The 92,956-nt window shown below is 53.2% G+C and carries 109 protein-coding genes, 8 tRNA genes, 2 rRNA genes and 2 riboswitches (1 of these 121 running past the window's edge); of the genes, 26 read left to right on the forward strand and 93 right to left on the reverse strand.

All coding sequences use genetic code 11. The features are described from left to right. Positions 1-824: the final stretch of a ribosomal protection-like ABC-F family protein gene (gene abc-f, locus KNP85_RS11930; protein ID WP_214803237.1), read on the forward strand. It extends 1,015 nt beyond the left edge of the window; only the last 824 of its 1,839 coding nucleotides appear in the window; its start codon lies off the left edge, out of view; its stop codon occupies positions 822-824. 15 nt (positions 825-839) lie between these two features. On the opposite strand, the gene KNP85_RS11935 is transcribed toward abc-f, so the two are convergent. Then, entirely contained in the window at positions 840-1,001 is a 162-nt protein-coding gene (locus tag KNP85_RS11935; protein ID WP_214803240.1) for a hypothetical protein, read from the reverse strand. A gap of 97 nt (positions 1,002-1,098) precedes the next feature. Here KNP85_RS11935 and KNP85_RS11940 point away from each other — a divergent pair, with 97 nt between their 5' ends. Further along, positions 1,099-1,431 (forward strand): hypothetical protein, encoded by a 333-nt coding sequence (locus KNP85_RS11940; protein WP_214796541.1) that lies wholly within the window; start codon positions 1,099-1,101, stop codon positions 1,429-1,431. A gap of 558 nt (positions 1,432-1,989) precedes the next feature. Here KNP85_RS11940 and KNP85_RS11945 read toward each other — a convergent pair. After that, positions 1,990-2,844 carry an HAD family hydrolase gene (locus KNP85_RS11945; protein WP_214803243.1) on the reverse strand — a complete coding sequence of 285 codons (855 nt, stop codon included), beginning with the start codon at positions 2,842-2,844 and terminating at the stop codon, positions 1,990-1,992. Between the two features lie 192 nt (positions 2,845-3,036). On the opposite strand from KNP85_RS11945, the gene kynU reads away from it, so the two are divergent. Genes kynU through kynB form a run of 3 tightly spaced genes read left to right on the forward strand, consistent with a single transcriptional unit; the run spans position 3,037 to position 5,803 of the window. Beyond that, positions 3,037-4,314, forward strand: a complete 1,278-nt coding sequence (gene kynU, locus KNP85_RS11950; RefSeq protein WP_214803245.1) for a kynureninase — start codon at positions 3,037-3,039, stop codon at positions 4,312-4,314. An 11-nt stretch (positions 4,315-4,325) separates the two neighbouring features. Then, the gene (gene kynA / locus KNP85_RS11955) at positions 4,326-5,165 is read left to right on the forward strand and encodes a tryptophan 2,3-dioxygenase (protein ID WP_214803247.1); all 840 of its coding nucleotides are present in this window, start codon (positions 4,326-4,328) and stop codon (positions 5,163-5,165) included. Between the two features lie 14 nt (positions 5,166-5,179). Continuing rightward, a complete protein-coding gene (gene kynB, locus KNP85_RS11960) occupies positions 5,180-5,803 on the forward strand; it encodes an arylformamidase (RefSeq protein ID WP_021065946.1) in 624 nt (207 codons plus the stop codon). Between the two features lie 30 nt (positions 5,804-5,833). Here kynB and KNP85_RS11965 read toward each other — a convergent pair whose 3' ends face one another. Next, on the reverse strand, positions 5,834-6,703 hold the full coding sequence (locus tag KNP85_RS11965) for a MurR/RpiR family transcriptional regulator (RefSeq protein ID WP_058765016.1): 870 nt from the start codon (positions 6,701-6,703) through the stop codon (positions 5,834-5,836). A 203-nt stretch (positions 6,704-6,906) separates the two neighbouring features. Here KNP85_RS11965 and KNP85_RS11970 point away from each other — a divergent pair, with 203 nt between their 5' ends. Continuing rightward, positions 6,907-8,304, forward strand: coding sequence for a 6-phospho-beta-glucosidase (locus KNP85_RS11970; protein ID WP_214803249.1), 1,398 nt, complete (start codon positions 6,907-6,909; stop codon positions 8,302-8,304). Between the two features lie 38 nt (positions 8,305-8,342). On the opposite strand, the gene rbsB is transcribed toward KNP85_RS11970, so the two are convergent. The 7 genes from rbsB to KNP85_RS12005 all read right to left on the reverse strand — a co-directional run bounded on the left by rbsB (position 8,343) and on the right by KNP85_RS12005 (position 14,640). Then, complete coding sequence (gene rbsB, locus KNP85_RS11975; protein ID WP_021065943.1) at positions 8,343-9,254, reverse strand: ribose ABC transporter substrate-binding protein RbsB; 912 nt, start codon at positions 9,252-9,254, stop codon at positions 8,343-8,345. A 23-nt stretch (positions 9,255-9,277) separates the two neighbouring features. Then, positions 9,278-10,243 carry an ABC transporter permease subunit gene (locus KNP85_RS11980; RefSeq protein ID WP_021065942.1) on the reverse strand — a complete coding sequence of 322 codons (966 nt, stop codon included), beginning with the start codon at positions 10,241-10,243 and terminating at the stop codon, positions 9,278-9,280. Position 10,244: 1 nt separating this feature from the next. Then, positions 10,245-11,723, reverse strand: a complete 1,479-nt coding sequence (locus KNP85_RS11985) for a sugar ABC transporter ATP-binding protein (RefSeq protein ID WP_214803251.1) — start codon at positions 11,721-11,723, stop codon at positions 10,245-10,247. Between the two features lie 11 nt (positions 11,724-11,734). Then, positions 11,735-12,124, reverse strand: a complete 390-nt coding sequence (gene rbsD, locus KNP85_RS11990; RefSeq protein ID WP_058765022.1) for a D-ribose pyranase — start codon at positions 12,122-12,124, stop codon at positions 11,735-11,737. Further along, a complete protein-coding gene (gene rbsK, locus KNP85_RS11995; RefSeq protein ID WP_214803253.1) occupies positions 12,124-13,008 on the reverse strand; it encodes a ribokinase in 885 nt (294 codons plus the stop codon). The genes rbsD and rbsK overlap by 1 nt, the downstream gene beginning before the upstream one ends. Continuing rightward, entirely contained in the window at positions 13,005-13,988 is a 984-nt protein-coding gene (locus tag KNP85_RS12000; protein WP_029594517.1) for a LacI family DNA-binding transcriptional regulator, read from the reverse strand. The genes rbsK and KNP85_RS12000 overlap by 4 nt, the downstream gene beginning before the upstream one ends. Before the next feature lie 100 nt (positions 13,989-14,088). Continuing rightward, positions 14,089-14,640 carry a GNAT family N-acetyltransferase gene (locus KNP85_RS12005; protein WP_214803255.1) on the reverse strand — a complete coding sequence of 184 codons (552 nt, stop codon included), beginning with the start codon at positions 14,638-14,640 and terminating at the stop codon, positions 14,089-14,091. Positions 14,641-14,707: 67 nt separating this feature from the next. On the opposite strand from KNP85_RS12005, the gene KNP85_RS12010 reads away from it, so the two are divergent. Further along, entirely contained in the window at positions 14,708-15,154 is a 447-nt protein-coding gene (locus tag KNP85_RS12010) for a DUF4385 domain-containing protein (RefSeq protein WP_214803257.1), read from the forward strand. Here KNP85_RS12010 and KNP85_RS12015 read toward each other — a convergent pair whose 3' ends face one another. The 3 genes from KNP85_RS12015 to KNP85_RS12025 all read right to left on the reverse strand — a co-directional run bounded on the left by KNP85_RS12015 (position 15,155) and on the right by KNP85_RS12025 (position 17,741). After that, the gene (locus KNP85_RS12015) at positions 15,155-15,592 is read right to left on the reverse strand and encodes a GNAT family N-acetyltransferase (protein WP_021065935.1); all 438 of its coding nucleotides are present in this window, start codon (positions 15,590-15,592) and stop codon (positions 15,155-15,157) included. A gap of 88 nt (positions 15,593-15,680) precedes the next feature. Then, positions 15,681-16,130, reverse strand: a complete 450-nt coding sequence (locus KNP85_RS12020; protein WP_021065934.1) for an OsmC family protein — start codon at positions 16,128-16,130, stop codon at positions 15,681-15,683. A gap of 45 nt (positions 16,131-16,175) precedes the next feature. Next, entirely contained in the window at positions 16,176-17,741 is a 1,566-nt protein-coding gene (locus KNP85_RS12025; protein ID WP_021065933.1) for a diguanylate cyclase domain-containing protein, read from the reverse strand. 253 nt (positions 17,742-17,994) lie between these two features. On the opposite strand from KNP85_RS12025, the gene tnpB reads away from it, so the two are divergent. Beyond that, positions 17,995-19,167, forward strand: a complete 1,173-nt coding sequence (tnpB, locus tag KNP85_RS12030) for an IS200/IS605 family element RNA-guided endonuclease TnpB (RefSeq protein ID WP_029594511.1) — start codon at positions 17,995-17,997, stop codon at positions 19,165-19,167. Positions 19,168-19,238: 71 nt separating this feature from the next. On the opposite strand, the gene KNP85_RS12035 is transcribed toward tnpB, so the two are convergent. The 14 genes from KNP85_RS12035 to KNP85_RS12100 form a co-directional block, all read right to left on the reverse strand. After that, positions 19,239-19,874 (reverse strand): SDR family oxidoreductase, encoded by a 636-nt coding sequence (locus tag KNP85_RS12035; protein WP_214715718.1) that lies wholly within the window; start codon positions 19,872-19,874, stop codon positions 19,239-19,241. A 23-nt stretch (positions 19,875-19,897) separates the two neighbouring features. After that, positions 19,898-20,536, reverse strand: coding sequence for a thiamine phosphate synthase (gene thiE, locus KNP85_RS12040; RefSeq protein WP_214715720.1), 639 nt, complete (start codon positions 20,534-20,536; stop codon positions 19,898-19,900). Beyond that, positions 20,508-21,344: a bifunctional hydroxymethylpyrimidine kinase/phosphomethylpyrimidine kinase gene (gene thiD, locus KNP85_RS12045; protein ID WP_214715861.1), complete on the reverse strand. Its 837-nt coding sequence runs from the start codon at positions 21,342-21,344 to the stop codon at positions 20,508-20,510. Before thiD ends, thiE begins: the two co-directional genes overlap by 29 nt. Further along, positions 21,344-22,132: a hydroxyethylthiazole kinase gene (thiM, locus tag KNP85_RS12050; protein WP_214715722.1), complete on the reverse strand. Its 789-nt coding sequence runs from the start codon at positions 22,130-22,132 to the stop codon at positions 21,344-21,346. The genes thiD and thiM overlap by 1 nt, the downstream gene beginning before the upstream one ends. Continuing rightward, a complete protein-coding gene (tenA, locus tag KNP85_RS12055; RefSeq protein ID WP_214715733.1) occupies positions 22,129-22,803 on the reverse strand; it encodes a thiaminase II in 675 nt (224 codons plus the stop codon). The genes thiM and tenA overlap by 4 nt, the downstream gene beginning before the upstream one ends. Before the next feature lie 81 nt (positions 22,804-22,884). Beyond that, positions 22,885-22,989: riboswitch (TPP riboswitch) on the reverse strand. Positions 22,990-23,050: 61 nt separating this feature from the next. Continuing rightward, a complete protein-coding gene (gene pelG, locus KNP85_RS12060; RefSeq protein ID WP_214803259.1) occupies positions 23,051-24,499 on the reverse strand; it encodes an exopolysaccharide Pel transporter PelG in 1,449 nt (482 codons plus the stop codon). Next, entirely contained in the window at positions 24,480-25,898 is a 1,419-nt protein-coding gene (gene pelF / locus KNP85_RS12065) for a GT4 family glycosyltransferase PelF (protein WP_214715748.1), read from the reverse strand. The genes pelG and pelF overlap by 20 nt, the downstream gene beginning before the upstream one ends. Next, the gene (locus tag KNP85_RS12070) at positions 25,895-27,742 is read right to left on the reverse strand and encodes a DUF2194 domain-containing protein (RefSeq protein ID WP_029594503.1); all 1,848 of its coding nucleotides are present in this window, start codon (positions 27,740-27,742) and stop codon (positions 25,895-25,897) included. The genes pelF and KNP85_RS12070 overlap by 4 nt, the downstream gene beginning before the upstream one ends. Beyond that, positions 27,724-28,662, reverse strand: coding sequence for a tetratricopeptide repeat protein (locus KNP85_RS12075; RefSeq protein WP_021065924.1), 939 nt, complete (start codon positions 28,660-28,662; stop codon positions 27,724-27,726). The genes KNP85_RS12070 and KNP85_RS12075 overlap by 19 nt, the downstream gene beginning before the upstream one ends. A 4-nt stretch (positions 28,663-28,666) precedes the next feature. Further along, on the reverse strand, positions 28,667-29,836 hold the full coding sequence (locus KNP85_RS12080) for a GAF domain-containing protein (protein WP_021065923.1): 1,170 nt from the start codon (positions 29,834-29,836) through the stop codon (positions 28,667-28,669). Between the two features lie 161 nt (positions 29,837-29,997). After that, complete coding sequence (locus tag KNP85_RS12085; RefSeq protein ID WP_241764562.1) at positions 29,998-30,825, reverse strand: glycoside hydrolase family 191 protein; 828 nt, start codon at positions 30,823-30,825, stop codon at positions 29,998-30,000. 219 nt (positions 30,826-31,044) lie between these two features. Next, positions 31,045-31,197 carry a hypothetical protein gene (locus KNP85_RS12090; protein WP_021065921.1) on the reverse strand — a complete coding sequence of 51 codons (153 nt, stop codon included), beginning with the start codon at positions 31,195-31,197 and terminating at the stop codon, positions 31,045-31,047. A 48-nt stretch (positions 31,198-31,245) separates the two neighbouring features. Further along, positions 31,246-32,085, reverse strand: a complete 840-nt coding sequence (locus KNP85_RS12095; RefSeq protein ID WP_214715750.1) for an aminoglycoside 6-adenylyltransferase — start codon at positions 32,083-32,085, stop codon at positions 31,246-31,248. Further along, entirely contained in the window at positions 32,082-32,684 is a 603-nt protein-coding gene (locus KNP85_RS12100) for a pentapeptide repeat-containing protein (protein WP_058765043.1), read from the reverse strand. The genes KNP85_RS12095 and KNP85_RS12100 overlap by 4 nt, the downstream gene beginning before the upstream one ends. Positions 32,685-32,737: 53 nt before the next feature. Between KNP85_RS12100 and KNP85_RS12105 the strand changes: the two genes are divergently transcribed. Further along, a complete protein-coding gene (locus KNP85_RS12105; RefSeq protein ID WP_021065918.1) occupies positions 32,738-33,184 on the forward strand; it encodes an NUDIX hydrolase in 447 nt (148 codons plus the stop codon). On the opposite strand, the gene KNP85_RS12110 is transcribed toward KNP85_RS12105, so the two are convergent. Beyond that, positions 33,158-33,865: a YjjG family noncanonical pyrimidine nucleotidase gene (locus KNP85_RS12110; RefSeq protein ID WP_214715752.1), complete on the reverse strand. Its 708-nt coding sequence runs from the start codon at positions 33,863-33,865 to the stop codon at positions 33,158-33,160. The genes KNP85_RS12105 and KNP85_RS12110 overlap by 27 nt on opposite strands. A 71-nt stretch (positions 33,866-33,936) precedes the next feature. Between KNP85_RS12110 and KNP85_RS12115 the strand changes: the two genes are divergently transcribed. Continuing rightward, positions 33,937-34,779, forward strand: coding sequence for a GNAT family N-acetyltransferase (locus KNP85_RS12115; RefSeq protein ID WP_214715754.1), 843 nt, complete (start codon positions 33,937-33,939; stop codon positions 34,777-34,779). A gap of 12 nt (positions 34,780-34,791) precedes the next feature. Here KNP85_RS12115 and KNP85_RS12120 read toward each other — a convergent pair whose 3' ends face one another. The 4 genes from KNP85_RS12120 to KNP85_RS12135 are packed head-to-tail and all read right to left on the reverse strand — an operon-like array spanning position 34,792 to position 37,238. Beyond that, positions 34,792-35,739, reverse strand: a complete 948-nt coding sequence (locus tag KNP85_RS12120) for an alpha/beta hydrolase (RefSeq protein ID WP_029594495.1) — start codon at positions 35,737-35,739, stop codon at positions 34,792-34,794. A 59-nt stretch (positions 35,740-35,798) separates the two neighbouring features. Continuing rightward, positions 35,799-36,101, reverse strand: coding sequence for a hypothetical protein (locus KNP85_RS12125; RefSeq protein ID WP_144060652.1), 303 nt, complete (start codon positions 36,099-36,101; stop codon positions 35,799-35,801). Between the two features lie 53 nt (positions 36,102-36,154). After that, positions 36,155-36,910 (reverse strand): HAAS domain-containing protein, encoded by a 756-nt coding sequence (locus tag KNP85_RS12130; protein ID WP_214715756.1) that lies wholly within the window; start codon positions 36,908-36,910, stop codon positions 36,155-36,157. After that, positions 36,885-37,238 carry a PadR family transcriptional regulator gene (locus KNP85_RS12135; RefSeq protein WP_029594492.1) on the reverse strand — a complete coding sequence of 118 codons (354 nt, stop codon included), beginning with the start codon at positions 37,236-37,238 and terminating at the stop codon, positions 36,885-36,887. The genes KNP85_RS12130 and KNP85_RS12135 overlap by 26 nt, the downstream gene beginning before the upstream one ends. 170 nt (positions 37,239-37,408) lie before the next feature. Here KNP85_RS12135 and KNP85_RS12140 point away from each other — a divergent pair, with 170 nt between their 5' ends. Then, on the forward strand, positions 37,409-38,866 hold the full coding sequence (locus tag KNP85_RS12140) for an aldehyde dehydrogenase family protein (RefSeq protein WP_214715757.1): 1,458 nt from the start codon (positions 37,409-37,411) through the stop codon (positions 38,864-38,866). Positions 38,867-38,910: 44 nt separating this feature from the next. Here KNP85_RS12140 and KNP85_RS12145 read toward each other — a convergent pair whose 3' ends face one another. The 4 genes from KNP85_RS12145 to KNP85_RS12160 form a co-directional block, all read right to left on the reverse strand. Beyond that, complete coding sequence (locus KNP85_RS12145; RefSeq protein WP_214715759.1) at positions 38,911-39,249, reverse strand: zinc ribbon domain-containing protein YjdM; 339 nt, start codon at positions 39,247-39,249, stop codon at positions 38,911-38,913. A gap of 66 nt (positions 39,250-39,315) precedes the next feature. Further along, the gene (locus KNP85_RS12150; protein ID WP_131472187.1) at positions 39,316-39,828 is read right to left on the reverse strand and encodes a GNAT family N-acetyltransferase; all 513 of its coding nucleotides are present in this window, start codon (positions 39,826-39,828) and stop codon (positions 39,316-39,318) included. Positions 39,829-39,939: 111 nt separating this feature from the next. Beyond that, positions 39,940-40,266, reverse strand: a complete 327-nt coding sequence (locus tag KNP85_RS12155) for a four-helix bundle copper-binding protein (RefSeq protein ID WP_021065908.1) — start codon at positions 40,264-40,266, stop codon at positions 39,940-39,942. Between the two features lie 81 nt (positions 40,267-40,347). Further along, the gene (locus KNP85_RS12160; RefSeq protein WP_021065907.1) at positions 40,348-40,959 is read right to left on the reverse strand and encodes a hypothetical protein; all 612 of its coding nucleotides are present in this window, start codon (positions 40,957-40,959) and stop codon (positions 40,348-40,350) included. 153 nt (positions 40,960-41,112) lie between these two features. Between KNP85_RS12160 and KNP85_RS12165 the strand changes: the two genes are divergently transcribed. From KNP85_RS12165 to KNP85_RS12175, 3 genes are all read left to right on the forward strand, one after another. After that, positions 41,113-42,009: an aldo/keto reductase gene (locus KNP85_RS12165; RefSeq protein WP_021065906.1), complete on the forward strand. Its 897-nt coding sequence runs from the start codon at positions 41,113-41,115 to the stop codon at positions 42,007-42,009. A 286-nt stretch (positions 42,010-42,295) separates the two neighbouring features. Next, complete coding sequence (locus KNP85_RS12170; protein ID WP_353048051.1) at positions 42,296-43,570, forward strand: hypothetical protein; 1,275 nt, start codon at positions 42,296-42,298, stop codon at positions 43,568-43,570. A gap of 122 nt (positions 43,571-43,692) precedes the next feature. Then, a complete protein-coding gene (locus KNP85_RS12175; protein ID WP_214715765.1) occupies positions 43,693-44,550 on the forward strand; it encodes a pirin family protein in 858 nt (285 codons plus the stop codon). 24 nt (positions 44,551-44,574) lie between these two features. On the opposite strand, the gene KNP85_RS12180 is transcribed toward KNP85_RS12175, so the two are convergent. The 4 genes from KNP85_RS12180 to KNP85_RS12195 form a co-directional block, all read right to left on the reverse strand. Continuing rightward, complete coding sequence (locus KNP85_RS12180; protein ID WP_214715767.1) at positions 44,575-44,877, reverse strand: hypothetical protein; 303 nt, start codon at positions 44,875-44,877, stop codon at positions 44,575-44,577. A 68-nt stretch (positions 44,878-44,945) separates the two neighbouring features. After that, positions 44,946-45,407, reverse strand: a complete 462-nt coding sequence (locus tag KNP85_RS12185) for a GNAT family N-acetyltransferase (protein ID WP_214803261.1) — start codon at positions 45,405-45,407, stop codon at positions 44,946-44,948. Then, entirely contained in the window at positions 45,407-45,727 is a 321-nt protein-coding gene (locus KNP85_RS12190) for a hypothetical protein (protein ID WP_029594483.1), read from the reverse strand. Before KNP85_RS12190 ends, KNP85_RS12185 begins: the two co-directional genes overlap by 1 nt. A 56-nt stretch (positions 45,728-45,783) precedes the next feature. Continuing rightward, the gene (locus KNP85_RS12195) at positions 45,784-46,308 is read right to left on the reverse strand and encodes a GrpB family protein (RefSeq protein ID WP_021065900.1); all 525 of its coding nucleotides are present in this window, start codon (positions 46,306-46,308) and stop codon (positions 45,784-45,786) included. A gap of 154 nt (positions 46,309-46,462) precedes the next feature. On the opposite strand from KNP85_RS12195, the gene KNP85_RS12200 reads away from it, so the two are divergent. Both KNP85_RS12200 and KNP85_RS12205 read left to right on the forward strand, forming a co-directional pair. Next, positions 46,463-47,005 carry a TraR/DksA C4-type zinc finger protein gene (locus KNP85_RS12200; protein WP_021065899.1) on the forward strand — a complete coding sequence of 181 codons (543 nt, stop codon included), beginning with the start codon at positions 46,463-46,465 and terminating at the stop codon, positions 47,003-47,005. A gap of 140 nt (positions 47,006-47,145) precedes the next feature. Then, the gene (locus tag KNP85_RS12205) at positions 47,146-47,625 is read left to right on the forward strand and encodes a helix-turn-helix transcriptional regulator (RefSeq protein ID WP_029594482.1); all 480 of its coding nucleotides are present in this window, start codon (positions 47,146-47,148) and stop codon (positions 47,623-47,625) included. A 17-nt stretch (positions 47,626-47,642) separates the two neighbouring features. Here KNP85_RS12205 and KNP85_RS12210 read toward each other — a convergent pair whose 3' ends face one another. The 3 genes from KNP85_RS12210 to KNP85_RS12220 all read right to left on the reverse strand — a co-directional run bounded on the left by KNP85_RS12210 (position 47,643) and on the right by KNP85_RS12220 (position 49,780). Beyond that, a complete protein-coding gene (locus KNP85_RS12210) occupies positions 47,643-48,635 on the reverse strand; it encodes a M23 family metallopeptidase (RefSeq protein WP_214803263.1) in 993 nt (330 codons plus the stop codon). 168 nt (positions 48,636-48,803) lie between these two features. Beyond that, positions 48,804-48,983: a hypothetical protein gene (locus KNP85_RS12215; RefSeq protein ID WP_029594480.1), complete on the reverse strand. Its 180-nt coding sequence runs from the start codon at positions 48,981-48,983 to the stop codon at positions 48,804-48,806. Next, positions 48,983-49,780, reverse strand: coding sequence for a GNAT family N-acetyltransferase (locus tag KNP85_RS12220; RefSeq protein WP_214715778.1), 798 nt, complete (start codon positions 49,778-49,780; stop codon positions 48,983-48,985). The genes KNP85_RS12215 and KNP85_RS12220 overlap by 1 nt, the downstream gene beginning before the upstream one ends. 71 nt (positions 49,781-49,851) lie before the next feature. Here KNP85_RS12220 and KNP85_RS12225 point away from each other — a divergent pair, with 71 nt between their 5' ends. Continuing rightward, positions 49,852-50,316: a GNAT family N-acetyltransferase gene (locus tag KNP85_RS12225; RefSeq protein ID WP_214715785.1), complete on the forward strand. Its 465-nt coding sequence runs from the start codon at positions 49,852-49,854 to the stop codon at positions 50,314-50,316. Here KNP85_RS12225 and KNP85_RS12230 read toward each other — a convergent pair. The 4 genes from KNP85_RS12230 to KNP85_RS12245 form a co-directional block, all read right to left on the reverse strand. Continuing rightward, positions 50,297-50,884, reverse strand: a complete 588-nt coding sequence (locus tag KNP85_RS12230; RefSeq protein ID WP_214715787.1) for a GNAT family N-acetyltransferase — start codon at positions 50,882-50,884, stop codon at positions 50,297-50,299. The two genes, KNP85_RS12225 and KNP85_RS12230, sit on opposite strands and share 20 nt — an antisense overlap. Positions 50,885-50,975: 91 nt before the next feature. Then, positions 50,976-51,569: an NUDIX hydrolase gene (locus KNP85_RS12235; RefSeq protein ID WP_131472173.1), complete on the reverse strand. Its 594-nt coding sequence runs from the start codon at positions 51,567-51,569 to the stop codon at positions 50,976-50,978. Next, positions 51,566-52,579: a S66 family peptidase gene (locus KNP85_RS12240; protein ID WP_353048052.1), complete on the reverse strand. Its 1,014-nt coding sequence runs from the start codon at positions 52,577-52,579 to the stop codon at positions 51,566-51,568. Before KNP85_RS12240 ends, KNP85_RS12235 begins: the two co-directional genes overlap by 4 nt. Before the next feature lie 66 nt (positions 52,580-52,645). After that, positions 52,646-52,951, reverse strand: coding sequence for a hypothetical protein (locus KNP85_RS12245; RefSeq protein ID WP_214715791.1), 306 nt, complete (start codon positions 52,949-52,951; stop codon positions 52,646-52,648). Between the two features lie 147 nt (positions 52,952-53,098). Between KNP85_RS12245 and KNP85_RS12250 the strand changes: the two genes are divergently transcribed. Both KNP85_RS12250 and KNP85_RS12255 read left to right on the forward strand, forming a co-directional pair. Then, complete coding sequence (locus tag KNP85_RS12250; RefSeq protein ID WP_131472167.1) at positions 53,099-53,413, forward strand: hypothetical protein; 315 nt, start codon at positions 53,099-53,101, stop codon at positions 53,411-53,413. Positions 53,414-53,498: 85 nt separating this feature from the next. Next, positions 53,499-54,284 carry an SDR family oxidoreductase gene (locus tag KNP85_RS12255; RefSeq protein ID WP_021065888.1) on the forward strand — a complete coding sequence of 262 codons (786 nt, stop codon included), beginning with the start codon at positions 53,499-53,501 and terminating at the stop codon, positions 54,282-54,284. 31 nt (positions 54,285-54,315) lie between these two features. Here the strand turns inward: KNP85_RS12255 and KNP85_RS12260 are convergent, their stop codons facing one another. The 12 genes from KNP85_RS12260 to KNP85_RS12315 all read right to left on the reverse strand — a co-directional run bounded on the left by KNP85_RS12260 (position 54,316) and on the right by KNP85_RS12315 (position 63,794). Continuing rightward, the gene (locus KNP85_RS12260; RefSeq protein ID WP_214715799.1) at positions 54,316-55,110 is read right to left on the reverse strand and encodes a GNAT family N-acetyltransferase; all 795 of its coding nucleotides are present in this window, start codon (positions 55,108-55,110) and stop codon (positions 54,316-54,318) included. A 67-nt stretch (positions 55,111-55,177) separates the two neighbouring features. Then, entirely contained in the window at positions 55,178-55,678 is a 501-nt protein-coding gene (locus KNP85_RS12265) for an NUDIX hydrolase (protein ID WP_035385626.1), read from the reverse strand. Then, positions 55,675-56,742 carry a saccharopine dehydrogenase family protein gene (locus tag KNP85_RS12270; RefSeq protein WP_021065885.1) on the reverse strand — a complete coding sequence of 356 codons (1,068 nt, stop codon included), beginning with the start codon at positions 56,740-56,742 and terminating at the stop codon, positions 55,675-55,677. The genes KNP85_RS12265 and KNP85_RS12270 overlap by 4 nt, the downstream gene beginning before the upstream one ends. A 66-nt stretch (positions 56,743-56,808) precedes the next feature. Beyond that, positions 56,809-57,279: a hypothetical protein gene (locus tag KNP85_RS12275; RefSeq protein ID WP_214715801.1), complete on the reverse strand. Its 471-nt coding sequence runs from the start codon at positions 57,277-57,279 to the stop codon at positions 56,809-56,811. Positions 57,280-57,367: 88 nt separating this feature from the next. Beyond that, complete coding sequence (locus KNP85_RS12280) at positions 57,368-57,997, reverse strand: NADPH-dependent FMN reductase (protein WP_029594468.1); 630 nt, start codon at positions 57,995-57,997, stop codon at positions 57,368-57,370. After that, positions 57,994-58,986 carry a ring-cleaving dioxygenase gene (locus tag KNP85_RS12285; RefSeq protein ID WP_131472159.1) on the reverse strand — a complete coding sequence of 331 codons (993 nt, stop codon included), beginning with the start codon at positions 58,984-58,986 and terminating at the stop codon, positions 57,994-57,996. Before KNP85_RS12285 ends, KNP85_RS12280 begins: the two co-directional genes overlap by 4 nt. Positions 58,987-59,021: 35 nt before the next feature. Further along, positions 59,022-59,456, reverse strand: coding sequence for a MarR family winged helix-turn-helix transcriptional regulator (locus KNP85_RS12290; protein WP_251135308.1), 435 nt, complete (start codon positions 59,454-59,456; stop codon positions 59,022-59,024). Positions 59,457-59,591: 135 nt separating this feature from the next. Further along, positions 59,592-60,026, reverse strand: a complete 435-nt coding sequence (locus tag KNP85_RS12295; RefSeq protein ID WP_214803265.1) for a GNAT family N-acetyltransferase — start codon at positions 60,024-60,026, stop codon at positions 59,592-59,594. 10 nt (positions 60,027-60,036) lie between these two features. Beyond that, on the reverse strand, positions 60,037-61,164 hold the full coding sequence (locus KNP85_RS12300; RefSeq protein ID WP_214803268.1) for a tetratricopeptide repeat protein: 1,128 nt from the start codon (positions 61,162-61,164) through the stop codon (positions 60,037-60,039). Positions 61,165-61,213: 49 nt separating this feature from the next. Further along, positions 61,214-61,753 (reverse strand): ribonuclease FAU-1 family protein, encoded by a 540-nt coding sequence (locus KNP85_RS12305; protein WP_029594462.1) that lies wholly within the window; start codon positions 61,751-61,753, stop codon positions 61,214-61,216. 64 nt (positions 61,754-61,817) lie between these two features. Next, positions 61,818-62,870 (reverse strand): DUF58 domain-containing protein, encoded by a 1,053-nt coding sequence (locus tag KNP85_RS12310; protein WP_214803269.1) that lies wholly within the window; start codon positions 62,868-62,870, stop codon positions 61,818-61,820. 3 nt (positions 62,871-62,873) lie between these two features. Continuing rightward, the gene (locus KNP85_RS12315) at positions 62,874-63,794 is read right to left on the reverse strand and encodes an AAA family ATPase (protein ID WP_214803271.1); all 921 of its coding nucleotides are present in this window, start codon (positions 63,792-63,794) and stop codon (positions 62,874-62,876) included. Between the two features lie 98 nt (positions 63,795-63,892). Between KNP85_RS12315 and KNP85_RS12320 the strand changes: the two genes are divergently transcribed. Both KNP85_RS12320 and KNP85_RS12325 read left to right on the forward strand, forming a co-directional pair. Further along, on the forward strand, positions 63,893-64,585 hold the full coding sequence (locus tag KNP85_RS12320) for a hypothetical protein (protein ID WP_214803274.1): 693 nt from the start codon (positions 63,893-63,895) through the stop codon (positions 64,583-64,585). 92 nt (positions 64,586-64,677) lie between these two features. After that, positions 64,678-65,424 carry a hypothetical protein gene (locus KNP85_RS12325; protein WP_214754249.1) on the forward strand — a complete coding sequence of 249 codons (747 nt, stop codon included), beginning with the start codon at positions 64,678-64,680 and terminating at the stop codon, positions 65,422-65,424. A gap of 1 nt (position 65,425) precedes the next feature. On the opposite strand, the gene KNP85_RS12330 is transcribed toward KNP85_RS12325, so the two are convergent. Beyond that, positions 65,426-66,394, reverse strand: coding sequence for an aminoglycoside phosphotransferase family protein (locus KNP85_RS12330; protein ID WP_214803276.1), 969 nt, complete (start codon positions 66,392-66,394; stop codon positions 65,426-65,428). A gap of 42 nt (positions 66,395-66,436) precedes the next feature. Between KNP85_RS12330 and KNP85_RS12335 the strand changes: the two genes are divergently transcribed. The 3 genes from KNP85_RS12335 to KNP85_RS12345 all read left to right on the forward strand — a co-directional run bounded on the left by KNP85_RS12335 (position 66,437) and on the right by KNP85_RS12345 (position 67,763). Further along, positions 66,437-66,757, forward strand: a complete 321-nt coding sequence (locus KNP85_RS12335) for a hypothetical protein (protein WP_214803278.1) — start codon at positions 66,437-66,439, stop codon at positions 66,755-66,757. Between the two features lie 24 nt (positions 66,758-66,781). Continuing rightward, positions 66,782-66,880: riboswitch (TPP riboswitch) on the forward strand. A 64-nt stretch (positions 66,881-66,944) separates the two neighbouring features. Next, the gene (gene thiW, locus KNP85_RS12340) at positions 66,945-67,433 is read left to right on the forward strand and encodes an energy coupling factor transporter S component ThiW (RefSeq protein ID WP_214803280.1); all 489 of its coding nucleotides are present in this window, start codon (positions 66,945-66,947) and stop codon (positions 67,431-67,433) included. A 63-nt stretch (positions 67,434-67,496) separates the two neighbouring features. Then, positions 67,497-67,763, forward strand: a complete 267-nt coding sequence (locus KNP85_RS12345) for a hypothetical protein (RefSeq protein WP_029594454.1) — start codon at positions 67,497-67,499, stop codon at positions 67,761-67,763. Here KNP85_RS12345 and KNP85_RS12350 read toward each other — a convergent pair. Continuing rightward, positions 67,758-68,237 (reverse strand): GNAT family N-acetyltransferase, encoded by a 480-nt coding sequence (locus tag KNP85_RS12350; RefSeq protein WP_214803282.1) that lies wholly within the window; start codon positions 68,235-68,237, stop codon positions 67,758-67,760. The two genes, KNP85_RS12345 and KNP85_RS12350, sit on opposite strands and share 6 nt — an antisense overlap. Next, positions 68,219-68,719 carry a YcxB family protein gene (locus KNP85_RS12355; RefSeq protein WP_165569440.1) on the reverse strand — a complete coding sequence of 167 codons (501 nt, stop codon included), beginning with the start codon at positions 68,717-68,719 and terminating at the stop codon, positions 68,219-68,221. Before KNP85_RS12355 ends, KNP85_RS12350 begins: the two co-directional genes overlap by 19 nt. 93 nt (positions 68,720-68,812) lie before the next feature. On the opposite strand from KNP85_RS12355, the gene KNP85_RS12360 reads away from it, so the two are divergent. Continuing rightward, on the forward strand, positions 68,813-69,211 hold the full coding sequence (locus tag KNP85_RS12360) for a VOC family protein (RefSeq protein WP_214793647.1): 399 nt from the start codon (positions 68,813-68,815) through the stop codon (positions 69,209-69,211). Positions 69,212-69,324: 113 nt separating this feature from the next. Next, positions 69,325-71,154 carry an LTA synthase family protein gene (locus tag KNP85_RS12365; protein ID WP_214803284.1) on the forward strand — a complete coding sequence of 610 codons (1,830 nt, stop codon included), beginning with the start codon at positions 69,325-69,327 and terminating at the stop codon, positions 71,152-71,154. A gap of 19 nt (positions 71,155-71,173) precedes the next feature. Here the strand turns inward: KNP85_RS12365 and KNP85_RS12370 are convergent, their stop codons facing one another. The 31 genes from KNP85_RS12370 to KNP85_RS12520 all read right to left on the reverse strand — a co-directional run. Beyond that, positions 71,174-72,058 (reverse strand): VOC family protein, encoded by an 885-nt coding sequence (locus tag KNP85_RS12370; RefSeq protein ID WP_214803286.1) that lies wholly within the window; start codon positions 72,056-72,058, stop codon positions 71,174-71,176. Positions 72,059-72,072: 14 nt separating this feature from the next. Further along, on the reverse strand, positions 72,073-72,357 hold the full coding sequence (locus tag KNP85_RS12375) for a putative quinol monooxygenase (RefSeq protein WP_029594448.1): 285 nt from the start codon (positions 72,355-72,357) through the stop codon (positions 72,073-72,075). 102 nt (positions 72,358-72,459) lie between these two features. After that, complete coding sequence (locus KNP85_RS12380; protein ID WP_034779733.1) at positions 72,460-73,917, reverse strand: methyl-accepting chemotaxis protein; 1,458 nt, start codon at positions 73,915-73,917, stop codon at positions 72,460-72,462. Positions 73,918-74,064: 147 nt separating this feature from the next. Continuing rightward, entirely contained in the window at positions 74,065-76,725 is a 2,661-nt protein-coding gene (locus tag KNP85_RS12385; protein ID WP_214803288.1) for an MMPL family transporter, read from the reverse strand. 3 nt (positions 76,726-76,728) lie between these two features. Beyond that, positions 76,729-77,172 carry a MarR family winged helix-turn-helix transcriptional regulator gene (locus tag KNP85_RS12390; RefSeq protein WP_021065862.1) on the reverse strand — a complete coding sequence of 148 codons (444 nt, stop codon included), beginning with the start codon at positions 77,170-77,172 and terminating at the stop codon, positions 76,729-76,731. An 85-nt stretch (positions 77,173-77,257) separates the two neighbouring features. After that, positions 77,258-77,761: a GNAT family N-acetyltransferase gene (locus KNP85_RS12395; protein ID WP_214803291.1), complete on the reverse strand. Its 504-nt coding sequence runs from the start codon at positions 77,759-77,761 to the stop codon at positions 77,258-77,260. Further along, entirely contained in the window at positions 77,749-78,222 is a 474-nt protein-coding gene (locus KNP85_RS12400; protein ID WP_051627656.1) for a YfbM family protein, read from the reverse strand. The genes KNP85_RS12395 and KNP85_RS12400 overlap by 13 nt, the downstream gene beginning before the upstream one ends. Before the next feature lie 72 nt (positions 78,223-78,294). Beyond that, positions 78,295-79,227: an NAD(P)/FAD-dependent oxidoreductase gene (locus KNP85_RS12405; protein WP_251136290.1), complete on the reverse strand. Its 933-nt coding sequence runs from the start codon at positions 79,225-79,227 to the stop codon at positions 78,295-78,297. A 67-nt stretch (positions 79,228-79,294) separates the two neighbouring features. Further along, entirely contained in the window at positions 79,295-79,981 is a 687-nt protein-coding gene (locus tag KNP85_RS12410; protein WP_214803294.1) for a DUF975 family protein, read from the reverse strand. Between the two features lie 96 nt (positions 79,982-80,077). Next, positions 80,078-80,284 (reverse strand): helix-turn-helix domain-containing protein, encoded by a 207-nt coding sequence (locus KNP85_RS12415; protein ID WP_021065857.1) that lies wholly within the window; start codon positions 80,282-80,284, stop codon positions 80,078-80,080. 10 nt (positions 80,285-80,294) lie between these two features. Continuing rightward, on the reverse strand, positions 80,295-80,774 hold the full coding sequence (locus KNP85_RS12420) for a DUF2975 domain-containing protein (protein WP_029594440.1): 480 nt from the start codon (positions 80,772-80,774) through the stop codon (positions 80,295-80,297). A gap of 113 nt (positions 80,775-80,887) precedes the next feature. Then, complete coding sequence (locus KNP85_RS12425; protein ID WP_214803297.1) at positions 80,888-81,448, reverse strand: YdhK family protein; 561 nt, start codon at positions 81,446-81,448, stop codon at positions 80,888-80,890. A 131-nt stretch (positions 81,449-81,579) separates the two neighbouring features. After that, positions 81,580-82,140: a hypothetical protein gene (locus KNP85_RS12430; RefSeq protein ID WP_214715842.1), complete on the reverse strand. Its 561-nt coding sequence runs from the start codon at positions 82,138-82,140 to the stop codon at positions 81,580-81,582. 153 nt (positions 82,141-82,293) lie between these two features. Further along, a complete protein-coding gene (locus tag KNP85_RS12435; RefSeq protein ID WP_214803300.1) occupies positions 82,294-83,475 on the reverse strand; it encodes an MFS transporter in 1,182 nt (393 codons plus the stop codon). A 217-nt stretch (positions 83,476-83,692) separates the two neighbouring features. Continuing rightward, positions 83,693-85,489: a glutamine--fructose-6-phosphate transaminase (isomerizing) gene (gene glmS, locus KNP85_RS12440; protein WP_214803303.1), complete on the reverse strand. Its 1,797-nt coding sequence runs from the start codon at positions 85,487-85,489 to the stop codon at positions 83,693-83,695. A gap of 359 nt (positions 85,490-85,848) precedes the next feature. Next, entirely contained in the window at positions 85,849-87,207 is a 1,359-nt protein-coding gene (gene glmM, locus KNP85_RS12445) for a phosphoglucosamine mutase (RefSeq protein ID WP_021065183.1), read from the reverse strand. Between the two features lie 35 nt (positions 87,208-87,242). After that, positions 87,243-88,523, reverse strand: coding sequence for a CdaR family protein (locus tag KNP85_RS12450; protein WP_058765073.1), 1,281 nt, complete (start codon positions 88,521-88,523; stop codon positions 87,243-87,245). Further along, positions 88,524-89,384, reverse strand: coding sequence for a diadenylate cyclase CdaA (gene cdaA / locus KNP85_RS12455; RefSeq protein ID WP_021065185.1), 861 nt, complete (start codon positions 89,382-89,384; stop codon positions 88,524-88,526). A 135-nt stretch (positions 89,385-89,519) separates the two neighbouring features. Beyond that, positions 89,520-90,155 (reverse strand): polymer-forming cytoskeletal protein, encoded by a 636-nt coding sequence (locus KNP85_RS12460; RefSeq protein WP_029594435.1) that lies wholly within the window; start codon positions 90,153-90,155, stop codon positions 89,520-89,522. Continuing rightward, positions 90,152-90,727 (reverse strand): RNA polymerase sigma factor SigW, encoded by a 576-nt coding sequence (gene sigW, locus KNP85_RS12465; protein WP_021065187.1) that lies wholly within the window; start codon positions 90,725-90,727, stop codon positions 90,152-90,154. Before sigW ends, KNP85_RS12460 begins: the two co-directional genes overlap by 4 nt. A 141-nt stretch (positions 90,728-90,868) precedes the next feature. Continuing rightward, the gene (gene rocF / locus KNP85_RS12470) at positions 90,869-91,771 is read right to left on the reverse strand and encodes an arginase (RefSeq protein ID WP_021065188.1); all 903 of its coding nucleotides are present in this window, start codon (positions 91,769-91,771) and stop codon (positions 90,869-90,871) included. Positions 91,772-91,970: 199 nt separating this feature from the next. Next, positions 91,971-92,046: transfer RNA gene (locus KNP85_RS12475), tRNA-Ala, on the reverse strand. Positions 92,047-92,061: 15 nt separating this feature from the next. Further along, positions 92,062-92,136: transfer RNA gene (locus KNP85_RS12480), tRNA-Gly, on the reverse strand. Positions 92,137-92,143: 7 nt separating this feature from the next. After that, positions 92,144-92,216, reverse strand: a tRNA-Lys gene (locus KNP85_RS12485). Between the two features lie 5 nt (positions 92,217-92,221). After that, positions 92,222-92,305, reverse strand: a tRNA-Tyr gene (locus KNP85_RS12490). A gap of 6 nt (positions 92,306-92,311) precedes the next feature. After that, positions 92,312-92,384: transfer RNA gene (locus KNP85_RS12495), tRNA-Thr, on the reverse strand. 29 nt (positions 92,385-92,413) lie between these two features. Next, positions 92,414-92,489, reverse strand: a tRNA-Val gene (locus KNP85_RS12500). A gap of 3 nt (positions 92,490-92,492) precedes the next feature. After that, a tRNA-Glu gene (locus KNP85_RS12505) sits at positions 92,493-92,567 on the reverse strand. Between the two features lie 5 nt (positions 92,568-92,572). Beyond that, positions 92,573-92,647: transfer RNA gene (locus tag KNP85_RS12510), tRNA-Asn, on the reverse strand. Positions 92,648-92,655: 8 nt separating this feature from the next. Then, positions 92,656-92,771: ribosomal RNA gene (rrf, locus tag KNP85_RS12515) — 5S ribosomal RNA — on the reverse strand. Positions 92,772-92,867: 96 nt separating this feature from the next. Continuing rightward, positions 92,868-92,956 (reverse strand): 23S ribosomal RNA (locus tag KNP85_RS12520); the annotation flags it as partial.

Raw genomic sequence — 92,956 nt, forward strand, 5'->3', positions numbered from 1 at the left:
ACGACCGGACCGTCTTCGAACACGTCTCGTTCTACGCCGGTCATGGCGAACGCATCGCCATCGTCGGCCCAAATGGGAGCGGCAAGTCGACCCTGTTGAAAGTATTGCTCGGTCACCTCGAACCGGCGACAGGCGAGGTGCGACGAGCGGAACGGGCCCAAATCGGCTACTTGTCCCAACACATCGACTTTGATGACTCCCATCGGCTCATCGAGGCGTTCCGTGACCGCATCGCTGTCGATGAAGGGAAGGCCCGTCAATTGCTGGCCCAATTCCTCTTCTATGGCGCGAGCGTCTTCAAACCGGTCAAAGATTTAAGCGGCGGTGAGAAGATGCGGCTCATGCTCGCCATCCTCATGCACGAGGACATCAACGTGCTCGTGTTAGACGAACCGACGAACCATCTCGACATCGAAGCGCGTGAGGCACTCGAAGACGCACTCGACCGTTTTACCGGCACGCTCGTCGCCGTCTCACACGACCGCTACTTCTTGAACAAGCTGTTCCCGATCACGTATTGGCTTGATGGGACAGCGACACATTTCCCGGGAAACGTGTCGTATGCGCTCGAGAAACGGCAACATGAAATGACCACAGAGGTCGCCGTTCCTAAACCGAAACTCGTAAAACCGAAGCAAGAAACGACTCACGACACCTCAGTTGATGAAGCTCGCCTGACCGATCTCGAAGCAGCACATCAAGCACTCCTGCACCAGATGAATGAGACGAACGATTTAGAAGAATTAATGACGTTGCAGCAACAAGCCGATGCGCTCCAAGCAGACATCGACACATTGTTGAATCAGTTGCTCGAATCGATTTAATCAAAAACGACGCCCTTAGCGGCGTCGTTTTTGTTCGAACCAAGCTTGGACAAGAAAGCCCGTCACGCCAAGCGCCATCAAAAAATAGGGCACGATACGTGGGACAGCACCCGTTTCCCCCATCATTATGAGGATCAATCCGCTCACGAACGTCCCGAGCCAATATATTTTCGGCATGTCGTCACTCCTCTACAATTTTTTCTTGTAATTTGTCAGAATTTTTCGTAAAATATTTTGAAATTCTTATTTACAGATATGGAAAGGAGACGCGCTCATGCCAAAACGAAACTGGGAGACGATTCTCCGATTCACCCTCGTCGTCACCATCACGGCCGCTACGTTCCTCTACGTCCGCTACTCGACCGAAATTAAAGAACGCGAGCGGGCTTTGGAGCAGTATCTTGCGACTCATTATAACATTTCGGCGGAAACCTATTCGATTGACGGTACCCTTTCCTTAAGCGGCTACGTCTATGATTTGACGTTCGAAGACGAACCTGACGCCGCTTACACGTTTCAGGTCGAACAGGCCGCAGACGGCCATCGTGTGAAGTTTGAACGAGCAGATGGCAAACAACCGGACCGGGTCGCCACGTTCGCCCCATAAGAAAAAGCGCCACGTCTGTGGCGCTTAACGGTGAGCGTTTCTAGTAGAGCGGACTTTCACCCGACCGAGAAAGTTCCCGGCCGACCGTCCCATGCAATCAATCGATACGTGCTAGAAAATGGACGCGGTTCAGAACGCGATTTCGGAGCGTTCGTTCGTCTGAACATCAATCTGGCCATGCACAGAGACATTGCCTCCAAAACGGCCATGACTGCGTTTCGACGTAATAAGGTTGAAATCCATCATGAACCTCATCATGCCCACCTGTTTTGAAACACCGAGCTTCCTAGACGTTTTGCCTCCCACATATCCTTTTTGTCTGCCCCTCACCTCTCGCTCGAGGTCAGGTGGACGACAGTTTGAATCAGGAGATCACCTAGTCCGCCGGTCTTTCAACCAACTTGTCTCTCGTTTCACCGAGCCGGCCTCAGTCAAACAACGATTGAATCTTCGTTTCATCCGTTGCCCCCTTTCAGCTCAACACGTTGAATGAGGACTACACTAATACATTAACCGTTTTACGTGACATCGAATCCCTGTTCACCATTTCTCCAAAATTTAGTCGTCGATATAATGGTCGAGCGCATAGGCGACGCCATCATCCTCAACATCCTTCGTGATATGGGTACTGATGTCTTTCAACGGATCGACGGCGTTCCCCATCGCAATCCTCGTTTCCGCCACTTCGAACATCGAGATGTCGTTCAAATTGTCCCCGATGGCCACAATATCCGCTTGTGGAATGCCGTGATGCTCTGCCAACTGCGTCAACGCCATCCCTTTGCTCGCATTCGGATGACCGATCTCGATTTTCGTCCAGCCTGCCGTCGTGATCAAAATGTCGGTCCGAGGCTCATACAGTTTCCGGAGCTCGTGCAGTTTGCGCCGATCGAACGAATAGACAAAGACTTTGTACACTTCGTCGGCCTCAAAGTCGATGTCCTCGATCGCATCAACATATGTCAGCCCGAACTGTTCGTTTTGAATTTCAATCTCCCGCTCGCCCCATTCCCGTGTGAACGATTGGTCGTGCGGCAACACCTCATCCAACTCGCCCTTCAGTAAATCGGTACCCGAACGGAGTACTTTCACCCCGGCATTCGTATAAAATTCGACGTACGCTCCGTGCTCATGGGCCACATCCCATAACTCCTGTACGACGTCTTTCGGGAGCGCGTGGTAATAAATCCGCTCATTTTCATAGAAGGCGATTGCGCCGTTCCCTGACAAAATCGGGCACGACAAATCGCTCCGCTTCAACAGCTCCTCAATATCATGAATCGAACGTCCGGAAGAAATCGAGACTAAATCCCCTTTGGCCTGACGCCGGCGAATTGCCTCTTGGTTCGCCTCCGTGATGACACCTGTCCGAGATAATAGCGTCCCGTCTAAATCGATGGCAATTAGTTTCATATCCTCTTCTCCTTTCACGTGGGTCTGATCACCCAATTCCCTCAGATTGACTCTCTCCATTTCATCATCACATATACACGCGCGAGAAGCACGTGCGAACCATGCCCGAACTGCGGTCATTCGTGTTGACACGCCATGCCCTGATTGCTACGCTTTTGTCAGCATGACAAGCAAGTCAAAGGGGGAAATGATATGGCTCAAGATTTCACACGGGCGTACGCGGAAACATGCGACGCCAGCGACTCGCTCGCACCATACCGGGGAGAATTTTATTTGCCGCAAGACGGTATTTATATGGACGGTAACTCGCTCGGCCTGTTATCGAAACGGGCCGAACGGACGTTACTCGAATCACTGAGCGATTGGAAAGAGCTCGGGATTGATGGCTGGATGTCGGGACGCCACCCATGGTTCAACTTGTCAGAACAATTAGCCGCACTTAACGCCCCGCTCGTCGGAGCAAGAGCCGAGGAAGTGATGGTCACCGGGTCGACGACGGTCAACTTGCACCAACTCGTCGCCTCATTCTTTAAACCCGAAGGCAAGCGGACGAAGATTTTAGCCGACACACTCACCTTCCCATCTGACATCTACGCCTTGAAGAGTCAACTCGAGCTCCATGGACTCGACCCGAGCGAACATTTGGTCCAAGTCTCGAGCCCGGACGGACGCTACTTGAAGGAAGAAGACATCATCGCAGCGATGACGGACGACATCGCCTTGATCGTCTTGCCGACCGTCCTCTATCGCAGCGGACAAATCCTCGATATGGCCCGTCTCGCCAAGGCGGCGCATGAACGGGATATCTTGATCGGTTTTGACGCCTGCCATTCGGTCGGCGCCATCCCGCACGCATTCCACGACTGGGGCGTCGATTTTGCCTACTGGTGCAACTATAAACATTTGAACGGCGGACCTGGCAGTGTCGGCGGCCTGTTCGTCCATGAACGTCATTTCGGGACGACACCTGGCCTGGCCGGTTGGTTCGGTTCACGCAAAGATAAACAGTTCGATATGGATCACACGATGACGCCGGCCGATGACGCCGGAGCGTTCCAAATCGGGACACCGCACGTCTTGAGTCTGGCCCCGCAACTTGGTGCCCTCGAGATGTTCAACGAGGTCGGGATGGACGCCATCCGTGAGAAATCGCTCGCTTTGACGACGTATATGACTGCATTGATTGACGAGGTGCTCGCCCCATACGGATTCGTCATCGGCAGCCCGCGCAACGAGACGCAACGCGGTGCACATTTGAGCCTCGAGCATCCGGAGGCGGCCCGCATCTGTAAAGCGCTCAAACAACATCGCGTCATTCCGGATTTCCGGGCCCCGAACATCATCCGACTCGCACCGGTCGCGCTCTACAACACGTTCACCGATGTGTATGATGTCGTGATGACGTTACAGACAATTATGGAAAACAAAGAATACGAGGCGTTCGAGAACGTCCGCGAAGTCGTGGCCTAAGGAGAATCGATATGAGTGAACGGATTGAACATAAAGTCGAGCAATCGATTCAGTCAGACTTTTCAAAAGACATGTCATACGGTGACTATTTACAACTCGACCCGATTTTATCGAGTCAGCACCGCTTATCGGATCATCATGACGAGATGCTGTTCATCATCATCCATCAGACGAGTGAGCTGTGGATGAAATTGATTTTGCATGAACTGACGGCGGCCGTGACCGCCATCGAGACGGGAGAGCTCGAGCGTTCGTTCAAGATGCTCGCCCGTGTCTCGAAGATTCAACAACAGCTCATCCAGTCGTGGAGCGTCCTCGCGACGTTGACCCCGGCTGAATATTTGGAGTTCCGCGACAAACTCGGTTCGTCTTCTGGCTTCCAATCGTACCAGAACCGCCAAATCGAGTTCGCCCTCGGCTTTAAGAACGCGCGCACACTCAGTGTGTACGCCCATGATGAGGAGCTATACCCGCTTCTCGAATCGTCGCTACAGGCACCGAGCATCTATGACATGACCGTCCGCGAAATGCATCGCCGTGGTCTCGCCATCGATGACACCGTGCTCAACCGGGATGTCACGAAAGACTGGGAATGGAACGAAAGCGTCGAAACGGCTTGGGCCGAGGTGTACCGGGACGTGGACAAATATTGGGACTTGTATGAGCTCGGAGAGAAACTGCTCGATATCGGCAGCCAGCAACAGATGTGGCGCTTCAACCATATGAGCACGGTCGAGCGAATTATCGGTCAAAAGATGGGAACCGGCGGCTCGTCCGGCGTCAACTATTTGCGACGCGTCCTCGACCATCGCTTCTTCCCTGAACTTTGGACCGTCCGGACAAAACTGTGAGGAGGACGAACACGATGACATGGATTGATGTTTCGCAACCGCTCGAAGATTCCATCACGACATGGCCAGGTGACACGGCGTTCCGTTACGAAATCGCTTGGCCGATGGCCGACAGCGGTTCGGTCAATGTCGGGAAAGTGACGATGAGCCTGCATACAGGCACGCACATCGATGCCCCGTTCCATTTCGACGACGCCGGACAGCGCGTCATCGACCTTGATCCCGGTCTCTATATCGGACCGGCCCGAGTCATCCATCTCCCTGGCCGCGAACGAATCGAGGCGACGGACTTGGACGGCTTTGACTTGACCGGCGTCGAACGATTAATTTTAAAGACGGACGGCTGGCCGAATAAGCAGGAGTTCCCGAGCCATATCCCTGAACTCACACCTTCACTCGCCGACCGGCTCGGCGAACTTGGGATTTACTTGATTGGTCTCGATTTGCCGTCAGTCGACGCAATCGACAGTAAAGAGATGGCGGCGCATCATGCACTCGCCCGGAATGGGGTCCATATTCTCGAAGGACTCGTTCTCGACCATATCGCCCCTGGTGATTACGAATTGAACGCCGTGCCGCTCCCAATCGTCAAAGGAGATGGCAGTCCGGTGCGCGCGCTCTTGCGTTCGCTCGATTGAACAAACACCCCTTCGCTTGAAGGGGTGTTTTCAGTCTTCCTGCATGACTTCACTCGAACTTTTACGATGATCGAACCGTTTCGAGATTTGCACTTTGTAAGCCATGTTCGCCTCATAGTCTTTCGAGAACACACCAGCGTACAACAGGTCGAGCAGACAATGAATCGAATCGTTCGTCGTGAAGCTCCCAATTTTCGAGTAGAGGCGCTCACGGGTCGTCAAACGGAGCGTGCAGTCGGCCTGATGCGAGATCGCGTTCTCTCCGAGACTCGTCAAGGCGAGCACCGGCACACGTTGTTTCTTTAAGTAAGGAATGAGTCCGACCGTATAATCACTTTCCCCCGTATATGAGATCAGGAGCGCGCACGTCGTTTCGTCCGAGTTGGCCGCTTCGAACTCGGCGTCGAATTCGCAGAGACTGACTTGCTTGCCGATTCGGTTCATCTTTGACTTGAAGTCGTGACAGAGCAACAAATTATGGATGACAGAAAAGACTTTGATGTGCCGCGCCTCACATAACATCGTTACGGCCTGCTCGAACGCCTCGTGATCGAGCAACGACAGCGTATCCTCAATCGTCATCTGCTTGAGCGCAGCCAGCTTGTTCGCCACGACCATCAAGTTGTCCTTGGGTGAGAATGGCTCATTGGCATCGATATCCGAGAAGTGACGATTCAAATACTCGATTTCTTCCAAAAATTGTTCCTTCAACTCGAGCCAACCCGCAAACTCTAATTTCATGGCGATACGACTTAATATCGACGGGTGTGTATACGTCACCTCGGCGATTTGTTTCATCGTCTTGTCGTGGATTCGCTCCCGTTCGGCGAACAAATAGTCGATGACGGCCCGTTCCGATTTAGAGAACAGGTCTTGTTTCATTTTCTCGGTCAATAGCATGTCCGGTCTCCTCTCGTAAATTGAATTCACAAAAATAAGTATTTATGCGTTTTATTTTGTAAACGCTTTCGGAGTTGTCTGTAAATCTATTGTGTTCATTTTTCTTTATTTTATACTGAAATGGACATGAGAAGTTGCATTCAGCCAGCAAATATATTTACACATTCGGAACTTTTTTGTGAACAAATGAGGAGGAGATTGAAATGACAACCGGAATCAAGCTCGTCACCATCGGGGGCGGCAGCAGCTACACACCAGAATTGATGGAAGGGTTCATCAAGCGTTACGAAGAGTTACCTATCCGTGAGATTTGGCTCGTCGATATCGAAGCCGGCCAAGACAAGCTCGACATCGTCGGACAGATGGCGCAGCGGATGTGGGACGCATCCCCTTATGACGTCAAAGTCCACTTGACGCTCGACCGTCGAGAAGCGTTACAAGACGCCGACTTCGTCACGACCCAGTTCCGTGTCGGTTTGCTCGACGCCCGCATCAAAGACGAACGAATCCCGCTCTCGTACGGTATGGTCGGCCAAGAGACGAACGGGGCCGGCGGCATCTTGAAGGCGTTCCGTACCATTCCGGTCATCCTTGATATCGTCGAAGACATGAAACAGCTCTGTCCGGACGCCTGGCTCGTCAACTTCACGAATCCGAGCGGAATGGTGACCGATGCGGTCATCCGTTACGGCAAATGGGACAAAGTCATCGGCCTGTGCAACGTGCCGGTCAATGCGATGATGGCAGAACCGGAACTAATCGGCAAGAAACCGGAAGAATTGATTTACTCGTTCGCCGGATTGAACCACTTCCACTGGCACCGGGTTCATGACGTCCATGGTCAAGACGTGACACGCGACATCATCGACAAGATGTATGATGGTGATTCCGGCATCCCCGCCAATATTCATGACATGCCGTTCTTCCAAGAACAACTGCAACAGATGAATTTGATTCCTTGCGGCTATCACCGATACTACTATCGTGCCGAAGAGATGCTCGCCCACATGCTCGAGGAATATCGGGACCCGTCCGTCGGCACGCGGGCTGAGCAAGTGAAGCAGACGGAAGCCGAGCTGTTCGAGCTCTATAAAGACCCGAACCTCGACCATAAACCGGAGCAACTGTCTAAACGCGGCGGTGCCCACTACTCGGATGCGGCGTGTGAGACGATCGCCTCGATTTACGCCAATAAGAACACACATATCGTCGTCTCGACGAAGAACAACGGGGCCGTCCCTGACCTCGCCCCGGACGATGTCGTCGAAGTATCGGCCTATATCGGTGCGACCGGTGCGAAACCAATCGCGTTCGGCGCGCTCGCCCCCGCTGAAAAAGGATGGCTCCAAGTCATGAAGAACATGGAGCTGTGCGTCGAAGAAGCGGCCGTGACCGGTGACTACGGACTCGCCCTTCAAGCGTTCATCATCAATCCGCTCATCCCGAGCGGCGAGACCGCGAAACGGGTGCTCGATGAACTGCTCATCGCCCACAAAGCGTACTTGCCGCAGTTCGCCGATAAAATCGCTGAACTCGAAGCGAGCGGCGTCACGATCAAAGACGAAGTCGTTCAAGCACTCCAACCTATTCATCAAGCATAAAAACAGCCGACGCACCTCGAATGCGTCGGCTGTTCATATTATTTAATCAATTCGAGGTCGACCGGGATGTTCTCTTCCACTGTCTCCCCTTTTAAGTGGTTCACAGCAGCCTCGACACCGAGTTTTCCAATCTCCGTCGGTTTCTGCGCGACCGTCGCGGCCATCGTTCCGTCTTCGACCGCCTTGACGGCATCATCCGTCGCATCAAAGCCGATGACTTTGACATCGTTCAAGCCAGCACTGTTCAACGCTTGAACGGCACCGAGCGCCATCTCATCGTTATGAGCGAATACCGCGACGATGTCTTTATTGTCTTGTAGGATGTTCTCCATGACCGTCAACCCTTGGGCCCGGTCAAAGTTAGCCGACTGTTTGGCAACGACGTCAAGTTTTCCGTCAATCGCTTCGTTGAACCCTTGACCACGGTCACGCGTGGCTGACGCTCCTGGAATGCCTTCGAGCTCGACGACTTTCCCGCCTTCACCGACGAGTTCGACCATATATTCACCTGCGAGCTTCCCACCAGCGACGTTATCTGACGCCACGTGCGCGACCACGTCGCCTGACTCGGCGTTACGGTCGACTGTGATGACCGGGATGCCCGCATCGTTCGCACTTTGAACGGCTGCACCGACTGCTTCCGAATCCGTCGGGTTGATGAGAATCAAGTCCATCCCTTTTTGAATCATGTCTTCGACGTCGCTCACTTGTTTGGCTGCATCATTTTGCGCATCGGCCACCGTAAGTGTCGCATCTAGTTCAGTTGCTTGCTCTTCCGCACCGTCTTTCAACGCGACGAAGAACGGGTTGTTTAGTGTCGAAATCGAGAGCCCGATTTTGAAGTCCCCGTCTTTTGTCTCTTGCTCCGAACTTGTCCCCGGTTGTTCCGTCGAACAAGCTGCCATGACGACCATTGTCAATACGAGTAGCCAAGCTGTCCATTTTTTCATCTTCTGTTTTCCCCTTTCGATGATTAAGCGTTTTGTTTCCGATCAAGTAATACCGCGAACAAAATGACGGCACCTTTCACGACAAGTTGGAAGAACGATGAGACGCCAAGAAGGTTCAAGCCGTTGTTCAACGTTCCGATAATAAGCGCCCCGATGAGCGTCCCGACGATCCAGCCTCGTCCACCCGCAAGACTCGTTCCCCCGAGAACGACCGCTGCGATGGCGTCAAGTTCATAAGACGTCCCGGCCGTCGGTTGGGCCGAGTTGAGACGCGATGTTAAAATGATGCCGGCGAGCGCCGCTAACGTACCCGACAACGAGTAAATCAAGACTTTGACTTTATTGACCCCGATGCCCATCAGTTTGGCGGCTTCCTCGTTGCCGCCAATCGCGTACGTATGACGACCGAACGTCGTCTTTTTCAAAATGAAGTACAACACACCGAAAGCGATCAACATCGTCACGGCTGGCACCGGGATGATCCAGAAGTAACCGCGTCCGAGCAGTTCGAACCACGTCGAGTCGCCTAACCCGGTAATCGGACGACCGTCCGTATAGACGAGCGTCAAACCCCGATAAATCGTCATCGTCGCGAGCGTCGCAATGAACGGTGCGACTTTCCCGTATGTGATGACGGCGCCGTTGAACGCACCGAGCACGGCACCGGCGATCAATCCGAGTGCGATCGCCATGACCGCATGTTGTCCATCGACCATCATGCCGGCGACGAACGCCGAAGACAAGGCGAGAATCGAACCGACCGATAAGTCGATACCGCCTGTCAAAATGACGAACGTCATCCCGAACGCAATCAAGGCGTTGATGGACACTTGGCGTAGGACGTTAAAGATGTTGTTCAACGAGAGAAAACCTGGTTCGAGCGCTGTCACCACAACGATGATGGCGAGCAATCCGAATAACGGTCCGAGTTTTTGTCCCCAACCGAGCTTTTGCGGTCGACCTAATGCAGTCGCTGCTTTCAATTCCATATCATTGTCCTCCTGTCGCATATGTCATGACTTTTTCTTGCGTCGCCTCGTCTTTTGCCAACGTTCCGGTGACGACACCTTCTCGCATGACGACAATCCGATCGCTCATCCCGAGTACCTCGGGTAAATCCGACGACACCATGATGATGGCGACGCCCGACTCAGCAAGCTCACTCATGATTGTATAAATCTCTTTTTTCGCCCCGACATCGACACCACGCGTCGGTTCATCAAGAATCAAGACGTCCGGCTCGGCGCCGAGCCATTTGCCGAGGACGATTTTTTGTTGGTTCCCGCCCGAGAGCGACTTCACTTTCTGCTCCATCGAATGATGCTTGACGCGCAGCTTTTTCAAATAACCGTCCGCGAACTGTTCTTCCGCTTGCCGTGAGATGATGGTCCCCTTCGCTCGTTTCTCGAGCGTCGGCAGCGATAAGTTCTCACGTAACGTGAAGTCGAGCAATAACCCTTCGCCTTTTCGGTCTTCCGTCAAGAAGGCGATGCCGTGTCGGATGGCGTCTGCCGGTTGCTTGATTCGGATTTCGGTTCCGTTCAGTTTGACGATGCCTGCTTTGGCTCGGTCGGCTCCGAACAAGGCACGCATCACTTCGGTGCGTCCAGCTCCCATGAGTCCCGAGAAACCGACGATTTCACCGGCCCGGACATCAAACGAGACATTGTGGAACCGGTTACCTATCAATCCATCGACTTCAAGTACGACGTCGCCAATCGTAGCGTTCCGATTCGGATAGCGTTCCCCAATCTCTCGCCCGACCATCTCTTTAACGATTTCTTCGAACGATGTCTCATTGATGCGATGTGTCCCAATCGACACGCCGTCGCGGAGGACCGTGATGCGATCGCATAGTTCAAAAATCTCTTCCATCCGGTGCGAGATATAGATGATCGACACGCCTTGGTCACGTAATGCCCGAGATACCGAGAACAGCGCTCGAATCTCGCGGTCGGTGAGTGCGGCGGTCGGTTCGTCCATGACGATGACTTTCGCATCCGTCATGAGCGCTTTGGCGATCTCGATCATCTGCTGTTGTCCGACAGATAATTGTTTGGCAAGCTGATCGACTTCCATGAACACGTTCAACTCGGCCAAATACTCCCGCGCCCGACGCTTCATCTCTTGCTGCTTGATGACACCGAACGGACCGGTCAATTCCCGTCCGAGAAACAAGTTTTCCATCACGGTCAGCTCCGGTAGTATGTTCAACTCTTGGTGAATAAACGCGATGCCAGCGCGCTCGGCTTCTTTTGGATGTTTGAACTGCCGGACGGCCCCATCGATGACGACTTCCCCTTCATCGAGCGGATGAAGCCCGGTCATCACTTTCATGAGTGTCGATTTACCGGCACCGTTTTCGCCCATCAATGCATGAATTTCGCCGGGTAACAATTCGAAGTCGACGCCTTTCAATACACTGACCGGACCAAACGACTTATGGATGCGCTTCAACTGGATGTGCATCGAACCCCTCCTTAAAATATGACGCCGGCATGTAAAATGACGTTCGCATACGGAGTCGCTTCCCCTGTCCGGATGACGACTTTCGCCTGTTCGACCTCACGCTTGAACGCTTCATGTGAACAAGTTTTAACCGTGTCAAATCGATCGGTCAACGCTTTTGCGATCGGCTCGTTCTCCGTGAACACCTCATCGGCTACGGTAATCTGTTCGATGACCATGTCCGCCTCGACCGCATCTAATACATCGAGGAACGACGGTTCACCGAGACGAAGCGCCAAATCAACTCGCTCGACACCTTTCGGGATCGGTAGTCCACAGTCCGCGATGACGACCGTGTCCGTATGACCCAAGTCCGCAAAGATTTTGGTCAAATGGCTATTCAAAATCCCATGTTTCTTCATCACACTCGCTCCAATCGTCTCATGACGTCATTTCGGTTCGGCATGCCGCCTTGTGCCCCGAACCCTTCCACGCTCAATCCTGAAGCGACGACAGCGAAGCGTACCGCTTCACGTAACTCGCTTCCTTCCATCAGGGCGGCTGCGAGGGCCCCGTTGAACGTATCCCCTGCCCCCGTCGTATCGACGACATCGGCTTGAATGGCTGGAACGTGCTGAATCGTCTCGCCATCAAAGAAGCGGACACCGTTGACCCCTTCGGTCACAATCAGTTTGTTCGGATAGCGGCGCAGTACCTCATCAAGCGAGACATCTCCGAACAAATCTCGGCACTCATGCTCGTTGGGCGTCACGTAGGTCACATGCTCGAGCAGTTCATCCGTGAGCGGTTGTGACGGAGCCGGATTTAACAGCACCGGGATTTGGCGGGCGCGACAGTGTGCACTCACGTGTTCGACCGTCGCAATCGGAATCTCGAGCTGGAGCAAGACGAGCGACTCGTCATCAATCAACTGTTCGAGCTCGGCTTCCGTGAAGACGACCTGTTTGTTCGCCGATTGAACGACAACAATCGAGTTATCGCCTTCGGCAAGCACGATATGCGCCGTCCCGGTCACTTCGCCGTCAATCGTCCGCAGGTGTTGGGTCCCGACTTCATTCTGTTCAAAGTTTTGGCGGATACGTTGCCCGAACTCATCGGAACCGACGCATCCGACCATCTCGACTCTTCCTCCGAGTCGAGCGGCGGCGACCGCTTGGTTGGCGCCCTTTCCTCCGGGCACCGTCTGAAACGCCTGTCCGATGACGGTCTCTCCTGCCTGCGGACGTTTGTCTGTCGTGACCACTAAATCCATCGATACACTACCGATGACCACAATTCGCTTCATGTGTCATGCCCCTTTCGGATCGTCGTCTGTCGCTCCGTCAACGTGACAGGCAACAAGATTTCTTTCGTAACGGACTCCTTCTTCTCAATCAAGTCGAGGAGTCGCTCGGTCGCACGTCGTCCCATCTCATAGATGGGTTGCGAGATCGTCGTGAGCGGCGGCGATGTCATCTCACCGAGCTCGATGCCATCGTAACCGATGACTTGCAAATCTTGCGGCACACGCACATTCCGACGCACCGCTTCCTGCAACACCGCGGCCGCGATGACGTCATTGGCGGCGAACAATCCATCGAACGGCCAATGCTCATCAAACAGCGTTTGCGCCGCCGTGAGCGCTTCTTTGAACGTGAAACTCGAATGCGTCATGCCGACGAGACGATCTCCCGCGACGTCAAGGAACCCATCCGTCCGTCGCTTCACCGTCTGCAGCTGTTCAGGTCCGCCGATATGAGCGAGCCTTGTCGCACCACAATTCAACAGCGTCTCCGCCGCCAGGCGACCGCCTTCATACCCGTCTGAGATGACGGCATCAATGCCAGACTTGACGATTCGGTCGAGCGCGACCATCGGCAACTCTAACTTTTCGTAGTTCGGGTTGTCTGAATGGTTCGTCGTGATGATCAGACCGTCGACATGCATCGTCTGAAGCGCGACCAAGTACGACTGTTCTTTTGCCAGTTGCTCGTCCGTGTTGCACAAGACGACTTGATAGCCGTGTTGATTGGCCACGTCTTCAATCGCGCGGGCCAACTGCGGGAAGAACGGGTTGGTGATGTCTGGCATAATCAATCCGATTAGCCCGGACGTTTTGGTGAATAACGAACGAGCCACCCGGTTTGGGGCGTATTCGAGCTCGGCGATAGCCCGTTCCACGGCTTCCCTCGCTTCAGCGCTCACATAGCCGTTATTGTTCATGACACGAGACACGGTTGCGACAGAAACGTTCGCCCGTTTGGCCACTTGTTTGATTGTTGCCATCTCGTCCCCTCCTTTTGGTAACGCTTACAAACACATCATAATGTGTAACCGGTTACATATCAAGTGTTAATTTTCCGGCATCAAAAAAACGTCGGGCTCATCATTGAGCCCGGCGTTCCTCATACTCGTCTTTCGTCACGACGTAGATGAGGCTCTGCACAGTGCGCCCATCTAAGCGCGTCAACTGTTGGGATGTCGTGAACACGTGTGTGAATCCTGTCTTTTCGACGACACGGCGCGACTGGTCGTTGAAGTCGAAATGACCGCACCAGATGCGCTCGAGGTCGAGGTCGTCAAAACCGTGACGCATCACTTCATGAACGGCCTCCGGGATGTACCCTTGCCCCCAATGGTCCGGGCTGAGGACATACCCGATCTCGCGTTGCCGGTCATGCTGAATCTCAGGGTCCGGCCGGCGGTCGTGCAACCCGAGACTGCCGATGGCTTCACCCGTCTCTTTTAACGTGATGGCCCAGACGTCTTGGTCTTGTTGGAACAGCCGGATGACGTCACGCGTCTCCTCGACCGATTTGTGCGGCGCCCATCCTGCTTTTGGTCCGACCCGCTCGTCTTGCGCGTATCGAAACATCTGTTCAGCGTCCTCGAGTTGAAACGCCCGCAACTGGAGCCGGTCTGTATCAAGTTGAATCATCTTGTTCTTCCTTTCTGTCGTTTCCCTCGGATTCGTTCCGGGAATGAGTCCATGAGGAGGGATGACGATGCCGTTTGATTATGATTTAGATTTTGAAACGATTGATTTCCGTAAACAACCGGAGCTGTATCGAGTCGGACGAGGTGAACAAGGCGTCCTACTCGTCGAACCGTATAAAAGTGAGATTCTCCCCCATTGGCGTTTCAAGACGCCAGACATCGCCAAACAGTCCGCTGATGAGATTATGGAGCTGTTCGAAAAATACCGGGCCAACGATGATTTCGTCGGAATGGATATGGCCCGCAAATTCATCCAGATGGGCTATACCCGGGCGAGACGTTACGCCAACTATAAAGGCGGACGAAAATATAAGGACGACGGCGACATCCACGACCGACGAATCGATGAAGAAAAGGCGGAATCGGCCCGCATCTTCAAGGAACGATGGGACCAACTTCGAGCAGATGAAGACTATTTGAAGCGAAAGAAAGCCCACCAGAAACAGTACGGATGATTACCGGGTCATGACGAGAAAACGGGTCGACCCTTTTTCAAACGAAGTGACCTGTTGAAATCCTAGCCGCTCATAGAGATGGATCGCCCGCTCGTTGAACGCGGCCACCGTCAACCGGAGCGGTTTGCCTTCGCGCGCCGCTTCTTGCATCACCAACTGGACGAACGTACGGCCGTTTCCCTGCCCCGTTCGGTCCGGATGCATGCCGAGACCGAGGTCGATGTATGTGTCATCGTAGACATATGTATCGTTCGGCACTTGTGCGTATCGGCCGAGACAGTAAAAACCGATCAGTGTACCGTCATGGACGGCCTGATAGGCCATCAGTTCATCCAGCCCTTCCGCTGAAGCTTCTTGATTATAAAAGTCATATGGCGACTCATACGTCCACGCTTGAATCGCGTGGGCGTCTTGTCGCGTCATCGAGCGAATATCCATGACAGCCTCCTTTCTCATGTCTCTTTTTGTTCGTGCTCGTCGGCAAACATTCCTGTCTGCATCAAAAAAAGGATGGGTCGCCCCATCCTCACTTCCGTGTCCACGTCGCCGTGATGTCGACGTCGGCCGCATGCATCAAATTATGGATCGGACAACGAGCTTCGACGCCTTTCTGGAGCGCCGCAATCCGTTCATCCGATTCGGTCGTATCGAGGACGATGTTGACGTGTACTTTCTCAAAATACGTCCGTACTCCTTCAACGCCTTGGAAGCCGCGCGGGTCGAGCGTTCCTTCAGTTACGAACGTCACTCCGTCGTAGTTGAAATCTTGATCTTGCGCCACGTAGGCAATCATGATTGTCGTACACGACGACAACGCCCCGAGCAAATATTCGAGCGGATTCGGACCGGCGTCCGTTCCGCCGAGACGTTCCGGCTCATCGACGACGAACGGCTCGAGGTCACGCACGTGCACCGTCGTCTTCACACTCGTCGCTTCCCCTTCGGCGCGCATCGTCACTAACGGTTTTTCAGTCATATCGTCTCCTCCTCTATCAAGGTACCATCTTCATTCTCGTTCCCGTTATTTCGGTCCGTGTAACACCTCGTCATAAATCGCATAGTCGTTTTTACCGTGTTGCTTGATTTGATACATCGCCTGATCGGCTTTGTGAATAAGCGTGTCTAAATCTGACCCTTGACCCGGTGCGACGCTGACCCCGATGCTCGCTCGAATCGGAATCGTCTCCCGTCCGAGTCGGAACGGCCGCTCGGCCAATTCGGATTGCAATCGTTCGACGAACGCGACGATCTCGTCTGCTTCGACATCCGTCAAATACATATAAAACTCATCACCGCCGACCCGCGAGGCGAGACCCGTTTCCGGCGTCACCGTTTCGAGCAGGACACCGAGATGAACGAGGAAATCATCACCGACCTGGTGGCCGTACGTATCATTGATACCTTTAAAACCATCGAGGTCGAGAATGACGAGCGCGAGCGTATCCGCTTGCAGTAACGCCTGATCGGCCTGTTCATAAAACGCGCGACGGTTCGCGAGTTTCGTGAGCGGGTCGTGATAGGCGAAGAAGCGAATCGATTGCTCGGCTTCTTTGAACGTATGGACGTCCCGAATCAAAATCATGCCATGAATCTTCTGGTCGATATAGACGAAGTCCCCGTCGATGACGACGTACCGCTCTTGTCCTGATTTTGTCTGAATCTTCGTCTCGAACTCGAGAAACTTCTTTTGCGCATTAAAATGTTGAGCGTAGTGTTCACACCATTCGTCCCGCTTTTTCTCGGGCAATAAATCGATGAAACGCTCATTGACGACTCGGACGGTATGGAACAACATACGCGCAGCCGGGTTCGCACTCTCGATGCGACCGGTGTCGTCGACGAGGAGAATTGCCGATGGATTCAAGTTGTAGAGGGTACCGTATCGTTTCGCATAAGACGCGAGGAAATCGAGTCGGTTCATCGCCACGACGAGGGCGACCGTCCAGACGAGGCCCCCATACATATACGCATACGGTGGCATGATGCCACGGAACTGGAAATAGCCGAAGACGATGTCCCAGATGAGGACGGCGACAGCGGTCCAAATGAGCATGCGCAGGACACGTTGATGCTCGGTCCGATCGGCGCGTTTGAGTGCATAGACGAGTAACAGGATGATGAGAAAATGGAACACGTTGCCGACGGTCATCGTCGTCAAATACGATGCGTTGAACTCAGGATAAATCCAGACGCCGACTTGGTCGAACCGCTGACTGTTCAAAATGTTCTCTTGGCGGATGAACGTCAACGCGACCGGCACGAGCGGCAAATAGATGACATACGGATACATCCATTTCGGCAGTTTCGCCCCGACTCCCGTCACTTTGACGATGAAGTGGACGGAACACACAAAAATCAAAATGCCAGCGTTGCCGAACCAATAGGTGACGAAGGCGGGACTGGCTTCAATTGGGGACAGATGTCGTCCAAACTCGGCCAAGAACAACATCGCGTAGCCAAATACGAACAGGCTGAGCAGTCGATGCTCGACTTGGCGAGGGTTCCGGAGCAAAACATCAAGGGCAAGGTGGCTCAATAAGAAAGCCGGAAGTAAATAAACGGCCATATAGAGAAATAGTGTGGTCACGGATAGACCCCTTTCTTCAAACAAATCCATCTCTTACTTTCTCTATCGGTCGAAGCGAATCCTTTCTCGAGTGCGCGGACACATCCATACAAAAAGCGAGCGGAACCAAGTCCGCTCGCTGTCGTCATCTCGTTTATCAAAAATAGGCGAGAATACGCCCACTTCTAAACGTTAAGGGCGAAGCCCAAGTGAAAGTGGGCGATGAATCGCCGACCTCTCTTTTGGGTATAAATACCTAAAGGAGGTGAGCATCATGTTGAAGCATAAAGCATATCGATTTCGGATTTATCCGACAAGAGAGCAGGAGATCCTGATCGCCAAGACGATCGGCTGTTCACGCTTCGTCTTCAACCACTTCTTGGCGAAGTGGGAAGAGACCTACGAGGCGACGGGAAAAGGACTGTCCTACGGCTCCTGCTCGAAAGAAATCCCTTTCTTGAAGCAAGCGTTCGACTGGCTGATGGAGGTCGATAGCACCTCTGTGCAAAATAGCGTCAAACACCTGGCCGATGCATATGACCGTTTCCTCAAGAGGCAGAACGAACGGCCCCGGTTCAAGTCGAAGCGGAACCCCGTCCAGTCCTACAAGACGAACATCCAGGGCAAGTCCCAACTTCCCGAGGTGTCGATCGTCGGCGACCGGCTCAAGCTGCCGAAGTTGAAGTGGGTGCGTTTCGCCAACTCGAAACAGGTCGAGGGCCGCATCTTGAACGCCACGATCCGACGGAACGCGACGGGTAAACACTTCGTCTCCCTCCTCGTCGAGCAGGAGATCGACGAGCTGCCGAAGACCGGCTCCTCGGTCGGCGTCGACGTCGGACTCAAAAACTTCGCCATCCTGTCCGACGGCACGGTGTACCAAAACGACCGTTACTTCCGTTCGCTCGAGGAGAAGCTCGCCCGCGAGCAGCGCAAGCTGTCGCGGCGTCGGCTCATCGCCCTGAACCGGAACATCAAGCTGTCGGAGGCAAAGAACTACCAGAAGCAGAAGCGCAAGGTCGCCCGCATCCATGAGAAGATCGCGAACAAGCGTACCGACTTCCTGCACAAGGTGTCGACCGAGATCGTCAAAAACCACGACGTCATCGGCATCGAGACCCTGCAGGTGAAGGACATGCAGCAGGACCGCAAGCTCAGCAAAGCGATCTCCGATGTCAGCTGGTCGGAGTTCTTCCGTATGCTCGAATACAAGGCCGGCTGGTACGGCAAGACCGTCGTCAAGGTCGGCAAGACGTTCGCCTCGAGCCAGCTCTGTTCGAGTTGCGGCCATCGACACAAAGACGTGAAGCATCTCGGTCTGCGCATATGGACGTGCCCGGGTTGTGGGACCCACCACGACCGCGATGTGAACGCGGGACTTAACTTGAAACGAGAGGCCGAGCGCATCCTGGCCTCTTCAACCGTCGGGACGACGGGGCTAGCCTGATCAGGTTCCGGTCGTTAGGCCGGATCACCCAGGAATCCTCCACCTCCAAGTGAAGCGTAGGTGGGGGTAGTTCAAAACGTGTCTTCGATTGCCGTGTCACCTTTGACAAGGTCGATTGCTTGATTATGGGCTGCGTCATGCCCGATGACGTGTGCCAAGAAGGCTGCCACGTCCGCACGTGGAATTTCACCGGTCGAGACGTCGCCTGTCTTCACCTTGCCCGTACCGGCATCATCTGTCAGTGCACCCGGGCGGACAATCGTGTATGTGAGCCCGCTCTCCTCGAGCAAACGATCGGCATGATGCTTCGCGACATAGTATGGTTTCATCTCTTCCGGCCATGCCGAACGATCTTCCGCCTTCAAGGCGCTGACCATGACGAACTGTTTCACATTCCCGTTCGCCTGAGCCGCCTCGATACTTTTCGCCGCGCCGTCAAGGTCGATTAACAGCGTCTTGTCGGCTCCGGTACTGCCGCCTGAACCGGCCGCAAAGACGACCACGTCCATCCCAGACATCGCCTGTTCAAGTGACGACACGTCACCTTCGAGGTCGCCTAACACGGCTTGATAGCCTTTCGATGTAAAGTCGTCGAGTTGCTCTTGTTTCCGCACCATCGCCGTGACTTGATGCTTCCCTTCCTCGTGCAATCGTTCGACGAGCTGTTTTCCAATCTGTCCATTCGCGCCTATTACAAATACGTTCATCTGTCTTCCTCCTCAAGTTGAATTCAGAGACAAGCGAAACGCCGTGTGGCCATGGCCACATCCGGTGCAGAAGCGATGGCCGAGATGACGGCGACGCCGTCCGCCCCGTCGTTCCGAATCATCGAAACGTGTTCCGGTGAGATGCCGCCAATCCCCACGATTGGCAGCTCTCGATACAAGGCTCGAACTTGGCGGATGAGCATCGTCCCGTTCACTGCCCCGGCGTCTTCTTTCGAATTCGTCGGGTAGACCGGACCGATGCCCACATAATCCGCATGCTCGATGGCCGCCGCTACTTCTTCGAGCGTGTGCACCGAGACACCAAGCCATTTGTCCGGGCCGATTCGCTCACGAACGCGTGCGGCCTCGGCATCATCCTGTCCGATATGAACGCCGTCGGCATCGATGCGCTCTGCTAGGTCGACGTCATCATTGATGATGAACGGAACATCGTATGAGCGGCAGAGTGTTTGCAACGCTCTCGCCATCGCTTCTTTTTTATCCCCATACAGTGCATGTTTACCTTTTTCGCGAAATTGAAAACATGTCACGCCACATTGAAGTGCCGTTTCCACCGTCTGGAGCATGTCTTCCGCGTTTGCGGTTCCGCAAATAAAATAAAGCCGCAACTGCTCAGCGATGGTTCGTTGTGATGGATTCAAGCGTCACACCTGCCTCTCCATGTGTCGCATACGCCCAGTGATTCGTCGGTCCATGTCCGGCACCGATATCGAGTCCATGCGTGATCGCGCTTTGAATGAATCGCTTGGCGGTCACCGTCGCCTCGAGGATAGAATGGCCTTTGGCCAGTTCCGCCGTGAGCGCTGCCGAGAACGTACAACCGGTGCCATGCGTGTCACTCGTCTGGATGCGCGGGGCCGACAGGAGGAACGCCTCTGACGCCGTCATGACCAAATCGTCCGCAGTTGCGCCATCGAGATGTCCCCCTTTTAAAATAACGGCACGGACACCGTACGCTAACATCCGTTCTGCTGCTTCGATGCTGTCTTCAAACGTCCGAATCGTCATCCCCGTCAACACTTCCGCTTCCGGCACGTTCGGCGTGACGACGGTCGCGAGCGGCAAGAGGGATGTCTTGAGCGCCTGGACCGACGAATCCTGAAGCAACGAGGCCCCGCCTTTTGCAATCATGACCGGGTCAACGACGAGCCGATTGAATGTGTGACGCCGCACCCCATCAGCGACCACCTCGATGCGCGCCGCATCGAACAACATCCCGGTCTTGCACGCCGCAATCGTAAAGTCTGAACCGATTGCATCGAGTTGTTGCGTCACGAGTTCCGGTGACACCGCCTCGACCCCATGCACCCCACGCGTGTTTTGGGCCGTGACGGCCGTCAAGACGCTCGTGCCGAACACACCGAGCTCCTGAAACGTCTTCAAATCAGCTTGAATGCCAGCGCCACCGCCCGAATCCGAACCGGCAATCGTCAACACTTGCTGCCGTATCATGACACCACCTCGATGCGGTCACTCGGCAACTCGACCGCCGTCATCTTGCCGAGCTCATTCAAGAAGTGAACGGGGAAGTCACCCGGCCCGTCGGCCAAAGCGGTAGCGAGTTCCCCGCACCGGGCATAACCGGCTAGCGCTGTCGCCGTGGCCGTAACCGCATCCCGTTCGACCGCAAGGAACGCACCGACGACCGCACTCAGTAAACAACCGGTCCCTGTCGTCCGGGCCATCGCGCCAGTGCCGCCTTTAATTTCAATCGTCACGTCCCCGTCACTGACGATATCCGTCTCTCCGGTCACGGCAACGACACAGTTGTAGCGCTTAGCCGCTTCACGCGCGATGTGATTCAAATCATCCCGCGTTTCCCCAGCGTCAACGCCGCGCGCCGCCGCGTCGAGACCAATCAATGTCGCGATTTCTCCGGCATTCCCACGGATGACCGTCACACGGACAGATTGCAGAATCGCCTGGGCGACGTCGCGCCGAAATGAGGTCGCCCCGACACCAACCGGATCGAAGACGATCGGACTACCTGCTTGATTCGCCGCCTGTCCGGCTCGAATCATCGTACGTTCCGTCATTGCATCGAGTGTACCGATATTGAGCACGAGCGCATCGCTTAAAGACGCCATCTCGGCCACTTCTTCGACCGCGGACGCCATGACCGGGGCCGCCCCGATGGCGAGCAACCCGTTCGCTGAAAAGTTGGCGACGACGATATTCGTGATGTTGTGGATGAGTGGCCGTTCGGCTCTGACTTTGTCCCATAAGTCGCGCTTCATCGTGTCACCCCCGCCGGTAAATCCCACGACTCGAGCGTCCACGCCATCTCCCAAAACGCATGCTCGTAATAACAACTCTTCAAGAACAGCTGTTGATACCGGACCCGTTCTTCCGCCGTCGCCTGCCCAGCGAGCACGTCGAGCCGTTCAATCTGTTCCTCGACGAGGTCGCGGAACCATTCCGACCCGTACGTCGCAATCCACGTCGCATAAATCGGGTGGTCGGGTGTCGTGTCTTTCATGCGTTCGCCAATCTCGTAATAAACCCAATAGCACGGCAAAATTGCTGCGAGCACGTCACCGAGCGTTGGACCGGCATGTTGCATATGGAGCGCATAGGCGTAAGCCGTCGGGGCCGGCTCAAACGTCGCCCACTCCGCCTCCGTCACGTTGAGCAAGGTGAAAAACTCACGATGCAGCGCATGCTCTGCTTCGATGGTATGGAGCGCGTGCGTCAAAAAGCGGCTCGCTACTTCCATGTTCGGGGCGAGTGTCGCGCCTTTCGCCTGTACTTTCGAGAACTGATTCAAATAATACGAGTCTTGCATGACGTAATGCCGAAACTTCGCCTCGTCGAGTTCACCCGTTCCGAGCTCGCGGACGAACGGATGGTCAAAGCTGGCTTGAAACAAGGCATCGGCCTCTTGTCGTAAATGTGCGGTGAATGTCATGTTTTCTCCTCCTTTGTAATCAAAAAAGACGCCGCCTTCCATAACGGAAGCGGCGTCGGATTTACACAAAGTGTACGAAAACAATCGGTTCGCCCACTTCCCTACGCTAGCGTGAACTAGATCAGGTTCAAAGGGTCTGGACCTCGTCCATCTCAGCCGCGTCACGCGACTCCCCTAGTGGTAAACATTATGAAATTCGGTCATCTACGACCACATCATATCAGTCTTTCTCCGTACTGAAAACCCTTTATCGTGAGAATCGCCGGTTCAACAACGTCCCCATTTGCGAGAACCGCTCGGTGCCGAGCTTGCGCCGGTTTGAGGCGGCGAACACGTAATAATCAACTTTGCCCATATAATAAATCAAACGCAGGCCGGCCAAGAAGAACGTGATCGTCGTGCTGACGGCAAAGCCGACACCGTACCAATCGATGCCGCGCGGCAAGAGCAGTAACGTGAACAACGCGTTCAACGTGAAGAACGAGATGTTGACGAACAACGCCCCGCGCCGGTCCTCGAAATAGAGCAACAACAACGTCAAGATGAGAATCATCGCATTCGCGAACGCCGCGAGCGTCGTCATCCGAAAGATTTGACCGATCTCATCCGGGACACCAATCCAACTGACGAACACGCCCGCCATTAGGATGGCGAACAGCGTCACCACGCCTTGGCTCCGTGCGAGTCGAATCAACTCATTTTTCAATACGGACGTCATCGTCTGTTTCGCCTTCTCGATTTGATGGAGTGCCCCACCGTAGTTGATCAATCCATAAAACGTACGGTAGCGCTCATAAAACCGGGTCTCGACAGCGACGACGAACAAGAGCTGCGTCGGGATAATCGTCAAGTAGGACCAAAAGATGGCCGTGTCATAATACGGGTTGAACAAGAACGAGTCCGCGATGATCACACGTCCTTCACCGAACCAGATGATGAAATTCGTGACCCAAATCCCGAGCACGTACAACACGCCGATGGCGAACAAGTCTGGATAGCGGTCGAAGTACTTGAAGTACGAGAACTCTTTCACCGCGTAACGGAGCGGGAACGTCCGGAGCATCGCGAAGAACAACCCGAACAACGTCACAATCATCCCGACCGTGAAACCGAGCAACAGCTCGAGACTCGACGGGTCGACCATGAGACGGCTAATCGCATAGACGCTCCCGACCGAGATAAGTCCGCCGAGCAGGAAGCTATAGGCCACCGCTTGATAATACTTGGCGGCACTTAAAAACAAGAACATGACCCAGATGACGTTAATCGTCATGAATAAAACGAACAACGTCAGTTTGTACAGAAAATCGAGCGGCGACAATAGCCAAAAGATACTATACAGCAAGCTTGCCGCGAGAATCGTCACTTTGAGCATCCCGGTGAACACCGGGAAAATCTCATGTGCCTTCTTCTCATAAAACAAGTCCGCCACGTATCGGGTGACGACGAGCTGTTGAAAACTGAACAAGATTTGCGAGAAGATGAACGCGTACGAGACCGAGATCATGAAGAGCGTCCGTTCGGCGAGCGACAACGTCGGCATTTGGAACGCCAACCATTGAATCGTACCGACGACCAAGATGACAATCAACCACGGTCCGGATGTGACGAGGCCGGAGAACGTGTACGCCTTCAGCCGGGACGAATAGTAGTCTTCTTGGAACAACTTCTGTAACTTAAACCCGATGCCCGCCATACTGTTCCCTCCTCGCTTCATAGATAGCCTTATAGCGGTCCACGACTTGTTGGAGACGATAATATTGGCGGACCCGCTCCCGTCCGTTCTTGCCGAACCGCATTCGTTCCTGCGGGTAATCCATCATCCATTCGACTTTGTCGGCGACCGCTTCCGGATGAACCGGTGGCACGATGAAACCGGCCGGACCAAACGGGTCATCCGCTCGTCCGTATAAAAGCTCGGAACAGGCGCCGACATCGGTGGCGACCCACGGAATCCCGGCGGCCATGCCTTCGAGAATCGCGAGCGGCTGCCCTTCCGAGATGCTCGTCAGGAGTAGTAGATCAAAGGTCGGCAAATACGTTTGGACGTCCACTTTCCCGGCCAGTTCGACATAATCGCTCAATCCGCTCTGTTCGATGAGCAGACGGCACTCTTCCGCATATTCTTCATCCTCGTCGAGTGGACCCATGATTGTCAGTTTGAACAGACGATGCCGCTCCTGCAAAATCTTGGCGGCGTAAATCATCGTCTTCAAGTCTTTGATGGGAACGAGGCGGACGATGGCACCGATTTGAAAGAGGTCGTGCTCCGGACGATCGACCGTCGCCTGGATTTGTCGGTCGGCAATCCCATTGGCGATAATTTTCGTCTTCTCGCTCGGGGCGCCGATCCATTCCTGATATTCGCGATTCCGCTCGAACAAGGTGATAATCTCATCGGCCGCGTTATACGCCTCGCGGGACAAGTGGTGGAAGAACCGAACCCATCTCGGCTTATACGGCGCCGGAATCCAATACGACTGTAAAATTTCTTCCTCGCGTTCACGGGAATAAATGCCATGCTCGGTCAAGATGAACGGGATCCCTTGCGTCTCTTTCATGTAGGAAGCGACTACCCCGGCATAACCTGTCGATACGGAATGGACGAGGTCGACTTTCGGGAGCGGCTGATGGAGCACCCGCAAAATCGGGGTGTACATGCTTTGCCACATCCAGAAATAGTCGATGAACGAGCCGCCGTTCATCTCTTCGGCGTAGGCGGCCTTCACGTTGCGCCAAAAGAACTCGCTCGCGAAAAACGCCTCGCTCGAAGGCACTTCTTTCCCGAGTAGTCGCAACGCTTGCCGGTTCGGGCTTCTTAACATGAGCCAATCCGACACGTTCTGTTCGTCGTCGGCACCCCACTTCAATCGTCCCCTCGCGCGTTCACCTACGTCGTTCAAATACAGATGGGTGATGCCGGAGACGTTCGGAGGGAGCGCGTATTTCATGTCTTCTGGCCGTTTCTCGGTCGGTTGAATCGAGATGATTTCAAACGACACCTCGGGCATCGCCTCGATTAACGTCTGCGTCCAGCTCGATACGCCTCCGCTCACGTACGGATAACTGCCCTCTAAGACAAGTCCGATTTTCATTGCGCTTCCCCCTTGATGTCGATCTCAGCGTTCGCCGATGTCAGTTTGACGAGATAGAGCGGTCGGTCGGCCTCCCACTGCTCGACCGTCCCGAAATCAAACTTTCCTGTCTCGAGTGACTGGCCCGGTTTCAGGCGAATCGTAAAATGAGACGGGTTGACGAGCCCTTCCCCGGCCAAATAGACCGTCGACTCATCGAACGTGACGTTCAAATCAGCTTGTTGGTAGGTGATCATCTTTTCGGTCGCGTAATGTTGCGTATACGCTTCGAGATGCGGATATTGGTCTCTCACGTCATGGACGATTTTTCGCAGGCTCGTGAACATCGTATCCCAGTCCCGTCCGAAGGCCCGGTCTGGATCGATGACATCATCCGGGTGAATGAAGTGTGAAAACACGCCGAAGTTGGCGATTGCATCGACCATCTGAAAAATCGAGCCGCGCTCTTCCCCGTAATCGCTCGTCACGCGCGGGAAATGATAGAGATTCGGGTGCGTCGCATCAAATTCGAACTCTTGCACGAAATCCCCGCTTTCCGGTTCTCCGGTGTAGAGCGAGGCGATTGTACGAAGTTCCGGCAACGCCTCGGCAATCGCATCGACCCCGGTCCGGTTGAGCGCGTTCGACGGTGGGACGTATGACTTGAGCGTCTCGGCCGGGAAATAGTTCGCAAATACGGATTCGGCCTGTAATAACGACCGTTTCATCTCGTCTTTATCTTTCCACGGGATATATCCATACGTCGGATCAATCGGTTCATCGGCCGTGACGAGCGACTGATGATTATAGCCATGCAGGCCGATTTCACCGCCGTGGGCAATCAGTTTTCGCCCGAAATACAACATCGGAAACTCGCCGCGCTTAATCAACTGCTCATCGACAAGTTCCATCTCTTCCTCATACGTCCCAATCATGGCACCTGTATAAATCACATCGTCGTCTTTCGCTAAATCGACCATGTCTTCCCACCAATCTTCGGCGAAGAAGTCTTTGACGGATTTATCAAGCGGGGTGGCAGAGACATCTTTCATCTTCCCATCCATGACCGGTGCCGGGAAATCATCAATGTACATGAGTTTGATGGCCGCTTGTGCCGTGACGAACGCCGGTGGCATCGTGCCGAGCGTCTGCACGAACAGCCCGCGAATCATCTTTTGGTTCGTGATGGTCGTGTTCCAGTATAGGACGTTCCCTTCGCCGACTCCGTATTCCCACAGGATTGGGAAACCTTCGGCTGACAACATGACGTTGGCGTCATCCGCGATCGCAAAGTCGACGACGCTATGAACGAACAGGTCGTCCGGCGGATTCAAGTCGACATAGCCCGGGAAAATCGTCTCCTCGAAATTCAAGCCGTATACGTCCGGCACATACTCACCAATTTCTTCAATCCCGGTCAACGCGTTCCACGCGGGGTCTTTGAACCGGTTCGCGAACACGAGGTTGCCGCCCTGTTCGACGTAACGCTTCATCGCGACGAACGGCCATCTCGATGAATCTTCTCCGGTAAAAATGATAATCGTATACGGAGAAGGCGCAATCGATCCGACGACACCAGGACTGACTTCACGCACGTCGAGCTTCGCGTACTGCAAGCCGTGACGCAGATTGTCCGCCGTCTCGACCGCCAAATCTCCTTCATCCCGGACGAGATAAATTTGAAGTTGATGTTCGCCCGCTTTCGCTGACGCATCACTCTTCAATTGATCGATATTCATCTGCTGCTCGGCGACGTTCGGCAGTAACGTGTGCAGCGAATGAATCCGTAAGTATTGAATCGCACCGACGATGACTAGAAATAAGACGATGAAGAGCGAGAATGAGATTACAGTTCGTTTTTCCATGATGTCGTGTCACTCCATTCTTCAAACAACAGTCGGTACTCATACGGCACATCCTCGAGCGAAAACTGGGTCTGCATCATAAACATGACCGCCTTCACTTCGTTCCAACGCTCCCGCTCATAATAGAAGTTGATGAGCATGAGGTGGGCCTCGATTCGTTCAGGGAAATGATGGACGTACTCCTTCAGGATGTTCAATTGCTCTTTCGGATGCTGTAACGTGAGATAAATCTCGTTCAAGTCTTCATAAATCCATGGTGCCGGCGGATAGAGCGTCTTTACTTTTAACAATTCTTCAAGCCATGCGGTCTGCTTGTCCTTCAACATGACCTCAGTGATGAGCTCGCTATGAATCATCCGTTTATAGATTGTCGCGAGCCGTTGAATCGTGTCCGGATTCCCTAAATCATACTCGCGTTTCGCTAATTTCAGTTCTTGTTCATACTGATCGATCAAGATATTCATCGTCGCTGCCGCATAGTGGACGGTCTCACTGTCCTTGCTCTCGAGACCCATCTGCAAATATTTCCCTTGCTGGTCAATCGACTGGTTGACGTGCGTCAAAATCGAATGTTTTCGGATGGCCGGATCTTTGGAATTGATGGCATCGGTGAGCGGTAACAAGTGCGCGCTACTATTCGCTTCATGACGAATCTGTTCATAGTTGACGACTTTGAAATCGATATAGTCGTCATAGTCTTCAATCAGACCGCTCCGCCCAAAGCGCTCAGCCAAACGATACACCGCAAAGACGGCAAATTCGGCCACAAACGGTAGGAACAGTCCGAAACTGAGGGCCGCTACCGCGACCCCATAGTCGGGTGCTTTCATCTTTCGTTTCAACACGATTAGCAAGACGAAGGCGAGCACGGCGTGAACGACATAAATCCCAATCAATCCGAAACGAACCGTCGGCTCCATCCCGTCACACTCCCTTCTGGATCAAAATCCCTTCGATCCGATCATAAATCCGTTGACGGTGTTCTTCACTCGTCCCGGGGAGCAACAGCAACAGCTTGTTGTCTTCGGGATCGTAGCCGACGACATCGATTTCCCGTAAATACGAGTGGACGATGGCCTCGATACTCTCGAGCGAGACCGGTTCATAGCCGAGCGCATAATCGAGCACGATATACGGCTGTCCGTGGTGAAGTTTCTTTTGTTCTTGAATGGCGACCAGTTCCGTGAACGCCTCTTTCTTATAGAACGAGGTGCCTTTATGCATTTTCTCGTGCTGCTCTTTGCGAATCAGGTTTTCGGCGTTTTGGACGCGCGTCCCAATCCACGAGAATAAGATATTCAAGACGTGCAAGTCATCGGTCGTCAACTTGCGGAGCGGCAAGCGTTTGATGACGACGACTTCACGTGTCTGTCCGTCCACGACGATCGGCGCGAGCAACATCGGGTCCGTGTCCTCATCATCGAGCTGACGGAGTGTCGTCTCTTGGACTTGGAAGAACCGTTTGAACATGCTTGACGCCTCGTCAAGGAAAATCGTTTGCGGGAACTCTTTCGTTTCGGTTTGCCGAATCAAGAGGCGCATCGATTTCTGGGAGCGGTCGACGTGGTAAATGGCGACATCGCTCGCTAAAAACGTCTTTTTCAGCAGGCGAATCGTTTCGCTTCGAATCAGTTCCGGGTGTGGCAAGTCGAGCGATACGGCAAGTTCATACAATTGGTTCAAGCTGTATTCGGATTGAAGTAGTTTTTGACGAAGTGTCGTTTGCGAAGTGTTGAGTAAATCGACGGTCTCTTTCAAATACGTGTTCTCATCTTTCAGTTCCTCATTGCGGAACTGACTGATTTCATAACGCTCTCGAAATGAGGTGCTGAACAACCCGACGATGACGGTGATGGCGAAGTAGTAAAACAGTGTAAGAAGTGAGTTTGTATCGTAGAACAAGAGGAAGATGTCCCCTCCCATTAAGCCGGTGTATAACACTTTATAGAGGAGCAAGATGCCAAAACTGATTAAGCCGAAGATAGTGCCGTATCGTAAGGCGAATAAGATGGCGGCCGCATAAAACAAGTTCAACTCATTTTGAATCGTGCCCAGATTAAAGAATAAATCGATTCCAATCAACAGCGCGAACACGACAAGAATCTCAACCCATTTGAGCCACGGACGGTCTTGAGCGTATAAAATGATAATCCCCTCCTCGCGATTGGTTCCTCGTTACTGGTCCAACACATAGGCAGCCGAATGTAAGTAGTGGATGACGGCATCTTCTATTTTCCTCATACCCTAATCAACACCTAAAAATCCCACGTATTGTAATACGTTGGTTCGTGATAATGAATAAATCCGTTCGCTTCGGCCATGTCCCGACTGGTCGCTTCCTCTTGATCGGACACGGTGAGGACGGCAATCCCATACTCGTCTTGAATCACGTTCATCCGGTCGAGCATCTCCATCGACCACGAATCAGATGTGATTTCGGTGTAGTTGAAGCCTTCCCACATGAAGCCTTCCACATATGGGGCACTCGTCCGTTCGAGCGTCTCGATGCCCCAATTTTGAACGACCGGAACGCCGGGATACGCACGCTCAATCGCCTGCAGAAAATCCTCGAGCCCAGCCAACTGTTCCGCTAAGTCTTCTGGATAGTCCAAATGGACGTCATCGATGTCCCCAACCGTATCAAGGAAAATACCGTCCAAATGCTTGTTGATGACTTGTTTTTGAATCTCGCGGATTAAAATTTTGCGAAAGTCGGCAGAACTGATATCGGTCAAATACGAGTCCCACTTCGGAAAGTAAATCCGTTCCCCATCCCGATAGAAGTAGTCATCCTTGTCCATTTGGCCGATCAGCGCTCGATTCCACGAATCCGCCTCCATCACATTGATATACCCGAACACTTTCGTCCCGTTCGACCGAATCGTTTCGATCTGTTCGGGCGTATACCAAATCGGTTCGATAATGACGAGGTCGTAGCGAGCCATATCCTCGATAATCGCCTCGGTCGGCATGTTATAGAATATCTTGTAAGAGTGAATCTCATCAAAATCAAACGGCTCTCGTGTCGTACATCCTCCTAAAAAGAAAATGAGCAATAAGCCGGTAAGCCACAATCGTCGCACGCGGACACCTCCTTGGTGAGCAATCTGTCTTGGTGTGAATCGGTCCGTTTGACGTTGAACAACGAGTAAACATGCTAATTGTTTCTTTAGAAGGAAGAAAATGGATGAGAATCGATTTATTGAGAGTTGCCCGGTTCTGGCCCGACCTAAACGTCTCTCGCCCGATTCCGCTCACTAAAAATCTGCTATACAAAAAAGAAGACTGATGAAAACAGTCTTCTAGCGTCCAGTAATCAGCAAATATAAGTTGAAGGCCACGAGTCCAAGCGGAAATAAGGCCACGACAACAATCGGCCATTTCTTCGTCCGGATGCCGACAAATAAAAGTAAACTCCCTACTAGGAGCGCGATGAACGTCGTATACGGATTCAAGCGTCATTCCCCCTTCTATAGAGGGGCTTTTCCCGACTCGACCGAAACTTAACCGTTTGAACACCAAAGCGTCGAAAAGGCGTCACGAATTCGTCGGGCTTCATCTGCACGAAAGGGATATCCCGCCCGCTCGGCGACCCGTCTGCTCGTGCGTTCGAACTGCTCGACCAACGCTTCATGGGCCGCCTCGAGGGAAGTGGTCTCGATTGCCGGGAATGTATGAAGATAGCTGTCCCACCTTGCCGCATCCATATATGGGGCCAGAGCGTCACCGGCCTTCCCGGCGTTCACGGTGAAGTCCGTCTTAAAACCGACCTCCCACGACAGCATCTGACGGAGCATCGTCCGCATAATCGTGACATGGTCGTACGCGTATAATAACTGCCCCCGCTTGATGCCTTTGACGACGTAAAGCGACACCCACCAAAACTCGTTCCAACACTGCTCATAGTCAAATCGGCTCGGTCGGTGGATGCGGTACGTGTCATCAGATGGAATCGGTTCACCGGCAATCCCGTCTTTATCGACGAGGACGAGACTGAGTGAGTCCGCTTGAATCGCCTGTTGCACGTCACGCAGCGGGCGAACGGTCAAATCGACGCGATGACCGGCTGCAAACTGGACGAGAAACGCGAAACGCTCATATTCGTCGCCTCCCGGCACCTCGTCCGGCATCTGCATGATCAAGACGTCCCCGAGCGGCAGCATCCAGGAACGGTCCTCGATGAACGTGGTCACGTCTTCGACGAAACAAGTGACATCGACGTCTTGAAAGCAGTCCACCGGCACGTTCGGATTGACGAGCGACCCGTTCAAGACGAGGACGCGGACGTCTTCCCGCTCCGCGGCCACGGACGTCAAATGCTCGAGCACTTGCTCATTGGTCATATGACGTTCGCCCCGAGCGAGCGGGCGATTTGGACGGCCTGTATCACATCGATCGTCGCTTGTTTCAGGATGACGTCCGAGAAATCGACCCCGTCCATCTCGGCCCCTACAAAATCGGCACCGGTGCAATCCGCGTGCTGCAACACGGCGCGGGACAAGACGGCGTTCGTCCAGCGTGATTCTTTCAAATCCGCACCGTATAAATCGGCCTCGGTCAACCGGACACCGGACCAATCCATCTTCCGGAGCGGGGCGTGACGCAGATTGACGAACGACCAATCTCCTTCACGCACGACGACCCCTTCGAACGTGCATGACTCGAACGACGAGCCTGTCATCTTGCACTGATCGAACTCGCTCAAAAACAGATTCGCCCCATTGAACTGACAGTTCAGGAACGAGCTGCCGCTGTGGCGCGAGGCGTTCCACTTCGAATCGGTGAAGTCACAGTTGATGAAACGACACTGTTCGGTCTCGAACTCGGTCGCATCGATATAGGTAAAGCGACAGTTCTCGAACGTCGTCTGCGTGAGTTGGATGTCACGGAGCGTCTCGTCGCGGAAGTCCTCGCCTTTATAACTCTCATTTGATTGAAACATGACCTGCCCCCTTGACGTATAATTGATGTAGCTTAAGGAATGGAGTGATGAAAATGGATATCGTATTTCCGACCGAGCACGGCACGTTCAATTATCGCGTTGCCGGCATCTGGGTCCAGGACGGTCATTTGCTCGTTCATCGGAACGTGAACGATGACTTTTGGGCGTTGCCGGGCGGCCGGGTCGGCATCGGCGAAGAAGCCGAGCTCGCCTTGACGCGTGAGCTGCAAGAAGAACTCGAAGCGACACTGACGGGAACGACGTTCGCTTTCGTCTCCGAAAATTTCTTCACGTATTTGGAGCGCACCGTGCATGAGATCGGCATGTACTTTTATGTATCGGGTGACCTCCCGCTCCGGCATGGAGACTTCCACGGACCGGAAGGCGATCACCTCATCTATCGTTGGCAGCCGCTCGACGCGCTCCGGGACTTGAAACTCTTCCCGGAGACACTCTATGCGTTGCCGCAATCACTACCGCCCCACTTTATCGATCGCTGAGCTTGATAGAATCGACTTCAATTCGTGCAATTCTTGAATCTCATATGTCGTCTCGACCGACGCCGCAATCTCGTGCGGATTGTACCAGCACGTGTCGAGCCCATACATGCGCCCGCCGGCGATATCTGCCGTCAGCGAGTCACCGACGATGAGTCCACGTTGCGGTGCCACGTTCGGCACGCGGTCGAACACGTAATCGAAGAACGGTTTCATCGGCTTTTGCGATCCGGTCGCATCCGAGACGAACACATCCTTGAAATAAGGAAGCAGTCCCGACGCTTCGAGCCGCTTGAACTGCGTCTCCGTCACACCGTTCGTGACGATATAGAGCGGATACTGTTCACTGAGCGTTTGGACGAGCTCGAGTGCCCCATCGATGATGTGTACCCCGTCGTGCAAATGGTCGCGATAGCGCTGTTCGACTTCATGCGCGTCGATTGTGATGCCGAGCGTATCGAACAGTTGCGTGTGTCGGCCCATTAAGACGTCTTCCCGTCCGACCTCGCCACGCTCGAACGCGCGCCATAATCCGTTATTGATCGTCACGTACTGTTGTTTCAATTCATCTGTCATCCGAACGTTGTGTGCCGCGAGCAACTGCTCCAAGGCGACGTGCTCGCTCTGTTTAAAGTCGAGCAACGTGTCGTCGACATCGAATAAAATCGCTTCATACCGTTTCATAATCTCTATTACCCCTCTCTGCCTCTAATGTACAGGAACAGACATAGAAGTTCAAAAAAGGAGCGAGCCCTATGCCCAAAAAGCCAATCACCAACCTCGAGTATTCGAACAAAGAACTCGAATCGTTTTTTTACTTTGCCGATGAGACGTTCGGCATCGATTTTCGCGAGTGGTACAAAGCTGGCGAATGGACTGACCACTATCGCTGTTATTCATTGACGTTCTATCGGAATGTCATCTCGAACGTCGGGATGAGCCGAATGACAGTGATGATGGACGGAACCGCGCGCGAAGCGTATCAAATCGGAACGGTCATGACGGACGAGATCCGACAAGGACAAGGGCTCGCCACCCGCATCTTTAAGCATGTGTTCAAGCAGCATGACACGGATGGGTTGTCTTATTTTTTGGCTTGTAACGAAGGGGTTGCACCGTTTTACGAGCAACAGGGGTTCTCCGTCCAACCCGAACCGGAGCTATTCGTTTCAGTCTCGGGATCGGCTTCCCCACTCGAACATGTCGACGTCGATGCCGAACAGTGGCGCCGTTTCAAACTGGAGTCACTCCCGTTTTCACCGCGTCTGTATACGACAGACGACATGCACATTTGGATGTTCCATTACTATCAAGGGATGGACGAGGACGTGTATCGTTTCGATGACGTCCATGTCATTTATATGATTGAGCGCTCGCGCTTAAACTTGTATGCCGTGCTGTCGCCGCGACCTGTCGATATGCGTGACGTCGTGGCCCGGCTCTCCTTTGAAGGCATCACCGAAATCGTCTTTAAATTCACGCCCGATCTGGACGGTGTGGAACAACGTCCGTCCCGCGACGGCCAATGGATGATTCGCATGAACGAAGGACAATTTTTCCCGGAAGGTTGTCGCTTCCCTTATTTATCGAAAGCATGAAAAAAACTCGCCTTAGGGGCGAGTTTTTTGCGTATGGAAGGCATGTCCGAGCGACTGCGCCGCTTCTTTGACGGCTCGTCGCGCTTCCGGAACGTATGCGTAGTAGTTGACGAAGCCGTGGATGAGTCCTCCGTAATTGTGATACGTCACCGGGACACCGAGACTAATCAATTTATTGGCGTACGCTCGGCCGAGGTCACGGAGCGGGTCATATTCGGCCGTCAACAGCGTCGTCGGCGGCAGTTTCGCCAAATGTGGCGAAACGATTGGCGAGGCGTAGGGGTGGGTCAATTCAGTCTCGTCATGAAAGTATTGGTGTTGGAACCAACGAATCAACGCCTCGTCGAGCAAATAGCCGGTCGCATACTCGATTAACGATAACGGCAGATTCTCCTCGGTCCCCGTCACCGGATAAAATAACAGCTGATGCATGGCGAGAGGACGGCCTTGCTCGATGGCCATCAAAGCGCTGACCGTGGCGAGCGTCCCCCCAGCGCTGTCACCGCCGACGGCGATGCGCTCGGCATCGATTTCGAGTTCCGAGGCGTGATCCGCAATCCAAACGAGCGCCTCATAGCTGTCGTAGACGGCTGTCGGGAATTTATGTTCCGGCGCGAGTCGATAACCGACCGAGATGACGGTACAGTCGGCCTCATTCGCGATCGTCCGGCAAATCGCATCATGCGTGTCGAGACTCCCCGTGACATAGCCACCCCCGTGATAATAGACGAGGGCAGGGGCAAGCGTTCGACTCGATCGATAGATGCGGATTGGAAGTGAGCGATTCGGGAGCGTGATCCAGCGCTCCTCGACATCAAGCACATGTTCTCTATGTTGAAATCGGGTCATCATTGCGTCTTCTTGTCGTCTTAATTCGAGCGGATCCAATTGGTCATATGTGGTCGAGAGCTGATTTTGAAACTGGTTCAAATAAAATTGAATCGTCGGATTGACTGGCAATGGGAATCCCTTCTTTCTCTTTTAGGCGTTCAGTTGCCTATTCCCAGCCGCGTCCGACCTTAAGCAGATTCACGTGCTTTTTGCAAAGCACGACGATACATATACGCCAAAACGACACCACTCGCGTAAACAATGGTCCAGACATTCACGAGGATAGACTGGCCAATCGGCTTGAAGAAATAATCCCACGCCCCATCGACGTGCCAAACCATCGCCGTGGAAATGACATACGATACGATGAGCCCACATGCGAGCCACGGGAACATCTCACGCCGCCCAAACCACCACACACTCGACCACACGATTGCTGGAATCAGAAGATAACCGAGCGCATTCCCCCATAGAAAGTCTGCCGCTGTCACGAAAAAGCCCCACGGCAGACACAAGATCGCGACAAAAATGATTCGTCCGAGCATCATGCTTGTTCCTGTTGATTCTTTTTCCACCAGACGAACAAGAAGACCCCCATCCCGACGAACAGAATCAGCATCGAGAAAATAAGTTGTTGCTCGAGCGGCAAACTCGTCTGGGCAAACGCGTATTGTGGTCCGAATAAGAGAATCGGAATGATCAGATTGATCCATGTCTTCGTCCACACCGAGACGGTGAGCAACGTGACGACGGCCAGTCCGAACAATACGAGTTGACCGGTTGGACCGAACACGATCGTCGGGGTCTCGACGAAGATGTCGAGTATCATCAGCCCGAGGAACAATGTCATCGGCAGCGCAGCGAGCGTGATGTACGTCGCCCCATTTTTAAATTTGCTTTCTTTCGAGCGAACCGACATGTGGCGGAACGCTTGTGAGGCGGCCAGCAAGAACAGGACGGCGATGAGCGGGAACCCAATCAACTGGACCGTCGAGAATGTCATCTCGCCTTGAATGAAGTTGGCGATGATGATGTAGGCGAACACGTTCGGGATGATCATCGCGATGATTTTGAAAAAACCTTTCCCATCGAACGCCATCTCACGCCCGAGATGCTGCATGTAGGCTTTCGGGCTCTGGCCCACGACATCGTCCACGCTTTTGCCTGCGCGTTCCGCCTCCTCGAGGTGGTCTTTCAGCTCGGCGACAACGTCTTGCACTTCCCCTTCCGATTTCCCGCTCGACATGAGATATACCGCCAAGTCATCCAAAAAATCACGACTCTTTTTTGAAAGTTCCATCTTCATTCCCCTCTCCGAGTACGCGGTCGACGCCGCTTGACACTTCCGCCCAACGTTGTTTGAAGGCGAGCAATTCTTGCTGTCCCGCCTCCGTCAAAATGTAATACTTTCGCTTCGGCCCTCCGGACGGCAGTGTTTTTTGAATCGTCTCGACCCAGCCGTCTTTCTTCATCCGTAACAATACCGGATAGATACTGCCCTCACTCACCATCGTGAATCCGTACGCCTGCAACTTCTCCGACATCTCATAGCCGTACGTCTCTCCTTTATCGATGATGGCCAACAGGCAACCTTCGAGCAATCCTTTCAACATCTGACTCATCGCCATGGCGTATCCTCACTTTCACCAAACTAACTTGTTATACACAATAGTAATGGAAGGAGCTACCATTTGCAACTACTTTGTAAAACAAGTTAGTTGCGCATCGAGAGGTTTATTTTTTCAAATCAGGTGAATACTTCTTAAGGTGAAGCAAAAAGATAAAGGAGTGTTTGAACATGCATACCGATTTTACGAAGATGTACATTGATGGCCAATGGGTCGAAGGGTCAAGCGACAAATCGATCGATAACACCAACCCGTTCACGGACGAGACGTTGTTCTCGATTCGTTCGGCCGACGAGTCTGATCTCGACAAGGCTTATGCCGTTGCGAAAGAAGCACAAACCGAATGGGCGACGATGCTGCCACAAAATCGACGGGCCTTGATTGAGAAGTTCGCCGAAGTGACGTTACAACATAAAGAAGACATCATCGAGTGGCTCGTCAAAGAATCGGGTAGCACACGTATCAAAGCAGAAGGTGAATTTTTAGCATCGATGGCGATCATCAAAGAAGCGGCGACGTTCCCGTTCCGCATGGACGGACTCATCAAGCCATCAATCGTCCCGAACAAAGAGAACCGGGTTTACCGGAAACCGCTCGGTGTCATCGGCGTCATCAGCCCATGGAACTTCCCGTTCCACCTCGCAGTCCGCTCAATCGTCTCCGCGCTCGCGACGGGCAATACCGTCGTCGTCAAACCGGCGACAGCGACACCGGTCACAGGTGGTCTCCTGTTCGCCTCGTTATTTGAAGAGGCGGGGCTTCCGAAAGGCGTCTTGAACGTCGTTGTCGGTCGCGGTTCGGAGATTGGGGACGCCATCGTCGAGCACCCGGTGCCAAAACTCATTTCGTTCACTGGTTCGACCGAGGTCGGCAAAGGCATCGCCGAGAAGGCCGGACGCCTGTTGAAGAAAACAGCGCTCGAACTCGGCGGGAATAACGTCTTCGTCGTGTTAGACGACGCCGACATCGAACGTGCCGTCGAATCGGCCGTCTACTCGAAGTTCTATCATCAAGGGCAAATCTGTATGTCGACGAACCGGATTCTCGTCGCCGAGTCGATTCACGATGCGTTCCTTGAAAAATTTGTGGAGCGGGTTCGCGCCTTGAAGTTCGGCAACCCGAACGAATCGGATACACAAGTCGGGCCGCTCATCGATCACGATCAAGTCGACCGCATCCTCGATCAAATCAAGCAGACGGTCGACGCCGGTGCGACGCTCCAGGTCGGCGGCAACGCTGACGGGAACGTGCTCGAGCCGACCGTCGTGAGCGGTGTCACGAATGACATGCCACTCGCAAAAAATGAGATTTTCGGACCGGTCGCCGTCATTCTGTCGTTCAAAGATGACGCCGAGGCGCTGAAACTCTCGAACGAACTCCCGTACGGACTGAGCGGTGCCGTCCACGGTTCAATCTATCGCGCGACCGAATTCGCACGCCAAGTCGAGACGGGGATGATTCACGTCAACGACCAATCGGTGAACGATGAGCCGCACTTGCCGTTCGGTGGTGAGAAAGATTCTGGTCTTGGCCGTTTCAACGGCGAATGGGTGCTTGAGGAGTTCACGACGCTCCAATGGGTATCCGTCATGCACGAACGCCGCGAATACAAACCATTCTTTTCATAAACAGCAAAAAGCGTGTTGGTCCGCGAACGGATCAACACGCTTTTTTAGATTTTTTTCACGAACTCCGATTTGAGCTTCATCGCACCGAAGCCGTCAATCTTGCAGTCGATGTCATGGTCCCCGTCGACGAGACGGATGCCTTTCACTTTCGTGCCTTGTTTGACGACGAGCGACGTCCCTTTCACCTTTAAATCTTTGATGACCGTGATCGTGTCCCCGTCTTGGAGCACGTTTCCGTTCGCGTCTTTGATTTGCGCGTCCGCTTCTGCTTCAGCCGCCTCGCTCGGTGACCACTCGTACGCACATTCCGGACAGACGAGCAAGCTCCCGTCCTCATACACGTAAGACGATTGACACTTCGGACAATTCGGTAGTTCTGTCATGCTGATTCCTCCATTCGATTCACTGTCCCCAGTATACCGTATTTTCGGAACGTCGACAGCTAGCGGTCAGCCTTCTTGCGGAGTCTCGGGACCTTTCAAATCGAGTTGATAAAACGATAAGTCGAGCCACTTCCCGAACTTGTAGCCGGCTTTTTTAATCGTACCGGAATGGACGAACCCTAACTTTTCATGTGCTTTGACGCTCGCGATATTGGCTGCATCGATGCCACCAATCATCGTCTTCACATCCCGCTCTTCACCGATCCGGATAATTTCTCGGAGCAACTTGTTGCCGATGCCTTTGCTACGGTATCCAGGATGGACGTACACCGAGTGTTCGACCGTATAATGATAGGCCGGCCAAGGACGAAACGGCCCAAATGTGGCAAAGCCCATCACGACGTCCCCTTCCTCCCATACGATGATGGGAAGTCCGGCCGCTTTTTTCTCCTCGTACCAAGCGATTCGATTTTGAAGCGTCACCGGTTCGTAGTGATAGACGGCGGTACTGTTGACGATGGCATCATTATAAATATGTAAGACAGCTTGAAGATCATCTCGACGACAATTGCGAATCATGAGAACACCACTTTCATACGTTTTCTTCATTATACTTATCTCGATTTCAAAATACACCCGGCGATTCGCTCCCACATAAAAAAGTCAGCCGTTTTGACTGACTTTTTCACATTATGCTGCCAAACGATCGCACATCGAGGCGCACTCGACGCAGACGCGCGCACATTCTTGGCAATGGGCATGCTTATGTTTCTCGCATTCCTGGGCACACGCCTTACAGACGACCGCACAAGCCCGGGCGAGTTCGGGCACGAACGCCGAATCTCGCGTCATCGCCTCGGCGAGAAACGAACAGATGGCGGCGCACTCCCGGTCGAGCCGGATGCAGTCAACCATCATCTTGACGTCATGTTCTTCCAGGCACGACTCGAGACAGTAATTACACGTCTCCACACAATCACGTAACGTCTCCAGTTCATTTGCATAAATCCGATGCATACAATCAGCCTCCTTTTCCAAAACGAAGTGACAGTCACATCCTCTTTGTTCCCTAATCTTCAAAAGAAAAACGACCGTCGACTAGTGTCTCGGATCGTTCACAAACGTGCGGTATAAATAGGCGACTCCGTTCAACAAACGCTCTGAATAGCGCTTCGGCATGAAACGGAGCCGATAAAACCGATACATCCGCTTCAAATCTTCCCATTGGTGATCGACGTGCTGTCCTTGGCGGAAGCGGGCCAAGTCGATTAAATAAATACGGCCTTCCGGCGTCAAAATCAAATTGCGCAAATGAACGTCCGACGGCGTGAGTCCGAGGCTTCGTGCCGCGATGAGCGCTGCGTCGACTTGCTGAATGTACGACGCATCAATCCAAATCCCTTCCGTCAAACATTCGAATAGCGTCTTGCCCTCGATGTAGTCGATGACGATATAATTCACACCTGCTTCATACAAGCGTGGGAATTGAGGTAACCCTTCGAGCGTTCGATAAATCACAGCCTCTTCAGCTGCGATATGCGTATAATCCGGAAAGAACACTTTGATGACGAGTCGCGTGTCTTTTATGCGAAACACGGCGGCACTGCGCCCAATCCCGTGCAGTTCGAGATCGGCATGAGCGGCGGTCACGTATGTTTCCTGACCTTGTTGCTCAAACGTGACGTTCGCATATTGTTCGTAATGATTCATAAGTCACTCCTCTTTTTCTAATCATCTCTGTCTCATCATAACTGAAATCGCTTTAGTTTGACTCGGTTCATGTCCTTCCAATACGCCCCAAAAGTGACGCCCTCCTGTTTTATCCTTATAATGAAAGCGACAAACAATGAGGAGGAACTTACCATGCAACGCATCGAACTGACAGAAGACTTATCATTCTCACGAATCATTCACGGCATGTGGCGTTTGGCCGAATGGGACATGAGCCCGCAGGAACGCCTCACTTTCATCGAACAATGTATCGAACTCGGCATCACGACGTTCGATCACGCTGATATATACGGTGGCTATACGTGTGAAGGATTGTTCGGCGAAGCGCTTCGTCTCAAGCCATCACTCCGCGATCAAATCGAGATTGTGACGAAGACCGGCATCAAGCTGACAGGCTCTTTCAACCCTGGCCAATCCATCAACCATTATGATACGACGAAAGAACATATCATCCGTCAAGCCGAGCGCTCGCTACAGGAGCTCGCCATCGATCAGATTGACACGCTTTTGATTCACCGTCCCGACCCGCTCATGGACCCGGACGAAGTCGCCGAGGCGTTCATCACGTTGCAACGAAGCGGAAAAGTGCGTACGTTCGGGGTCTCGAACCATGTGCCGGCAACCCAACAGTTGTTACAGTCACGTTTACCGTTCCAACTCGTGACGAACCAGCTTGAGCTCTCACCGATGCAACTGAAGCATTTTGAAGATGGTACTGTCGACCTATGCCACGAGAAACGGATGCCACTCATGGCGTGGAGCCCTCTCGCCGGCGGACAACTGTTCACCGAGGCCGCTTACGCACCGCTTCGTGAAAAATTGGAGGAAATCAGCGATCGACATCAAGCGGGCGGCATCGACGCCGTCGTCTACGCGTGGCTCTTGAAGCACCCGGCCAAGATCATGCCGATCGTCGGATCTGGGAAAATTGAACGAGTTCGGACCGCCGTCGATGCGCTTCAGATTGACCTGACGCGAGAAGAATGGTTCGAAATTTTGAAGGCGGCCCGTGGTCGCGACGTGGATTGAAGGTAAAAATAAACAAATAACCCCTTTTTAATTCCATTTTGTTATTTTCGACGATTTTCGTCATTTTCAAGAACGTCTACATCACAACGTTCATTCGTCAAAAATCGACACGTGTCAAATGGAGAAATTCCATTTCATATCCATAAGTGTAAAACAAGCCCGTTCAGTTCAAGTGGAGCGGGTTTTTTGATTTTTTTAAAAAAAATCGCATTAATTTTCCTAAGACTATAGTCACAAAAAAATGGTGCTAAAATGATGAAAGTTAATCATTAAAGGAGTGCACCCTGTGAAAAAGTACCTGATTCTTTGTACGCTCGCCATGTTGTTCGTCCTGTTCGGATGCGAAGAAGAACATGCATTTCGTTTACATACGGCTCCAGAGTACTATCAAGGTCGCGCCTCTCTACCTTCTGGTCAACAAATCGAGATGACCGAGTCCGACCGGACGAACGTCCTTGATGCCTGTTACCCAGAGGACGCCATCACCCGTGCGCCTGATGGAGAGCGTCTCTTGATTGGCACGGTCAAATTGAGCCAACCGCTTACGACCACGGCCTCGACCGAAGTCTTTCCGACCGCCACATTTTTTGAAGTGGAAAATCAAACCTACGTCCAATGCCAAGCCGACACCATCACCTATATGAAACAAATCGATGCGTTGCCGGATAGTCTCACTCCGTACCGCGACCAAGCCGTCTCATCATCCGCGACGTCGAAGCTTCGAGTTGCGCAACCGCACGAGCAAGTCCATTTCACCGAAGAGATGAAAAAACCGGTCGGCAATGAGCCTTATCCAAAACGTCACGGTTTCGAACAGACGCTCGTCCACGTGACGATGCCGTTCAACGGTTCGTTCGAATTCACGTTCGAGTCACCCGAATCGCGTGAGACCATCACGTTGCCCATCAACGAATCGTCACGTCAACCGTTCCTGTCCCTCGGCTTAGGGACCGAAGTGTCTCAAGACACGCAACAGTACGGGCTCCATCTGTCATCCGATCAGACGTTATATGAGGACGTCCTGCGACCGCAGGATGCCACCTACGATCGAATGCTCGGGGCACGGCAGGCGAGCACGCTCCCGACCAAACTCGTTCCGAACGAGCGCTATCCACTGTTCAGTTTCTCCTTCATCCGCGATGGCAAACCTTATAAACAAGTCGTTTCTATCACCTATAAAGAAGAGACGTTGTTGCACGGCGACCGCTTGAAAACAAAAATGCGGCAACAATTCGCCAATCGACGTCACGTCGTCGCCCATGAACTGGCTCTAATCGGCACAGAATCAAAAGATGCACCGTTCTTGCATCATGCCAACGCCGAGACCGTCCAGTTCGTGTTTCAAGCCATCGATCGCTCAAAAGCCGTGGCCACGGCCGGAACCCCAGCGCCGACCCCTTATTTGACGGTGTTCGAGGGCATTCGTGCTCAAACGTTCGATCTCAGTTACACGGAAGACGATGTAATTTTGACAAACACGAAGACAGGCTCACATTTCAAATTGCTCCGCGCCGATGCCGAACGGTGGCGCGACCTTTCCATCGGACAAGCAAACAACTGACGACACTTTTCAAGCCAGACTGGCTCACCGGTCTGGCTTTACACGTTATATAGGCAAAATCGGAAAGCCTCCTTGGCTCGCTATGCGACAATGACAACAAACAGTGCAAAGGAGAGAGTGTGATGACGAAACGATTCGAGCGCGACGTCGCCAGCCATTGGCCGGTCGCCTATAAACAAAACGGATATCCGCACGTGCAGCAGGGTTGGGTCTTGCCTCCGGAACGAAAACACGAGTTCGACCCGTTCATCTTGATGGCCGAGGACTGGTTCAAGCGGGGAACGTTCTCTGACCATCCTCACCGCGGCTTCCAGACCATTACCTACGTGATTGACGGACGACTTGAACATATCGATAACCATGGCGGACATTCGATTTTAGATGCGGGTGACGTTCAATATATGAATGCGGGCTGGGCGGCACGTCATGCCGAGGAGGCCGTCGACGACGACTTGATTCATACGCTTCAACTATGGCTCAACTTGCCGAAAACACTTAAAACGACGACGACATCTTACCAAAACGTATATGTCGAAGAGGCACCGCTCGTGCCGATTGACGGAGGACACGTGCGTGTCTATTCGGGTGACATCGCCGGAGTGACCGGACCGATGGACAGTCTCGTCCCCATCACGATGAGCGAAGTGAGCTTACAGAGTGGGGCCGCCTATGAGCACATCATCCCGACGAATCATAACGCTTTCGTCTACGTTCTCGCGGGTTCCCTCGAACTCGGAACGTCAGCGACACCGCTTGCGAAGACGCACGCGGCGACGCTCACGTACGATGAGACGAGTGACGGTGAGAGCGTGGTCCGCCTCAAAGCGACGTCACGTGCGAAACTGCTCATCTACTCAGGTAAGCCGATTCGGGAAGACTATATCGCCCACGGTCCGTTCGTCATGAACACCGAAGAGGAGATTCGTCAGGCGTTCCGCGACTACCATGCCGGTAGTTTCGGTCCCCCGGCCGTCAAATAAAATAAGCCGCGCCTAGGGCGTGGCTTATTTTTTATCTGGCATGAGCACGGTCTGCTGCGTCGGGACGCGACCGATCGGGACGGTCCGTTCGACGAGGACGTACCGCTTGCCGTTCACTTCAAACTTCCGGTCGCCGAGATAATGGGCCGACTTCCCGTCTTCATACAGCTTCGTCAAAATCGCCGGCACGTACTCGTTCAAGTTCGTGTAGTGCTCATCGAGCGTCATGACAATATTGCCTTTCCCATAGCCCAACCATTGGTTCGACATGAATAACATGAGCGAAATGGTGCCGATGACACCGACGACTAAAATGACTGTCTCCATCAAATCCTCCCCGATCTCGTATGTGTTTAAATGGCGTGATTATCGTACGCCAAGACTAATCTTCTACTTTAGAGATGCTTCACGACGAACTGTCGCTTCGGTTGAAAGCCAATTTCGCTATAAAACGCGGCCGCCGCTTCGTTCACCGACCAATAATCCAGTTCGATTGACGGAAATCCGTGTGCGATGGCATAGCGTTCCACTTCTTCCATGACCAAGCGTCCATACCCTCGCCGCTTCGCCTCCGGGTTAATGCTGATTTGATGCACGTAGAGTGTCCGCACAGCTTTCCGAAACGCGTTCGCCTTACTCACTCGCTCTTGAAAACAGACGTAGCCGACTGTGTCTCCGTCGACCTCTGCCGTGAAGAAATGATAATCGTCTCGCGCCATCATCTCCGAAAACGCCGCTTCCACCGAGGCGTGATTGTAAGGCGCAAAGAACGCCGGCGCCAACTGAAGATGATGTTCATGGATTGGACAGTTCAACGTCGCAATCAACGCCGCATCGTCGGTTCGTATCAACTGCATCATAACGGCCACGAACCTTCATTTTTATAGTCCCGCGTCTCCGTGACCCCGTGCGGCTTTTCATCCCCACGCAACGTATGGTTTGTCGTTTCCTGCTCTTTGCCGTGCAAACGGTGTTGAATCGGACGGGCCAGGAAGTAGCCGCCGAACAAGGAGACCGGGAAAATGATAAAGGCGGTTCCTAGAAACAGGTAGGCGTATGCACGCATCTCGTCTGTTCCGACGAAGTGATTGACGCCATAGCGCAATCCAAAAAATAAGCCGACAAATAACAGTGCGACAAACGCGTACTCGATACATTTCCCGAGAAATCGTTTCATCTCATGACCCCCCTCAACTGATTAGTTTTCTGTACGAGATGAAACGGTAAAATGTTTCAAATTTGTTGGCGAGACATGTACCACAACGTCGCCTCCTGCTCGGTCGCGGATACCCAGTCTTGTTTTCCTTGGATATAGCTCTCGATATCTTCCGGATGCTGGCTCGCCAATTGTTGTTTAAGCGCCGCATACTCGTCCCGTACGTCTGGGAACGTCATCAAATAATCGCGGAACGCGAGATGGCGGGTCACGCCTTCATCCCCTTCCTCGAACATATGGACGTGAATCGTCCGAACGTCTTCTCCTTTAGCGAAGAAGCGCCGTCTCGGAATCCCATGCTCGCCGAAACTTCGATACCCGAGTGCCTCCATGTGCCCGACCCATTCATCAATCCGCTCGATTTCTCGTACGACCGGCATGATGTCGATAATCGGTTTCGCATCGAGTCCCGGCACCGACGTGCTTCCGATGTGATGAATGGCGACGATTTCCCCTTCAAACAAGCGTTCGAGTTTGGACGCCTCTTCCTTGAATTTCGTCTCCCATATCGGATCATACGGGACGACCTCTACTTTTCTCATGGTCCATTCCCTCCTTCACAATAATCGTTCCGTCTCTTTCATCATACCCGTTTTTCAAATCGTTTAGAAATCACCTTCGCCAATCGAAAGGTTTGTACCGTCGCAAAATGGGAAATGCTAATATTAATGAAATCAGAACTGGAGAGTGGACCGCATGTTGACACAACAGCAGATTGATACGTTCAAAGAACGTCTATTAAAAGAGAAAGCGAAGACCGAAGGATATATGGAAAATCGGGAAGAAGTATATGACGAAGGGGAACTGTCCCACTACGATAACCATCCGGCAGACTCAGGAGAAGAATTATTCTTGCGCGAACGCGACCAAGCGCTAACTGAGCTCGATGAAGAGTTCTTGAGTGACGTCGACAAGGCGTTGCTCGCCATTGAGAACGGGACGTATGGCAAATGTGAGGTGTGCGGCGAAGACATCGAGTTGGACCGTCTTGAAATCATCCCTGAGGCGACGCTCTGCATCCAGCACGCGCGCGAGCAAGAAGAGAACGAGCACTTGACCGACCGCGAACGTCCGGTCGAAGAGGACGTGCTCAATCCATCTGAGACGGCTGCCCGGAAACAACTCGATGGGACCGACGAACCAGGCCAAAGCACGGATGCGTTCAGCCAAGTCGAAGATTTCGGGAGTTCGGACACGATTGCCGATAGCGAGGGCAATCATGACCCGACACGTGAATAACATCAGTCAGTGACCGAGCGAAAGGAGTCCCTCTCCTTTCGCTTTTTTGATGGCTCGAGGAAACGCCCTTCTTCATCCGATATCTTCCATCTTTCTATACCGCGTGATACACTGTGTAAAAATACACTTTAGGAGCAGGTATGCATACAAAAGAAACGTTTTCCGAACTGATTTCAAGCAAGCTCAAACTGATTCGTACCGAGCAAGGATTATCGCAAGAAGAACTATGTACGCTCGTCGGCATCTCGAAAAAAACGTTGATTCAAATCGAGAAGCGACGTCTGAACGCGAACTGGACGACGACGGTCGCCATCTGCGCTCTATTCAATCAAAGCCCATATCTCCATTCGTTGATTGGGGATCAACCAATCGAGTTCATTCGTCTCGTCGCCCATACCGACCCGAGCCTGGCGACGAAAACGTTGGGCGGACACGTCTGGTGGACGACGATTGAGCATCAAGGGAAATACCGGATTCAACAGAATATGGTCAGTCAACATTACCGGATTCTCGACCACGACGACTTCCGCTGGTTCAGTACGTTCGACCGTGACGAGGCGTTCCGGAAATTAATCGAACTGCGCGCGACCCATGATGAGAAGGGAGACACAAAAAAATGACGCAACGAATCGTTGCGTCAATACGTCGCTTTGATGGGCGACGCGCTATCGAGCACTTCGGCGACATCCATCGGGTTGACCGTGTTGCCGGCCGAACTTGATGAATAAGCATATTCTCCTTGATGCACTTCGAAATGGAGGTGCGGACCTGACGAGTTGCCCGTGTTGCCGATTTGGCCAATGCCTTCGCCTTGGAGCAACGTCTGGCCTGTCTTCACTTCGATTTTATGCATATGGGCGTAGACCGTCGTCCACTTTTGACCATCGATTTCATGCTCGATGAAGACGTGTTTCCCATACGGGCCGCCTGATTTGACGTCCGTGACCGTCCCAGCCGCCGCCGCATAAATCGGTGTGCCGACGTTCGCCGCGATATCGAGCCCGTTATGGAACGTATATCCGAACTGGCCGCTTGCCGGTCCGTAACCTTGTGACAGACGTCCAGTCGCTGGCATCATAAACTTGTCAGGCGCAAGCGCCGCCGTTTGTTGCTTCAAGTCTTTCAATTGGGCCGCTTGCCCTTTCAACTGCTTATAGGCTGCTACGTGAGCCGAGCGGGCTTTTTGCCGTTCTGCGTTCACGTCCGCCTGTTTGGTCTCAAGCGTCTTTAACGATTGTTTCGTCTCGGCTTGTTTGGCTTGCAAATCACGCTTCGTCTCTTCAGACTCCGCCGCCTCTGCCTTGGCGCTCGGGAGCACGGTTGACAACACTTGTTTGAATAGAGACTTGTCAGCTGTCTCCGGATTCAATGCCGTCTCGAATGACGCGAGTTTTGATTTGGTCTGCTCAATCTTCTGATCGATTGCTTTCGCGCTCTGATCGATCGTTTCGACGTGACGTTTGGCTTTGGCGACCGATTGTTTCGACGTTTGAATCCGTTGTTCGGTCTGTTGGAGCGATTTCGTCGTCTTGACGAGGTCTTGCGGGGTAATTTGATCCGCGGATACGGCTGAAGTCCCTGATAGAATCAGGACGCCTGTACCGACGGTGACGAGTAGTTGTTTCCACATATATTGATAAAACCTCCAGATTGGATGATTCGCTAGCTTGATTAAAAAGCTACAAGTGCGAATATAGCATCCACGTCTGAAAAGTTCAATATATGAAGCATTTCATTTGTATGTCGAACATATCAAAACAGTGAACTCGCCATCCATAAACTTCATTGAAATTTCACATCATCGCCTTCGTTGTAGGACGATGACGATGATACTAACGGCAGCCAGGATGGTCAGCGCCGGTCCGCCGAACAAAAAGAGTCGATCGAGGCCAGATGGCAGGTTCGTCGTCAGACCGAGAATCGTGAACAAGTTCCCGACGATCAGACCGAGCATGAGGACAGGCAACAGGACGCGCATTACGTCTCTATCCCGGGCTTGATCATCTCGAATTGAGCAATCTCGTCCTGGACGAACCCGAGCTGTCGCGCTGCCGAGAGCAACGCCGGGCGATCCGACGTCAACGTCAGGCGAATCGGTCCTTCAGCCGCGGCCGCACGCAATAACCATTCGGCGTCCTCGTCGCGACCGAACACATCCAGCAACAGACTGCCCCGGAAGAGCAGTGCTCCGCTCGTCTCGCCTTCCCTCACTCGCACGAGCTCGGTCTGTTGTTGTGTTGTGCGGACATCGACTTGCCAAATCGGTGTGTGCCCCGCTGCCGGATAATACGTATCGAACAGTTCAAGGATCGGTGCCGGTTCCCGTGTCGCGTTCGTCTCGGTCGGTACGGATTGAAAGTACATAATCTCTCGGACGACACGGTACCCGAGTCGGTCATAGAGGGCGAGCGCGGGATCGTTCCCTTGAATGACCTCGAGCAGACGCTTCCCCGTCGCCTGTTCATCGAACTGTCGCATCAATTCGTGCGCGATGCCGAGATGTCGGTAATCAGGGGCGACGGCCAAGCCGCCGCAACGAGTGACCCATCCCGTATCGAGGTGCGCCACGCCGCTCAACATGACGGCAACAGGCCGACCGTCCGCATAGGCGACGACGGAACGCGTCGGCTGGTTTTGATCGCGGACGAGGAAAACGGCCTCGAACTGGGCCTCATTCATGTCAAAGCGAATCATGTAATCGGAAAAGCCGTCCATGAAGGCTCGATACAAATCTTGGAGCGGTGGATGTTGGACATAAGAAATCACTGGATGCATCACGTGTTCGTTCCCTTCACTTATATTTCGGTATACTGGTGGAGACAGCTAATCATGGAGGAGGATTCATCATGACGACGAGACTCGAACCACTTCGAGAGGCCCATTGGCCCATCTTGAACACATTCACGTTACCGCTCGATCAAGAAAAATATACGACACTCCCGATTGACCTCGATTCCCCCCTCTTAGACGGGATTCATCCTATCGTCATCGTGGCCGAAGAGCCCGTCGGCTTCTTTTTGCTCCATGATACGGAACGGGTCGCCTCGTATACAGAGGCAGACGACGCGTTGTTGCTCTCGATGTTCTTGATTAACCATTCGGCGCAAGGGAACGGCCATGCCAAAGCGGCACTACACCAGTTGCCGAACTATGTACGAGCCCACTTCCCTCATAAACACGAGGTCGTGCTATCGGTCAATCTGAAAAACGAAGCCGCCTTTTCCCTTTATCAGACGGTCGGCTTCATCGACACGAAGCGCCGAATCGACGGCCCCATCGGCCCGCAGCGCATCATGTCGCTAACGGTCTAAGTTCGCCTGGCAACAGGCCATACACGGCCGTGTCCGTCAGTCGCATCCCATCAGCGGACAAGTCTTCGTTCCGGAGCATGCCTTCTAGCTGAAAGCCGAGCCGTTCCGGAATCAAGCGACTGCCTTCGTTCGTCGACTCGCAGCGAATCTCGATCCGTTTGAAATCGAACTGGGTGAAACCGAAACGGACGACCGCCTCGACCGCTTCCGTCATATAGCCACGACCGGTATGCGTCGAATCGAGCCAATACCCGATTTCCGCTTTCGGGACGTCCCAATCAATCCCGAACAGGCTGACCGTCCCAACGAACGTTCCCGTCTCCCGTAAAAAGATGAGATACCGGAAACTTTCGCCTGTTCCGTACAATTCTTGCGCCCGTTGTAAATTCGCTTCCGTCTCAGACAACGTCGGTACGTCTTGCGCGAACGGGAGCCATCGCTTCAACTCTTCATACGAGCCCCGAATCGCCTCGTTGACGACACGCGCATCCGTCTCGGCGAGCGGTGCCCGTAAATACAGACGCGCCGTCTCCAAGCCGAGCGGGATTGTGTCTGGTCCTGTTTTCATCTTTCTTCCCCCTCTTTACTTACGAAAACACAAAATGAGCAAGCCGCCCATCCCGACCACCAGCACGACGTGAAGCAGTTGCCATAGGACTTCAATCATGGCGTTCCTCTTGAGCGGTTTTTACACCCGCCAGCACTTGCTCCCAATAGTTGGTCGGGTGTGGTACGAGATCGCGTTTCGTCACGACCCGTGTCTCTCCCGAGATGACCGATGTTGTCTCCATCTCAGACTGCGTCCCGTCAATAAGTGCGTGCAGCGCCGTGATCTCGACCGAGACGACATCGGCCACTTCCGCTTCGTCCAACGTGAACGCTTCGCCATCATACGCATAGACATACGTATGGGCGAACTCGCGGTCTAAAAACGTATCCGTCTCGATGACGTCTTCGAAGACGCCGAGCGGGGTCAGTTGATCGAACGTCAATTCGAGTCCTAACTCTTCTTGAATCTCGCGCACCCCGTCACGAACGGTCTCCCCAGCGGTCAAGTGCCCGGCGGCCGTGATATCGAACAACGCGGGGAAGTCCGCCTTCGTATCGCTGCGAAGCTGTAATAAGAGGCGGTCGTAATCCATCATCCAGCAGTGGAACGTCTCATGCCAATCCCCGTCCCGATGAACGTCTGCCCGTGATTTCAATCCGATTTTCTTCCGACGGTGGTCGACGATTGTAATGAACTCGATCATGACGTCACCCCGTTCTCTAAAAATGTGATCGTTCCCGCCGTCGCGTCAAGTTCAACCTCGATGCCAATCGGAAACACATGGGACGGGAACGTATGCCCGATATCGACGTTCGTCAAAATCGGGAAGTCGACGTCTCCGAGCACTTCGAGCAACAAGTCCTCAAATGAAAACGGCGCGCCGGCCGCATCGAAATGTTCATGCTTTCCGATGACGAGACCGCTGATGACGTCGAACACCCCGGCAAGCTTGAGCATGCTGAGGGAACGCTCCTCGTCCGCCATCGTCTTGAACGAGTCTTCTAAAAAGAGAATCGCACCGGTCACATCAGGGAAATAATCAGACTTCAAAAAGCCGGTCATCGTGTTCATGTTCCCACCAATCAGCTTGCCGCGGGCCTGTCCGTCTCGAAGGGTTAGCCATCCGTCATTTGGACGGAACGTCTTCTCCCGGTCCTGGGTCGACCAATCGATCATCTCCTCGGTCCACTCTCGGGGCACATCGAGCGTATACGGTGCCGTCCGTTCTAAACCGAGCACCTCTCGCACGTAACGTTCCCCGTCGGCGAACATCGTCTCGTACTCTCCGAACGACGGGACGATGGCCGGACCGTAAAATGTCGTCACTCCCGTCTGCGTATAACAAGCGAGGAGGAGCGCCGTGACATCGCTATAGCCCATGATGATTTTCGGCTGTCGTCGCAACGCTTCATAATCGATATACGGTAAGAGCGAATTTGAGTTCGTCCCGCCAATCGTACTGATGATTGCTTTGACGTCCGGGTCACGCAATAGCGCGTTGACCTCTTCGGCCCGTTCTTGAATCGAGGCCGAGCGATATCCTTCCGAACGATGCGTGCATGAGCCTTCCTGAACGATGAATCCCATCCGTTTCAGTTGTTCGATTCCGCGCGTGTATCGTTCCGGGAACCGTGCCGGTGCCGGGAACGACGGTGTGATGATTCCAATCGTGTCTCCCGGTCGTAGCGCCGGGGGGTGCTTCTTCGTTAACACAGTCATCCCTCCATCAAGTGCGATGCCTTCACTGTACGAGTTTCAAGAGTCGGATGACAACCTAGTTCAAAACAAATCAGGGTCTTCCGAAAGGGTCCGTGCTTTTCGGATTTTCTGCGGCCGTCCGGTCCAACCAAGTGTGAGAAAGAAGAAACCGCCTCCGATGACACAGGACAACCCGACCAGTCCCGCGACGATGCCGTCAAATCCAAAGCGTTCCCCGCTCACGACGAGCAACAGTGGCGAAAAAAGCAAAGCCACGCCTAGTAGCAATACGCCACCCCACATCCGTCGCCGTGGAAACCCGATTGTCCACCAGCCGAATGCCACCAATCCTAAAACGATTAATCCAATCATTCCGATTAGAACCATCCTCAGCGCCTCCACTCTTCAAATTGTCTTGTTTTATTCCGCGTCAACAATTGAAAATCCTGTCAAAAAGGCACTATAGAATTCCTGCAAACCGGGTAAATAACTATTGGAAACCACCGTACCGGAATCGCACAGAGGAGGAACACCATGAGAACCCGACTCATCTTTGCTCTGGCATTTATCGGTCTTTTTTTAGTTGCTGTTTATTGGATCAGTACACGGGACGACCATCAAATCGAAGGTCGAATCGAACAGATTGACATCCCACAGCTGATGATTGGACCACATGACTTGTCAGACGACGAGTTAACGTTGCAGACGATATTAATCAACGAACGAACGAAAGTGACAGGAGAAGCGAACGATGTGCAACAACTCCGGGTCGGACAAGTCGTCACGGTCGAACTCGATCGCGACGCCAAGTTGAAAATCGCGGTATCGATTCACGTTCAACCCGAATGAGTCGTTTCACCTTTTTTCAGAAAACGGGCTTAGGTTTCATAGAACGGTGGAATATGAGAACAGGAAGCTGAAAGGAGCGAATTGAATGATTTCAAATACATTGTTATCGGGGAAGGTCGCCTTCATCACAGGCGCGGCATCTGGAATCGGACGTGCCACTGTCATCCGGTTCGTCCAAGCCGGGGCGAAAGTCGCCATCGTCGATTTGAACTTAGAAGACGCGGAACAACTTGCGACTCTGATTGGAGAAGAGCGTGCCATCGGCATCAGTGCCGATGTGGGGAACGAAGACGAGATGAAACGAGCGTACGAGCAGACGGTTGAACGTTTCGGCCGCGTCGACATCGTCTTCGCGAACGCAGGACGAAACGGCACGATCACACCAATCGAGCACTTGTCGCTCGAAGATTGGAACGGTGTCGTCGAGACGAACTTGACGGGCACGTTCTTGACGGTGAAACATGCCATCCCTCATTTAAAAGAACGAGGCGGCAGTGTCATCATCACGTCGTCTATCAACGGAAACCGTTACTTCAAAAACTTTGGGTTCAGCGGCTATGCGACGACGAAAGCCGGCCAGACCGGATTCGCCAAAATGGCAGCAGCCGAGCTCGCCCAATTCGGCATTCGCGTCAACTCGATTTGCCCGGGGGCCATCGACACGAACATCGATGACTCGACGAATCGCGATGACGCCTTGCTCGAAGAAATCGTCATCCCGATCGAGTATCCGGAAGGAAATCAACCGTTGGCCGGGAAATCCGGCACGGCCAAACAAGTCGCGGACGTCGTCTTGTTCTTCGCGAGCAACATGTCGAGTCACGTCACCGGCTCTGAGGTGTACGTCGACGGTGCCGAATCATTACTTTAATAACAACAGGTCGCCCCGCGGGGCGACCTGTTTATTTGAGAATTGGGCTTTTCATGACGGCTTTCTGGTAAAACGGAATGAATCCTAAGCGCTCCATGTTCCGTCCCGAGGCCGTATCGACTTTCGTCGTCACGGTCACGTACTGGCAACCGGCTGCTTTTGCGGCCGCAATCCGTTCCAAGATGAGCTGTGTCTGATAGCCTCTGCCCCGATAAGCGGGAATCGTGCTCGTCAAAAACAGTTCGCCCATTCCGTCCTGGACGGCAAGAATCCCACCGGCGACGGCCATCTCACCTTCGCGGACGAGAAACGCCTGGTTTTCGGGTAACGCGTAGAAGCCTTTCGCGGTATCAATCGTCTCTTGCATGACCGTCCCGGTCTCGGCGAAGCCGGCCGCGATGGCCCGAGCCCATTCGTTCACGTTATCGGCGTGCACGCGTTCGACCGCATGCTCCATATCCGTGAATACGAACGTGTTCACGTCGAGCAACCACACGTCCAGGAAGTGGTCGAGCGTATAGTTTCGCTCTTGGAGCAACCGAATGAGTGACATGTCCGCGAGCGGACAAACCTCGATATGTAGGCGGGACACGTTCTTGCCGCGTACCCATTTCTCCATCTGGTGCAAATCGTAAAAACTGGTCGGTCGATTCAAACCGAAGCCGACCGCAAAACTCGTATTGCCCATCCGAAAGACGTGGCCTTTGTTTTCGACAATCAATTCCGAACCTTCATAGGGAGGGGACTGTTTCCGATGCCGAATATAGGCAGACGTCCCTTCCGCTTTGATGCGTTCGATCCGCCTGGCTAGTTCTAAGCGTCTCATCTCGTTCCCTCCCCACTAATCTCCCCTGAGTTTACCACACTTCGATTGCGAACAGATTGTGATTCCGTTACAAGGCGAGACGCAAGTCTGACTCAAATCGAAGTAACCGTTCCCGGACAGATGGGACGAGATCATCCAGGGCCATCAATTCTGACCAATCGACGAGACGAACCGCTACGACTTCGTCTTCCTGAAGCACCAAGTCATCAAGTTGCAGCGGAGTATCGGTTTGATAGCGATACAGGTCTAGAAAATATGTCTCGCGGCGTAACGTCGCCACCCACTCCAACTGGTCAGGTTCGATCCAGAGACCAATCTCTTCACCAAGTTCACGAATGGCACCGTCACGGCTCGTTTCACCGGCAAGAACGGAACCACCCGTCCCTTCCCAAAGAAGTGGGTGCGTCTTGCCTGGATGGCGTTGCGAGAGCAACACGTTTCCGTTCACATCAAACGTGAACACCTCGATGACGGTATGATACGTGTCCACTGCTAACTGTTCGCCGCGCACGTGCGTTTTGCCGAGCGGACGCCGCTCTCCGTCGACTAAATCCCATTGCTCACTCAAAGCCGGACCTCGTCAACGACAAACGAGGATGACCCTTCAATCTCTTCGATGAAGTGTGATCCGAACAGCATCGCCGGTGTGAAGCTGCCAGGGATGACACGGCCTGAACTGACAAGTCGTGACACGACCTCAAGCGCCCCGTACACGGTAAAGGCATATGTGCTCGCCGTCTTGATGCGGACGATCACTTTACGTCCTGAGGCGTTCGTCGCTTCGCCCCAGACATACGTCGAGGAGCGTTCCCGTTCTGACTCGTCCGGTCCGCTCACATGTTCATCAACATAACGGAGCAGTTTCCCTTGCACCGCGTCGCTGCCGAGAATCGGACCGAACCAAGACAAAAGACGCGCCCCGTAAGCGTAAGCCGTAGGGACCGGGACCCACGTCGTGATGTTCGGAATGCCCGTCGTATAATAGGCGGTCGAGACGTCTCCCCATGGAATGGCGATGGCCGTTTTCTTGCCGCGTCCGAAATCGATGTGACGACGTTTCTCGCCCAGCGGAAACGGTGTCAATTCGCCATCTTTTCGTTCGGCACTGCTCGACCCTAGCCCACGGATTGCTGTTTTCAGCGTCCCGCGTGAGATACCGGCGGCGGCCGAGAAACCGAGTGCGAGATTCGTCGCGTCCGGCATCAGCTCTTTCAGCTTCCGGGCCACACAGTCGGTCGGAATCACGTCGAAGCCGACACCCGAACAGAGCAACACGCCCGCTTCTTGCGCGAGCTTAGCCCGTTTCTTCGAGTGGATGTATTCGAACACCTCGATTTCCCCGGTAATATCCAAGTAATGTGTCTTCGTGGCGAGACACGCCTCGACCATCGGCCGACTCGTATCGGCGAACGGTCCGGCACAGTGTAACACGAGGTCGATGTCTTCCAATTGGCGTGTCGCCTTATCAAGCGACAAGTTGAAGACGCGCGTCTCGCACCCGAGCTCCTCCCCGAGCTTGGCGATCGCGTCCGCACGCCGACCCGCGAGCACCGGTGTCATCCCTTGTTTCACCGCTTGACGGGCAATCAGTTCGCCTGTATACCCGTTCGCTCCATAAATCATCCATTTCATCACGATTCCTCCTTCAACTCTGCAAACATGTCTTTTCTTTGTTCCCTATCCTGCCAACTTTCACCCTTATAAACGATGCATCACGTCTTGCATCACACCGCCCAAATAGACGATGCCAAAAGCCGCCACTACGACACCGACGGGGATGATGAGACTCGACCAAGCCTGTCTCGTTTCGAATCGACAGTCTTTATGCGACAAGTAGCGGTCAATCATCCAATATAAAACTGCTGCTCCTGCACCAAGCCAGAGCAAAACAAGTCCGAACCCGATATGTAAGCCAAACGAGACGAGCGGCTCGAACCGCATCGACATTCGGCGTGCCACCCAGTCGCTGAACACTGATGTCAACACCCCGTACGTGACGATGACCAGGAAACTGACTGACAAATAGGTGGCCGTCAACATGAGAAGCCCGTTCACCGTGTCCGCTATCCCTCCGCTATCCGGATATTGCGGGATGACGACCCAACATGCCAACAAGAACGAATAAACCGGGGTCGTAAGTGACGCCGCGATGATTTTTCTAGTCCACATGTCCATCCTCCTCTTCCCCTCTCACTCTACACGACCCGACTAAAAAGCGCACAAAAAAACCAGCCTCGTGAAAAGGCTGGTCGAGTCATCAGTTATTCGCAGCTTCTGCCGCTTTCGAACGGACCGTCTGCATCGCTTCTGTCCATGGGACGAGCTGATCGAGCATGTCGTTGACCGATTGGACTTGAACGTCTTTCGGTGCGAAATGTGTCCCGTTCTCGAAGTCTGTGAAGAGCGAGAGCGCTGGGTGGACACGGACGTGAGCGATCAAGAGCTCGCTCAAGACACCACGCAAGTGTTCTGTCGCACGTGCGCCGCCGACCGAACCATATGAGACGATACCGGCTGCTTTGTTATGCCATTCGTTGCGTAAGTAGTCGAGGGCGTTTTTGAGCGCACCTGTGATCGAGTGGTTGTATTCTTGGACGATGAAGACGAAGCCGTCCATCTCCGCGATTTTCTCAGACCATGCCGCGGCACCTGTTGCGTCGCCGCCTGGCTCGCCGAGAAGCGGGAGGCTGTAGTCTGCGATATCGATGATTTCATAGTTAGCGTCACCGCGTTTGTTCGCGATTTCTTTCACCCATTCTCCGACTTGCGGGCTGACGCGTCCTTCACGAGTAGATCCGAGTACGATTCCAATTTTCAACATGTTAGTTCCTCCTTGTGAGTTGGTTGGTTCTTCTTGTTTACCGAACAAACGATTTAAAAAGCTCATTTCATGCCCTCATATTCTTTCTCAAACGTTTTTGTACTTCTGACCGTATCAATCGGTCGAACCATCGCTTCAATCTGTTCCCGCTTCGGTTCTAAGAACGGCGGGAGTGACAATTTCTCACCGACCGTCTCATACGGTTCATCGCCCATGAACCCTGGTCCGTCCGTTGCCCATTCGAACAGGATTTGCGGCGCGACCCGTGCGTAAGACGATTCGAAGAAGAAGCGGTCGACATAGCCTGATGTCGGTAACCCGAACTGTTGCAATCGTGCCGTCCATTCATCGAGGACACTGCGGTCATCGACACGGAAAGCGACGTGATGCACGGTTCCGAACCCTTGGCGCGCGACTGGTGACGTCTCGTCATGAATGACGACGACTTGCGCTCCGTTTCCACCCTCACCTCCTTCAAAGAGATGCGCGTCGCCTTCTTGTCCGATTTCTTCGAACAACATGACTTGCTCCATCACTTGTTTGAAATACGTAAAATCCGCGATGCGGATAAAGATGGGACCGAGACCCGTGATGGCGTACTCGAGCGGGACCGGGCCGTTTTGCCACGGCTCGCCTGACGCGACACCGACGTTGAACTCATCTGAGATGAGCTGGTACGCCTGCTCGTCGAAGTCGACGAACGCGAGCGTCTTCTTGCCGAACTGCTCGGTGATACCTTCATGCTTCACGCCGAGGCGGTCGAAGCGACGTTCCCAATACGTGAGTGCCTCGTCGGTCGGGACGCGGAACGACGTCTTGGCGATTTCATTCGTCCCATGCACGCCTTTTGGGATGCCAGGGAAATCGAAGAACGTCATATCTGTTCCAGCGCTGCCTTTGTCATCGGCGAAAAATAAGTGGTACGTCTGAATGTCGTCTTGGTTGACCGTCTTTTTGACGAGGCGCATTCCGAGGACGTTCGTAAAGAAGTCATAGTTCTTCTCGGCGCTACTCGTAATCGCCGTCACGTGGTGAATTCCTTTTACATGGTTCATTCGAATCGCTCCTTAAAATCTTGATTTCGAGATAATCAGTTAAATTTTTTTGACGCTTCGGCGCGTTTGCCGACTGTCTTCAATTGAGTAATTGTATTTGCTAAATCGAGGCCGTCGAACAGCTCGTCCATTCGTTGTTCGTGGGCCGGAAAAATGCGCGACATGAGTGTGCGCCCTTCTTCCGTCAGCGCCGCATACGTGACGCGCCGGTCGCTCGGACAGGCTTTGCGAATCAAGTAGCCTTTCGCTTCGAGCCGGTCGACGATGTACGTCATGCTCCCGCTCGTCAATAATACCTTTTTGCCGATCGTTTGAATCGGTTGATCGCCTTTATGATACAGCAGTTCGAGCACCGAGAACTCGGTCGGGTTCAGCCCGTACTCGGCAACCTCTTGCTTGACCACGTCTTGAATCGACTGTGAGGCCCGAAGTAACACCGTGATTGCTTTTAACGTTTGTCGTTCTTCCATGTGTTCCCCTCCTCTGCTGAGAGAAAACAATACTTTAAATTTCATTATCTTTAATTCGAGATAAATATAACACGGTAAGTTTGATGGGTCAATCAATTTGTCTCAAAAAAATAAAAGACGAGTTGCCTCGTCTTTTCATCTGCGCCGAATGACCGCCATCTCCCGCCCGAAGCGATTGCCTTCATCGACAAAGCCTAAGCTTTCGTATAATCGATGCGCGCCCCTATTATCGGGATGGTAACCGACGACGATCGGTTCGGTGCCGAGCTGCCCTACTTCTTCCAGCATGAGTTCGGTCGCCATGCGTCCAATCCCTTTTCCTTGGTACGCGTGGTCGATCATGATGCGATACACCCAGCGCGCGTCCAACTCTTCGAGTACCGTATTGTACATGAGAAACCCGACCATCGTCTCGTCCTCGTAAATCGCATACGCCCGCAGCGTCGGTTCATACATCGCTTGCAGCAGCGAAATCGCATTCGGTTCCATATACGCTTGTTGCTCGTCACTCAGAGTGAGCTGACAGCACGTGTACCAGTTTTGTTCTGTAATCGGTTGAAGTGTGATCATCCGGTTCTCCTTAATCGTATGTCTCGTCCAAGTTACGCGCATAAAACGCGATGGCGCGACGATACCGTTTAATGCTGTCATCCGGCTCCGGGCTTGCGAGCAGTTCGAGCAACGTACCGGTCGCCTCAGTGTGGCGTCCGAGATTATAATGGGTCATCGCTTGAAATACTTTGAGCGCCCCGATGTCTGGGAACTGTTCAATCGCCTTGGTGAACAACGCCTCAGCGTCCTCGTAGCGGCCGAGCGCCCGGTACGTGCTACCGAGTCCGATATACGTCTCACGGAGCTCTTCGCCGGCGAGCCCGAGCCGAATCGCCCGTTCATAATGTGGGACGGCTTGACGCTCTTCACCGAGCGAGTCATAACACGAAGCGCAATGGGCATGGAGGCGCGGATTCTTCTCGTCTTGCCGGAGCAACATCAGGAACAGCTGCTTCGCCCGTTCGAGCTCTCCGTTCTCACGGAGACGAATCGCTTCGTCGAGCCCCTTCTCTTCAGGAGTTTGGACTTCCAAGTCACTCAAGTCATCAAGCCACGCTTGCAACAATTCGTAATAGCGACCGACATGGACGCCATCGACGAGGGCATGGTGGGCTTGGACCGAGAGCGGCATCGTCATCCGGTCACCGGTCTCCGTGAATTTGCCCCAGGCGATGCGCGGCACCGTATCATGCTGTTGGTCGTGTGTCGGGTGGCTGATGCTCGTGAACGTGACCCAAGGCACGCTCGTGATGTAAAGCAGACTGTCCGGCTCATCGTCTCCGACGACGACTTCCCGTTTCGCCCCGCTCATCCGAGCCGTCACTTCTTCCATGAAGTCCGGGAACGCGTCTTTATAGGTCGCCGTGCAAAAGTTGAAGACGTCATCGTCCATCATGACGGTAAACGAGGGATGCACGACGTCGTGCTCGATGACCTCGTCGCCGCGAATGCGGTAGCGAAGCTCCGGGATGGCGTTCGCCGTCTTGACGGCACCGTACAAGAACAGTTTAAAGAACGACTGGCCGGTCCGTTTGGCGTGCGTATGTAACTTCGTCACATCAACGCTCGCCGTCACATTGAAATGCGGAGCGTCAAACGCCTTGAAGAATTCGTAGTGCTTCTTGCGCGACCACGTCTCGGTATTGATGATTTTCATGATTCGTCCCCCTGTTTTTTCTTTCACTGTACCAAAGGGAACAGGCCGTTCAAAGTTTTTGCTTCAACTCGGTGTAATGCTCGTTCGCCAAGTCGAAATAGACGAAGTCCCGCCGTTCAATCCGGTCGAGCGTCGCATGGAAGTCACGCCAGCCCTGCTCGACGAGCTCCGGCGTCAGTTCTCCGGCCTCCGTCGCTTCCTCGAACTCGTCCTCGTCTTTGCGGACAACGTCCCCGTTCGGGAAGATGAGGATGTCGAGCAACAAGTCGTCCATATACGGGATTCCGTCCTCGTATCCGATCGCTTCGACGATATCGATGTACCATTGAACGATGTGCCCTTCATCATTAAACATGACGGTCACACCGAACGGCTCGTCGTCTGGGAAATATTGGAGCCAGCTGTAACCGGCATCGGCGACGATGAACTCTTCTCCCTTGTGCATCTTATATTGAGGTGCGCGGACCGCATCGATTTGAAACAAGGCGACGGTCCCGGAGAAACGGTCATCATGTACCTCCATTTGCGCGTAGCGATGTTGCAAAATCCGTTCCCAGTCTCGACGATTGGCAAATTTCCGTTTTGGCATATGTCTCTCTCCTTTTGACCCAATTCATACGTAAAGAGTTCGCCAAAATCCGACATTTCCCTGTTCAATCGTACAGATTGTGTTGATTGAACGAGACGAGGTGGCTTTGCTTCAATCGTTTTCGCTCGACCATCCGCGTAAAGGCGTCTGTCGAGATGAAGCGATTGCCTGGGTGAATCGTCGCCAACTGCAGCAAGATGAATCGTATGCCGCGCTCACCTTCCTGAAGCGGGACATGGAGCATCGTCCCATCCTCATTGAATCGATTCAAGAACAACTCGATTTTGCAGTCCTCTTTTAACAGGCGCGATGTGACGAAGGCGGTTTGGCTGATGAGCGATTCAAAGTCGTGATGGAGCGTATAACCGGACGGTCCGGTCAAATCCAAGGCGAACGTGAACGTATCGAGCGTCGTCTGTTGAAACACTTTCGACTGCAGTCGTCCGAGTTTTGCGGTCGCATACCAATCGATCTCCTTCACCGGTTCCCCTTCATACGGTTTCGACCCGATCAGTTGCAACGGATTTCGAAGCGGTGACGCCAAGTGCGGCCGGTCCCCGAGCGCTAGCCGCTTCGTCCCGATCGGTGGATGCAACAGGAGCGATGGAAGCACGGTCCACTCTGTATCGATCGGTCGTTCATACAAATACGTCCCAAGGCGAAACGGGAGCGTGACGGCGATGACGCATTCCTCGAACATGGCTGGACCGCGATACTCGGCGCGCACGACCAATTCGTGCCGGGCTCGACCGACATCGACCTCATAGTCGAGCACGTTCGGAAGGCGCTCATGCGCCGGAAAGCTGATTCCTGAGCTCGCCTTCAAGCGAACCCGTAGTGGTAGTCCGAGCCGATTCAACTCGTCCACCCCATCAACCACCAACACGAGCCGACTCTCATCTCCGACAAACAGCAATTCTTCGTATTGTGTGAACCGGAGATCGATGCGCCGCTCAAGTTGTTGCCGCGTCCGCTCGAGCATCCAAATCGCACTCGCTATAATGAAACATAGATAGCCCAACCCATAGACGTACGGGAAGAACACGAGTATGGCTCCGCTCACGAGATATACAGGGAGGAGCCGGCGCTGCAACGAGGCGTGCGTGGACAGGATCATCCGTCAGCCCTCGACCGGCACGGGCACCGTGTCCAGAATGTGCGCGACGACGTTCGCTTTGGTCGACTTGATGCCGCCTTCGAGCGTCAAGCTGATGCGATGGGCGAGCACGTACGGCGCCACGGCTTTGACGTCTTCCGGGATGACGTACAGTCGGCCGGCCAAATAGGCATAGCTTTGACAAGCGCGGAGCAACGCGATCGCGCCGCGTGGGCTGACTCCGACCTCGACGGACGCGTGCGCCCGGGTCGCATGGACGAGACCGAGCATATAGTCGAGGACATCGTCCTGAATCGCGACTTGTCTCGTCTCGGCCTGCGCTTCTTGCAGCGAGGCGAGTGACGTCACGGCCTCGATGTGTTTGCGGGTCTCGGTCAACACTTGCAACAACAGTTCTCGCTCTTCGGCGGCGTCCGGATAGCCGACCGGAATCGAAATGAGGAAACGGTCGAGTTGCGCGTCTGGGAGCGGGAACGTCCCGGCCGATTCAATCGGGTTCTGCGTCGCGATGACAAAGAACGGTTTCGGCATCGGATACGTCTTCCCGCCGATTGAGACTTGTCGTTCCTCCATCGCTTCGAGCAGCGCCGACTGGGTGCGTGGGACAGACCGGTTGATTTCATCAATCAAGACAATGTTCGCGAAAATCGGACCTTGCCGATGGTCAAAGCCTTGCGTCTGCATATTGAAGTAGTCGGTCCCGATGACGTCGGACGGGAGCAAATCGGCCGTAAATTGGATGCGCGAGAATGACCCGTCCAAACTGCCGGCGATCGCTTTGGCGAGCAACGTCTTCCCCGTTCCAGGTACGTCCTCGAGCAAGATGTGCCCTTCGGCGAGAAGCGCCGTGCAGCAGAGCCGGACGACTTCACCTTTCCCCAAATATACTTCATTCAACTGTTTGATGACCGCTTCGATTCCCATTTCGTTCCCCTCCGTTGGTAGATGTCTTATTCGAAGTTTACCTGTTTATGGTAATATAGACAATAAATAGTCTGAACATTCCGATAAGGAGGGAAAGGATGAAGTGGTCGTCTCGATTTATAGGGTTCCTTGTTATGACAGCTTGTCTCGTTGTGACATTCGTCTTCATTAGCAAGGAGACGTTCAGTTGGCTTCAAACAATCCATACACCTGCTCCAATCAGTGTGATCGAAATGGGCAAGCCAGAAGAGGCCCCACCGCAAAAAGGTGGTATTGATTTGGGTTCTACCGATGAGAAGGGAAAAGGTGGAGAACGGCAAGTGAAGGAAGACATGCTCAAATTCAAATTTGGTAGCGGGAATGGTGATGCCCCAGGCGGACTCGGCACATTGTTCGCCTTCCTTGCCGCCATCGGGTTGACCGTCTATGGCGTGCGTAGATGGCTGCGTCGTCGACGGGGAAAAGGATTCACGTTTTCTAGTAGACAGAATGCCTTTGCGCCACTGTCTCTCAACGCGGACGCATCGATTGAGGCACAGCGATTCCCCATGCTCACAAATATCAAACTGAGAGATTGGCTCATCACCTTCAACGCCTCGCTCGCCCCTGAGCTAAAGATTCGAACGAATGAGACGGTCGTCGACTGGTTCGAGCGCATCGAATTGACGGACATCGACGCCTCACTCTATCATCTGATTCGCTATGGTCCCGCATCCGATCGCGACATCCCGTTCGAGCAGCAACAAAGGTTTCACGAGGCACTCGACCGCTACTTACAGCGACACCCCTGAACGAGAAAGTACCCAGGTTCTCACAAAGACGTAAACGTGCTACGCTCATTGATAATAGGGAAAAAATGTAACTTTCTTAGGAGGTTTGATTAATGAAACGCCTAGGCTTGCTCGGATTCAGTGTGTTCTTGCTTACCGGATGCACGGATCCAGTCGAGAAACCAATCGTCCCGGCTGATACAAACGAGCCATCGCCCGAAGAAATCACCACATGGACGCGCGAAGACTTCAAGGACGTGTTCGACCAATACGAAAAAGTCCCGCCGCTCTTGAAGGCCCTCGAGAACGATGGAATCACCCCGTTCCGCGAGACGTTCGAGCACGTCGTCATCGCCGGCGACGGCATCCATCATACATACGCCGATATCCATCCGTTCAAACTCGACGACGGCACGTACGCTACCGTCTATGAGAGTGAAAATGGAGACATCGCCAACGGTCCCGAGTCGGTCGCGCCGCTGTTTTGGCAAGAAGCGTCGTTCCTTCAATTCGTCGAAGAGATTGAGAAACGAAAATACGGAACGAGTGCCCCGCCGACGGACGTCGTCTTGACACAAGACGAGTTCCAGGCGCTTTATAACCGCCACGCCTATACGTCCGCGCTCATCGTCGAGCTCGACGAATGGGGCGTACAAGTGGCGCGCGACCCGCTCGAAGATATCATCATCGCTGGGAACGGGGTCAAGGAAGTGAAGGCCGATTTAATCGTCTTTGAAGTCGAGGGCGGTTACGCCATCGTCTACGACCAAGACGGTGAAATCTTCAAAGGGCCGGAGTCGATTGCCCCGCTGTTTTGGAACGAGACGGATTACGAAACCTTACTTCAGAAGTATGAATGACTTATCGGACACTTCGTTTCAAGTCCCGGTACTCGAGTAACAAGTTGAGCCATTGCGCCGGCTTATCGCTCGACTCAGCTACATCGTACCGGTATCTCGTCACATACACATGCCACGACAAGGCACGATAGACGCAACCGAGCTCCTCGGCGATCAGTAGATGACGCCAAAGTACGTCCTTGGGTGCGACGCCGCTCCACGCTTCCAAGTAAACCGTACGCATCGTTTGAATCTGTTTATACCAGGCAACCTCGTCTTCTTCCGGCAATAAGTCGTACAGCGCGTTCCAAAACACGCGCACGCTGAAAAACGGATGCGTGACGGTCGCGTCGCCCCAGTCGAGGATACACAAATCATTCGTCCGTTCCCGCCAGAAGATGTTGCCGCCGTGCAAATCACCGTACTCAAGACTCATCGGCATCCCGGTCGCCAGCTCATCGCACATGGCAATCAATTCATCTTGAAGCGCGAGCACGGCCTCGGCTTTGTATTGCTCGAGCCCGGCGCAGAGCTCAGGTAAATACGTGCGAATTTCGCCCTTCAACTTGGCCGGTCGGCGGTCCGGGATGCCGTAAGACAAGTAGGTCTCGATCTGGTCGATCTCCTGTCGCTGCAGCTGTGCGTATTGACGCAACGCCGCTTCGTATCGACTCACGTCCGGTCGTTCACGTAACGCGTCTCCGCCGATGTCTCGCATGAGCAACCAGTTCCGGGCTGAATCGATGGCGATGACGTCAGGCACGAAATCAGGATACCGCTCGGCAAGAAACGCCGACAATCCGGCCTCGCCGCGGCTGATATCGGTCACCGCTTTGGCGTAGTAACGTTCCTCATTGAGCGCGCCAACAAGCAAGTACGTCAAATCGGTATCTTTGATCACGTGCCACCTCGCATTCGGCACGTTTGCCTCAATCCATCGTTCGAACCGTTCACGAAACGATCGGTCACGCCATGGGATTGCCTGTCTCATCCTGTTCACCCTTTCTTTCATCATCTCCTAGGAGGAAACGATATGGACGTTGTATATTACTCATACCCGGTCGATGCCATCTTGTATATGTACTTAGGGGCGACGGCCGTCGTCAGTCTCACCATCGGGCTGCTCGTTTGGCGTCTGTTCAAGCGCCGAGCTGTCGGCTTTTGGACAACGCTCGTTCTCAGCTTTGTCGGGCTGTCGCTCTCGCTCGTCTGGTTTCAAAACGCGTCCGTCGCCGTGTTCATGGGGACACTCCCGTGGCTGATCAATCTCGTCTTCTCCCTTTTGTTGTACGGCCTATTCATCGGCATCATCTATGTCACGTTCCGACCACGAAAGCTCGACCGCGTCAAATGACGGTATGCTATACTCATGTTAATAAACGACCACTAGGGGAGCCTTCGGGCTGAGACGGCATGCGCCGGACCCTTCGAACCTGATCTGGCTCATACCAGCGTAGGGAAGTGGTGTGGGATTCGTCTGTCTTTCCACGCCACTTTTCCACTTGGAGAAGTGGCGTTTTCATTTTGAAAGGAGACTATCTATGCGTATTCAACAACTCACTTGGATGGCGATGCTCGTCGCCATCGCCGTCATCGGTTCCCTGTTCATCTCGATTCCGACCGGTGTCGCCCGTGCCTATCCGATTCAACATATGGTGAACGTCATCGCCGCCGTCACCGTCGGACCGATCGGGGCCGTTCTCGTCGCGTTCGTGACCGGACTCGTCCGTGTCATGACCGGTACTGGGTCGCTCCTCGCGTTCCCTGGTGGCATGATTGGCGCACTGCTCGCCGGTATCTTTTATATGAGGACGAACCGCGTAGCCTTCGCCGCATTTGGTGAAGTCATCGGGACCGGCCTCATCGCTTCGCTCGTCGCCGTCCCGTACGCCAAGGTGTTGATGGGGACCGAGTTCGGGGCGCTGTTCTTCTTCCCGGCCTTCCTTGCCTCGAGCGTGACTGGGTCCGTGCTCGGCTGGATCGTCTTGGCTCGGGTCAAGCAATTGCGACCGCTCACGGCGAAGCGATAAGTACTTCCCTCCCACTGATATTAAATGGTAAAATCAGGATATCAAATATTAGGAGGTCATTTCTTGAATCGATTGACGCTATTACTGGCTGCCACCGCTTGCCTGTTCATGTCCGGTCTCTTGTACACGCTTGAACGCATCGCCACGTTCACCCGCTGGAATGCTCAAATTGCGACGGGCACGTTCTCCAGCGAGCCGATGTTCGTCGATGTGCTGCTCCAAAACGTGTTCATCTCGATTTTCGGAGTGGCTGCGATCGTTCTCTTTTTCAAAGCGGGCAGTGCTGTTCAAGGCTCAACGACGACGAAAACAGGGACGGCCGACTTATGACGGCTGTCCCTGTTTGACGTGATACACCCAAATCTCTTCCCCGTTCGCCTCATCAATCAGGCCACTGTCGACAAATCTCCCCTTCGCATAGAACCGTTTCGCCGGTTCGTTCATCGGATGCAGACTGAGGATGAGGTCATCGACATCGAAGCGTTCTTTCATCCACTGAATCGTAAGTTGTAAACATGTTGAACCGATGCCTTTCCCTTGCTCTGTCACATCGATCATAAATCGATCGAGCCAGATGTAACGCTCCACCTTGTTCTCGGCCCCAATCATCATGAAGCCGACGGAATGCTCATCGCGACAAAGCGCATAGCACTGCCACGCATATTTGACATCGGTTTCCATCTCGCGAAGCGATTCGGCGTTTGTTTCGATAAAGCGAGCTTGGTCAGAAGCGACGGTCAAGGCGACAACAGCCTCCCGGTTCGTGTCATCGACAAGTTGAATCGTCAGCGTATCGGCAGCCATCGGCGCACCTCTTCCATGTCCAGTCCGCGCTTCGGCAAAATATAGGCGCTGACCGAGGAGTTGTATAGATACACATAATCGTCCTCCTCGACGACTTCCTTGATTCCTGCCCATGACACACGCGTCTCGCCGAACTCATTTAAATCGCGCAGACCAGTCTCCTCCAAATCCATCGTGTGGGGGCCAATCATGCCTTCGTTGCTGCGCTCGTCGATGAGACGCCGCGTCTGCTTCCGGACATGCCGTTCAAAGTATTTCGGATAATACAGGAACCAAAGAATACTCGCGACCCCGTATATGCCATATAGCCACCAGTCCGTCTCTTGGAGCCACGTCGCCAGCACGAAAGCAGCGCCTAAAAAGATAAGTGGTCCGATGATTCGCTGTAAGAGGATCATCCGCTTTCCTGTTTTCGAACGTTTAATATGGCTCAAGTTGAACCGGATATAGTCGTCTTCTGTCAATTCGTATTGGATTTTCATCATCATTCCCTCCTCGGTGTCCTATACGTCTCGTATGAAGAAAAGTTCCGTTCAGGACGTTGATTGGATAAACTAAAAGAAAGGAGTGACATCATGAAACAAATCCATCACATCTGTATTCAAACACCCGACTATGAGGCGTCCAAACAATTTTATGAGGCGCTCGGCTTCGAACTCGTCCAAGAGTCACCTGACTTTCATACGCGCGCGTACAACAGCTGGCTCAAACTTGGCGATTTCTATATCGAGCTTCAAACGGCAAAAGTCGACGAGACGTTGTCGCCTTATTCAAAGCACGTGGCCGGCCCGGTCCACTTCGCGCTTTATGTCGATGACCTCGAAACAGAAGTGCGGCGCCTCGAGGACCTCGGTGTAACGTTCCTACCAAAGCACGGCGGGAACATCTACTTCGTCGTCGATGGTCATTTGAGTAAATTAAAAGCCCCGGAAGGCACGATTATCGAGCTCCGGGACACGTTTGTCATCAAGTGAGGCGCTGCCTCGCTTTTTTTATTGCTAAAATCGCACACCCTCATGTTTTTCGCCGTCTTCGAACAGGTACATGACAGAGAACACACTTTGTCCGTAACGTTTGGAGGCCTTTCATGAAATATCTCGATTATTGGAGTTACTTATCGCTCTCCCTCGCCAAGCTGTTCCTATTCAGTCTGTTGACGGCGAGCGCGTTCGACCTGCGCTTTTTGTTCATCAATCTAGCGACCATCTTGATGATGACGAGTTGGGCGCTACTCATAAAACAACAGACGCGCCGCTGGATTTTGTTCGCGTCGCTGTTTCTGCACAGCACGCTCCTCATCTCGGACGTCTGGTACTACCGCTATTTCGGTAACTTGCTGTCGGCCGCCCTACTGTCTGATATCGGCCAGATGGGAGACGTCGGGGGCGGCTTTCTGACACTGATTCAAGCGCCCGACTTCATCTTGTTCACGGACTTGCTCGTCTACGCGGCTGTCCTCCTCTATATGAAGCGACACCCCATCACGGAACCGAAACGTCTCGGTCGCCGTTTGGCGGTCGCCGGTTTTCTTATCGGCTTCATCGTCTTTACCGTCCCGACCGTCGTTCATTACGCCGAAACAGATCACCGGAAAAGCTCGATTTCGAATATGCGCGAGTATTATCAGCTCGGCTTTTGGGGCTATCACGGCCTCGATGCATTCCGCGGCATTCAGGACGCCCTTCATCTCGATGACGACCTGACAGAACGGGAGCGCAACCAAATCGAAGCGTTAGCGACCGAACCAGTTGAGACCACAGCCGATACGAACGTCATCGTCGTCCAACTCGAGTCGTTCCAAGCGTCCGTAATCGGCCAGACGGTCAACGGGCAAGAACTGACGCCGAATCTGAATGCGCTCCGCGATGAGATGCTGTATTTCCCGAATTTTTATCATCAGACGCACGAGGGACGGACGTCTGATGCGGAATTCACCGTCAACGCCTCGCTATACCCTGTCAAATCGGGGTCGGTATACACGCAGTATGCGACGAACACGTTTGACGCCTTGCCTGAGCTGTTACGACGAGCCGGCTATGATACGGCCGCGATGCATGCGTTCGACAAGGAGTTTTGGAATCGTGCCAACTTCTATGAGCAGATTGGCTATAATCACTTCTTCCACCAAGACGATTATCCGGCCGATCCGGTCATCGGTATGGCCGTCGGCGACAAGGAGTTTCTGACGACATCGGTCGACCACTTGGACACGTTGGACGAGCCGTTCTATTCCTTCATGGTCGCGTTGACGAGCCATACGCCGTATGAGATTCCGGACGAGGAGAAACGGTTGGATTTATCGGAATACGAGGACCCGCTCCTCCAAGACTATTATCATACCGTCCACTACACCGATGCCGCCGTCGGTCTCATGATTGAACGACTGAAAGCCAACGGAACGTGGGACGACGCCTTGGTCGTCTTTTATGGCGACCACGACAGCGGATTGACCGCTGCCGGTGACGAGATGGCCGTAAAAGCAGATGCCGACTCCACGGTCGATTTGTTCCAGCTTGACCGCTCCGTCCCGTTATTCATCAAACCGGCCGGACTTGAACGAGGTCAGACGGTGAAGGTGAGCGGCGGTCAAGTCGATTTGGCCCCGACCATCCTCGATTTGCTCGGGATGACACCGACGTACATGCTTGGAAATTCGCTCCTCGACGACGAGCCCAATTTGACCGTGTTCCGGAACGGCTCGTTCCGCTACGACGACCTCTATTTCGTACCGGATTTGACGGAGCCGGTCGGCAGCGGTATGTGTTATTCGGTCGAGACCGGCGATGACTTGCCGCTTCAAGCATGTGAACCATACATTGACGAGGCCGCCGAACAGCTCCGTTTATCCGATACGATCATCGAGAAGGACGCCCTGTCCGACTTCACAGCAAACGACAAACAAGCCGCCCCGAAGTAATCGGGACGGCTTGTTTTGGTCAGTAGACGTTTCGTAACGCGGCGACATCGATCTTTTTCATCGGTAAGAACGCTTGCGTCACTCGCGCCAATTGTTCCTTTGTTCCGGTCGTCAGCATCTCTTCCATCTCCCACGGCACGATTTGCCAGGAGACGCCATAACGGTCCTGGAGCCACCCGCACTGTTCCGCTTCCGGGACGGCCGACAGCTTGGCCCAATACTCATCAATTTCATCTTGCGACTCACAAAATGCGATCAGCGATTGCATCTCATTGAAGGCGAATTGATGATTCTCCGCGCTGTCCATGGCGACGAACTCGCGTCCGGACAAGACGAAGCGGGCGTAATTGAGCTTCCCTTCCAACTCTGGACCGTCTGTCGCTTCGTAACGAATCATATGGTCTTCGAGCACATAAGAATCCGGGAAGATGGAGATCCAGTCGTTCATCGCCGCCTCTGCGCGGCCGAAGACGTCCCCAACGAATAAAAAGCATGGGGTCACCGTCTGGATGTCCATCCCGCCGCTATGCATGATTTGCCAGGAGACACCGTACTTGTCTGTCAACCAGCCGTAGCGCTCACTGAAATCATACGTGTCGAGCGGCATGAGCACCTCTGCCCCCTCCACAAGCTCGTTCCACAGCGTCTCCACTTCTTCCGACGTCGGGAACGCAACCATGTATGAGATGGACGGGTTGCGCTCCTTCAGCGGACCAGCACCGAGCAGTTGAAAGAACTGTCCCGCCAGCGAGACGGTCACAATCGTCGTCTCACCTGATGGCGTATCCGTCAGTTTTGTCGTATAGTCGACGAATGAATCAGGAAATCTCGACACGTACCACTCCGCAATCGCCTCGACGTCGCCTTCGAACCAAATGCACGGGATAATCGGTTGAGTAATCATAATCCTTTCTCCTTTCAGACTTCACGCAGACGGTACACGTCACGGACGGCGAGTAGCGTCTCAGCTGCCTTTCGGTATGCTTGGTAATGTGGTGAGTTGATGTGATGGTCAAGCGCCATCTCGTCTTCGTACTTTTCATAGAACACGAACGTGCCCGGGGCATCGATTGACTCATGGAGCACATACGTCAGGCACCCCTTCTCTTGTCGCGACGGAGGAATGACCTCATCGAGCGCTTGCCGTAACTCGTCCTCTTTCCCCGGATGTGCCTTCAAAATAGCGGTGATTGTAATTGCCATATGCGATTCCTCCTCATTTTAGGACTGACGCAAAACTGTTCCCGTTTTGGAAGAGATGTATACGCAAATGGACACGCCTATTTGTAAAGGCGTGTCCATCGTTTAGACGAGTTCGTTCGCAATCTCGTTCAGTTCTTCAATTTGATCTTTCAACGAAGCTAACGCTTCTTGCTGTGACATCGTCAGCACATGAACGTCTTGACTGTTCACTTCGAGCGCTGTCATTAGTGCCGACATTTGGGAAGTCACTTGGTGAACTTTGTTCAGTTCTGATGCGACGACTTGGAGCTGTGTCGACGTCTCATCCACGGTGCTTGCGACCGTTCCTGTCGTTTGGATCATGGAGAGAATCGATGTCCCGCTCTTACGGACTTGTTCTTCCTGCGTCGATAAACGTTCTGTACTACCGTCGATTGCACGTTCCGTCACTTGCACCTCCTGCATGACGAGTTGGATAATATCATTGATTTGAGATGAGGCTTGGGCCGTTTGAGCCGATAGATTCCGAATTTCGGACGCGACGACGGCAAATCCTTTTCCGTGTTCCCCCGCTCGCGCTGCTTCAATTGAAGCGTTGAGCGACAGCAGGTTTGTCTGAGACGAAATCTGCTGGATCGTACCCGTGATGGTCCGCACTTCTTGGAAACGCTCCGCCAATCCTTTAAACGCATGATTGACTTCACTGATACTTAAGTTCAGTTCAGCGAGCGACCGTTCTGTCGAGTCCATATTTTCATGCGATACATGAGCGTCCTGCAAGACCCCACTCACTTGAGACGTCGTCTCCTGGAGCTGTTGTTGCATCCGCTCAAACGCCTGTACAGTTGAACGAATTTGCGAAGCGACGTTTTGAATCAGACCTGCTTGTTCCGACGTCCGTTTCGTCATCAAACCGATTTGTTCTGTCACTTGCTCCGAAGCATTTGTGACAGAGTCGACTGAATCATTCATCGTGAAGACGGCCCCATGAAGTGTGGTCGCACTCGCTGTCGTCTTCGCCATCGTTAGCTCGATTTCGCTAGCGTGTTGTTCTGACTTTTCTTGTTGCGTGAACGTCTCATGTAACAACTTCGCACCAAAGAATGACACAAAGTATGCGCCAGACAAAGCCATTGTGAGCACAGTGAACCAAATGACGAGATCGAGCGGCGTTTCAAATGAAAAACGCCCAATCAATACAGCTCCGACCGATACGATAAGCGCGAGAATGCTGCCGTACAGCACAAGATGCCGATTCAAGTACATCAACATCAATACGATATACAGAAAGACGATATTTTGAATCGCAGTACCTGGCAGCGTCAAGATAATTGCTGAAGCTGCAATGTACATCAACGTGACGAGCCCATACTTCAACCAAGTATGTTCCACATAGAAGCGATGGCCCAGCCATGATGCGGCTTGAATGACACCGCCTATCAGAATAAAATTGACTGCGCCTTGCCCCGCGAGCTCCCCCATCCAATACAAAACACCCATGATCGGATAAGAGAGGAAAAATAAAATAATCACCATGCGCGATACAAACAACGAACTCATTTTTTCAAAATGATTCACCATAATTATTGCCTACTTTCAATAGAATAAAGATCTATATTATATTTCGGCGTATTTTTATTAATCTCAAGTCCGTCTTTCTCCATTTCGCTGACATTGACTCAACAAATAAAAACAGCACAACAATTGTTGTGCTGTCCATCGCAAAATTTAGTCTCTATCTTTACTTTTTTGTTTGAACGGCCACCATACCCCGTCCCCGAACGATACCGTGATTGCTGGGATGAGCAGTGGCAACACAATCAATCCGTATAACAACAGTCCGGTGATGACGATCGTCGCAATCTGGACGAGACTGAGTACGCCAGACGGGATCATCGCCCCGAACGTACCGGCAAGAATGACGGCCGCTGTCATGATGACCGTCCCCATCTTCGTCATCGAATGGACGAGCGCGTCGCGCACCGTCATCCCGTTGATCGACTCCTCGCGGAACCGGTCGAGCAGGAAAATCGAATAGTCGATGCCAAGCGCGATCAACATGACGAATCCGAAGAACGGAACGGCCCAACTGATGCCGTCATAGCCGAGTCCTTCGACGAAGATGAGCTCCGTGATGGCTGCTGACGTGTAATACGTCAATAAGAGCGAGCCGATCATATAGAGCGGCATGATCATCGACCGGAACAACACCGTCAAAACGATGAACAGCGTCACGAGCATGATGGCGACGGTCCGATTGAAGTCGTTCGTCGACGTCTCATTCAAGTCGCTGTTAATGCTCGAGATACCGGCATACCCAATCGTTGCCTCCGCGAACGGCGTATCGGTGACGACCCGGTCCATCGTCGCTTTCACGGTCTCGACCGTGTCAATCGCTTCCGGCGAATATGGGTCCATCTCGAGGATGACTTCGAGCTGTGTCGCCGTCCCGTCGTCAAACACGTAGCGCTCGACAGCTGGAGCGAACTCCTCTGACGTGAGCGTCCCTTCCGGTAGATAGACGCCCGTATCGCGCAGGCTGTCCGAGCTACTCAGGTCTGATAGGAATGCTGCCGCTTCATTGATACCTGTCTCGATTTGAGCGAGCCCTGCGTTCGCTTCACCGACACCAGCAGCGAGTTGTCCGAGACCCGTTCCGAGTTCTCCGGCTTGGGCGCCTTGTGCCGTCAATGCCGTAGCTGCCTCGTTAATGCCTGCCTCGATTTGACCGAGACCGGCCGACACTTGCCCGAGCTGCGTTACGGTCGCAGGAATATTTTGCGTCGCCGTGAGTCCTTGGCCAATCAGACCGAGCTGAGCGTTCAATTGACCAAGTCCCGCTGCCGCTTCTGCGAGCGGGGCACCGGCGTTCGTTGAACCGCCCGGCAATTGATTGACGACGGCGTCAAGACCAGCTTCCACTTGCGTGAGTCCATCCTGGACGTCACCGAGGCCAGTCTCGGCTTCCGTCAATCCTGCACTCACTTGTTCGAGCTGAGTGTCGACGTAAAAGTCAGCGATGACGTCACCGGTCGGACGCGTCACCGAACGGACGCCGCTCACCCCATCGATGTTTTCAAGTTCATTCGAGAACTTCTCGATATACGGAATCTCCGCTTCGGAGAGCTCGCCGTCTTGTTTCAAAATGACTTGGACCGGCAGCGACTCCCCTTGCCCGAATCCTTCCGAAATCAAGTTGAGGCCGCGCACGGAATCATAATCGTCACCGATCTCATCGACCGTATTGAATGACCGGGCATCGTCATACGTGAACAACACCGGTACGGTAATCAACGCGACGACGAGAATCGAGACGAACGGTCGATTGACCGAGATGCGGCTGAATCCGGCCCAGAGGCGGCTGTCGTGATGTTCGCCCGCCTTTTTCGAGGGCCAGAACAAACGATGCTTGAGCGTCGCCATAAAGAACGGCACGACCGTGAACAAGATTAACAGTAAGACAGCAATCCCGACCGCGACGGCGACGGCTGATTTGAAGATTGGGAAATCGGCGAAACCGATAGCCGCAAAGCCGACGAATACGGCGAGACCACTGATGAGGACTGTCCGCCCTGCCGTTTTGTACGTGTTGACGATGGCATCTTCAATCGCGTGACCCGCGCCGAGCTCTTCTTTATACCGGCTGAGCAGCAAAATACAATAGTCGGTTCCAATCCCGAACAAGATGGCCACGAGGAAAATCTGCGTATAGTTCGAGACCGGGAAACCGAACCAATCGACGAAGAATGCGACGAACGATTGGCTCAAGAGATAGGTGAATCCGACCGCGATGAGCGGGATGAACGGTGTCACGATTGAGCGGAACACGAGTAAGAGCAGTCCGAAAATGAGGACGACCGTGATGATTTCCGTCTTCTTCAAGCCTTCCTGCGCACTCAAGTTCACATCGTTGTTGATGATTTCTTCACCTGTGATGTAGACCGTCTCGTCTTCCGGGAGAATGTTCGCCCGCACGTCGTCTGCGAAGGCGTTGATGTCTTCCATCGATCCTTCGACCGTGATTGGGACGAGCACGATGCGGCCGTCCTCCGAGACGAGCTGTGCTTCCGTCTCTTCACTTTCAAACGGGTCGAGTACGTCTTTGACGACCGTGTCGTTTTGTTCCATCTCGTCGATGACCCGGGAAATATCGGCCCGTTCGGCATCACCGAGCGTTTCGAACTCATAGACGAGTGAAATTGTCTTGTCGCTCTTCCCGGCGGCGTTCAAGATGTCCTGCGCCCGCTGCGAGTCCATGTCCTCTGATAATTGGAAGCTGCCGGCTTGTTCGGCCTGCTTCGTCAAGTTCGGGGCCGCCACAAACAAGGCGGCCGTCAAGACGATGAGACCGATTAAGATGCCCCAGCGCCATTGGATGATTTTATGCACGTGTTATTCCTCCCCAATTCGAAGCAGTTGTTTGATTTTCCGGAACGTCCGGACGAACTGTTCGATTTCTGTCTCTTCGATATTTCCGTCGAGCAACGATTCGACATAACGGTAGACGGCCGCATCCGCTTCTTCGACGATGCGATGTCCGGCTTCCGTCAACTCAATCAACCGCTCGCGCTGGTCATGCCCGCGTCGACTGACGACGAGCTCTTTGTCGACGAGCTTTTTTAACCGGTTGGAGACGGCGCTCTTATGAACTCCTTGTTTTTGGGCCAATTGCCCGGCTTGAATCGGACCGAACTGTTCGAGCAGCTTGAGTAGCTGCAGTTGTTCCCGCGAATAATCATGCCAGACGTCACCGTCCATTGCCTCGATGACATGCTCCGCACCTTGGAACATGACCTCTTCGAACAACTGGACGGCTTCCCGCATCAATTCTTTCATTTTGGTTTACCCCCTAAACTAGATAAAGATAGTTTATGTCCTAAACTATCAACCGTCAACTAAAACGACCGATGAAGTCGTTCCTTCACCGGTCGAGTGGATACACATATGTATAAAACGTCAGCGTTCTTCCTGCCCATTCCAGCTGTCGTGCCTCGCCGTCACGGATAAAGCCGGCACGCACTAATACGCGCTGGGACGCCACGTTGTCGCTTGTCGTCTCGGCTCTCAATCGTTTGAATCCAGGCAACTCGAACGTCAGCAATTGGCGCAGGGCCGCCGTGGCATACCCGCGGCCCCCATGCTCCGCCCCGACCCGGTAACCGACCTCACCAGTGTCGGCATCGGTGTGATGGACGTTCAGACGCCCGACGATTGTATCGTCGTACCACATCAAGTAATAGCATCCGTCCCCGTCCGCCTGCTCGCTCAATAGTTGCTGCAATGCCTGATGGAATGATTCCGGCTCATAGTAGGCGTCGCCACGGCTCGGGACCGAGCGTTCGAAATGTATGCGATTCGCGCACTCGAACGCATACAGCAACTCCTCATCTTGAAGACGCAACGCCTTTACGTTTACCCGATCCATGTGACGAGCGCCTCCCGTTCTCGCGACGCCTGGGCGAAGACACGTTTCAACTCATCGAACTGGTCCAATAAATACTGTTTTTCCTCGAGTCCCCACTCACGTTCAAACGGATACAGTTCCTGCTCATTCATCGTCGTGACATCGTAACGCGCTTCTAGCGCCTCCAGCTCGATGTATTGAAGCCGGGTCGACAAGTCCTCCACTTCCCCCGGCGTCAAATAAGCGATGCCCGTCTCCCCGTCGATAACGTCGCCGCCGAAGACTGCCTTGCCGAGCGAATGACGGTCAATCTCGTCCAAATCGGTCTCCCCGGTCAATAAAAAGTACAGGCCGTGCCACGCCTTATCGATATCGGTCTGTCGTTCCTCGTCTTCCAACAGTTCTTCGAAGCGGTCCGGCTCTTGAAGCAGTTCGGTCAACTCTTCGCTCGATACCCGCATGTATGCGCCAACCATCCCCATGTCTGATTCCCCTCTCCAACTCGTATGTCTGACTATTCGGCACGGTCATGAAAAAAACCTTCCGAAGAAGGTTTAGCGCATCGCTTCCGCGACACGGATTCCTGAGACGTATGCACTCTCAAATCGCGTTCGACCTGAGGCGTCGTCCGGTTCGAGGAAGACGTCACCGGCCAAAAAAATCGGCTCGGCCCGCAATCGATGGTAAGGCTCGTTCCAGACGTCGGTCGCCTGCGCGTAGCGCCACCGTTTCAACTGCTTCGATTGAATCACCGCCGACCCTGTCACCGTTTGCAACAGACGTTCAATCTCACGAAGCGTGTCTTCGTCCGCTCGTTCATACCACTCCTCGCTCCACGACTCGTCCATATAGACGCTGACGAGTTCGGTATCCGAGACGCCCTTTTGGCGGTTGTTGATGACTTTCAAGATACCCGGCGCCAAGTCTGTATCGAGGATCCCGTCCGGACCGATGCTAATCTCGCTTCTGAACTCGAACAAGCCGACAAACGTCGGGGCGTACGTCAATTCACGCAACGCCGCATTGACTGCAAAGTCAGTGAGCAAGTCGAGCGTCTGCGGGAGCGGCGACGTGATGAGGAGACGATCATACTGTCGCGTCGTCACATCCGTCTGGACGCTGACCTGACCATCTCGTGTCGTGACCGTCTCGGCCCGTTCGTTCAAATGGACGGTCAATCCGTCAGCCAACCGTTTGGCCAAGGCGTTCATCCCGTCGACGGCGACGTAGCGCGGATACGGGTCGGCGTACCACACGTTGACCCACCCTTTCGTCTGCCAGTCGGCGACATCTTGTTTGAGTTCTTCCCCTCGTACGGTGAAATAGACAGCCCCGTGATCGGCTTTGCCGTCTCCGATCCGTCTCGTCGCCAAGCGTCCCCCGACGCTCCGACTCTTTTCAATCAATTCAACTGTATGACCGTGACGGGCGAGGTCGCGTGCTGCGACAATCCCGCTCAGTCCGGCACCAATAATACCGATGTTCATGTCCATTCCCCCTTCTGTCAGGAAGATTGTATCATGACCGAGGACCCGTCGCCGGAATCGATGCGCTTCACGCCGACCGATTCCATTGCTCATCATACTCACGGCGCGTGTCTTCATACATGACGGCGAAACGGCTGACGATGAACGGGCGGATGAGTGCAATCGCAACGAGGTAAATCAACGATCCGAGAATGACGGATTCGATGCTGATAAAGAACGTCAATCCGACCAAGAATAGCGGGATGAATGGCAAAATCAACTTGAATGCCTCCCACTTTCGTCCGCGCATCAACGTCCGTGATTTCGTGATCGCCTCCGTGATGGACAAATCGGGCTCGTCGCGCAAGATAAAGAAGGTGAAGGCGTACGAGAAGTACTTCACGATGCCTGGTACAAGCAGTAACAATGACCATAGCACTTGGAACAACATGACAAGCAATCCGGCAAGCAAATGTTTACCGTAGCGATGTCGGAACGGCGTAAAAACATCGCGTAACGACGACGACTTCCCGCGGACCGTTTCTAACATCAACCAGTTGTAACCGATGATGACCGGGAGCAGTCCCGCGTACAAGATGAGACCCGCTAGACTGATCAACGTGAGTGCCAATGAATCATATTCGAACCCGAAATAATACGGATCCATCATCAATCCAATCTCTAATACAATCGAGCACACAAATGACCAGATAATCAATGTACCCGTCTTCCCTTTTACTGCGGCGCGCGCCCGTTCATTCCATGTCTGAATCATCTTGTTTCCCCTTTTCGTTCTTCTTTCCTGTCTTATACGCAACGTGATGGAAAATGTTTCAAACTCCACAAAAAAACAGGGCAATCGCCCTGTCCATCACTCTTCCCGATATTCTAAAATGTCGCCCGGCTGACAGTCGAGCGCCTGACAGATTGCTTCAAGCGTCGAGAAACGAATCGCTTTCGCTTTGCCGGTCTTTAAAATCGACAAATTCGCCATCGTGATGCCCACTTTTTCAGACAGCTCGGTCACACTCATCTTTCGTTTCGCCAACATTACGTCAAGATTTACGATAATCGCCATATGTCTCACCTCAGACCGTCAAATCATTTTCTTGCTTCATGTCGATGGCACGCTTCAATAGTTTCTGTAACAGTTCCGCGAATACGGCGACGACGAACGCGGCAAACACAAAGACGAGCCCGATGAGAAGGAACCCAGGCGCATCATCTCGCTCGGCGAACCAGTAGAAGAACGGGAGCGTCCCGATATAGACGGCCGTGATCGCCAACGCACAATACTTGATCGTGCGGAGTGATTGGACAGCCCGATACGAGAACCCTTCGTCGCGGTCGATCAACCGGAGCAGCATGAACGCTTGGAACAACGCAATGAAGAACGGGATGGCCGATACATACATACCAATCACAATCGGACGAATCGAGTCCTCAATCCAACTCCCACTCTCGACCGCCTCGCGCCAAATGTACGGAAGCAAAAACAAGCAGGCCGCCACAATCGGGACAGCCAGAACGAATACGGCCAACCGTAAAAAAACCGTCTCTCGTTTCATGATTCAGACACCTCACCTCGTTTGATACCTTCATCATAATCTTATTTTTATCGTTTATCAATAAATAATCGTCGTTAATAAATAAAAACCTCAGGATATCCTGAGGTTGATCTTTATTTTAAGGCTTCGAGTTCATCCTCTGTGACCCATTTGTGGTTCGTGACGTCTTCCCCGTCGTTTGTCGTGAAGTCGACCATATACACCGTCGTCTGTTCGGCCGAATCAATCGTCGCCTCGGCGCCGTCCATCCCGTCCATATGGTCTGTGGCCAGAGTGGCTTCGGTTCCTTCTTCTAACGGTGCCTCGCCTGGATTGTCGAGTTCTTCGTGAATGACCCACTTGTGATCTTCGACCGGATTGCCCCCATCCGTCGGGGTATAAGAGACCGAATAGACGGTCGTGTCATATGCACCGACGATTGTCGCCTCGGTGCCATCCATGCCCGGCATATGGTCGGCCGTCATCATCGCGGTCGACCCGACCGGGAACGTCGGATCTGTCGCTTCACTTAATCCGCTCGGCACCTCTCCTGATCCCGAATGGTCCATCATCGAATGGTCCGAATGTTCTTCTGTCGAGTCGCTCGTCTGCTCCTCCTCGGCATCTCCACAAGCTGCCAAAGTCGTCGCGAGCAACATCACGCTCAAACCGGTCATCCATTTTTTCTGTCTCATCGAATCTCTCCCTTACGTCTTTATCTTTATACGTTACCCTGCTATCGAGGTGGTGAGACGTTTTTGAGACCGATGCGATGATTTGTTATCGCTTTGATACATTAAAAGACCGCCTCGCGGCGATCTTCTAATTAATTCGCGTGCTTCACATCCTCGAACAAGCCGAGCGCGAACCCGGCCACCGCTCCGATCGTCGTCACGATGAGCACGTAATTCAAATCAACCCCTTGCCAGAACTGGCCTTGCATCACGTTCGTGACTTCAATCAAGACGGTCAACACGAGTGCCGTGACGAAGCTGGCCAATAGGAAGAAGCCGAGTGCCTTCTTCCCGTACACGATGACGCCGAGCATCGTACCGAAGGCCGTCGTCACCATAATCAGGAATGCCGTGTTTCCGTACGTGTCACCGAGCGTCGGGAAGATGGCTGCGAACGTTTCACCGACCGCAAACCCGAGCAAGATGGAGGCGACCATGCCAATCGTGCTCAAACCGACATTTCGAATCAAGTGTTCTCGGTGACCGAGCAATAAGAACAACAAGATGCTGCCGACGACACCGGTGAGGAACGTGACGAGCACACCGGCTTCAATGAAGAGACTGAAGAGGAAACTGCTGAGTAGGAACGACACTAAACCAATCAACAACCCGATTGCCCAATGCGTCCGGTGACTTCCATGGACAATGTTCATGATGCTCATCCCCTTTTATGCGTCCTACTATCCTATTGACCACTTTTTCAACTATGAAACGAGTTCTCTCTTTCTAGTTGGCGGTTTCCAATCGAATTCTCCACATCGTCACAAAAAGACCGTCCCCAAACGAATCACGGGACGGTCTGTGCCTCAATGGTGCTTGATTTTTCTCAAGAAAACCAACATCGGGAGGAGCAAGAGCGCCGCTGCCCCAAGCCCTCCTTGAATCGACGTGTAAAGGGCGAGCAATCCAATCAGCGGACCCCCGGCGACTTGACCGAACGCGTCGACCTGACCGAACATCGACAAAATCGTCGCCCGGCCTTTCGATGGGAGCCGCTCGTTCGTCATGACGCTCATGAGCGGATAGTGCACGTTACGCAGTGCCGCAATCGTCCAATACAGCAACACGGCCAACCAAAACTGTCCGACCGAGGCGAAAGCAAGCATCGCGATGATGAGCAGCACGTTGAACCAAAACAAGGTCGTCGCATAGCGTCCTTTGACGTATAGCTCGACACCTTTCAATACCAACATGTTGAGTTGAAACGCGACGGCATAGAACAAGCCGAACCAATACACGGCCGCCTGTTCCGACAACTGGAACGTCTCAATCAAATGCGCGCCCCATAACCGGTCGAATCCTTCACTAGCGAGACCCCAGACGAGCGTGATGGCAGCCAAGCCGACGAGAATCGAATTGCCACGGATATGGGTGTATCCGTCCCGAACCGTCCGTTTCGCTTGCACGAGATTCGACGTATCGGCTCGCGTGATCGGTTCGAACCGCGTCTCTGGCAAGACGCGCCATGCGATGACCGCGAGCGTCACCAACATCCCCCCGGCAAGCACGATTGTCATTTGGACAGACGTGACTTCAGCGAGGAGGACGGCGAACCCAATTCCGACGAAGCGGCCGAGCGAGCTATACTGTGCACCTCGCAAAAACACTTGTTCTAAGCCGTCATTCCCCATCTCATCGGTAATCCATGCCTGTTCGGCCCCGCTGATGAACGTCCAGCCGATACCCCATAACGCTGACGCGAACGCGATGGCCCAAAATTCAGGGATGCCCCCTTCTAGCAAATGGGCCAGTCCAATCAAACCGATACCGATGACCATCGACCGCTTCCGCCCATATAAATCGGCGACGAGACCGGTCGGTAGCTCAAATAGTAAAATCGATACTTCTAATATCGTTCCGATCAAGACGAGTTGTAACGCATTCAACTCGGTGGTCGTCACATAATAGATGGCGTTCAACGTGAACACCATCTGTATGATGAGCGAACGCGAACTCGATACTGCATAATACAGCTGTTGAATCTTCAATTGTATATTCCTCCGATAGGATTGTTCCAATACAGTGAATCATCGGAGGAGGTGGCCAACTTATGAACGCACGTCCTCCGGCAGGATGAATGTGTCAAATAGTTGGATTTGCATGGCGTTCTCTCCTTAGTCGTTATACCTTCAGTATACAAGCCGGTTCGCATGACGTAAATCACAACAAAAAAAGCCAAGATCCCGAAAGATCTTGGCCTATCATTTATTCGACTGTGACTGATTTCGCCAAGTTACGTGGCTTGTCGACGTCGCAGTCACGCGCAAGTGCCGCGTAATAAGAAATGAGTTGAAGCGGTAATACCGTCACGAGCGGCGTGAGCAGTGGCTCGACACGCGGCAAGACGAATGAATCACTCTCGTGTTCCATGCCTTCCATCGAAATCGTGCAAGCAACGGCGCCACGAGCGACAACTTCCTTGATGTTTCCGCGGATGTTGAGGTGCGTGTTCGGTTGCGAGACGAGTGTGATGACCGGTGTGCCATCTTCAATCAAGGCGATCGGTCCGTGCTTGAGCTCACCACCTGGGTAGCCTTCTGCTTGGATATACGAGATCTCTTTGAGCTTGAGGGCACCTTCGAGACCGACGTATGAATCCATACCGCGACCGAGGAAGAACGCGTTGCGTGACTCTTTCAAGAACTTGTCTGCCAATTGCTCAAAGATTTCTTTTTGAGCCATGACCGAGTCCATGATCGTCGCGATACGCGCGAGCTCTGTCATGAGGTCAAACGGAAGCTTCTTGCCGTTCGCACGAGCGATGTCGTAGGCGAGGATGGCGAGCACGGCGATTTGGGCCGTGTACGCTTTCGTCGATGCGACCGCAATTTCCGGGCCGGCGTGGAGGAGCATCGTCTCGTTCGCTTCACGTGAGAGCGTCGAACCGGCAACGTTCGTGAGTGTAAGCGCCTTGTAGCCGCGCTTCTTCACTTCGACGAGGACGGCACGGCTGTCCGCTGTCTCACCTGATTGTGAGATAAAGAGGAACAACGGCTTCTCTGTGAGGAGTGGCATGTTGTAACCGAACTCAGAAGCGACGTGCACTTCTGTCGGCACACCTGCGACGCGCTCAATCAATTGCTTGCCGACAAGACCAGCGTGGTAACTCGTACCGCAAGCGACGATATAGATGCGGTCCGCTTCCGATACGAGCGAGCGCACGCCTTCCGTCAGCTCGATGTCACCGTTCTCGTTCTGGTAGTGTTGGATGATGTTGCGGATGACGGCCGGTTGCTCGTCCATCTCCTTCAACATGTAGTGCGCGTACGTGCCCTTCTCGATGTCTGACGCATCGATCTCGGCCGTGTACGGGGCACGTTCGAGGACTTCGCCGTCGAGCGTCTTGATCGTCGCCGATTCGCGCGTCAAGATGACGATCTCGCCGTCGTGGAGCTCGAGGTACTGGTCTGTCACTTGGAGCATCGCCATCGCGTCAGACGCCACGACGTTGAACGTTCCGTCGCCGAGTCCGACGAGGAGTGGTGACTTGTTCTTGCCGATGTAGAGGCGCTCTTTGTCCTCTGAGTCGATCATCGCGATTGCGTACGAACCGTGGAGCTCAGCCAACGTCTTGCGGAACGCCGCCTCGACGTCGCCAAGTTCGACGAAGTTCTTCTCCATCAACTGGACGATGACTTCCGTGTCCGTCTCCGAGAGGAACGGGACGTCGAGCGTCGCCTTGATCTGCTCGTCGTTCTCGATGACACCGTTGTGGACGAGCGTGAAGCGGCCCGTCGTGCTCTGGTGCGGGTGGGCGTTCGGGACGCTCGGCACACCGTGTGTCGCCCAACGTGTGTGACCGATTCCGATCGTGCCATCTACTTCTGCTGGGACGACTTCGCGTAGCGCAGCGATTCGGCCGACTTCTTTATGCACGTTCACGTTATCATGCATCAAAGCAAGACCTGCCGAGTCATAACCACGGTACTCAAGTTTTTCAAGACCTTTGAGAAGGATTTCCTTCGCTCCGGTGTTCCCAATCATTCCTACAATTCCACACATACAAAAATCTCCCTTTATTTTCGATTTCTCGAAAAAGGAAACGGGCTTTTTCTAAGAGCTGTCAACGCGCTCCCCTTTGGCCGTCCGGTCGCCCGGGCGTTTTGAGGGTTTGCTTGTAGTCGTGACAGGCGACTAGGAGGCATCCGCCGAAAACTCGATAACCTCCAACCTCGTCAACTCCGTAGAGTTCTGGCGCTTGTTTCGTACTGGGTGTCCTTCCGTTTCTAAGGGCACGCTCTTAATAGTACAAATCACACCTCCATTCGTCAAGAAAATCACATAATTTCACAGTGACAAAACGGAAACAAAAAGGGAACCCGCAGACGGATTCCCTTGTTTTATTCCCTATTTCGACAAAATTATCCTTCTACACCGTAATCTTCGCGGACAACTTGTGCAATTCGTTCGACATAACGGTCACACTCTTCTGATGTCGGTGCTTCCGCCATGACGCGCACGAGCGGTTCCGTACCAGAAGCGCGGACGAGGATGCGGCCGTTGCCGTTCATTTCTGCTTCCGCTTCTTGAATCGTCGCGAGAACGCGGTCGCCGTTCATCGCCTCGTTTTTGTCCGTGACACGGATGTTGACGAGTTTTTGTGGGTAGACCGGCATCTCAGCCGCGAGTTCTGATAGCTTGCGGCCTGTCGTCTTCACGATTTGGGCGAGTTGAACGCCAGAGAGCATGCCGTCTCCCGTCGTCGAGTGGTCGAGGAAGATGAGGTGACCCGACTGCTCGCCACCGAGTGTGTAGTTGTGTTTCTTCATCTCTTCGACGACATAACGGTCACCGACCGCCGTCTGAAGCGCCGTCATACCAGCATCTTCAACCGCTTTATGGAAGCCGAGGTTACTCATGACCGTCGCGACAATCGTGTTGTCTTTGAGACGGCCTTTCTCGCTCAAGTACTTCCCGCAGATGTACATGATTTTATCGCCGTCGACGATATCACCGTTCTCATCGATTGCAATCAAGCGGTCGCCGTCGCCGTCAAAGGCGAGACCCATGTCCGCTCCTTTTTCACGAACGAACTGTGCCAAATGCTCAGGGTGTGTCGAGCCGACACCTTCGTTGATGTTCAAGCCGTTCGGCGAGTTGCCAATCGTCGAGACGTTCGCTTCGAGGTCAGCAAACAGACGTGCTGCCAATCCGCTCGTCGCACCATGGGCGCAGTCAAGGGCAATATGGAGACCGTCGAAATCTTCGTCAACCGTCTGTTTCAACATTTGAAGGTACTTCTGTGCACCCTCGTAGTAGTCTGAGACAAAGCCGAGGTCTTTTCCGACCGGGCGTGGCAACGTGTCTTCCGCCGCATCCAAAATCGCTTCGATTTCCGCTTCTGTCGCGTCGTCGAGCTTGAAGCCGTCGCTACCGAAGAACTTGATGCCGTTATCGGCTACCGGGTTGTGCGATGCCGAGATCATGACACCAGCCGTCGCATCGAGCGACTTCGTCAAATAAGCGACACCTGGCGTCGAGATGACGCCGAGACGCATCACTTCGGCTCCGATTGATAGGAGACCCGCGATGAGCGCACCTTCAAGCATATGACCTGAAATGCGTGTGTCACGGCCAATCAATACTTTTGGCTGTTCGCCGGCTGGCAAGTGTTTCGATAACACGTAGCCGCCCGCACGACCTAAACGATATGCTAACTCTGCTGTCAATTCTGAGTTCGCGACACCGCGGACTCCATCAGTTCCAAAATATTTACCCATAAATTCAATTCCTCACTTTTGTATGATTGAACGCCTCATTGAATCGAGGACGTTTCGGTTTGTTCATCGACGCTCGTTAACTCGATGTCGATTGTCTTCGGTGAGACGACGGTCACACCTTTTGGTACTTCATAGTCGACGTCGACCCCGTGTAACCCGCTCGGGAGGCCCGTCAAATCCAAGGTCACACTCACACTGTTCGACGTAATGCTCTCTAAGAGGGACCGCTTCCCGGACAAGGTGACCCCGATGACTTCAGGGGCTTGGAGCGTAAAGTTCGTTCGGTCATATCCTCGTACGGTCACAGGTACTGTCAATCGGACTCGTTCCGTCAATTCACCCGTGTCGTCTCGCGATTCATCCGCCGCTCGAACGAGCAATTGGACTTCCACTTGCTTCGTCTCAAGCGATGAGGCACCCTCCGGCACGGCGAGCGTTGCGGTCACTTTTCCGGTCTTGTCGATGCCATCTAAATCGATCGGCTCCGTCTCGACGGTGTCGATTGCATCGAGCACGTCTGGTGGCGCAAAGACACGGACTTCCGTCTCTTCTAGCAACGTGTCGACGAGTCTGAAATCATCTGCCACGTCACCGGTCGTCACCGCCTCAATCGGGAAGACGGCACTTTGTTCGTAGACCGGGACCGACACACTGATGATGTTCGGTTCGACGGTAACATTGAGCGGATTGCCATTGGCATCTAAAATCGTTGGCGTCAATTCACGCGTGAACGTTTGACTTTGATTGGCGACATCGACGTTCAACGTGATTTCTTGAACGTTTTGAATCCGACTGGCACCGCCTGACACTTTCACTGTCGTCGGTTCGATGTCGGCGTCACCGACCACTTTCCCTTCTGGCAATTGGTCTTTATTCAATAGGTTGACCGATACCGGGACTTCGACCGTCTGTTTGCGGTCAATATAGATTTCGACCGTATCCCGCTCGAGTTCGACGTTGACGTCTCCGCCAAAGCCGCGTGCCTCGACCGGAACGCGATGGAAGCCTGTCCCAAGGTTCGTTAAATCGACGAAGACTTGATAATCTTTCACCAACTTGGTCATCGTCAAACTGCTGGACGGACCTTGCAGTTCGACGCTCATTTCTTCTGGGACGTTATATGCCACGTACTGCACCTCATCGAAGAACACTTCGACGGGAACGTCGAGCGTCATCGAACTTTGTCCGACAATCGGGAGGGCGTTTGTGGAGTTGGTCGACGAACTCGTCTCGGCGACCATGAAATAAAGTAGGATGGCTAAAGCAAGTGCGATGACGCGGAGAAACCATTTATGTTGTAACCACTGATCAATCACTTACTTGTCCCCCCCTTTTTTATTGAAGAACGAGAGTGTCGTCTCTTTTTCTTCAATAACGAGTTCTTGGATCAATTTATTGCGAAGTCCCTCCTCATCCAACTCTCGATACAGACGTCCCGCAATCGCGAGCGACACGGCGCCTGTTTCTTCAGAGACGGTGAGCGTCACGCTATCCGTCACTTCACTGACCCCGATGGCGGCCCGGTGTCGGGTACCTAGCGCTTTATCGATATGTGGACTTTCCGACAATGGTAAATAACAGGCTGCTGCCGCAATTTTCCCATCTTGGATAATCATTGCCCCATCATGGAGCGGGGTGTTCGGAATGAACAGGTTGATAATCAGTTGTGACGTGATGTGTGAATCCATGCGGATCCCGGTCTCGACATACTCATTCAATCCCGTATCGCGTTCAATCGCAATCAGCGCACCGATGCGACGTTTTGACATATATTGTGCCGAGCTGACAATCGCTTCAATCATTTGACGCTGTTTATCCTCGTCACTCGTGCTCGTGCGACCGAACAAGTTACTCGTTCGCCCTAGATGCTCGAGCCCACGTCGGAGTTCCGGTTGGAAGATGATGATAATCCCAAGTAATCCGTAGGTGATGACCTGGTTCAATAAGAACTGTAACGTCTTCAACCCAAAGAATCCGCTGAGGAACCAGCTGACAAGGATGATGGAAATCCCTTTAATCAATTGGACCGCTTTTGTCCCACGTACAATCATCATCAATTTGTAGATGACATACGTGACGACGACAATATCTAAAACATCATTCAAATAATCGTACCAATGTACGTTTTCTGAAAGACTAAAGAATGATAAGAATGAAACCTGTTCAAGTAGCGGCAAATGCTCCCCTCCTCAACTACCTAGCCAATTCGTGCAAATTACATTATATCACATTTCTGAAACCACGCATCGCCAGACGATAAAACGAAACCAGATTGAAACGAACAAAAAAGACGCCGTCTCCGGCGCCCTCTTTTAGAAGATTTGTTTGAACGAATACCACATCCACTCAAACATCCGATCGATTTGTTCGAGTTCTCCCGTGACTTCTCCAGCGCTAGCCAGATAAGCCCGACCATTTACGGCCGTCGCGTTCCCGTTGACCGTCCCTTCAATCCGGAGGTCACCGCCTTGCACCGTGATGTCCCGCTCGACGGTTACACCTTGTGGGACGACCACCTCGTTCGATGTCACAACGATGCCCGGCACTTTCGTGTATGTCATCGTCTCCGTCGATTCATTCCATAAGCCAAGTGTCGCGCTCGACATCAAACTAAAGAAGAGAGCGGCCGCCATCAGTCCTGGATGCTTACGGAACCACGTCATCCATTTAGATTGTGGTTTCTGTTTTGTCCGGACTTTTTCTTCAAATCGAGTCACTGGTGCGACCTCGACCCGTGCTTTCGCTTCCGGTAAGGACGCCATGACACGGGCTGTAAAATCATCGGATAGTTTGGGCCGTGGTAAGGCCTTCAGTTCGGCATCTATTCGTTCGTAGTGGAGGTACGCTTCATATAAATCGTCGTCCTCCAACAATTGACGTAGTTCGTCAGATTCTTCGGGCAGGATGCCATCTTCCAAATATTGTTGTACTTTTTCTTCAGGAGTCAATTGAACCCCTCCCTGTTTTGAAAGATTGTTTTTAACATTTCTCTTCCCCGGAAGATCCTTGTTTTAACCGTAGCAACCGGCATATCGATCATGACGCTAATTTCCTTAAGCGATAAGTCATCCACGTATTTCAATAGCAATGGAATCCGATACTTGTCGGGCAGCTGTTTAATCGCTTCATGCATCTCGCCTCGAATTTCGCGATGAACGACTTGGGCGTCGGGTTGGGGTGCTTCATCAGCCAAGTGGTCCTGGTAGGTCAAGCCATCGGTGCCCGCAATCTCGGCATCCATTGAATATTCCGGCTTTCGCTTTCTCAGACGGTCGATTGCCACGTTTGTCGCAATCCGGTAAATCCACGTCTTGAACTTGTACTGGGGATCATACGTATCGATTCGGGTATACGCCCGAATAAACGTCTCCTGAGCAGCATCTTCCGCTTCGCCTCGATCATATAATATCTTATAAGCGACAGCAAAGACACCATCCTTGTACAGTTCTACCAGCTCAGCAAACGAATCATGATTCCCCGACCTTAATTCGTCGACTAAACGGGTGGTCAGCCGTTCCATCAGTCCACTTCCCCTCTCCGCAACCTATGCGGTCATCCTTCTATACGGATTTGTCTCTATGTAGGTTTCATTAAAATCGCATGACAATAAAAAAAGTTTCCAAGTCCATTGTAGCAAACAGACTTGGAAACTGTAAGGTCGTCAGACAGTTTCACTTTCCAATAACAGGTTTTCTTTGGATTTCAAAATCGTCTTACATAACTCGAACGCCAACTGGGCCGTTGTGTCATCATGATCGAGCGATGGATTTAATTCTACGAGTTCGACCGCAATCAAATCGTCAGCCTTCATCACTTCGGCCAAGATGGCTTTGCCTTCTTCGGCGGTCAGTCCTTGATCGACTGGCGTGCCGGTACCTGGAACAAGTTTCGCATCCAAGCTATCCATATCGAAGCTAAGATAGAACCGGTCCACACGTGCGCGCAAATAAGCGAGTGCCTCGTCCATCATGACGTCGACGCCCCGTGTCCGAATCTCTTCGACCGTGATGACTTTAATACCGAGTCGATTGATTTCTCGAATTTCACCTTCGTCGATATCCCGAAGCGCCATATACACCAAATGTTCGGGCGCGAGTTTCGGTTCACGTCCACCGACCTCGGTCAGGCGGATATCTCCCATCCCCATCGCCGCAGCAAGTGGCATCCCATGAATATTGCCCGATGGTGAGGTCTCACCCGTGTTCAGGTCAGCGTGCGCATCGACCCAGATGACACCGTATGGCCCCGTTTTGGCAAGACCCGCCAGCGTTCCGATTGCCATGCTGTGATCGCCCCCAACGATCAACGGGAATCGCTTCGCTTGAATGTCTGCATCGACGACCTCCGCGAGTTCTTGGACCGTGTATAAGACTCCATCTACCCGCTTCAAATGCTCTTCACTGTTAATCATTTCAGATTCAGGTAAGACACGGATCGTCTGTTGCTTCGTTTCTGCTGGCAATAGTGTTTCCAATCCGAGTGTCCGTAATTTTGATGGACCTTGCTCTACGCCATGTTTCCCCTGTCCATAACGTAGCGGTACTTCAATATATGACCAATTCATCCCCATTCCCCCTTGAACGTTTATAACTTCATTGTAAACGCTACCAAACGCGTGGTTCAACTTCACACAATGATGAATAAACATACAAAAAGGCAGCCTGAATGGTGGCAGGCTGCCTTTCTCTGTACTCTCAAGTGAATGGTTCATGGATTTAGGCAAAAAAAAACTTAAGTCATAAGTAACTTAAGAAAAAAACAAATGGTGGAGCCTAGCGGGATCGAACCGCTGACCTCCTGCGTGCAAGGCAGGCGCTCTCCCAGCTGAGCTAAGGCCCCGTCAAGGGAATAATATGGAGCGGAAGACGGGATTCGAACCCGCGACCCCGACCTTGGCAAGGTCGTATTCTACCACTGAACTACTTCCGCATAAAAATGAGCCATGCAGGGCTCGAACCTGCGACCCTCTGATTAAAAGTCAGATGCTCTACCAACTGAGCTAATGGCTCAAACCTGGTGGGGGGGGGCGGATTCGAACCGCCGAACCCGAGGGAGCGGATTTACAGTCCGCCGCGTTTAGCCACTTCGCTACCCCCCCAAGGAGTGCCGGCGAAAGGATTCGAACCCTCGACCCTCTGATTACAAGTCAGATGCTCTACCAACTGAGCTACACCGGCATATATGGTTTGATTATTTATTAAAAAGATGGTGGAGGATGACGGGATCGAACCGCCGACCCCCTGCTTGTAAGGCAGGTGCTCTCCCAGCTGAGCTAATCCTCCAAATGGTGACCCGTACGGGATTCGAACCCGTGTTACCGCCGTGAAAGGGCGGTGTCTTAACCGCTTGACCAACGGGCCTTAATTGGCTCCGCAAGTAGGATTTGAACCTACGACCTACCGGTTAACAGCCGGTTGCTCTACCACTGAGCTATTGCGGAACGATCTTGCCTGGCAGCGTCCTATCCTCACAGGGGGAGACCCCCAACTACTTTCGGCGCTGAAGCGCTTAACTTCCGTGTTCGGCATGGGAACGGGTGTGGCCGCTTCGCTATCGCCACCAGACAAAAGAATATTAACATCGCCCCAAGGGCGTGTCAATCCATTTCAGGGTTGTTCCCTGAAAACTGAAGACTCATCAATTCACACAAACCATTAGACTAGATCAAAGCCTCGACCGATTAGTATCATTCAGCTCCACACGTCGCCGTGCTTCCACCCATGACCTATCTACCTCATCGTCTCTGAGG

The sequence above is a fragment of the Exiguobacterium sp. s194 genome (assembly GCF_018618275.1).
GTDB classification, from domain to species: domain Bacteria; phylum Bacillota; class Bacilli; order Exiguobacteriales; family Exiguobacteriaceae; genus Exiguobacterium; species Exiguobacterium chiriqhucha.

What these genes read in the sequence shown, in the direction of transcription:
- KNP85_RS11935 (WP_214803240.1), bottom strand. Translation starts at nt 1,001, where the DNA reads ATGCCGAAAATATATTGGCTCGGGACGTTCGTGAGCGGATTGATCCTC.
- KNP85_RS11940 (WP_214796541.1), top strand. Translation starts at nt 1,099, where the DNA reads ATGCCAAAACGAAACTGGGAGACGATTCTCCGATTCACCCTCGTCGTC.
- KNP85_RS11945 (WP_214803243.1), bottom strand. Translation starts at nt 2,844, where the DNA reads ATGAAACTAATTGCCATCGATTTAGACGGGACGCTATTATCTCGGACA.
- kynU (WP_214803245.1), top strand. Translation starts at nt 3,037, where the DNA reads ATGGCTCAAGATTTCACACGGGCGTACGCGGAAACATGCGACGCCAGC.
- kynA (WP_214803247.1), top strand. Translation starts at nt 4,326, where the DNA reads ATGAGTGAACGGATTGAACATAAAGTCGAGCAATCGATTCAGTCAGAC.
- kynB (WP_021065946.1), top strand. Translation starts at nt 5,180, where the DNA reads ATGACATGGATTGATGTTTCGCAACCGCTCGAAGATTCCATCACGACA.
- KNP85_RS11965 (WP_058765016.1), bottom strand. Translation starts at nt 6,703, where the DNA reads ATGCTATTGACCGAGAAAATGAAACAAGACCTGTTCTCTAAATCGGAA.
- KNP85_RS11970 (WP_214803249.1), top strand. Translation starts at nt 6,907, where the DNA reads ATGACAACCGGAATCAAGCTCGTCACCATCGGGGGCGGCAGCAGCTAC.
- rbsB (WP_021065943.1), bottom strand. Translation starts at nt 9,254, where the DNA reads ATGAAAAAATGGACAGCTTGGCTACTCGTATTGACAATGGTCGTCATG.
- KNP85_RS11980 (WP_021065942.1), bottom strand. Translation starts at nt 10,243, where the DNA reads ATGGAATTGAAAGCAGCGACTGCATTAGGTCGACCGCAAAAGCTCGGT.
- KNP85_RS11985 (WP_214803251.1), bottom strand. Translation starts at nt 11,723, where the DNA reads ATGCACATCCAGTTGAAGCGCATCCATAAGTCGTTTGGTCCGGTCAGT.
- rbsD (WP_058765022.1), bottom strand. Translation starts at nt 12,124, where the DNA reads ATGAAGAAACATGGGATTTTGAATAGCCATTTGACCAAAATCTTTGCG.
- rbsK (WP_214803253.1), bottom strand. Translation starts at nt 13,008, where the DNA reads ATGAAGCGAATTGTGGTCATCGGTAGTGTATCGATGGATTTAGTGGTC.
- KNP85_RS12000 (WP_029594517.1), bottom strand. Translation starts at nt 13,988, where the DNA reads ATGGCAACAATCAAACAAGTGGCCAAACGGGCGAACGTTTCTGTCGCA.
- KNP85_RS12005 (WP_214803255.1), bottom strand. Translation starts at nt 14,640, where the DNA reads ATGATTCAACTTGATACAGACCGGCTCCAGTTGCGGGCGTTTCAACTC.
- KNP85_RS12010 (WP_214803257.1), top strand. Translation starts at nt 14,708, where the DNA reads ATGCCGTTTGATTATGATTTAGATTTTGAAACGATTGATTTCCGTAAA.
- KNP85_RS12015 (WP_021065935.1), bottom strand. Translation starts at nt 15,592, where the DNA reads ATGGATATTCGCTCGATGACGCGACAAGACGCCCACGCGATTCAAGCG.
- KNP85_RS12020 (WP_021065934.1), bottom strand. Translation starts at nt 16,130, where the DNA reads ATGACTGAAAAACCGTTAGTGACGATGCGCGCCGAAGGGGAAGCGACG.
- tnpB (WP_029594511.1), top strand. Translation starts at nt 17,995, where the DNA reads ATGTTGAAGCATAAAGCATATCGATTTCGGATTTATCCGACAAGAGAG.
- KNP85_RS12035 (WP_214715718.1), bottom strand. Translation starts at nt 19,874, where the DNA reads ATGAACGTATTTGTAATAGGCGCGAATGGACAGATTGGAAAACAGCTC.
- thiM (WP_214715722.1), bottom strand. Translation starts at nt 22,132, where the DNA reads ATGAAGCGCGACTTATGGGACAAAGTCAGAGCCGAACGGCCACTCATC.
- tenA (WP_214715733.1), bottom strand. Translation starts at nt 22,803, where the DNA reads ATGACATTCACCGCACATTTACGACAAGAGGCCGATGCCTTGTTTCAA.
- pelG (WP_214803259.1), bottom strand. Translation starts at nt 24,499, where the DNA reads ATGGCGGGCATCGGGTTTAAGTTACAGAAGTTGTTCCAAGAAGACTAC.
- pelF (WP_214715748.1), bottom strand. Translation starts at nt 25,898, where the DNA reads ATGAAAATCGGACTTGTCTTAGAGGGCAGTTATCCGTACGTGAGCGGA.
- KNP85_RS12070 (WP_029594503.1), bottom strand. Translation starts at nt 27,742, where the DNA reads ATGGAAAAACGAACTGTAATCTCATTCTCGCTCTTCATCGTCTTATTT.
- KNP85_RS12075 (WP_021065924.1), bottom strand. Translation starts at nt 28,662, where the DNA reads ATGGAGCCGACGGTTCGTTTCGGATTGATTGGGATTTATGTCGTTCAC.
- KNP85_RS12095 (WP_214715750.1), bottom strand. Translation starts at nt 32,085, where the DNA reads ATGACCAATGAGCAAGTGCTCGAGCATTTGACGTCCGTGGCCGCGGAG.
- KNP85_RS12100 (WP_058765043.1), bottom strand. Translation starts at nt 32,684, where the DNA reads ATGTTTCAATCAAATGAGAGTTATAAAGGCGAGGACTTCCGCGACGAG.
- KNP85_RS12105 (WP_021065918.1), top strand. Translation starts at nt 32,738, where the DNA reads ATGGATATCGTATTTCCGACCGAGCACGGCACGTTCAATTATCGCGTT.
- KNP85_RS12110 (WP_214715752.1), bottom strand. Translation starts at nt 33,865, where the DNA reads ATGAAACGGTATGAAGCGATTTTATTCGATGTCGACGACACGTTGCTC.
- KNP85_RS12115 (WP_214715754.1), top strand. Translation starts at nt 33,937, where the DNA reads ATGCCCAAAAAGCCAATCACCAACCTCGAGTATTCGAACAAAGAACTC.
- KNP85_RS12130 (WP_214715756.1), bottom strand. Translation starts at nt 36,910, where the DNA reads ATGGAACTTTCAAAAAAGAGTCGTGATTTTTTGGATGACTTGGCGGTA.
- KNP85_RS12135 (WP_029594492.1), bottom strand. Translation starts at nt 37,238, where the DNA reads ATGGCGATGAGTCAGATGTTGAAAGGATTGCTCGAAGGTTGCCTGTTG.
- KNP85_RS12140 (WP_214715757.1), top strand. Translation starts at nt 37,409, where the DNA reads ATGCATACCGATTTTACGAAGATGTACATTGATGGCCAATGGGTCGAA.
- KNP85_RS12145 (WP_214715759.1), bottom strand. Translation starts at nt 39,249, where the DNA reads ATGACAGAACTACCGAATTGTCCGAAGTGTCAATCGTCTTACGTGTAT.
- KNP85_RS12150 (WP_131472187.1), bottom strand. Translation starts at nt 39,828, where the DNA reads ATGATTCGCAATTGTCGTCGAGATGATCTTCAAGCTGTCTTACATATT.
- KNP85_RS12155 (WP_021065908.1), bottom strand. Translation starts at nt 40,266, where the DNA reads ATGCATCGGATTTATGCAAATGAACTGGAGACGTTACGTGATTGTGTG.
- KNP85_RS12160 (WP_021065907.1), bottom strand. Translation starts at nt 40,959, where the DNA reads ATGAATCATTACGAACAATATGCGAACGTCACGTTTGAGCAACAAGGT.
- KNP85_RS12165 (WP_021065906.1), top strand. Translation starts at nt 41,113, where the DNA reads ATGCAACGCATCGAACTGACAGAAGACTTATCATTCTCACGAATCATT.
- KNP85_RS12175 (WP_214715765.1), top strand. Translation starts at nt 43,693, where the DNA reads ATGACGAAACGATTCGAGCGCGACGTCGCCAGCCATTGGCCGGTCGCC.
- KNP85_RS12180 (WP_214715767.1), bottom strand. Translation starts at nt 44,877, where the DNA reads ATGGAGACAGTCATTTTAGTCGTCGGTGTCATCGGCACCATTTCGCTC.
- KNP85_RS12185 (WP_214803261.1), bottom strand. Translation starts at nt 45,407, where the DNA reads ATGCAGTTGATACGAACCGACGATGCGGCGTTGATTGCGACGTTGAAC.
- KNP85_RS12190 (WP_029594483.1), bottom strand. Translation starts at nt 45,727, where the DNA reads ATGAAACGATTTCTCGGGAAATGTATCGAGTACGCGTTTGTCGCACTG.
- KNP85_RS12195 (WP_021065900.1), bottom strand. Translation starts at nt 46,308, where the DNA reads ATGAGAAAAGTAGAGGTCGTCCCGTATGATCCGATATGGGAGACGAAA.
- KNP85_RS12200 (WP_021065899.1), top strand. Translation starts at nt 46,463, where the DNA reads ATGTTGACACAACAGCAGATTGATACGTTCAAAGAACGTCTATTAAAA.
- KNP85_RS12205 (WP_029594482.1), top strand. Translation starts at nt 47,146, where the DNA reads ATGCATACAAAAGAAACGTTTTCCGAACTGATTTCAAGCAAGCTCAAA.
- KNP85_RS12210 (WP_214803263.1), bottom strand. Translation starts at nt 48,635, where the DNA reads ATGTGGAAACAACTACTCGTCACCGTCGGTACAGGCGTCCTGATTCTA.
- KNP85_RS12215 (WP_029594480.1), bottom strand. Translation starts at nt 48,983, where the DNA reads ATGCGCGTCCTGTTGCCTGTCCTCATGCTCGGTCTGATCGTCGGGAAC.
- KNP85_RS12220 (WP_214715778.1), bottom strand. Translation starts at nt 49,780, where the DNA reads ATGCATCCAGTGATTTCTTATGTCCAACATCCACCGCTCCAAGATTTG.
- KNP85_RS12225 (WP_214715785.1), top strand. Translation starts at nt 49,852, where the DNA reads ATGACGACGAGACTCGAACCACTTCGAGAGGCCCATTGGCCCATCTTG.
- KNP85_RS12230 (WP_214715787.1), bottom strand. Translation starts at nt 50,884, where the DNA reads ATGAAAACAGGACCAGACACAATCCCGCTCGGCTTGGAGACGGCGCGT.
- KNP85_RS12235 (WP_131472173.1), bottom strand. Translation starts at nt 51,569, where the DNA reads ATGATCGAGTTCATTACAATCGTCGACCACCGTCGGAAGAAAATCGGA.
- KNP85_RS12245 (WP_214715791.1), bottom strand. Translation starts at nt 52,951, where the DNA reads ATGGTTCTAATCGGAATGATTGGATTAATCGTTTTAGGATTGGTGGCA.
- KNP85_RS12250 (WP_131472167.1), top strand. Translation starts at nt 53,099, where the DNA reads ATGAGAACCCGACTCATCTTTGCTCTGGCATTTATCGGTCTTTTTTTA.
- KNP85_RS12255 (WP_021065888.1), top strand. Translation starts at nt 53,499, where the DNA reads ATGATTTCAAATACATTGTTATCGGGGAAGGTCGCCTTCATCACAGGC.
- KNP85_RS12260 (WP_214715799.1), bottom strand. Translation starts at nt 55,110, where the DNA reads ATGAGACGCTTAGAACTAGCCAGGCGGATCGAACGCATCAAAGCGGAA.
- KNP85_RS12270 (WP_021065885.1), bottom strand. Translation starts at nt 56,742, where the DNA reads ATGAAATGGATGATTTATGGAGCGAACGGGTATACAGGCGAACTGATT.
- KNP85_RS12275 (WP_214715801.1), bottom strand. Translation starts at nt 57,279, where the DNA reads ATGTGGACTAGAAAAATCATCGCGGCGTCACTTACGACCCCGGTTTAT.
- KNP85_RS12280 (WP_029594468.1), bottom strand. Translation starts at nt 57,997, where the DNA reads ATGAGCTTTTTAAATCGTTTGTTCGGTAAACAAGAAGAACCAACCAAC.
- KNP85_RS12285 (WP_131472159.1), bottom strand. Translation starts at nt 58,986, where the DNA reads ATGAACCATGTAAAAGGAATTCACCACGTGACGGCGATTACGAGTAGC.
- KNP85_RS12290 (WP_251135308.1), bottom strand. Translation starts at nt 59,456, where the DNA reads ATGGAAGAACGACAAACGTTAAAAGCAATCACGGTGTTACTTCGGGCC.
- KNP85_RS12295 (WP_214803265.1), bottom strand. Translation starts at nt 60,026, where the DNA reads ATGATCACACTTCAACCGATTACAGAACAAAACTGGTACACGTGCTGT.
- KNP85_RS12300 (WP_214803268.1), bottom strand. Translation starts at nt 61,164, where the DNA reads ATGAAAATCATCAATACCGAGACGTGGTCGCGCAAGAAGCACTACGAA.
- KNP85_RS12305 (WP_029594462.1), bottom strand. Translation starts at nt 61,753, where the DNA reads ATGCCAAAACGGAAATTTGCCAATCGTCGAGACTGGGAACGGATTTTG.
- KNP85_RS12310 (WP_214803269.1), bottom strand. Translation starts at nt 62,870, where the DNA reads ATGATCCTGTCCACGCACGCCTCGTTGCAGCGCCGGCTCCTCCCTGTA.
- KNP85_RS12315 (WP_214803271.1), bottom strand. Translation starts at nt 63,794, where the DNA reads ATGGGAATCGAAGCGGTCATCAAACAGTTGAATGAAGTATATTTGGGG.
- KNP85_RS12320 (WP_214803274.1), top strand. Translation starts at nt 63,893, where the DNA reads ATGAAGTGGTCGTCTCGATTTATAGGGTTCCTTGTTATGACAGCTTGT.
- KNP85_RS12325 (WP_214754249.1), top strand. Translation starts at nt 64,678, where the DNA reads ATGAAACGCCTAGGCTTGCTCGGATTCAGTGTGTTCTTGCTTACCGGA.
- KNP85_RS12330 (WP_214803276.1), bottom strand. Translation starts at nt 66,394, where the DNA reads ATGAGACAGGCAATCCCATGGCGTGACCGATCGTTTCGTGAACGGTTC.
- KNP85_RS12335 (WP_214803278.1), top strand. Translation starts at nt 66,437, where the DNA reads ATGGACGTTGTATATTACTCATACCCGGTCGATGCCATCTTGTATATG.
- thiW (WP_214803280.1), top strand. Translation starts at nt 66,945, where the DNA reads ATGCGTATTCAACAACTCACTTGGATGGCGATGCTCGTCGCCATCGCC.
- KNP85_RS12350 (WP_214803282.1), bottom strand. Translation starts at nt 68,237, where the DNA reads ATGGCTGCCGATACGCTGACGATTCAACTTGTCGATGACACGAACCGG.
- KNP85_RS12355 (WP_165569440.1), bottom strand. Translation starts at nt 68,719, where the DNA reads ATGAAAATCCAATACGAATTGACAGAAGACGACTATATCCGGTTCAAC.
- KNP85_RS12360 (WP_214793647.1), top strand. Translation starts at nt 68,813, where the DNA reads ATGAAACAAATCCATCACATCTGTATTCAAACACCCGACTATGAGGCG.
- KNP85_RS12365 (WP_214803284.1), top strand. Translation starts at nt 69,325, where the DNA reads ATGAAATATCTCGATTATTGGAGTTACTTATCGCTCTCCCTCGCCAAG.
- KNP85_RS12370 (WP_214803286.1), bottom strand. Translation starts at nt 72,058, where the DNA reads ATGATTACTCAACCGATTATCCCGTGCATTTGGTTCGAAGGCGACGTC.
- KNP85_RS12375 (WP_029594448.1), bottom strand. Translation starts at nt 72,357, where the DNA reads ATGGCAATTACAATCACCGCTATTTTGAAGGCACATCCGGGGAAAGAG.
- KNP85_RS12380 (WP_034779733.1), bottom strand. Translation starts at nt 73,917, where the DNA reads ATGGTGAATCATTTTGAAAAAATGAGTTCGTTGTTTGTATCGCGCATG.
- KNP85_RS12390 (WP_021065862.1), bottom strand. Translation starts at nt 77,172, where the DNA reads ATGAAAGAATTGATGCGGGAAGCCGTCCAGTTGTTCGAAGAGGTCATG.
- KNP85_RS12395 (WP_214803291.1), bottom strand. Translation starts at nt 77,761, where the DNA reads ATGGATCGGGTAAACGTAAAGGCGTTGCGTCTTCAAGATGAGGAGTTG.
- KNP85_RS12400 (WP_051627656.1), bottom strand. Translation starts at nt 78,222, where the DNA reads ATGGGGATGGTTGGCGCATACATGCGGGTATCGAGCGAAGAGTTGACC.
- KNP85_RS12405 (WP_251136290.1), bottom strand. Translation starts at nt 79,227, where the DNA reads ATGAACATCGGTATTATTGGTGCCGGACTGAGCGGGATTGTCGCAGCA.
- KNP85_RS12410 (WP_214803294.1), bottom strand. Translation starts at nt 79,981, where the DNA reads ATGATTCAGACATGGAATGAACGGGCGCGCGCCGCAGTAAAAGGGAAG.
- KNP85_RS12415 (WP_021065857.1), bottom strand. Translation starts at nt 80,284, where the DNA reads ATGGCGATTATCGTAAATCTTGACGTAATGTTGGCGAAACGAAAGATG.
- KNP85_RS12420 (WP_029594440.1), bottom strand. Translation starts at nt 80,774, where the DNA reads ATGAAACGAGAGACGGTTTTTTTACGGTTGGCCGTATTCGTTCTGGCT.
- KNP85_RS12425 (WP_214803297.1), bottom strand. Translation starts at nt 81,448, where the DNA reads ATGAGACAGAAAAAATGGATGACCGGTTTGAGCGTGATGTTGCTCGCG.
- KNP85_RS12430 (WP_214715842.1), bottom strand. Translation starts at nt 82,140, where the DNA reads ATGAACATTGTCCATGGAAGTCACCGGACGCATTGGGCAATCGGGTTG.
- glmS (WP_214803303.1), bottom strand. Translation starts at nt 85,489, where the DNA reads ATGTGTGGAATTGTAGGAATGATTGGGAACACCGGAGCGAAGGAAATC.
- glmM (WP_021065183.1), bottom strand. Translation starts at nt 87,207, where the DNA reads ATGGGTAAATATTTTGGAACTGATGGAGTCCGCGGTGTCGCGAACTCA.
- sigW (WP_021065187.1), bottom strand. Translation starts at nt 90,727, where the DNA reads ATGGAACGGCTGACCACCCGTTTAGTCGACGAATTAAGGTCGGGGAAT.
- rocF (WP_021065188.1), bottom strand. Translation starts at nt 91,771, where the DNA reads ATGAATTGGTCATATATTGAAGTACCGCTACGTTATGGACAGGGGAAA.